The sequence below is a fragment of the Streptomyces sp. Y7 genome (genome assembly GCF_043195415.1).
In the GTDB taxonomy this organism is placed as follows: Bacteria; Actinomycetota; Actinomycetes; order Streptomycetales; family Streptomycetaceae; genus Streptomyces.
The window spans coordinates 1-107891 of record NZ_JBIDDQ010000019.1; the positions used below are offsets into that span (position 1 = coordinate 1).

Annotated in this window: 114 protein-coding genes, 1 tRNA gene, 2 pseudogenes and 1 riboswitch (1 of these 118 running past the window's edge); of the genes and pseudogenes, 48 read left to right on the forward strand and 69 right to left on the reverse strand. The window is 70.8% G+C overall.

The window, feature by feature from the left end:
* Positions 1–134 precede the first annotated feature (134 nt).
* The 3 genes from ACGFW6_RS32625 (at position 135) to ACGFW6_RS32635 (ending at position 2506) form a co-directional block, all read left to right on the forward strand.
* A complete protein-coding gene (locus tag ACGFW6_RS32625) occupies positions 135–785 on the forward strand; it encodes a hypothetical protein (RefSeq protein WP_393518009.1) in 651 nt (216 codons plus the stop codon).
* Between the two features lie 27 nt (positions 786–812).
* On the forward strand, positions 813–1934 hold the full coding sequence (locus ACGFW6_RS32630) for a GNAT family N-acetyltransferase (RefSeq protein ID WP_393518011.1): 1122 nt from the start codon (positions 813–815) through the stop codon (positions 1932–1934).
* A 98-nt stretch (positions 1935–2032) separates the two neighbouring features.
* Positions 2033–2506, forward strand: coding sequence for a carboxymuconolactone decarboxylase family protein (locus tag ACGFW6_RS32635; protein WP_393518013.1), 474 nt, complete (start codon positions 2033–2035; stop codon positions 2504–2506).
* Positions 2507–2544: 38 nt separating this feature from the next.
* Here ACGFW6_RS32635 and ACGFW6_RS32640 read toward each other — a convergent pair whose 3' ends face one another.
* A complete protein-coding gene (locus tag ACGFW6_RS32640; RefSeq protein ID WP_393518015.1) occupies positions 2545–2811 on the reverse strand; it encodes a DUF4031 domain-containing protein in 267 nt (88 codons plus the stop codon).
* On the reverse strand, positions 2808–3191 hold the full coding sequence (locus tag ACGFW6_RS32645) for a hypothetical protein (RefSeq protein WP_393518017.1): 384 nt from the start codon (positions 3189–3191) through the stop codon (positions 2808–2810). The genes ACGFW6_RS32640 and ACGFW6_RS32645 overlap by 4 nt, the downstream gene beginning before the upstream one ends.
* Before the next feature lie 55 nt (positions 3192–3246).
* Here ACGFW6_RS32645 and ACGFW6_RS32650 point away from each other — a divergent pair, with 55 nt between their 5' ends.
* From ACGFW6_RS32650 to ACGFW6_RS32660, 3 genes are all read left to right on the forward strand, one after another.
* Positions 3247–4149 carry a MurR/RpiR family transcriptional regulator gene (locus ACGFW6_RS32650; protein WP_393518020.1) on the forward strand — a complete coding sequence of 301 codons (903 nt, stop codon included), beginning with the start codon at positions 3247–3249 and terminating at the stop codon, positions 4147–4149.
* Between the two features lie 113 nt (positions 4150–4262).
* Positions 4263–5198, forward strand: coding sequence for an N-acetylmuramic acid 6-phosphate etherase (murQ, locus tag ACGFW6_RS32655; protein WP_393518023.1), 936 nt, complete (start codon positions 4263–4265; stop codon positions 5196–5198).
* Between the two features lie 25 nt (positions 5199–5223).
* Complete coding sequence (locus ACGFW6_RS32660) at positions 5224–6069, forward strand: aldo/keto reductase (protein WP_393518025.1); 846 nt, start codon at positions 5224–5226, stop codon at positions 6067–6069.
* On the opposite strand, the gene ACGFW6_RS32665 is transcribed toward ACGFW6_RS32660, so the two are convergent.
* Positions 6066–6326, reverse strand: coding sequence for a hypothetical protein (locus tag ACGFW6_RS32665; RefSeq protein WP_393518027.1), 261 nt, complete (start codon positions 6324–6326; stop codon positions 6066–6068). The two genes, ACGFW6_RS32660 and ACGFW6_RS32665, sit on opposite strands and share 4 nt — an antisense overlap.
* 116 nt (positions 6327–6442) lie before the next feature.
* On the opposite strand from ACGFW6_RS32665, the gene ACGFW6_RS32670 reads away from it, so the two are divergent.
* The 4 genes from ACGFW6_RS32670 to ACGFW6_RS32685 are packed head-to-tail and all read left to right on the forward strand — an operon-like array spanning position 6443 to position 8643.
* On the forward strand, positions 6443–7282 hold the full coding sequence (locus ACGFW6_RS32670) for a Scr1 family TA system antitoxin-like transcriptional regulator (RefSeq protein WP_393518029.1): 840 nt from the start codon (positions 6443–6445) through the stop codon (positions 7280–7282).
* A complete protein-coding gene (locus tag ACGFW6_RS32675) occupies positions 7266–7469 on the forward strand; it encodes a DUF397 domain-containing protein (protein ID WP_393518031.1) in 204 nt (67 codons plus the stop codon). The genes ACGFW6_RS32670 and ACGFW6_RS32675 overlap by 17 nt, the downstream gene beginning before the upstream one ends.
* Positions 7470–7495: 26 nt before the next feature.
* The gene (locus ACGFW6_RS32680; protein WP_393518033.1) at positions 7496–8029 is read left to right on the forward strand and encodes a DinB family protein; all 534 of its coding nucleotides are present in this window, start codon (positions 7496–7498) and stop codon (positions 8027–8029) included.
* A gap of 38 nt (positions 8030–8067) precedes the next feature.
* The gene (locus tag ACGFW6_RS32685) at positions 8068–8643 is read left to right on the forward strand and encodes a hypothetical protein (protein ID WP_393518036.1); all 576 of its coding nucleotides are present in this window, start codon (positions 8068–8070) and stop codon (positions 8641–8643) included.
* Between the two features lie 4 nt (positions 8644–8647).
* On the opposite strand, the gene ACGFW6_RS32690 is transcribed toward ACGFW6_RS32685, so the two are convergent.
* From ACGFW6_RS32690 to thrC, 7 genes are all read right to left on the reverse strand, one after another.
* Positions 8648–10126, reverse strand: coding sequence for an MFS transporter (locus tag ACGFW6_RS32690; protein WP_393518039.1), 1479 nt, complete (start codon positions 10124–10126; stop codon positions 8648–8650).
* A 135-nt stretch (positions 10127–10261) separates the two neighbouring features.
* Positions 10262–11122, reverse strand: coding sequence for a metallophosphoesterase family protein (locus tag ACGFW6_RS32695; protein ID WP_393518041.1), 861 nt, complete (start codon positions 11120–11122; stop codon positions 10262–10264).
* Positions 11123–11149: 27 nt separating this feature from the next.
* Complete coding sequence (locus ACGFW6_RS32700) at positions 11150–12277, reverse strand: NADH:flavin oxidoreductase (protein ID WP_393518043.1); 1128 nt, start codon at positions 12275–12277, stop codon at positions 11150–11152.
* Between the two features lie 346 nt (positions 12278–12623).
* Positions 12624–14246 (reverse strand): chaperonin GroEL, encoded by a 1623-nt coding sequence (gene groL / locus ACGFW6_RS32705; RefSeq protein WP_369271854.1) that lies wholly within the window; start codon positions 14244–14246, stop codon positions 12624–12626.
* Between the two features lie 329 nt (positions 14247–14575).
* On the reverse strand, positions 14576–14782 hold the full coding sequence (locus tag ACGFW6_RS32710; RefSeq protein ID WP_007493268.1) for a cold-shock protein: 207 nt from the start codon (positions 14780–14782) through the stop codon (positions 14576–14578).
* Positions 14783–15234: 452 nt separating this feature from the next.
* On the reverse strand, positions 15235–15510 hold the full coding sequence (locus ACGFW6_RS32715; RefSeq protein ID WP_067434998.1) for a MoaD/ThiS family protein: 276 nt from the start codon (positions 15508–15510) through the stop codon (positions 15235–15237).
* Positions 15511–15595: 85 nt separating this feature from the next.
* The gene (gene thrC / locus ACGFW6_RS32720) at positions 15596–16882 is read right to left on the reverse strand and encodes a threonine synthase (protein ID WP_393518046.1); all 1287 of its coding nucleotides are present in this window, start codon (positions 16880–16882) and stop codon (positions 15596–15598) included.
* An 18-nt stretch (positions 16883–16900) separates the two neighbouring features.
* A riboswitch (SAM riboswitch) is annotated at positions 16901–17055 on the reverse strand.
* A 158-nt stretch (positions 17056–17213) separates the two neighbouring features.
* Between thrC and ACGFW6_RS32725 the strand changes: the two genes are divergently transcribed.
* A complete protein-coding gene (locus ACGFW6_RS32725) occupies positions 17214–18158 on the forward strand; it encodes a glucosyl-3-phosphoglycerate synthase (protein ID WP_393518049.1) in 945 nt (314 codons plus the stop codon).
* Positions 18159–18253: 95 nt separating this feature from the next.
* Positions 18254–19747 (forward strand): trehalose-6-phosphate synthase, encoded by a 1494-nt coding sequence (locus ACGFW6_RS32730; protein ID WP_393518051.1) that lies wholly within the window; start codon positions 18254–18256, stop codon positions 19745–19747.
* A 12-nt stretch (positions 19748–19759) separates the two neighbouring features.
* On the opposite strand, the gene otsB is transcribed toward ACGFW6_RS32730, so the two are convergent.
* The 3 genes from otsB to ACGFW6_RS32745 are packed head-to-tail and all read right to left on the reverse strand — an operon-like array spanning position 19760 to position 22220.
* Entirely contained in the window at positions 19760–20644 is an 885-nt protein-coding gene (otsB, locus tag ACGFW6_RS32735; protein WP_393518053.1) for a trehalose-phosphatase, read from the reverse strand.
* 40 nt (positions 20645–20684) lie between these two features.
* Positions 20685–20936 (reverse strand): DUF3263 domain-containing protein, encoded by a 252-nt coding sequence (locus ACGFW6_RS32740; protein ID WP_393518055.1) that lies wholly within the window; start codon positions 20934–20936, stop codon positions 20685–20687.
* Between the two features lie 36 nt (positions 20937–20972).
* Entirely contained in the window at positions 20973–22220 is a 1248-nt protein-coding gene (locus tag ACGFW6_RS32745; RefSeq protein ID WP_393518057.1) for an extracellular solute-binding protein, read from the reverse strand.
* Between the two features lie 167 nt (positions 22221–22387).
* On the opposite strand from ACGFW6_RS32745, the gene ACGFW6_RS32750 reads away from it, so the two are divergent.
* The 3 genes from ACGFW6_RS32750 (at position 22388) to ACGFW6_RS32760 (ending at position 25617) form a co-directional block, all read left to right on the forward strand.
* The gene (locus tag ACGFW6_RS32750) at positions 22388–23332 is read left to right on the forward strand and encodes an ROK family protein (RefSeq protein WP_393518060.1); all 945 of its coding nucleotides are present in this window, start codon (positions 22388–22390) and stop codon (positions 23330–23332) included.
* Complete coding sequence (gene nagA / locus ACGFW6_RS32755) at positions 23332–24543, forward strand: N-acetylglucosamine-6-phosphate deacetylase (RefSeq protein ID WP_393518063.1); 1212 nt, start codon at positions 23332–23334, stop codon at positions 24541–24543. Before ACGFW6_RS32750 ends, nagA begins: the two co-directional genes overlap by 1 nt.
* A gap of 144 nt (positions 24544–24687) precedes the next feature.
* Entirely contained in the window at positions 24688–25617 is a 930-nt protein-coding gene (locus ACGFW6_RS32760; RefSeq protein ID WP_393518066.1) for a 1-phosphofructokinase family hexose kinase, read from the forward strand.
* Between the two features lie 6 nt (positions 25618–25623).
* On the opposite strand, the gene ACGFW6_RS32765 is transcribed toward ACGFW6_RS32760, so the two are convergent.
* Together ACGFW6_RS32765 and cdgB are read right to left on the reverse strand one after the other, a co-directional pair.
* Positions 25624–26565: a CBM35 domain-containing protein gene (locus tag ACGFW6_RS32765; protein WP_393518069.1), complete on the reverse strand. Its 942-nt coding sequence runs from the start codon at positions 26563–26565 to the stop codon at positions 25624–25626.
* A 118-nt stretch (positions 26566–26683) separates the two neighbouring features.
* The gene (cdgB, locus tag ACGFW6_RS32770; protein ID WP_393518072.1) at positions 26684–28339 is read right to left on the reverse strand and encodes a diguanylate cyclase CdgB; all 1656 of its coding nucleotides are present in this window, start codon (positions 28337–28339) and stop codon (positions 26684–26686) included.
* 337 nt (positions 28340–28676) lie between these two features.
* Here cdgB and ACGFW6_RS32775 point away from each other — a divergent pair, with 337 nt between their 5' ends.
* On the forward strand, positions 28677–29276 hold the full coding sequence (locus tag ACGFW6_RS32775) for a flavin reductase family protein (RefSeq protein WP_393518075.1): 600 nt from the start codon (positions 28677–28679) through the stop codon (positions 29274–29276).
* 67 nt (positions 29277–29343) lie between these two features.
* Positions 29344–29817: a GNAT family N-acetyltransferase gene (locus tag ACGFW6_RS32780; protein ID WP_393518078.1), complete on the forward strand. Its 474-nt coding sequence runs from the start codon at positions 29344–29346 to the stop codon at positions 29815–29817.
* 37 nt (positions 29818–29854) lie between these two features.
* Here the strand turns inward: ACGFW6_RS32780 and ACGFW6_RS32785 are convergent, their stop codons facing one another.
* Together ACGFW6_RS32785 and arfB are read right to left on the reverse strand one after the other, a co-directional pair.
* Positions 29855–30775 (reverse strand): sigma-70 family RNA polymerase sigma factor, encoded by a 921-nt coding sequence (locus ACGFW6_RS32785; protein ID WP_393518081.1) that lies wholly within the window; start codon positions 30773–30775, stop codon positions 29855–29857.
* 72 nt (positions 30776–30847) lie between these two features.
* The gene (arfB, locus tag ACGFW6_RS32790; RefSeq protein WP_393518084.1) at positions 30848–31285 is read right to left on the reverse strand and encodes an alternative ribosome rescue aminoacyl-tRNA hydrolase ArfB; all 438 of its coding nucleotides are present in this window, start codon (positions 31283–31285) and stop codon (positions 30848–30850) included.
* 179 nt (positions 31286–31464) lie between these two features.
* On the opposite strand from arfB, the gene ACGFW6_RS32795 reads away from it, so the two are divergent.
* Both ACGFW6_RS32795 and ACGFW6_RS32800 read left to right on the forward strand, forming a co-directional pair.
* Positions 31465–32040 carry a TerD family protein gene (locus ACGFW6_RS32795; RefSeq protein ID WP_269642032.1) on the forward strand — a complete coding sequence of 192 codons (576 nt, stop codon included), beginning with the start codon at positions 31465–31467 and terminating at the stop codon, positions 32038–32040.
* Between the two features lie 116 nt (positions 32041–32156).
* Positions 32157–32705 carry a GNAT family N-acetyltransferase gene (locus tag ACGFW6_RS32800; protein WP_393518088.1) on the forward strand — a complete coding sequence of 183 codons (549 nt, stop codon included), beginning with the start codon at positions 32157–32159 and terminating at the stop codon, positions 32703–32705.
* A gap of 6 nt (positions 32706–32711) precedes the next feature.
* Here the strand turns inward: ACGFW6_RS32800 and ACGFW6_RS32805 are convergent, their stop codons facing one another.
* The gene (locus tag ACGFW6_RS32805; protein ID WP_393518091.1) at positions 32712–34160 is read right to left on the reverse strand and encodes a M1 family metallopeptidase; all 1449 of its coding nucleotides are present in this window, start codon (positions 34158–34160) and stop codon (positions 32712–32714) included.
* Positions 34161–34201: 41 nt separating this feature from the next.
* Between ACGFW6_RS32805 and ACGFW6_RS32810 the strand changes: the two genes are divergently transcribed.
* A complete protein-coding gene (locus tag ACGFW6_RS32810; RefSeq protein WP_393518094.1) occupies positions 34202–34702 on the forward strand; it encodes a hypothetical protein in 501 nt (166 codons plus the stop codon).
* A 58-nt stretch (positions 34703–34760) separates the two neighbouring features.
* Here ACGFW6_RS32810 and ACGFW6_RS32815 read toward each other — a convergent pair whose 3' ends face one another.
* Positions 34761–35456, reverse strand: a complete 696-nt coding sequence (locus tag ACGFW6_RS32815; protein WP_393518096.1) for a pentapeptide repeat-containing protein — start codon at positions 35454–35456, stop codon at positions 34761–34763.
* Between the two features lie 150 nt (positions 35457–35606).
* Between ACGFW6_RS32815 and ACGFW6_RS32820 the strand changes: the two genes are divergently transcribed.
* The 3 genes from ACGFW6_RS32820 to ACGFW6_RS32830 all read left to right on the forward strand — a co-directional run bounded on the left by ACGFW6_RS32820 (position 35607) and on the right by ACGFW6_RS32830 (position 39390).
* Entirely contained in the window at positions 35607–36776 is a 1170-nt protein-coding gene (locus ACGFW6_RS32820) for an FAD-dependent oxidoreductase (RefSeq protein ID WP_393518098.1), read from the forward strand.
* 80 nt (positions 36777–36856) lie between these two features.
* Positions 36857–37837, forward strand: coding sequence for a zinc-binding dehydrogenase (locus ACGFW6_RS32825; RefSeq protein ID WP_393518100.1), 981 nt, complete (start codon positions 36857–36859; stop codon positions 37835–37837).
* 56 nt (positions 37838–37893) lie between these two features.
* Positions 37894–39390: an MFS transporter gene (locus tag ACGFW6_RS32830; RefSeq protein WP_393518103.1), complete on the forward strand. Its 1497-nt coding sequence runs from the start codon at positions 37894–37896 to the stop codon at positions 39388–39390.
* A gap of 71 nt (positions 39391–39461) precedes the next feature.
* On the opposite strand, the gene ACGFW6_RS32835 is transcribed toward ACGFW6_RS32830, so the two are convergent.
* On the reverse strand, positions 39462–40868 hold the full coding sequence (locus tag ACGFW6_RS32835) for an NAD(P)/FAD-dependent oxidoreductase (RefSeq protein WP_393518106.1): 1407 nt from the start codon (positions 40866–40868) through the stop codon (positions 39462–39464).
* Positions 40869–40922: 54 nt separating this feature from the next.
* Between ACGFW6_RS32835 and ACGFW6_RS32840 the strand changes: the two genes are divergently transcribed.
* Both ACGFW6_RS32840 and ACGFW6_RS32845 read left to right on the forward strand, forming a co-directional pair.
* Positions 40923–41810, forward strand: coding sequence for an aminoglycoside phosphotransferase family protein (locus ACGFW6_RS32840; RefSeq protein WP_393518108.1), 888 nt, complete (start codon positions 40923–40925; stop codon positions 41808–41810).
* Between the two features lie 41 nt (positions 41811–41851).
* A complete protein-coding gene (locus ACGFW6_RS32845; protein WP_393518110.1) occupies positions 41852–42346 on the forward strand; it encodes a GNAT family N-acetyltransferase in 495 nt (164 codons plus the stop codon).
* A 4-nt stretch (positions 42347–42350) separates the two neighbouring features.
* On the opposite strand, the gene ACGFW6_RS32850 is transcribed toward ACGFW6_RS32845, so the two are convergent.
* The 6 genes from ACGFW6_RS32850 to ACGFW6_RS32875 all read right to left on the reverse strand — a co-directional run bounded on the left by ACGFW6_RS32850 (position 42351) and on the right by ACGFW6_RS32875 (position 47673).
* The gene (locus ACGFW6_RS32850; protein WP_393518112.1) at positions 42351–43634 is read right to left on the reverse strand and encodes a wax ester/triacylglycerol synthase domain-containing protein; all 1284 of its coding nucleotides are present in this window, start codon (positions 43632–43634) and stop codon (positions 42351–42353) included.
* A gap of 51 nt (positions 43635–43685) precedes the next feature.
* Positions 43686–44894 carry a beta-ketoacyl-[acyl-carrier-protein] synthase family protein gene (locus ACGFW6_RS32855; RefSeq protein ID WP_393518115.1) on the reverse strand — a complete coding sequence of 403 codons (1209 nt, stop codon included), beginning with the start codon at positions 44892–44894 and terminating at the stop codon, positions 43686–43688.
* Positions 44891–45181 carry a phosphopantetheine-binding protein gene (locus ACGFW6_RS32860; RefSeq protein WP_393518118.1) on the reverse strand — a complete coding sequence of 97 codons (291 nt, stop codon included), beginning with the start codon at positions 45179–45181 and terminating at the stop codon, positions 44891–44893. Before ACGFW6_RS32860 ends, ACGFW6_RS32855 begins: the two co-directional genes overlap by 4 nt.
* A 26-nt stretch (positions 45182–45207) precedes the next feature.
* Positions 45208–46455 (reverse strand): wax ester/triacylglycerol synthase domain-containing protein, encoded by a 1248-nt coding sequence (locus ACGFW6_RS32865; RefSeq protein WP_393518121.1) that lies wholly within the window; start codon positions 46453–46455, stop codon positions 45208–45210.
* A 132-nt stretch (positions 46456–46587) separates the two neighbouring features.
* On the reverse strand, positions 46588–46872 hold the full coding sequence (locus ACGFW6_RS32870; protein WP_393518124.1) for a hypothetical protein: 285 nt from the start codon (positions 46870–46872) through the stop codon (positions 46588–46590).
* Positions 46873–46947: 75 nt separating this feature from the next.
* Entirely contained in the window at positions 46948–47673 is a 726-nt protein-coding gene (locus tag ACGFW6_RS32875; RefSeq protein ID WP_393518127.1) for a hypothetical protein, read from the reverse strand.
* A 410-nt stretch (positions 47674–48083) separates the two neighbouring features.
* Between ACGFW6_RS32875 and ACGFW6_RS32880 the strand changes: the two genes are divergently transcribed.
* The 3 genes from ACGFW6_RS32880 (at position 48084) to ACGFW6_RS32890 (ending at position 49629) form a co-directional block, all read left to right on the forward strand.
* Complete coding sequence (locus tag ACGFW6_RS32880) at positions 48084–48572, forward strand: hypothetical protein (RefSeq protein WP_393518130.1); 489 nt, start codon at positions 48084–48086, stop codon at positions 48570–48572.
* Positions 48573–48784: 212 nt separating this feature from the next.
* Positions 48785–49081 carry a hypothetical protein gene (locus ACGFW6_RS32885; protein ID WP_393518133.1) on the forward strand — a complete coding sequence of 99 codons (297 nt, stop codon included), beginning with the start codon at positions 48785–48787 and terminating at the stop codon, positions 49079–49081.
* A gap of 254 nt (positions 49082–49335) precedes the next feature.
* On the forward strand, positions 49336–49629 hold the full coding sequence (locus tag ACGFW6_RS32890) for a hypothetical protein (RefSeq protein ID WP_393518136.1): 294 nt from the start codon (positions 49336–49338) through the stop codon (positions 49627–49629).
* A gap of 140 nt (positions 49630–49769) precedes the next feature.
* On the opposite strand, the gene ACGFW6_RS32895 is transcribed toward ACGFW6_RS32890, so the two are convergent.
* From ACGFW6_RS32895 to ACGFW6_RS32915, 5 genes are all read right to left on the reverse strand, one after another.
* Positions 49770–50117: a hypothetical protein gene (locus tag ACGFW6_RS32895; RefSeq protein ID WP_393518139.1), complete on the reverse strand. Its 348-nt coding sequence runs from the start codon at positions 50115–50117 to the stop codon at positions 49770–49772.
* 266 nt (positions 50118–50383) lie between these two features.
* Entirely contained in the window at positions 50384–50728 is a 345-nt protein-coding gene (locus ACGFW6_RS32900) for a hypothetical protein (RefSeq protein WP_393518142.1), read from the reverse strand.
* Positions 50729–51019: 291 nt separating this feature from the next.
* The gene (locus ACGFW6_RS32905) at positions 51020–51403 is read right to left on the reverse strand and encodes a hypothetical protein (protein WP_393518145.1); all 384 of its coding nucleotides are present in this window, start codon (positions 51401–51403) and stop codon (positions 51020–51022) included.
* Positions 51404–51737: 334 nt separating this feature from the next.
* Positions 51738–51974 (reverse strand): hypothetical protein, encoded by a 237-nt coding sequence (locus tag ACGFW6_RS32910; protein WP_194044498.1) that lies wholly within the window; start codon positions 51972–51974, stop codon positions 51738–51740.
* Between the two features lie 204 nt (positions 51975–52178).
* A tRNA-Thr gene (locus tag ACGFW6_RS32915) sits at positions 52179–52253 on the reverse strand.
* A 217-nt stretch (positions 52254–52470) separates the two neighbouring features.
* Here ACGFW6_RS32915 and ACGFW6_RS32920 point away from each other — a divergent pair.
* The 3 genes from ACGFW6_RS32920 (at position 52471) to ACGFW6_RS32930 (ending at position 55097) form a co-directional block, all read left to right on the forward strand.
* On the forward strand, positions 52471–53559 hold the full coding sequence (locus ACGFW6_RS32920; protein WP_393518149.1) for an ABC transporter ATP-binding protein: 1089 nt from the start codon (positions 52471–52473) through the stop codon (positions 53557–53559).
* A 208-nt stretch (positions 53560–53767) separates the two neighbouring features.
* Positions 53768–54226, forward strand: coding sequence for a hypothetical protein (locus tag ACGFW6_RS32925; RefSeq protein WP_393518152.1), 459 nt, complete (start codon positions 53768–53770; stop codon positions 54224–54226).
* Positions 54227–54365: 139 nt separating this feature from the next.
* Positions 54366–55097, forward strand: coding sequence for an NDP-sugar synthase (locus ACGFW6_RS32930; protein WP_393518437.1), 732 nt, complete (start codon positions 54366–54368; stop codon positions 55095–55097).
* Positions 55098–55691: 594 nt separating this feature from the next.
* On the opposite strand, the gene ACGFW6_RS32935 is transcribed toward ACGFW6_RS32930, so the two are convergent.
* From ACGFW6_RS32935 to ACGFW6_RS32960, 6 genes are all read right to left on the reverse strand, one after another.
* The gene (locus tag ACGFW6_RS32935; protein WP_393518440.1) at positions 55692–57329 is read right to left on the reverse strand and encodes a DoxX family membrane protein; all 1638 of its coding nucleotides are present in this window, start codon (positions 57327–57329) and stop codon (positions 55692–55694) included.
* A gap of 134 nt (positions 57330–57463) precedes the next feature.
* A complete protein-coding gene (gene rlmB / locus ACGFW6_RS32940; protein WP_393518155.1) occupies positions 57464–58405 on the reverse strand; it encodes a 23S rRNA (guanosine(2251)-2'-O)-methyltransferase RlmB in 942 nt (313 codons plus the stop codon).
* Positions 58406–58504: 99 nt separating this feature from the next.
* Positions 58505–59899 (reverse strand): cysteine--tRNA ligase, encoded by a 1395-nt coding sequence (gene cysS, locus ACGFW6_RS32945; protein ID WP_393518158.1) that lies wholly within the window; start codon positions 59897–59899, stop codon positions 58505–58507.
* Positions 59900–59951: 52 nt separating this feature from the next.
* The gene (ispF, locus tag ACGFW6_RS32950; protein ID WP_393518161.1) at positions 59952–60452 is read right to left on the reverse strand and encodes a 2-C-methyl-D-erythritol 2,4-cyclodiphosphate synthase; all 501 of its coding nucleotides are present in this window, start codon (positions 60450–60452) and stop codon (positions 59952–59954) included.
* The gene (gene ispD / locus ACGFW6_RS32955; RefSeq protein ID WP_393518164.1) at positions 60442–61206 is read right to left on the reverse strand and encodes a 2-C-methyl-D-erythritol 4-phosphate cytidylyltransferase; all 765 of its coding nucleotides are present in this window, start codon (positions 61204–61206) and stop codon (positions 60442–60444) included. The genes ispF and ispD overlap by 11 nt, the downstream gene beginning before the upstream one ends.
* A gap of 290 nt (positions 61207–61496) precedes the next feature.
* Complete coding sequence (locus ACGFW6_RS32960) at positions 61497–61979, reverse strand: CarD family transcriptional regulator (RefSeq protein ID WP_003953493.1); 483 nt, start codon at positions 61977–61979, stop codon at positions 61497–61499.
* A gap of 613 nt (positions 61980–62592) precedes the next feature.
* Between ACGFW6_RS32960 and ACGFW6_RS32965 the strand changes: the two genes are divergently transcribed.
* Entirely contained in the window at positions 62593–63300 is a 708-nt protein-coding gene (locus tag ACGFW6_RS32965) for a DUF461 domain-containing protein (protein ID WP_393518167.1), read from the forward strand.
* A 269-nt stretch (positions 63301–63569) separates the two neighbouring features.
* On the opposite strand, the gene ACGFW6_RS32970 is transcribed toward ACGFW6_RS32965, so the two are convergent.
* On the reverse strand, positions 63570–64250 hold the full coding sequence (locus ACGFW6_RS32970; protein WP_015659563.1) for a response regulator transcription factor: 681 nt from the start codon (positions 64248–64250) through the stop codon (positions 63570–63572).
* Positions 64247–65575, reverse strand: coding sequence for a sensor histidine kinase (locus ACGFW6_RS32975; protein ID WP_393518170.1), 1329 nt, complete (start codon positions 65573–65575; stop codon positions 64247–64249). Before ACGFW6_RS32975 ends, ACGFW6_RS32970 begins: the two co-directional genes overlap by 4 nt.
* Before the next feature lie 491 nt (positions 65576–66066).
* Between ACGFW6_RS32975 and phoU the strand changes: the two genes are divergently transcribed.
* The gene (phoU, locus tag ACGFW6_RS32980) at positions 66067–66768 is read left to right on the forward strand and encodes a phosphate signaling complex protein PhoU (RefSeq protein WP_393518173.1); all 702 of its coding nucleotides are present in this window, start codon (positions 66067–66069) and stop codon (positions 66766–66768) included.
* Positions 66769–67520: 752 nt separating this feature from the next.
* Here phoU and ACGFW6_RS32985 read toward each other — a convergent pair.
* The 3 genes from ACGFW6_RS32985 to ACGFW6_RS32995 form a co-directional block, all read right to left on the reverse strand.
* Positions 67521–67811 (reverse strand): hypothetical protein, encoded by a 291-nt coding sequence (locus ACGFW6_RS32985; protein WP_393518176.1) that lies wholly within the window; start codon positions 67809–67811, stop codon positions 67521–67523.
* A 238-nt stretch (positions 67812–68049) separates the two neighbouring features.
* Positions 68050–69006: a hypothetical protein gene (locus ACGFW6_RS32990; RefSeq protein WP_393518179.1), complete on the reverse strand. Its 957-nt coding sequence runs from the start codon at positions 69004–69006 to the stop codon at positions 68050–68052.
* A 161-nt stretch (positions 69007–69167) separates the two neighbouring features.
* Positions 69168–69467, reverse strand: coding sequence for a hypothetical protein (locus ACGFW6_RS32995; protein WP_393518182.1), 300 nt, complete (start codon positions 69465–69467; stop codon positions 69168–69170).
* 104 nt (positions 69468–69571) lie between these two features.
* Between ACGFW6_RS32995 and ACGFW6_RS33000 the strand changes: the two are divergent.
* The 3 genes and pseudogenes from ACGFW6_RS33000 to ACGFW6_RS33010 all read left to right on the forward strand — a co-directional run.
* Positions 69572–69706 (forward strand): annotated as a pseudogene (locus ACGFW6_RS33000) (bifunctional DNA primase/polymerase); the annotation flags it as partial.
* 718 nt (positions 69707–70424) lie between these two features.
* A pseudogene (locus ACGFW6_RS33005) lies at positions 70425–70562 on the forward strand (site-specific integrase); the annotation flags it as partial.
* 116 nt (positions 70563–70678) lie between these two features.
* Positions 70679–70906 (forward strand): ribosomal protein L7/L12, encoded by a 228-nt coding sequence (locus ACGFW6_RS33010; RefSeq protein ID WP_393518443.1) that lies wholly within the window; start codon positions 70679–70681, stop codon positions 70904–70906.
* A 9-nt stretch (positions 70907–70915) separates the two neighbouring features.
* On the opposite strand, the gene ACGFW6_RS33015 is transcribed toward ACGFW6_RS33010, so the two are convergent.
* Positions 70916–71677: a phosphoglyceromutase gene (locus ACGFW6_RS33015; RefSeq protein WP_062723775.1), complete on the reverse strand. Its 762-nt coding sequence runs from the start codon at positions 71675–71677 to the stop codon at positions 70916–70918.
* Positions 71678–71850: 173 nt separating this feature from the next.
* Between ACGFW6_RS33015 and ACGFW6_RS33020 the strand changes: the two genes are divergently transcribed.
* A complete protein-coding gene (locus tag ACGFW6_RS33020; RefSeq protein WP_393518185.1) occupies positions 71851–73107 on the forward strand; it encodes an MDR family MFS transporter in 1257 nt (418 codons plus the stop codon).
* A gap of 27 nt (positions 73108–73134) precedes the next feature.
* On the opposite strand, the gene ACGFW6_RS33025 is transcribed toward ACGFW6_RS33020, so the two are convergent.
* On the reverse strand, positions 73135–73614 hold the full coding sequence (locus ACGFW6_RS33025) for a DUF2000 family protein (RefSeq protein WP_393518188.1): 480 nt from the start codon (positions 73612–73614) through the stop codon (positions 73135–73137).
* On the opposite strand from ACGFW6_RS33025, the gene ACGFW6_RS33030 reads away from it, so the two are divergent.
* On the forward strand, positions 73613–74419 hold the full coding sequence (locus tag ACGFW6_RS33030) for an AraC family transcriptional regulator (protein WP_393518191.1): 807 nt from the start codon (positions 73613–73615) through the stop codon (positions 74417–74419). The two genes, ACGFW6_RS33025 and ACGFW6_RS33030, sit on opposite strands and share 2 nt — an antisense overlap.
* Here the strand turns inward: ACGFW6_RS33030 and ACGFW6_RS33035 are convergent.
* From ACGFW6_RS33035 to mshA, 3 genes are all read right to left on the reverse strand, one after another.
* Entirely contained in the window at positions 74398–76092 is a 1695-nt protein-coding gene (locus ACGFW6_RS33035; RefSeq protein ID WP_393518194.1) for a glycosyl hydrolase family 28-related protein, read from the reverse strand. The genes ACGFW6_RS33030 and ACGFW6_RS33035 overlap by 22 nt on opposite strands.
* Before the next feature lie 227 nt (positions 76093–76319).
* Positions 76320–76832 carry a YbjN domain-containing protein gene (locus tag ACGFW6_RS33040; RefSeq protein ID WP_393518197.1) on the reverse strand — a complete coding sequence of 171 codons (513 nt, stop codon included), beginning with the start codon at positions 76830–76832 and terminating at the stop codon, positions 76320–76322.
* Positions 76825–78162: a D-inositol-3-phosphate glycosyltransferase gene (gene mshA, locus ACGFW6_RS33045; RefSeq protein WP_393518445.1), complete on the reverse strand. Its 1338-nt coding sequence runs from the start codon at positions 78160–78162 to the stop codon at positions 76825–76827. Before mshA ends, ACGFW6_RS33040 begins: the two co-directional genes overlap by 8 nt.
* Positions 78163–78830: 668 nt before the next feature.
* Between mshA and ACGFW6_RS33050 the strand changes: the two genes are divergently transcribed.
* From ACGFW6_RS33050 to ACGFW6_RS33060, 3 genes are all read left to right on the forward strand, one after another.
* Complete coding sequence (locus ACGFW6_RS33050; protein ID WP_393518448.1) at positions 78831–79622, forward strand: class I SAM-dependent methyltransferase; 792 nt, start codon at positions 78831–78833, stop codon at positions 79620–79622.
* A 219-nt stretch (positions 79623–79841) separates the two neighbouring features.
* Positions 79842–80927: a C40 family peptidase gene (locus ACGFW6_RS33055; RefSeq protein ID WP_393518199.1), complete on the forward strand. Its 1086-nt coding sequence runs from the start codon at positions 79842–79844 to the stop codon at positions 80925–80927.
* 283 nt (positions 80928–81210) lie between these two features.
* Complete coding sequence (locus ACGFW6_RS33060; protein ID WP_393518202.1) at positions 81211–82509, forward strand: PP2C family protein-serine/threonine phosphatase; 1299 nt, start codon at positions 81211–81213, stop codon at positions 82507–82509.
* 158 nt (positions 82510–82667) lie between these two features.
* On the opposite strand, the gene ACGFW6_RS33065 is transcribed toward ACGFW6_RS33060, so the two are convergent.
* The 3 genes from ACGFW6_RS33065 to ACGFW6_RS33075 all read right to left on the reverse strand — a co-directional run bounded on the left by ACGFW6_RS33065 (position 82668) and on the right by ACGFW6_RS33075 (position 84653).
* The gene (locus ACGFW6_RS33065) at positions 82668–83003 is read right to left on the reverse strand and encodes a DUF2516 family protein (RefSeq protein ID WP_393518205.1); all 336 of its coding nucleotides are present in this window, start codon (positions 83001–83003) and stop codon (positions 82668–82670) included.
* A gap of 141 nt (positions 83004–83144) precedes the next feature.
* Positions 83145–83837, reverse strand: a complete 693-nt coding sequence (locus tag ACGFW6_RS33070; RefSeq protein ID WP_393518208.1) for a hypothetical protein — start codon at positions 83835–83837, stop codon at positions 83145–83147.
* Positions 83838–83948: 111 nt separating this feature from the next.
* The gene (locus tag ACGFW6_RS33075; RefSeq protein ID WP_393518211.1) at positions 83949–84653 is read right to left on the reverse strand and encodes a helix-turn-helix domain-containing protein; all 705 of its coding nucleotides are present in this window, start codon (positions 84651–84653) and stop codon (positions 83949–83951) included.
* Between the two features lie 364 nt (positions 84654–85017).
* Between ACGFW6_RS33075 and ACGFW6_RS33080 the strand changes: the two genes are divergently transcribed.
* On the forward strand, positions 85018–85161 hold the full coding sequence (locus ACGFW6_RS33080) for a hypothetical protein (RefSeq protein WP_393518214.1): 144 nt from the start codon (positions 85018–85020) through the stop codon (positions 85159–85161).
* Positions 85162–85206: 45 nt separating this feature from the next.
* On the opposite strand, the gene ACGFW6_RS33085 is transcribed toward ACGFW6_RS33080, so the two are convergent.
* A complete protein-coding gene (locus tag ACGFW6_RS33085; protein WP_393518217.1) occupies positions 85207–85995 on the reverse strand; it encodes an alpha/beta fold hydrolase in 789 nt (262 codons plus the stop codon).
* Between the two features lie 179 nt (positions 85996–86174).
* Between ACGFW6_RS33085 and ACGFW6_RS33090 the strand changes: the two genes are divergently transcribed.
* Entirely contained in the window at positions 86175–87110 is a 936-nt protein-coding gene (locus tag ACGFW6_RS33090; RefSeq protein ID WP_393518220.1) for an NAD-dependent epimerase/dehydratase family protein, read from the forward strand.
* A 240-nt stretch (positions 87111–87350) separates the two neighbouring features.
* Here ACGFW6_RS33090 and ACGFW6_RS33095 read toward each other — a convergent pair whose 3' ends face one another.
* Entirely contained in the window at positions 87351–87698 is a 348-nt protein-coding gene (locus ACGFW6_RS33095; protein ID WP_393518223.1) for a winged helix-turn-helix transcriptional regulator, read from the reverse strand.
* Between the two features lie 59 nt (positions 87699–87757).
* Between ACGFW6_RS33095 and ACGFW6_RS33100 the strand changes: the two genes are divergently transcribed.
* The gene (locus tag ACGFW6_RS33100) at positions 87758–88675 is read left to right on the forward strand and encodes an NAD(P)-dependent oxidoreductase (protein WP_393518225.1); all 918 of its coding nucleotides are present in this window, start codon (positions 87758–87760) and stop codon (positions 88673–88675) included.
* Here ACGFW6_RS33100 and ACGFW6_RS33105 read toward each other — a convergent pair.
* On the reverse strand, positions 88638–89207 hold the full coding sequence (locus ACGFW6_RS33105; protein ID WP_393518228.1) for an HAD domain-containing protein: 570 nt from the start codon (positions 89205–89207) through the stop codon (positions 88638–88640). The two genes, ACGFW6_RS33100 and ACGFW6_RS33105, sit on opposite strands and share 38 nt — an antisense overlap.
* A gap of 218 nt (positions 89208–89425) precedes the next feature.
* Here ACGFW6_RS33105 and ACGFW6_RS33110 point away from each other — a divergent pair, with 218 nt between their 5' ends.
* A complete protein-coding gene (locus ACGFW6_RS33110; RefSeq protein ID WP_393518231.1) occupies positions 89426–90343 on the forward strand; it encodes a nitroreductase/quinone reductase family protein in 918 nt (305 codons plus the stop codon).
* Between the two features lie 88 nt (positions 90344–90431).
* On the opposite strand, the gene ACGFW6_RS33115 is transcribed toward ACGFW6_RS33110, so the two are convergent.
* The 7 genes from ACGFW6_RS33115 to ACGFW6_RS33145 all read right to left on the reverse strand — a co-directional run bounded on the left by ACGFW6_RS33115 (position 90432) and on the right by ACGFW6_RS33145 (position 99001).
* Entirely contained in the window at positions 90432–92468 is a 2037-nt protein-coding gene (locus ACGFW6_RS33115; protein ID WP_393518234.1) for a HelD family protein, read from the reverse strand.
* A 40-nt stretch (positions 92469–92508) separates the two neighbouring features.
* Positions 92509–93156 (reverse strand): TetR/AcrR family transcriptional regulator, encoded by a 648-nt coding sequence (locus ACGFW6_RS33120; protein WP_393518237.1) that lies wholly within the window; start codon positions 93154–93156, stop codon positions 92509–92511.
* A 23-nt stretch (positions 93157–93179) separates the two neighbouring features.
* Positions 93180–94067 carry a hypothetical protein gene (locus ACGFW6_RS33125; RefSeq protein ID WP_393518240.1) on the reverse strand — a complete coding sequence of 296 codons (888 nt, stop codon included), beginning with the start codon at positions 94065–94067 and terminating at the stop codon, positions 93180–93182.
* A 37-nt stretch (positions 94068–94104) separates the two neighbouring features.
* The gene (locus ACGFW6_RS33130) at positions 94105–96303 is read right to left on the reverse strand and encodes a phosphotransferase (RefSeq protein ID WP_393518451.1); all 2199 of its coding nucleotides are present in this window, start codon (positions 96301–96303) and stop codon (positions 94105–94107) included.
* A 149-nt stretch (positions 96304–96452) separates the two neighbouring features.
* Positions 96453–97346 (reverse strand): GntR family transcriptional regulator, encoded by an 894-nt coding sequence (locus ACGFW6_RS33135; RefSeq protein ID WP_393518243.1) that lies wholly within the window; start codon positions 97344–97346, stop codon positions 96453–96455.
* 39 nt (positions 97347–97385) lie between these two features.
* Positions 97386–98123: an HAD family hydrolase gene (locus ACGFW6_RS33140; RefSeq protein WP_393518246.1), complete on the reverse strand. Its 738-nt coding sequence runs from the start codon at positions 98121–98123 to the stop codon at positions 97386–97388.
* Positions 98123–99001 (reverse strand): winged helix-turn-helix domain-containing protein, encoded by an 879-nt coding sequence (locus tag ACGFW6_RS33145; protein ID WP_393518249.1) that lies wholly within the window; start codon positions 98999–99001, stop codon positions 98123–98125. The genes ACGFW6_RS33140 and ACGFW6_RS33145 overlap by 1 nt, the downstream gene beginning before the upstream one ends.
* A 154-nt stretch (positions 99002–99155) precedes the next feature.
* Here ACGFW6_RS33145 and ACGFW6_RS33150 point away from each other — a divergent pair, with 154 nt between their 5' ends.
* Positions 99156–99344, forward strand: a complete 189-nt coding sequence (locus ACGFW6_RS33150) for a hypothetical protein (protein ID WP_062723799.1) — start codon at positions 99156–99158, stop codon at positions 99342–99344.
* A gap of 75 nt (positions 99345–99419) precedes the next feature.
* Here the strand turns inward: ACGFW6_RS33150 and ACGFW6_RS33155 are convergent, their stop codons facing one another.
* The gene (locus ACGFW6_RS33155) at positions 99420–100337 is read right to left on the reverse strand and encodes a winged helix-turn-helix domain-containing protein (protein ID WP_393518252.1); all 918 of its coding nucleotides are present in this window, start codon (positions 100335–100337) and stop codon (positions 99420–99422) included.
* 175 nt (positions 100338–100512) lie between these two features.
* Here ACGFW6_RS33155 and ACGFW6_RS33160 point away from each other — a divergent pair, with 175 nt between their 5' ends.
* Complete coding sequence (locus ACGFW6_RS33160) at positions 100513–100692, forward strand: hypothetical protein (RefSeq protein ID WP_269641300.1); 180 nt, start codon at positions 100513–100515, stop codon at positions 100690–100692.
* Positions 100693–100915: 223 nt separating this feature from the next.
* On the opposite strand, the gene ACGFW6_RS33165 is transcribed toward ACGFW6_RS33160, so the two are convergent.
* Both ACGFW6_RS33165 and ACGFW6_RS33170 read right to left on the reverse strand, forming a co-directional pair.
* Positions 100916–102175 (reverse strand): GNAT family N-acetyltransferase, encoded by a 1260-nt coding sequence (locus ACGFW6_RS33165; RefSeq protein ID WP_393518256.1) that lies wholly within the window; start codon positions 102173–102175, stop codon positions 100916–100918.
* 168 nt (positions 102176–102343) lie between these two features.
* Entirely contained in the window at positions 102344–102967 is a 624-nt protein-coding gene (locus tag ACGFW6_RS33170) for an aerial mycelium formation protein (protein WP_393518263.1), read from the reverse strand.
* A 158-nt stretch (positions 102968–103125) separates the two neighbouring features.
* On the opposite strand from ACGFW6_RS33170, the gene dtd reads away from it, so the two are divergent.
* On the forward strand, positions 103126–103551 hold the full coding sequence (gene dtd / locus ACGFW6_RS33175; RefSeq protein ID WP_393518266.1) for a D-aminoacyl-tRNA deacylase: 426 nt from the start codon (positions 103126–103128) through the stop codon (positions 103549–103551).
* Positions 103552–103572: 21 nt separating this feature from the next.
* On the opposite strand, the gene ACGFW6_RS33180 is transcribed toward dtd, so the two are convergent.
* The 6 genes from ACGFW6_RS33180 to ACGFW6_RS33205 all read right to left on the reverse strand — a co-directional run.
* Positions 103573–104538, reverse strand: coding sequence for a YgfZ/GcvT domain-containing protein (locus tag ACGFW6_RS33180; protein ID WP_393518269.1), 966 nt, complete (start codon positions 104536–104538; stop codon positions 103573–103575).
* Between the two features lie 9 nt (positions 104539–104547).
* Complete coding sequence (locus tag ACGFW6_RS33185) at positions 104548–105000, reverse strand: Fur family transcriptional regulator (RefSeq protein WP_380859781.1); 453 nt, start codon at positions 104998–105000, stop codon at positions 104548–104550.
* Positions 105001–105094: 94 nt separating this feature from the next.
* Positions 105095–105670 carry an FABP family protein gene (locus ACGFW6_RS33190; RefSeq protein ID WP_393518272.1) on the reverse strand — a complete coding sequence of 192 codons (576 nt, stop codon included), beginning with the start codon at positions 105668–105670 and terminating at the stop codon, positions 105095–105097.
* Between the two features lie 226 nt (positions 105671–105896).
* Positions 105897–106781 carry a hypothetical protein gene (locus ACGFW6_RS33195; protein ID WP_393518275.1) on the reverse strand — a complete coding sequence of 295 codons (885 nt, stop codon included), beginning with the start codon at positions 106779–106781 and terminating at the stop codon, positions 105897–105899.
* Positions 106778–107656: a hypothetical protein gene (locus tag ACGFW6_RS33200; protein WP_393518278.1), complete on the reverse strand. Its 879-nt coding sequence runs from the start codon at positions 107654–107656 to the stop codon at positions 106778–106780. Before ACGFW6_RS33200 ends, ACGFW6_RS33195 begins: the two co-directional genes overlap by 4 nt.
* A protein-coding gene (locus ACGFW6_RS33205; RefSeq protein WP_393518281.1) for a hypothetical protein crosses the window boundary here: on the reverse strand, positions 107653–107891 show its 3' portion. The gene runs 529 nt beyond the window's last position; 239 of the gene's 768 nt are visible here — the last part of the coding sequence; the start codon falls outside the window, past its right edge; it ends in the stop codon at positions 107653–107655. The genes ACGFW6_RS33200 and ACGFW6_RS33205 overlap by 4 nt, the downstream gene beginning before the upstream one ends.

The window sequence follows — 107891 nt, forward strand, 5'->3', positions numbered from 1 at the left end:
AACCAACCCCCCCCCACCCCCCCACGACCCCCCGCCCGCACCCCCTCAGGGGCGCGGGGAACTGCGCGACCAGCCCCCACCCACCCGCAGACGAAAACCGGCCCGCGCCACCCCCGACCCACCACAATGACCCCATGCCCGACCTCGACACGGACACCCTCCGCACCCGCTTCGCCCGCACCCTCGACGCGGCCCGCTCCCCCCTCACCACCCCCGACCCCACCCCCTACGCCGACAACCTCCTCACCCGCTGGCAGGAACCGCAGCGCCGCTACCACACCCTCACCCACCTCGCCGCGGTCCTGGACCGCGTCGACGAGTTGGCGCCCCACGCCGACGACCCGGACGTCGTACGACTCGCCGCGTGGTTCCACGACGCCGTCTACCTCCCCGACCGCTCGGAGAACGAGGAACGCTCCGCCCGGCTCGCCGAACGCGCGCTGTCGGAGGCCGGCGTCCCCGCGGACCGCACCGCGGAGGTCGCCCGGCTCGTGCGTCTGACCGTCACCCACGACCCGGCACCGGACGACCGCGACGGCGAGGTCCTGTGCGACGCGGACCTCGCGATCCTCGCCGCACCGCCCTCCGGGTACGCCGCGTACACCGCCGCCGTCCGCGAGGAGTACCACTTCGTCCCCAACGACGCCTTTCGCGAGGGCCGTGCCGCGATCCTGCGCCAACTCCTCGCCCTGCCGAGCCTGTTCCGCACGCCGCACGGCAGGAAGGAGTGGGAGGCCACCGCCCGCTACAACCTCACCGGCGAGCTGGAAATGCTGTCGCCCTGACCGACCCGGGCCCGTAGCCTGCCGCACATGCGACACAGGGGCGGGGAACGCGTGACCGAGGCCGTGGCGAGCTGCGTGCAACTGCTGCGCGCGGCGGCGGACCGGGACTGGGAGGCCGTGCCGGCCGGCCGGCTGGAGTGGAGCTGCCACAGGACGGCGTTCCACATCGCCGAGGATCTCGTCGGCTACGCGGGCCAGTTGGCGGCCCGCGCCCAGGACGCGTACGTCCCCTTCGAGATCACCCTCGACGAGGGCACGGACAACGAGGGCCTGATCCAGGTCGTGGAGATGGGCGGTGCCCTGTTCTCCGTCACCGTCCGCACCACGCCGCGCGAGGTCCGCGCCTGCCACCCGTACCCGTTCCGCAGCGCGAACCGCGAGGGCTACGCCGCGATGGGGATCGCCGAAGTGCTGCTGCACACGAACGACATCGCCGAGGGCCTGGGGCTCGCGTACGAACCGCCCGCCGAACTCCCCGAGTTCGTCCTCACGACGATCTTCCCGCACGTCCGCCCGGGCCCCGACCACTGGCGCACGCTCCTGTGGGCCACCGGCCGCGGCGAGCTGCCGGGCCGCCCGCCCGTCACCGAGTGGCGCTGGCGCAACAACCTCGTCATCGAAGCCGACCGGCTCACCCTCCAGGGCGTGACGCCCGCCGCCGCCACCGATCTGCACACCGGCGGCGACGGCGGCTTCGAGTGGGTCGACGGCGGCCCCTTCCAGGGCACCCGGGACGCCGCCGGCATGGTGGTCAAGGCGTACGGGGAGGGAGTGCACCGGCCCGAGTGGGGCCTGTTCGTTCTCGTACGGCGTGCGGACGGCCGCGCGGTCGGCGGCATGGGCTTCCACGGCGTACCGGACGAGGACGGCCACGCCGAGGTGGGCTACGACCTCACCGAGGCCGCCCGCGGTCAGGGCTACGCGACCGAGGCCCTGCGCGCCCTCTCCGACCACGCGCTCTCGGGCGACGAGGCGCTCGCGCTCGTCGCGGCCATCCACGAGGACAACGTCCCCTCGCGGGGCGTCGCCACCCGCGCCGGCTACACCCGGGCGACCTTCGAGGAGGAGCGCACGGCGTACGAGGAGCGGGACATGGACCGCGATCTCAGGCTCTACGTCCGTCGGAGCGCGACACCGAAGGGTCAGTGACCCAGGTCACATCCCTGCTCGTCACATCGGGCCGGACCCCTCCGTCATAGCTGTGTAACCCACCACAACGGCTACCAGCAACGCCTGAGGAGTTCGCCATGAGCGCCCGTCTGAACGCCCTTGAGATCCCGACCGTCGCCAAGTTCGTGAAGCACATCGCCTCCGCGGGCAAGGTGCTCCATGATGCGTCGCTGCCCGTCGCGACGGCGAACATGGTGACCCTGCGCGCCAGCCAGATCAACGGCTGCGGTTTCTGCACCGACATGCACTTCAAGGACGCCGTCGCCGCCGGCGAGGACACCGTCCGCCTCAACATGGTCGCCGCCTGGCGGGAGGCCACCGTCTTCACCGAGGCCGAGCGCGCCGCGCTGGAGCTGACGGAGGCGGGCACCCGGATCGCCGACGCGGCCGGCGGGGTACCGGACGACGTCTGGGAGAACGCCGCCAAGCACTACGACGAGGAGCAGCTCGGCGCGCTGGTGTCCCTGATCGCGCTGATCAACGCCTTCAACCGGATGAACGTCATCGTCCGGCAGCCGGCCGGTTCCTACCAGCCCGGCCAGTTCGCCTAGCGGGCCAGTTCGCCTAGCGGGCCCCGGCCGAGGGGGCGTCAGCCCCAGTCCCGCCCCTTCGGCCTGCGCAGCCCGGACCCGTGCAGCAACCGCACCACCTCCCGGCTGCTGACCTCCACCGCGCCGGCGCGCACCGCGTCGGCGTACCGGTGCGAGGGGATGTCGTAGTGATCCCGCTCGAACGCCCGCCGCGGTACGCCCAACCCCTCGGCGAACGTGTGCAGTTCGTCGTACGAGACGTCGCTGACGAGGTGGGACCACATCCGGCCGTGCCCCGGCCACGTGGGCGGGTCGATGTAGATCACGAGGACGGTGTCCCACCCGTGGTGGCCGGCCCCAGCGAGCCCACCGCCGCGACCTTCACGCCCGCCTGGTGGCACACCCAGTGCGGATCGGGCCCCAGCTCCGGCTCGATCTCCAGCGCGTGCGGGTCGCCGTCGCACACCGGGCACAACGGCCAGCGGCCGTACCGGTCCAGCAGCGCGTCCTGCACGTCCTGGGCGACCAGCCCCGCCACGAACTCCACGCCGTCCGGCCACTGCTCCACCCACCAGCGCCGCTGGACGACCGCCTCCTCGACGAGGGACACGACGTCCGCCTCGGCGACCTCGCCCGCGACCAGGTCGGCGAGCACGAGGGCGCGGGCGGTGTGCAGCGCCTGTTCCAGCGGAGTGACGGGTTCCATGCTCCTATTGTGCGCACTCTTGACCAAGCCCCGGATCTGAAAATACCTTTCAAGTGTGCCCAATGAACTGAAGGAAACTTTCGACCGGGCTCCGGCGCCCGCCGCCCTCGCGGCCAAGGTGCGCACGCTCGCCCCGTCGATGACCCGCTCCATGCAGCGCGTGGCCGAGGCGGTCGCGAAGGACCCGGCGGGCTGCGCGGCCCTCACGGTCACCGGCCTCGCCGAACTCACCGGCACCAGCGAGGCCACCGTCGTACGCACCGCCCGCCTCCTCGGCTACCCCGGCTACCGCGACCTGCGCCTGGCCCTGGCCGGCCTCGCCGCGCAGCAGCAGTCGGGCCGGGCCCCGGCCATCACGACCGACATCGCGGTGGACGACCCCATCGCGGACGTCGTCGCCAAGCTCGCCTACGACGAGCAGCAGACCCTCGCCGACACCGCGGCCGGCCTCGACACGGTGCAGCTCGGCGCGGCGGTGTCGGCGGCCGCCGCGGCCCGCCGCATCGACGTGTACGGGGTGGGGGCGTCGGGGCTCGTCGCGCAGGATCTGGCGCAGAAGCTGCTGCGGATAGGACTGATAGCCCACGCGCACAGCGATCCGCATCTCGCCGTGACGAACGCGGTGCAACTGCGCGCGGGGGACGTCGCCATCGCCATCACCCACTCCGGGTCCACCGGTGACGTCATCGAGCCGCTGCGGGTCGCCTTCGAGCACGGGGCGACCACCGTCGCGATCACGGGCCGTCCGGACGGGGCCGTGACCCAGTACGCCGATCACATCCTTACGACGTCCACGGCTCGGGAGAGCGAGTTGCGACCGGCGGCGATGTCGTCGCGGACCAGCCAGTTGCTGGTGGTGGACTGCCTGTTCGTGGGGGTGGCCCAGCGGACGTACGACACGGCGGCGCCGGCGCTGGCCGCGTCGTACGAGGCGCTGGCACATCGGCATCGCAGATAGACCCCGGTCTGTCGGTTGTGGGTCGCCTGCGGGGCCGTCGTGGCTGGTCGCGCAGTTCCCCGCGCCCCTGAAGGTCGGACAGGACACCGCACATCAGAAAGAGCCGTTTGCTCATGACCGCTGCATCCACCCCCCGCAATCTCCGCGCCGAGTTGGACACCCTGACCACCGAGGCGTTCCGGCCCGAGCTCGCCGAGATCGATCAGCTCCCCACCCTCGACATCGCCCGGCTCATGAACGGCGAGGACGCCTCCGTCCCGGCCGCAGTGGCCTCGCGCCTCCCCGAGATCTCCGCCGCCATCGACGCCGTCGCGCAGCGGATGGCACGGGGCGGACGGCTCGTCTACGCCGGTGCCGGCACCGCCGGCCGCCTCGGTGTCCTCGACGCCTCCGAGTGCCCGCCCACCTTCAACACCGACCCCACCCAGGTCGTCGGCCTCATCGCGGGCGGCCCGGAGGCGATGGTCACCTCGGTCGAGGGCGCCGAGGACTCCGAGGACCTGGCCCGCACCGACCTCGACGCCCTGGCCCTCACGCCCGACGACACGGTGGTCGGCGTCTCGGCCTCCGGCCGCACCCCGTACGCGATCGGCGCCGTCGAACACGCCCGCCGCCGGGGCGCGTTGACCATCGGCCTGTCCTGCAACCCGGGCAGCGCCCTGGCCGCGGCAGCCGAGCACGGCATCGAGATCGTCGTGGGCCCGGAGCTGCTGACCGGCTCGACCCGGCTGAAGGCGGGCACCGCCCAGAAGCTGGTCCTCAACATGCTGTCGACGATCACGATGATCCGGCTCGGCAAGACCTACGGGAACCTCATGGTCGACGTCCGCGCCTCCAACGACAAGCTCCGCGCCCGCTCCCGCCGCATCGTCGCCCTCGCCACCGGCGCGGACGACACCGCCATCGAACGCGCCCTGACGGAGGCGGGCGGCGAGGTGAAGACGGCCATCCTGATCCTCCTCGCCGAGACGGACGGCCCCACCGCGACCCGCCTCCTGACCGACGCCGACGGCCACCTGCGAGCGGCGCTGAAATCCGCCGGGGAATGACCAACTCCCCTGTTAGCGTGGCCGCATGACGGCACCGACGACGTACCGCATCGGCGGCGATCTCGAAGTACGGCGGCTCGGGTTCGGGGCGATGCATCTGCGGCCCCGTTCCGCCGAGGACCGCGCCGCGTGCCTCGCGGTCGCCCGGCGAGCCGTCGCACTGGGCGTCACACTGATCGACACGGCGCACATGTACGGCTGGGGCGTCAACGAGGACCTCCTCGCCGAGGCCCTCCATCCCTACCCCGACGACCTCGCCATCGCCACGAAGGTCGGGATCCGCCGGACCGACTCCGGTGAGGGCTGGCGGCACGCGGGCGCGCCTGCCGACCTGCGCGCCCAGGTCGACGAGGCGCTGCGCCGCCTCCGCCTGGACCGGATCGAGCTGCTGCAGCTCCACCGCCTCGACCCGGGCGTCCCTCTGCCCGACCAGCTGGGCGCCCTCGCCGACCTGCGCGACGAGGGCAAGGTCGCCCGGATCGGCCTCTCCGAGGTCACCGTCGACGAACTCGCCGCGGCGCGCGCCGTCGTGGACATCGCGAGCGTCCAGAACCGCTACAACCTCCTCGACCGCGAGCACGAGCCCGTCCTCGCGGTGTGCGAGGAGGCGGGCATCGCCTTCCTGCCGTGGCGCCCGGCGGCCGCCGGCGCCTCGGGGACGCAGTCGTCGCAGATCGCCGCCGTCGCCAAGGAACTCGACGCCACGCCGACCCAGGTCGCCCTCGCCTGGCTCCTCGCCCACTCCCCGGTGATCCTCCCGATCCCGGGGACGTCGAGCGTCGCGCACCTGGAGGAGAACGTGGCCGCCGCCGCCCTCCCCCTCACGCCGGACCAGTACGACCGCCTCAACGGTCTGGCGGCCGACGCCTAACGCGGCATTCGGCTCTCCCTGTTGACCGCGCGGACCCGCTCCAGCAGCTCGTCCTTGGCCGCCGGCTCCTCCTGTTCCCCACGCAACACCGCCACCAGCCGCTCGGCGGTCCGCACATTGCAGCGCCCCAGCTGGACCAGAGCGAACGGCTCCTTACCGGCGCCGGTCACCGGGTCCACGCACAGGGACGGCAACACGACTCCCACACCCCCGAGGGCCTCCCGCAGCAACGCCACGACTTCTTCGGTCGACCGCACGCCTCATCCACCTCTCCACGCAGAGTTGCTGATTCACGACACAGCGTGTCGATCGCGCACCTAACCTGGCCAGAGGGGGCGTCCCAACAATCCCTGCTGTCCGACCGGGAGGTGCCATGCCGGGATCCAAGGACCTGGATCCATCGTCATCGCCGCGCGCACTGCTGGGCGCGGAACTGCGGCACGCCCGCGAGAAGGCGGGCCTCAGCCAGGAGAAGCTGGGCCAACTGCTGTTCGCCAGCGGCTCGTTCGTCGGCCAACTGGAGGCGGGCACGCGGCGGATCCAGCCAGAACAGGCCCGGTTGTTGGATGAGGCGCTGGGTACGGGGGATTTCTTCCAGCGGAACTTCAGGGCGGCGTCCAAGTCGAAGTACCCGGAGCACTTCGCGGAGGCCGCGGAGGCCGAAGCTGAAGCGACGGCCATCCGGGAGTACGCACCCCTGCTGATTCCCGGGCTGCTTCAGACGCCCGCATACGCACGGGCCGTGAACCGGGCGTACGACCCAATCGCCCCGGAGGAGACCATCGACAACTGGGTGGAGGGCCGGATGGCGCGGACCCGGTTGCTCGATCACCCAACAAAGCCCTTGTTGTGGGCCGTCCTCGACGAGGCGGCGTTGCGCCGGCTGACCGGCGGCCGTTCCGTCATGGCAGGGGCCCTGCGCCACATCGCGGGCCTGACTCGCCGGAACCGGGTCATCGTCCAGGTGCTGCCGTTCAGCGCAGGTGCACACGCCGCGATGAAGGGATCCCTGAAGCTGATGGAGTTCGAGGACGCCCCTCCGCTGGCCTACTCCGAAGGAGTCGGCACCGGAAGGCTGGAGGACGACCCCGCCACCGTCGCCCACATGAAGTTCACCTACGAACTCCTCGCGGCCTCAGCGCTCTCGCCCGAGAAGTCCCTGGCCTTGATCGAGGTGCTGGCGCAGGATTACTCCCATGACGAGCATCCCTGACCACGACCTGAGCGCCGCCACCTGGCACAAGTCGAGCCACAGCGGCGGCGGGGGCGACAACTGCCTCGAAGTCACCCGCGACTTCCCCACCCTCGTCCCCGTCCGCGACTCCAAGAACCCTCACGGCCCGAAGCTCATATTTCCCGCGTCCGTCTGGGCGGCGTTCGTCAATGCGGTCAGGATCTGACCTAAACGGTTCCTACCGTAGGGCTCATGAACGAGACCTCGAACAACACCGTCACCGACGAGCGCTCCGACCTCCTGGAGACGCTGGCCAAGCACCGGCACTTCCTGCGGTTCACCACCCGGGACCTCACCGACGAGCAGGCGGGGCAGCGGACCACGGCCAGTGAGCTGTGTCTCGGTGGCCTGATCAAGCACGTCACGTCGACCGAGCGGCGCTGGGCGGAATTCATCGAGCGGGGCACGTCGGCCATGCCTGACTTCAAGAGCATGACCGAGGCCGACTTCGCCAAGCGGGCGGACGACTTCCGGATGCTGCCCGGCGAAACGCTGGAGGGCGTCCTGGCCGCGTACGAGGAAGTGGCCGCGCAGACCGACAAGCTGGTCGCGGACCTGCCCGACCTCAATGTCTCCCACCCGCTGCCGGAGGCTCCGTGGTTCGAGCCCGGCGCCCGCTGGTCGGCCCGCAGGGTGCTGCTGCACATCATCGCCGAGACGGCGCAGCACGCCGGGCACGCCGACATCATCCGGGAGTCCCTGGACGGCGCGAAGAGCATGGGCTGACGTACGGCGTACGGGCGTGGGACTGCACACTGGGTGGCATGAACCACGCCCAACTGACGGCACTGGGCCGAGCCCTCCGCCTCCTCGGCGAGCACGGCGAGGCCCTCACCGCCGACACGCCGGACGCCCGGCTGCACGAGGTCAAGGCGGATCTGCGCCGCGCCATCGACCTGCTGGACGAGAGTGTCTCGACGGCCGTCCGGACGACCCGGTGTCCGGAGCACCCGGGCGGCCCGGTGGACGCCGCGGCCCCGGACCTGTGCCTGTTGTGCGAGACCCGGCGCAGGGCGGCCCGCCGCTCCGAGTACGGCGGCTCGGGCCCGGCGGTCCCGCAGGCCCCCGAGCATCCGGTGCCGTCCCGCTACGGCGTCCGCGGTGACCGTCCACAGCCCCAGCAGCGCTGGCTGCCGGAGCTGTGGAACGGGCAGGAGTGGCAGCTGTGCGGGACGCCGCGCCGCGACCGCCGGGAGGCCGAGCTGTACATCGCCGCCCAGCGTCGCGGCCCGCGTCCCGCGATGGCCTACCGGCTGGTGCACGAGTTCACCGACTACGAGGTGCTGCGGGTGTGGGGCACTCCGGTGAAGGTCGACATCGAGCCGCTGGGCAATCTCTAGCCGCTTACTTCGCCGCCGCTCGCGCCGGCTCCGACGCCGGCTGCGCCACGGGTGCCCCGGGGGCGGCCGACCCCTGCCGCGGGATGAACGACGCGATCACGAAGGCCAGCAGTGCCGCCCCGGCACCCACCGCGAGGACCACCTTGAAGGCGTTCTCGGACGGAAGGGCGTAGCCGCCGAGGTCCGTCGTCATCTGGGCGAGGATCACGCCCGCGACGGCGCTCGCGGTGGACGTACCGAGGGAACGCATCAGCGTGTTGAGGCTGTTCGCGGCCGCCGTCTCCGACGCGGGCACCGCGCTCATGATGAGGGCGGGCATGGAGCCGTAGGCGAAGCCGATGCCCGCGCCGATGACGCAGGCGACCAGGATGAAGTGCCAGACCTGGGACATCAGGACGATGTTGAGGCTGTAGCCCACGGCCACGATCAGGACACCGATCATCAGCGTGACCTTCGGGCCCTTGGCCCGGGAGATGGCCGCCGACACCGGGGCCGTGGCCATCATGACCAGGCCGGACGGCGCCAGGCACAGGCCCGCGACCAGCATCGACCTGCCGAGGCCGTAACCGGTCTGCGCGGGGAGCTGGAGGAGCTGCGGCAGGACGAGGCTCATCGCGAACATCGCGAAGCCCACCGCGATCGAGGCCAGGTTGGTGACCAGCACCTGCCGGCGGGCCGTCGTACGGAGGTCGACCAGCGGCTGCTCGGTGCGCAGCTCCCACCAGCCCCAGGCGAGCAGGATCAGCACCGCCGCCACGAACAGACCGAGCGTCGTGCCGCTGGTCCAGCCCCAGTCGGCACCCTTGGAGATGCCGAGCAGCAGACACACGAGCCCGACGGCCATGCCGATGCCGCCGACGAGGTCGAACCGGCCGCCGGTGCGCACCTTCGACTCGGGCACGAACAGCAGCACGCACGCCAGTGCCACGACACCCAGGCCGGCCGACGTCCAGAACAGCACGTGCCAGTCGAAGTTGTCCGCGATGAGCGCGGCGGCGGGCAGACCGAGCGCGCCGCCGATGCCGAGGGACGCGCTCATCAGGGCGGTGGCGGAGCCGAGGCGCTCGGCGGGGAGCTCGTCGCGCATGATGCTGATGCCGAGCGGGATCACACCGGAGGCCAGACCCTGGAGGACCCGTCCGACGATCATCGGGACCAGGGCGTCGCTCAGGCCGCAGACGACGGAGCCGGCGATCAGCAGGACGACGCTGACCAGCAGCATCCGCCGCTTGCCGTACATGTCGCCGAGCCGGCCCATCACGGGCGTGGCGACGGCGGCGGCGAGCAGCGTCGCCGTGACCGCCCAGGCGGTGTCCGAGGCCGGGGCGTCCAGCAGCTTCGGCAGCTCCGGGACGATCGGGATGACCAGCGTCTGCATCAGCGAGACGACGATTCCGGCGAAGGCCAGGACCGCCACCACGGCGTTCGACCTCGGCGGGGCGCCGCCCTCCGCCTCGGCGGGAGGAGCAGGGGCGTGGGACATGGCGGGGCCTCCGTGGGCGTGCGAGCAGAAAGGTGACTGACCGGCCTTTCTGATTGACCTGGGCAACCTTAAGTCAGTTGATTGACTTACTCAAGCGACGCAGGTCACGCCCCTGAGGCCCGGGACGTACCCGGATCAGCCCTCCCGTTCCACCAGCGCCCGCACCTGCCCCTCGTCCAGCTCGTACACCGTCTCGTGGGCGCGGGGATCGCGGGCGTGGAAGGTGTGGAACAGCGGCCCGGCCGCGCCGCCCAGCTCCACCAGCGAGGCCGACGCCCCGCGCACGACGCGCTCCGTGCCGGGTGCCGTCGTCAGGTCGACGCGGCTGACGACGCCGGGGGTGACCCAGACCGGCACGGCGGCCAGGAAGCCGAAGAGCTGGAGGTGGTAGTGCCCGGCCAGGACGAGGCGTACGTCGCTGCCCCTGATCACCTCCGCGAGGTCGCCGGGGTCGCGCAGGCCGAAGACCGGCTGGGTCGCCGAGATGTCGAGGGCGATCGGCGGGTGGTGCAGGGCGAGGACGGTGCCCCGCTCGGCCGGAGTGCGCAACACGCTTTCCAGCCAGCCCAGTTGCTCCGCGCTCAAGCGGCCGTGCACCTTCCCGGGCACCAGCGAGTCCAGCGTCACGAGCCGCACGCCCCCGACCGTGCTCACGGCCGCCCGCTCACCGGCCTCGGAGTCCAGGACCAGCTCCGGCTGCGCATGGCCGCTGCCCAGCACCTTGCCGAAGGCCACGCGTTCGTCGTGGTTGCCGGTCGTGTAGAAGACCGGCGCGGCGAGCGTCCGAGCGAACTCGCCCACCAGCTCCCGTACCGCCGTGTACGCCTCCACGGCGCCGTCGTCCGCGATGTCCCCCGTGACGACGATCGCGTCGACGCCCCGCAGATGCCTCAGCTCGGCGAGCATCAGCCGTAGCGAGTCGGTGGCGTTGACGCCGTACTTGTCGGGCGCGTCGGCCCTCTCGATATGGGTGTCGGAGAGATGAAGGATCCTCATCTCTCCGACGGTAGCCGCGCGTCGGGCTCAGCTCAGGGTCTTCAGCGAGGCGGCGTCGTACGGCGCCAGGTCGCCGAAGCGGCCGTCGAGGACCTTCGCCGCCCACTCGGGGTCCTGCAGGAGCGCGCGGCCGACGGCGACGAAGTCGAACTCCTCGGACTCCAGCCGGTCCAGCAGGTCGTCGATGCCCTTGAGCCCCGAGCCCCGGCCCGCGAACGCGCCCAGGAACTCGCCGTCCAGGCCGACCGAGCCGACGGTGATGGCGGGCTTGCCGGTGAGCTTCTTCGTCCAGCCGGCGAGGTTGAGGTCGGAGCCGTCGAACTCCGGGATCCAGTAGCGGCGGGTGGAGGCGTGGAAGGCGTCGACGCCGGCCGCGGCGAGCGGGGTCAGGATGGCCTCCAGCTCCTCGGGGGTCTCGGCGAGGCGGGCGTCGTAGGCCTCCTGCTTCCACTGCGAGTAGCGGAAGATGACGGGGAAGTCCGCGGAGACGCGCTCGCGCACGGCGGCCACGATCTCCGCGCCGAACCGGGCACGGGCGACCGGGTCGCCGCCGTAGGCGTCCGTGCGGCGGTTGGTGCCCTCCCACAGGAACTGGTCGACGAGGTAGCCGTGGGCGCCGTGGATCTCCACACCGTCGAAGCCGATGCGCTCGGCGTCCGCGGCGGCCTCGGCGAAGGCGCCGATCACGTCGTCCAGGTCGCGCCGGGTCATCTCCCTGCCGGTGGCCTCGGCGGCACCGATACGCAGGCCGGAGGGGCCGACGGCCGGGGCGTCGGCGTACGGGGGCTGACCCTGCTCACGCACCATGCCGATGTGCCACAGCTGCGGCACGATGGTCCCGCCCGCCGCGTGCACCGCGTCGGCGACCTTCGCCCAGCCGGCGAGCTGCTCCTCGCCGTGGAACCGCGGCACCCGGTCGCTCTGACCGGCGGACTCGTGCCCTACGTAGGTCCCCTCGGTGACGATCAGACCGACACCGGCGGCGGCCCGCCGCGAGTAGTACGACTCCACGTCCGCTCCGGGCACACCACCCGGCGAGAACATCCGGGTCATCGGCGCCATCACGATGCGGTTCGGGACGGTGAGGCCGTTGATCGCGGTCGGCCGGGCCAGAATCTGCGCCGCGCGGGAGGCGGCGGGCTGGGTGACGGTCACGTGGGGGCTCCTGGGGAGAGGGATCTGCTTATACCGGTCAGTATGTGCACACGCATTGTTGCACCACATTAAGCAACGGGGGATGTGAGGCTGCGCATTCCCGAGGAGACGGTGTGTGTCGAGGGCGACTGCGGGTGATTCGTGGTTGCTCGCGCAGTTCCCCGCGCCGCTGGAGGTACGTCCGCCGGACGCCGCCAAGGGGCGCGGGGAACTGCGCGACCAGCCCCCACCCACCCGCACCCACCAACGCACCGAGGGCGGCACCCCCTGTCGCGCATGTCGCAACAGGAGGTACCGCCCTCGGGAAGGACGTTGATCAACCGGAGGCCGAGGCCCCCGAGGCCGATCAGAAGTCCATGTCACCGCCCGGCATGCCGCCACCGGCGGGCGCGGCGGCCTTCTCCGGCTTGTCGGCGATGACGGCCTCGGTGGTGAGGAACAGCGCAGCGATCGACGCGGCGTTCTGCAGCGCGGAACGCGTCACCTTCGCCGGGTCGATGATGCCCTCGGCGATCATGTCGACGTACTCGCCGGTCGCGGCGTTGAGGCCGTGGCCGACCGTGAGGTTGCGCACCTTCTCGACGACGACGCCACCCTCGAGACCACCGTTGACGGCGATCTGCTTCAGCGGGGCCTCCAGCGCGAGCTTCACGGCGTTGGCGCCGGTCGCCTCGTCACCTTCGAGCTCCAGCTTCTCGAACACCTGGGAAGCCTGGAGCAGAGCCACGCCACCACCGGCGACGATGCCCTCCTCGACGGCCGCCTTGGCGTTGCGCACGGCGTCCTCGATGCGGTGCTTGCGCTCCTTGAGCTCGACCTCGGTCGCGGCACCGGCCTTGATGACGGCGACGCCACCGGCGAGCTTCGCCAGGCGCTCCTGGAGCTTCTCGCGGTCGTAGTCCGAGTCGCTGTTCTCGATCTCGGCGCGGATCTGGTTGACCCGGCCCGCGACCTGCTCCGAGGAGCCGGCACCGTCGACGATGGTGGTCTCGTCCTTGGTGATGACGACCTTGCGGGCCTTGCCCAGGAGGTCCAGGGAGGTGTTCTCGAGCTTGAGACCGACCTCCTCGGAGATGACCTCGCCACCGGTGAGGATGGCGATGTCGTTCAGCATCGCCTTGCGGCGGTCACCGAAGCCCGGGGCCTTGACGGCGACGGACTTGAAGGTGCCGCGGATCTTGTTGACGACCAGGGTCGACAGGGCCTCGCCCTCGACGTCCTCGGCGATGATCAGCAGCGGCTTGCCCGACTGCATGACCTTCTCCAGGAGCGGGAGCAGGTCCTTGACGGAGCCGATCTTGGAGTTGGCGATGAGGATGTACGGGTCGTCGAGCGACGCCTCCATCCGCTCCATGTCGGTGGCGAAGTACGCCGAGATGTAGCCCTTGTCGAAGCGCATACCCTCGGTGAGCTCCAGCTCCAGACCGAAGGTCTGGGACTCCTCGACGGTGATGACGCCTTCCTTGCCGACCTTGTCCATCGCCTCGGCGATGAGCTCGCCGATCTGGGTGTCGGCGGCGGAGATGGAGGCCGTGGAGGCGATCTGCTCCTTGGTCTCGACGTCCTTCGCCTGCTCCAGCAGGGCGGCGGAGACGGCCTCGACGGCACGCTCGATGCCGCGCTTGAGGGCCATCGGGTTGGCGCCGGCGGCTACGTTGCGCAGGCCCTCCTTGACCAGGGCCTGGGCGAGAACGGTCGCGGTGGTCGTACCGTCACCGGCGACGTCGTCCGTCTTCTTGGCGACTTCCTTGACCAGCTCGGCGCCGATCTTCTCGTACGGGTCCTCGAGCTCGATCTCCTTGGCGATGGAGACACCATCGTTGGTGATCGTGGGGGCGCCCCACTTCTTCTCGAGGACGACGTTGCGGCCCTTGGGGCCGAGCGTCACCTTCACGGCGTCCGCGAGCTGGTTCATGCCGCGCTCGAGGCCGCGCCGCGCCTCCTCGTCGAACGCGATGATCTTGGCCATGTGAAGTGGTCCCTCCAGGACTGGGGGTGATTCCTTCGGACCGCGCCCGCGCCCGCGACGGACGGCTCGCCTGCCTCGTGGTTCCTTGCCCCACCTGGCCTGCGGGCCTCACCGACCCGGTCCTTCTTTGTCACTCTCACCTTCAGAGTGCTAACGCAATGATTAGCACTCGACCCAGGAGAGTGCAAGGCGCGCTCGCGAAGCGAGCGCGCGGTGTCCGCCCCGGGCGAACAGGCCACGAACGGACCCTGAACACGACGAAGGGCCCGCACCCCGGGAGGTGCGAGCCCTTCGAAGAAGTACGTCGCTGCTGTTAGTCGACGCGTGCTTCAGCCGGTCGCCAGACGGACCATGTCCGCCTGCGGCCCCTTCTGACCCTGCGAGATCTCGAAATCGACCCGCTGGCCCTCTTCCAGGGTGCGGTACCCGTCCATCTGGATCGCGCTGTAGTGGACGAAAACATCCGCACCACCGTCGACCGCGATGAAGCCGTACCCCTTCTCCGCGTTGAACCACTTGACGGTGCCCTGAGCCATGCCTAACTCCCCTATTACTGGCCCTTGCACAGATCCACACTTCGCGGATCCGGGTCAGACCTCACCCCCCATCGGTCGGGGGCGTGCGCCGGAACGCGTCGACCGCGGCTGAATGTATCTGCCCAACTGCCGTCTGCAACAGGTCAATCGGACGAGAAATCCGGGCACGACCGGTCGGGAATGTGGGGACAATTCCGCTGACTTCAGGTCAAGTCGGACCCGGCAAAAGGAACAGAAGCCGCAAAAAACCCGCACACTTTGGCTACTTCTTGTCGGGCCTGCGGCAGAAATCAAGGGCAACCGACTCGGAGATCGGCGGCACGTTCCCCAACTGTACCTCGCTCAACCACACAGAATTGCCCCCTCCGCTTCTCTCACGGAGGGGGCAATTCAATGAACTCTCAGTAACCTGGGTTACCGATGGTAATGATCGGTCATTCTGTCAGCCTCGATCAGCCGCCGGCGACGGCCGGGATGATGGAAACGCCCGCACCGTCCGGGGTCGCCGTCTCGAGGCCCTGCTCAAAACGCACGTCGTCGTCGTTGACGTACACATTGACGAACCGGCGCAGCTTGCCCTGGTCGTCGAGCACCCGGGCGGCGATCCCGGTGTGGTTCTTCTCCAGGTCGGAGATGACCTCGGCGAGGGTCGCACCTTCGGCGGCGACTTCGGCCTGGCCACCCGTGTAGGTGCGCAGGATGGTGGGGATGCGGACGTTGACGCTCACGATGAAACCTCCGGTCAGGTGTAACGGGCCCAGGGGCGCGGGGAACTGCGCGACCAGCCCCCACCGACCCGCGGACGAAAAACGACTATGCGAGGCCGGCCTCGCGGAACGAGTCCAGGTTGGGACGAATTGTCGCAGTGAGCCCCGTACCGGCCACCGCGTCCAGCGTCTTGAGGCCGTCGCCGGTGTTCAGCACGACGGTGGTCTTCGTGGGGTCGAGGACGCCGTTCTCGATCAGCTTCTTCGTCACGCCCACGGTCACACCGCCGGCGGTCTCGGCGAAGATGCCCTCGGTCCGGGCGAGGATCTTGATGGCCTCGACGACCTGCTCGTCCGTCACATCCTCCACGAACCCGCCGGTGCGGCGCGCGATGTCGAGGACGTACGGCCCGTCGGCCGGGTTGCCGATGGCCAGCGACTTGGCGATGGTGTTCGGCTTCTGCGGGCGGACCACGTCGTGGCCGGCCTTGAACGCGGTCGACACCGGCGAGCAGCCCTCGGCCTGCGCCCCGAAGATCTTGTACGGCTTGTCCTCGACGAGCCCGAGCTTGATCAGCTCCTGGAGTCCCTTGTCGATCTTGGTGAGCTGCGAGCCGGACGCGATCGGGACGACCAGCTGGTCCGGGAGCTGCCAGCCGAGCTGCTCGCAGATCTCGTACGCCAGGGTCTTGGAGCCCTCGGCGTAGTACGGCCGCAGGTTGACGTTGACGAAGCCCCAGCCCTCACCGGCCGGGTCGCCGATCAGCTCGGAGCAGAAACGGTTCACGTCGTCGTAGTTGCCCTCGATGCCGACGAGCTCGCCGCCGTAGATCGCGGCCATGACGACCTTGCCCTGCTCCAGGTCGTGCGGGATGAACACGCACGAGCGGAAGCCGGCGCGGGCGGCCGCGGCGCCCACGGCGCCGGCCAGGTTGCCGGTGGAGGAGCAGGAGAGCGTGGTGAAGCCGAAGGCACGGGCGGCCTCCAGCGCCTGGGCGACGACGCGGTCCTTGAAGGAGTGCGTCGGGTTGCCGGAGTCGTCCTTCACGAACAGCTTGCCGGCGTCGACGCCGAGCTCGCCGGCGAGGTGGTCGGCCTTGACGAGCTTGGTCCAGCCGGGGTTCAGGTTCGGCTTGTCGGCGACGTCGGCCGGGACGGGAAGGAGCGGCGCGTAACGCCAGATGTTCGCGGGGCCCGCTTCGATCCGCTTGCGGAGCTCCTCGGCGTCGTAGGCCGAGAAGTCGTAGGCGATCTCCAGCGGGCCGAAACACTCCTCGCACGCGAAGACCGGACCGAGCGGTACCCGATGGCCGCACTCACGGCAGGAGAGCGCCGCGGCGGGGCCGAGGTCTACGGTGGATTCGGTGGTGCTTGCAACAGTCTGCGCAGCCATGTGAGGCGAGGCCCTTTCTCCTCATCTTCCTCACGACGCATCTCGCCGTGAGACGGATTTGGCACCTTCCCTAGCCGGGAGCCTCGCGGAACGATCAACACTGATCTACGAGACCGGCTGGAGGGTTGCCGGGGCTTCATCGGGCCGTATCCCTCTGCCCCTCTGGATGAGCGGTATGCGGTTGTTGTGCAGTTGTGGACGACGGTTGACCCCGGACATGCGATGGTCATCCGCGTTGTTCAAGACTGTAACCGAACGCCAGGACAGTTGAGATAGCCGTCCGAACCGCGAGATGGATCACAAACGTCCCGACAGTGAGGAGCCGCCGACCGTGCTGGAAGAAGTGGAGCGCTGGCTGAGCAGCCGCTCCTGGTCCGTAGCCGATCGCCCGCTGCATCACATCCTGGCCGCCAAGCAGCGCACGGGCCAGTCGGTGTCCGTCGTCCTGCCCGCGCTCAACGAGGAGGAGACCGTCGGCGACATCGTCGCGGTCATCGCCCACGACCTCGTGCATCAGGTTCCGCTGGTCGACGAGATCGTCGTCGTCGACTCCGGCTCCACCGACCGCACCGCCCAGGTCGCCGCCGCGGCGGGCGCCCGGGTGGTGCACCGGGACGCGATCCTGCCGCGCCTGCCGGCCGTGCCCGGCAAGGGCGAGGTCCTGTGGCGCTCCCTGCTCGTGACCTCCGGCGACATCGTCTGCTTCATCGACGCCGACCTGAAGGAGTTCTCCTCCGACTTCGTCGCCGGCATCGTCGGCCCGCTGCTCACCGACCCCGGCGTGGACCTGGTCAAGGCGATGTACGACCGCCCGCTCGCCGGTGCGGCCGGGCAGGGCGGCCGGGTCACCGAGCTGATGGCCCGCCCGCTGCTGAACATGCACTGGCCCCAACTGGCCGGCTTCGTGCAGCCGCTCGGCGGTGAGTACGCCGCCCGCCGCAGCCTGCTGGAACAGCTCCCCTTCCCCGTCGGGTACGGCGTCGAGCTGGGCATGCTGGTCGACGCGCTGCACCTGGTGGGGCTCGACGCGCTGGCCCAGGTGGACGTGGGGGTGCGCAAGCACCGGCACCAGGACGGGCAGGCACTCGGCCGGATGTCCGCCGCGATCTACCGCACCGCGCAGCTGCGGCTGGCCCGCGGGCATCTGGTGCGGCCGTCCCTGACCCAGTTCGAGCGTGGGGAGGACGGTTTCGAGCCGCGTACGTACTCCGTGGACACCGAGGAACGGCCGCCGATGGTGGAGATCGCCGAGTACGCGACGCGGAAGGTCGCGTAAACGCCGGAAACCGGCCGTATACAGGGCGTACGGGAGCCCCCCACTGAGCGGAACCGTACGTTTGAGCGTTTCCGGGGAGGGCTAGGTTGAGGCTTATGGCTTCCACGCAGGATGCGCCGGGTGCGCACGGTGCCGCCACGGTCCTGGTCGCGTCGAACCGCGGCCCGGTCTCGTACGAGGTGGGCGACGACGGCTCGCTGAACTCCAAGCGCGGCGGCGGCGGAGTCGTCTCCGGGCTGTCGGCGATCGGGCCGGACGCGGGCGCCCTGTGGGTGTGCTCGGCGCTGTCCGACGGCGACCGCGAGGCGGTGCGGCGCGGAATCGTAGGTGCGGGGCCGGAGGCCCCTCCGCAGAGGGGTGGTGGCGGGCGGCGGGCGGGAGAGGACGGCGTGCTGATGCTGGACATCCCGGCGGACGTGCACGCGGACGCGTACAACGGCATCGCGAACTCGGTCCTGTGGTTCGTCCACCACATGCTCTACCAGACCCCGCTGGAGCCGGTCTTCGACGCGGAGTTCCGGCGGCAGTGGGCGTCCTACGAGGCGTACAACCGCGCCTTCGCCGAGGCGCTGGCCGGGCGGGCGGCCCCGGGGGCGGCGGTGCTGGTGCAGGACTACCACCTGACGCTGGTGCCGGGGATGCTCCGTGAGCTGCGCCCCGACCTCAGGATCGGTCACTTCTCGCACACGCCGTGGGCGCCACCGGAGTACTTCCGGATGCTGCCCGACGACATCGCCGAGCAGGTGCTGCGCGGGATGCTGGGCGCCGACCGGCTGGGGTTCCTCACCCGGCGCTGGGCGGACGCCTTCGAGGCGTGCTGCGCCCGGTTCGCCGACGGGCTCGGGGGCACGCGGATCGGCGTGCACGGTCTGGGCGCGGACGCGGACTTCCTGCGCGAGCGCGCGCACCGGGCGGACGTGACGGAGCGGATGGCCGCGCTCCGCGAGGAGATCGGCTCGTCCCCGGACGGCACCGCCCGCAGGACGATCGTGCGGGTCGACCGGACCGAGCTGTCCAAGAACATCGTGCGCGGTCTGCTCGCCTACCGGCAGCTGCTGGAGGACCGTCCCGAGTGGCGCGAGCGGGTGGTGCACGTGGCCTTCGCCTACCCCTCGCGGCAGGACCTGGCCGTGTACCGCGACTACACGGCCGAGGTGCAGCGGCTGGCGGACGAGCTCAACGCGCAGTACGCGACGCCGGGTTGGACCCCGGTCGTCCTGCACGTCAAGGACGACTTCGCGCGCTCGCTGGCCGCCTACCGGCTGGCGGACGTGGCGCTGGTCAACCCCATCCGGGACGGTATGAACCTCGTCGCCAAGGAGGTGCCGGTCGTCTCCGACGAGGGCTGCGCGCTGGTGCTGTCGCGGGAGGCCGGGGCCTTCGAGGAGCTGGGCGAGGACGCGATCACCGTCAACCCGTACGACGTGATCGGCACGGCGCGGGCGCTGCACGAGGCGCTGACCGTACGGCCCGAGGAGCGGGCGGAGCGCTCGAAGCGCCTGGCGGCCGCCGCGACCGCGCTTCCGCCCGCCCAGTGGTTCCTGGACCAGTTGCACGCACTGGAGGAACAGTCCGGCCCGTCCGCCTGAGCGGACGGCCGGTCAGCCGGCCCGGTCGGCGATGGCTCGCAGCAGCCGCACGACGCCTTCCGGGCCGTTCACCACGACGTCCGCCCGCTCCGACAGTTCGGTGACCTCCTCGCTGCCGCTGCACACCAGCAGGCCGGGGGTGCCCTCGGAGCGGAGTTCGCCGACGGCGGCGTAGGCGGGCAGGTCGCCCAGGTCGTCGCCGGCGTACAGGACGCACTCGGCGCCCAGTTCGCGGACGTACTCGCTCAGCGCCACGCCCTTGTCCATGCCGGGCGGGCGCAGTTCCAGGACCATGCGGCCGGGTTCGACGATCAGACCGTTGCGCACGGCGAGGTCGGCGAGGGGGGTGCGCAGCGCCTCGAAGGTGCCCTGGGGATCGGCCGCGCGGCGGGTGTGCACGGCGATGGCGTGCCCCTTGTCCTCGGTCCAGGTGCCGGCCCCGGCGCCGTGCGCGTCGAGGATGCCGGGCAGTTCGGCGCGCACGGCCGCGACGCCGGGATGGGGGTCGGGCGCGGTGACCTCACCGCTGACGGCGTCCCAGCGCTCGGCGCCGTAGTGCCCGAGCACCACGAGGTGCTCGAGACCGGGAACCCCGGCGAATCCGCCGTACCGCACGGCGACGTCGGCCGGACGGCCGGTGATCACCGCGACGGCGGCGACCTTCGGGGCGAGCGCCGCGAGCGCCGGCAGCGCGTCGGGGTGGGCCCGCGCCTGCTCCGGGTCCGGCACGATCGGCGCGAGCGTCCCGTCGAAGTCCAGGGCGATCAGGGCCCGCGCGGGCCGGGCGAGGAGCACGGCGAGCCCGTCGCGACCGGGTGCGGTCGCGGGGGTCGGCAGGGCGGCCGTGGGAGCGGCCGGGTCGGCGTCGGTCAGATCCTTTTCCTTGTCACTGGCCATACAGCGACCCTATCCAGCGAGGGCGTCGCCCACCCCTCGCTCATCTCTCCGTCCGCCGGGCCTCCCGCACCCGCCGCAGCCGGTTCACCGTCACCGGGTCGTGGGCCAGGGCTCTCGGGTCGTCCAGCAGGGCGTTCAGCAGCTGGTAGTAGCGGACGGGGGCCAGGCCCAGTTCCTCGCGTATCGCGCGCTCCTTGACGCCGGGGCCCGGAAAGCCCCGGCGTTCCAGAGCGAGGATGGCCCTCTCGCGCTCGGCGAGGCCGGCCTCGGGCGGGTCCTGGTGCTGGTCCATGGCTCGCACCGTAACCCCCGCCACCGACAACGGCCGCTACTCGGCGCTCTCCGCCCGGGTCGCCGTCGACTGGAGCTGGCCCAGGACCGCCGACGGGCTGCCGCCGGAGGTGACGGTCCTGCCGATGCGCTTCTTGATGTCGGCGCTGACCTCGGCCCAGGAGGTGCGGCCGACCGGGTAGAGCTCGGAGAGCGGGAGCTGCTCCAGGAAGGGCTTGAGGTCGGCGTCCTGATCGGCCGCCGTCATCACCCTGGACGCGGAGTTCGTGACCGGCAGCAGGTCGTACTCGCGGGAGAAGTCCAGGACGTTCTGCTTGTCGTAGACGAAGTCGAGGAACTCGCCCACCTGGTCGGCGTGGCCGTTCTCCTTGAAGGCCATCATCCAGTCCGCCACGCCCATGGAGACCTTGCTCGGGCCCTCCAGGCCGGGCATGGGCACCATGCCGAACTTCACGCCCTTCTTCTTCGCCATCTGCATCAGGGACGGGTGGCCGTTGAGCATGCCGACGTCACCGGCCGCGAAGGCGGAGAAGGCGTCGGCCCGGTTGAGCTCACCGGGGGCGACCGGGCCGGTGAGGCCCTTGCCGACCAGGTTGTCCTTCAGCCAGTCGAAGGTGGCGATGTTCTCGGCGGAGTCGATGCTGTAGGTGCCCAGGTCGCTGTCGGTGTAGCCGCCCCCGCCGCTGAGCAGCCACTGCATCGTCTCGGCCTGCGCCTCCTCGGCACCGAGCGGCAGCGCGTACGGGGTCTTCACGCCGTCCGCCTTCAGGGCCTCGGCGTCGGCGGCCAGCTCCTTCCAGGTGGTCGGCGCGGAGACGCCGGCCTCCTCGAAGAGCGTCTTGTTGTAGAAGAGCAGCCGCGTGGAGGAGGCGAACGGGATGCCGTACTGCACGTCCCGCACCCGGCCCGCGTCGGCGAACTGGGCGACGAAGTCGGCCTGCACGGGGATGGAGAGCAGGTCGTCGGCCCGGTAGAGCAGGCCCTTGGCGGCGTAGTCGGCGTACGCGCCGATCTGAGCCATGTCCGGCGCCTTCCCGGCGTCGACCATCTCCTTGACCTTGGCGTCGACGTCGTTCCAGGAGTACACGGTGACGTCGACCGTCACGCCGGGGTGCTCGGCCTCGTAGGCCGTGACGAGCTTGTCCCAGTACTTCTGGGAGCCGTTGGACTCGCTGTCCCCATAGTCCGCGGCGACCAGCCGCAGGGTCACCTCGTCCGAGTCCCCGGCCAGCCCGCAGCCGCCCAGGGCAGCGGTGAGCCCCAGCGCGGACGCGGCCGCGGTCACTCCCGTCCAGTTCCGACCACGATCACGAATACGCCTACGCCGCTGCACGCGGTACCGCCCCACACCCAAGTTCGAAAATTTCGAAACGTCATACATATTGCCCCCTAAGGTCTACACCACGTAAGTGGACTAGACCTCTCGCGGGTATGCAAGAGACACTGTCCTCCGTGAGACACGTCATCGCCCTCGATGTGGGCGGAACCGGGATGAAAGCCGCGCTGGCCGGGGCGAGCGGCGAGTTGCTGCACCAGGCCCGCCGCCCGACCGGGCGCGAGCGCGGGCCGGACGCGGTCGTCGAGGGCATCCTCGACTTCGCCGCGGAGCTGCACGCGTGCGGCGAGGAGCGTTTCGGCGAGCCCGCCGCGGCCGTCGGCGTCGCCGTCCCCGGCATCGTCGACGAGGAACAGGGCATCGCCGCCTACGCGGCCAACCTGGGCTGGCGGGACGTACCCCTGCGCCGGCTCATGTCCGAGCGGCTCGGCGGCGTCCCCGTCGCCCTCGGCCACGACGTGCGCACCGGCGGTCTCGCCGAGGGCCGGATCGGCGCGGGCCGGGGCGCCGACCGCTTCCTGTTCGTGCCGCTCGGCACCGGGATCGCCGGCGCCATCGGCATCGACGGCCGGGTGGAGGCGGGCGCCCACGGCTTCGCGGGCGAGATCGGCCACATCGTCGTACGGCCGGGCGGTGCCCCCTGCCCGTGCGGACAGCGCGGCTGCCTGGAGCGGTTCGCGTCCGCGGCCGCGGTGAGCGAGGCGTGGGCCGCCGCCTGCGGAGACCCGGAGGCGGACGCCGCGGACTGCGCCAAGGCCGTCGCGTCCGGGGACCCGAACGCCGTACGGGTCTGGCAGGGGGCCGTGGACGCCCTCGCCGACGGCCTGGTCACCGCTCTCACCCTGCTGGACCCCCGCACCCTGATCATCGGTGGCGGCCTCGCCGAGGCGGGGGAAACCTTGTTCACACCGCTGCGGGACGCCGTCCGGCAGCGGGTCACTTTCCAGAAACTGCCGTCCATCGTCCCCGCGGCCCTGGGCGACACCGCCGGATGCCTGGGTGCCGGCCTCCTGGCCTGGGATCTCCTCGACCGAACCGACCGTATGGAGGTAACTCCCTGATGGCAGCCGACCCAGGGGCGCGGGGAACTGCGCAACACACCACGGACCGCCCGCACCCCGCACCCGACGAGGCGCCCCTCATCCTGTCCGGCGCCCACGTGGTCATGCCGACGGGAACCCTCGCAGAGGGCCGAGTGGTCATCGACGGCACGCGCATCGCCGGCACGGCACCGGAGAACGCCCACCACGTCGACCTCACCGGCCACTGGCTCCTGCCGGGGTTCGTGGACATCCACAACCACGGCGGCGGCGGCGCCTCCTTCACCTCGGGCACCCCCGAGGAGGTACTGAAGGGCATCCACACCCACCGTCTGCACGGCACCACCACCCTGGTGGCCTCCACCGTCACCGGCGACATGGACTTCCTCGCCCGGCGCGCGGGTCTGCTGGCCGAGCTGGCCGAGCAGGGCGACATCGCCGGCATCCACTTCGAGGGGCCGTTCATCTCCCCGTGCCGCAAGGGCGCGCACTCCGAGGAGCTGCTGCGCGATCCGGACCCGGCGGACGTGCGCAAGCTGATCGACGCCGCACGCGGCCACGCGGCGATGGTCACCCTCGCCACCGAGCTGCCGGGCGGCATCGACTCCGTACGGCTGCTCGCCGAGCACGGTGTGATCGCGGCGATCGGCCACACGGACGCGACGTACGAGCAGACGGTCGAGGCGATCGATGCGGGCGCGACGGTCGCCACGCATCTCTTCAACGCGATGCCGCCGCTCGGCCACCGCGAGCCGGGCCCGATCGCCGCCCTGCTGGAGGACGAGCGCATCACGGTCGAGCTGATCAACGACGGCACGCATCTGCACCCGGCGTCCCTGCAGCTGGCGTTCCATCACGCGGGCGCGGACCGGGTCGCGTTCATCACGGACGCGATGGACGCGGCCGGCTTCGGCGACGGCCGCTACATGCTCGGCCCGCTGGAGGTCGAGGTCGCGGACGGTGTGGCCCGTCTGGTCGAGGGCGGCTCGATCGCGGGCTCGACCCTCACGCTGGACCGCGCCTTCAAGCGGGCGGTGACGGTCGACGGGCTGCCGGTGGAGCACGCGGTGGCGGCGCTGTCCTCGAACCCCGCCAGGCTGCTCGGCCGCTACGACCGCATCGGCTCCCTGGAGCCCGGCAAGGACGCCGACCTGGTCGTACTGGACTCCGACTTCGACCTCAAGGGCGTGATGCGCCGGGGTGAATGGGTGATCGATCCCCAACTGGGGTGATGTGTCCGCCTGTTGGGGGCGGTGGTTGTCCTGCGAGACTGGGACGACTGCCGCCCGTTTGGCATGATCGGCATCTGCCGGAGGGAACTCCCGGCAGACGGACGGCACACGCATGCCGAACTCTTCGGGGGAGGTCGAGTACAGGTGATCCTCACGGTCACGTTGAACACCGCTCTCGACATCACCTATCGGGTACGGGCGCTACGGCCCCACGCCTCCCACCGGGTCTCCGAGGTGACCGAGCGCCCCGGCGGCAAGGGGCTGAACGTGGCCCGGGTGCTGGCGGCCCTCGGCCACGAGGTGACGGTCACCGGCTTCACGGGCGGCGCGACGGGCCGGGTGGTCCAGGAGCGGCTCGCCGGCGTCCCCGGTGTGGTGGACGCCCTGCTGCCGGTCTCCGGCGCGACCCGGCGCACCATCGCCGTCGTCGACGAGCTCACCGGCGACACGACCCAGCTCAACGAGCCCGGCCCGACGGTCGCCCCCGCCGAGTGGATCGCCTTCCAGGAGGCGTACGAGGACCTCCTCACGTCGGCGTCCGCGGTGGCCCTGTGCGGCAGCCTGCCGCCGGGCGTGCCGGTGGGCGCCTACGCCGGCCTGGTCCGCTCCGCGAAGGCGGCCGACGTACCCGTACTCCTGGACACCAGCGGAGAGGCACTGCGGCGGGGCGTCGCGGCCCGGCCCGACATCATCAAGCCCAACGCCGACGAGCTGGCCGAACTGACCGGCTCCCACGAACCGTTGCGTGCGACCCAGGACGCCCGCCGCCGCGGCGCCCGCGCGGTCGTCGCCTCCCTCGGCGAGACCGGCCTGCTCGCCCTGACCCCGGAGGGCCGCTGGCAGGCCACCCCACCCGGCCGCCTGCACGGCAACCCGACGGGCGCGGGCGACGCGGCGGTGGCGGGGCTGCTGTCGGGGCTGGTCGAAAAGCTCCCCTGGCCCGACCGCCTGACCCGGGCGACAGCCCTGTCGGCGGCAACCGTCGTGTCCGCGACGGCGGGCGAGTTCGACCGGGCGACCTACGAGGAGTTCCTGAACCGGGTGGCGGTGACCGCGGAGGTAACCGCCGCGTGACCGGGACTAGGACCCCACCCAGCCCTTGACCAGCCACATCTGGTCGATGAGAGCGTCGCACTGGTTGCCCTGCTCGCAGGACACCTTGATTGTGTTCGAACCCTTGTTGAGCTGGATGTAGTTGTAGGTCTTCGTCCAGCCCTTCTCGTAGTCGCCTTCTGGACCACCCGCCCAGTTCTTCAGGTCGACCGGGGCTTTGGCCGCCGTGCCGTTGACCGTCAGGGTGGCGTTCTGGTCCTTGCCCGGGACGCTGTAGCCGACGTAGACGGTGTACTTACCGCTCTTCGGGATGTCGCTCACGGACCAGGAGACCGATGAGCCGACCTGGTTGAAGCCGGTGACATAGACGCCGCCGTCCGCCTGGGCGCCCTTGATGTCGGACGCGGTGGCGGCGCCGCCGGCGAGGGCCAGGGCCTTGGCGTCGATCGTCGGCAGGTCGTCCTCGGCAGCCGCACTGTTGCTGTTCGACGGGCTCGGCGCGCTGCTCTGCTGGGACTGCGACTGCGTCGGCTGTGCCGCGTCGTCCTTCTTGTCGTCGTCGTTGCCGCCCAGCATGGCCACGCTGATGCCGATGACGACGGCCGCGACGACGGCGATCGCGCCGATGAGCAGGCCCTTGGTGTTGGGACCCCGCCCACGGCCGTTCCCGCTGCCACCGCTGTAGGACGGCTGGTGCTGCTGCACCGTGGTCGCCCCGCCGGGATGCGTCTCCGGCGCCGCGTAGTGCGCGTTCGGCTGGCCGTAGGCGCCCTGCTGTTGCGGTATCTGGTTGGCCGCCGGCGGCTGGCCGTACTGGCGCTGGCCGACGGCACGCACCCGGTTCACGGCGTTCGGGTAGCCGTAGCCACCGGACGGCGGCTGGGCTCCGTTGGCCTGGCCGTCGGCGTAGAGGTAGCCGAACGGGTCGTCGTCCTCGGGCGTGCTGGCGCCGTTGTTGCCGGACGTCATCCCTTGGTACTCCTCACCAGGTGCGGGCGTTGCGATAGGACGGTCAGAAGGGGGAGCCTACCCGCTCCTGATGGCCCAAACGGGTGACTCGGACCGCATCAGCTCGCTGACCTGGGATTCATCCCGCGCGTCTGTGTTGTTTGGGACGAGATCGTTTCTCTACGTACATCCGCTCGTCAGCGGACTTCAACACTTCGTCCGCGGTCATCCCGCAGTGCGCCCACCCGATGCCGAAGCTGGCCCCGACCCGCACGGCACGCCCTTCGGCCCGGATCGGCTGGATGATCTCGTTGCGCAGACGTACGGCCAGGTCCTGGGCGTCGGCGCGGCCGAGTCCGTCGGCGAGGATCACGAACTCGTCGCCACCGAGCCGGGCGACGGTGTCGCCGTCACGGACCTGGCGGGTGAGCCGCCGGGCGACCTCGATGAGAACCGCGTCACCCGCGTTGTGCCCGAACCGGTCGTTGATGGACTTGAAGCCGTCGAGGTCGCAGAAGAGCACCGCGAGCCCCTTGGTGCCGTCGTCGCGCTCGGCCTCGTCCGGGGAGACGGTGTGGACGTGGTGGTCGTAGGCGTCCAGCGCCGCCACACCGGGGAAGTCGAAGCCGTGGCCGTTGGCGTCGAAGACGGCGGGGTGGCCGTAGGCGGCGTCCATGGACTCCAGGGCGCCCGCGTGGGTGGGACGCCGGCACAGCCGCGCGGCCAGGCGCGCGCGCAGTTCGGCGGAGTTCGGCAGACCGGTCAGCGAGTCGTGCGAGGCGCGGTGGGCGAGCTGGAGCTCGCGGCGCTTGCGCTCCTCGATGTCCTCGACGTGGGTCAGCAGGAAACGGGGGCCGTCGGCCGCGTCCGCGACCACCGAGTTGCGCAGCGACACCCAGACGTACGTGCCGTCCCGGCGCCCGAGCCTGAGCTCCGCGCGGCCGCCCTCGGCGGACGTCCGCAGCAGGGTGCCGATGTCCTCGGGGTGGACGAGATCGGAGAAGGAGTACCGGCGCATCGCGGAGGCGGGGCGGCCCAGGAGGCGGCAGAGCGCGTCGTTGGTGCGCAGGATCCGGCCGTGCTGGTCGCCGCCCATCTCGGCGATGGCCATGCCGGAGGGGGCGTACTCGAAGGCCTGCCGGAAGCTCTCCTCGCTCGCCCGCAGGGCCTGCTGCTCGCGCTCCAGCCTGACCAGTGCCCGCTGCATATTCGCGCGTAGACGTGCGTTGCTGATGGCGATGGCTGCCTGGAAGGCGTACATCTGGAGCGCCTCGCGCCCCCACGCGCCCGGCAGCCGGCCGTTGCGCGGCCGGTCCACGGACAGGACGCCGATCAGCTCGCCGCAGGCGCCGCCCTGCACGCCGGGCGTGTACATCGGCGCGAACAGGCGGTCGGAGGGGTGCCACTCGTCCTCGAAGCGGGGCGCGGGCCCGTCGGTGTACCACTGCGGGACGTCGTCGTCGTCGAGGATCCAGCCCTCGGTGTGCGGTATGAACACCAGGTCGCCCCAGTGCTGGCCCATGCTCAGCCGGCGCTCCCACGACTCGCGCGAGCCGACCCGGCCGGTGATGAGGGCCTCGGCGGCGGGATTGCCGGCGAAGGCGGCGACGACGAGGTCGCCGTCGGGGCGCACGAGGTTGACGCACGCGAGCTCGTAGCCGAGGCCGGTGACGACACCGTCGGCCACGGTCTGCAGCGTGTCCGCCAGGCTGCGGGCGGTGTTCATGTCCGCCATGACCTGGTGCAGTTGCCGCAGGGTCGCAAGACGGACATACGGCTCCGACTCGCTCTCCATGCTCGCCCTCCCCCCGAGACCTCGCAGCGAATCAAGGGTTCTACTTCGGCGTAACGTCCCTTGCTAGTCCCCGCCACTGAATCACAGCGCGCTGCTCACTCGGTACACAGGGTCAACAATTAATGGCTCTTGTGACTCAAGTCACAGCTAAACGTGAACAATTGAGCGGTGTTTCTGCGTTTTTCCTGTGTGTTTACTGAACGCAAAGTTGCGCTGCCCGTGGAGATGGCACGAAACGCCCGCGAACAGTTCCGCGCGACTCCGTCGGGAGTCCTAGGTCCGTTCTCGGGCGCAGGCCCGATGCGAGGCGCGCCGGACCGACATTAGCGTTTCCGGCGTGCCGAACACTTCTCCCCCCGCGCAGCCCGTGACCGCAGTCCTCCCCGCCTCCCCCAGCCCCTTTGGGCATGCTGAGGGAGTGAGCGACGACGAGTTCCGTGCCGCGATGTCGCGGTTGGCCGCCGGCGTGGTCCTGGTGACCGCGCTGGAGCCGCCGCTGGACCCGGACGACCAGCACGCGCCGCCCGGCGAGGACGTCGGCATGACGGCGACGGCATTCATGTCGGTCTCCCTGGATCCGCCGTTGGTGCTGGTCAGCCTGCGTACGGGCGCCCGTATGGACGACCTGCTCGACGAGCAGCCGCTGTGGGCGGTCTCGGTCCTCGCCGAGAGCCAGCGCCACATCGCCGGACGCTTCGCGATGAAGGGCCGGGTCAGCGACCGCCTGCTGTTCGCCGACATCCCCTACGTCCGCGGCAGGGAGACCGGCGCCCCGCTGGTGGGCGGCGCCCTCGCCACACTGGAGTGCCGCACCGAACAGCGGGTGACCGCCGGCGACCACACCCTGGTGATCGGCCGCGTCCTGTCGGCCTCGGTGCCGAGTGCCGACGGGCGTCCACTGACCTATTTCCGGGGCCGTTACCGGCACTTGGGATGATCTCCGCGCGGATACGCCGGTCGAATTCCCGTGGCCGGCAACTGATCATGCGGCATACCGTGCCGGGATGACGCCGACGAGTTCCGCACCCCGCCTCGAAAAGATCACACCTGGAAATTTCGAGTCCGCGACAGGGATACGGGTCCGCCCCGACCAGGAACACGCGGTCTCCCCCGTTGTGGAGTCCCTGGCCGAGGCGTACGTACATCCCGAGGGCGTCGCCTGGCCCCGTCTGATCATGGACGGCGACCGCCCCGTCGGCTTCCTGATGGCCTTCCTCGACATCGACTGGCACGGCGACGGCAGCCTGCGCCGCTCCGGCCTGTGGCGGCTGAACATCGCCGCCGGCGAGCAGGGCCGGGGCTACGGCCGCTTCGCCGTGGAGTCCGTGGCCACGGAGCTGCGCCGCCGGGGAACCACCGAGCTCCACGTCACCTGGCACCCCGGCCCCGACGGCCCGGAGGGCTTCTACACCGGGCTGGGCTTCCGGCCCACCGGGGAGACCTCTGGCGGCCAGACGGTGGGCGTGCTGGAGCTGTAGCCCGGGGCGGGCCCGGTCACCCGCCCCGGCCGGCCGGTCACTGGAGCGGCTCGATGTCCAGCCGCGCCACCCGCGCCGGATCCGTCACGATGTCGATCACGGCGATCCGATCCCGTACGAACGCAAACCGCAGCGCCCGCTCCACCCGACCGCCGACCAGCACCACGGACCCGGGCGCGCCGTCGACCAGCGCGTGCCGGGCGACCGGTGCGGGACGGGCGCCGAGAGCGGCCGACCCGAACGTCGAGGCGCCCCGTGCCACCGCCGCCGCGCCGGTTGTCACCCCGGCCTCGGAACGGGCGATGACATCCGGGTCGAGGACGTCGAGCAGCCCCTCGAAGTCGCCCTCGCGGGCGGCGGCGAGGAAGGCGTCGACGACCTTCCACTGCCGGCGCTTCAGGGCCCGGTCGTGCTCGGGCACCTCGGCGCCCTGCACCCGGCGCCGGGCCCGGCTGGCGAGCTGCCGCGCGGCGGCCGGCGTACGGTCCACGACGGCCGCGACCTCCTCGTACGGCACTCCGAACAGGTCGTGCAGCACGAACGCGAGCCGCTCGGCGGGCGTGAGGGTGTCCAGTACGACGAGCAGGGCGACACCCACCGAGTCGGCGAGGAGCGCGTCCTGCTCGGGGTCGGCCGGCCGCGGGACGGCACCCGTGGAGCCGTGGACCGGGGCGGCGGGCGGGGCCGTGGGGTCCAGGGGCTCCTCCGCGCGCGACTTGCGGGAGCGGAGCATGTCGAGACAGACCCGGCCGACGACGGTCGTCAGCCAGCCGCCGAGGTTGTCGACGCGACTGGTGTCGGACCGGCTCATCCGGAACCACGCCTCCTGCACCGCGTCCTCGGCCTCGGCCGTCGAGCCCAGCATGCGGTGCGCCACGGCCCGCAGATGGCCGCGGTGCGCCTCGAAGCGCCGGGCGAGGTAGTCGGTGTCGTCGGTGCCAGTGCCGTCGGCGCTCATCAGTGGCAGCCTCTCGTCGCGATCCGTCCGTCGTCACCGCCTTGACGGATGGCGCGGCGAGAATGTGACGCCCTAGCCCCAGTCCCGCCCGGACCGTCCTCGCTTGGTGTCGGAGCGCTGCTTCTTCTCCCTCAGCCGGCGCTCGTTGATGCCGCGGGGGATGCGGGTGGGCCTGCGCGGCTTGGGCGGCGGGGCGCTCGCCTCGGCGAGGAGCGCGGCGAGGCGTACGGCGGCGGTCTCGCGGTTGCGCCACTGGGAGCGGTGCTCGGAGGCGCGCACGGTGACGACGCCGTCGACGAGCTTCGCGGCCAGCCGCTCCAGCGCCCGTGCCTTCCACACCTCGGGCAACGCCTCGGTGCTCGCGAGGTCGAAGCTCAGCTCCACCTTCGAGTCACTGGTGTTGACGTGCTGGCCACCCGGCCCGCTCGACCTGGAGAAACGCCACATGAGCTCGGCCTCGGGGAGCGAGACGGAGCCACGGATGACGTAAGGACCGGACATGCCGTCCATGGTCCCGCGTCTGTCCGGTCCACGTCACGTGAATATCCCGTGTCCGCCGTTTGTCTCCCCTACGGGTGCTCTTTGGCAAAGAAAGTAAAGACACCTGGAACCTGAGGTACCCCTCTCCGCGTTCATAGGGGTAGCTGTAGCTTCTAGCCGTACCGCAACGAGGGAAGGGACTCCCAACAATGGCTGTAAGCCTGTCCAAGGGTGGCAACGTCTCGCTCACCAAGGAGGCTCCGGGCCTGACCGCCGTCACCGTGGGCCTCGGCTGGGACGTCCGCACCACCACCGGCACGGACTTCGACCTCGACGCCTCGGCGATCGCGGTCAACCCCACGGGCAAGGTCTACTCGGACGCCCACTTCGTCTTCTTCAACAACAAGCAGACGCCGGACAGCACCATCGTCCACACCGGCGACAACCGCACCGGTGAGGGCGCGGGCGACGACGAGGCGATCAACGTCAACCTCGCCGGCCTCCCGGCCGACGTCGAAAAGATCGTCTTCCCGGTCTCGATCTACGACGCGGAGAACCGCTCGCAGAACTTCGGCCAGGTCCGCAACGCCTACATCCGCATCGTCAACCAGGCCGGCGGCGCCGAGATCGCCCGCTACGACCTCTCCGAGGACGCGGCCACCGAGACCGCCATGGTCTTCGGCGAGCTCTACCGCAACGGCGCCGAGTGGAAGTTCCGCGCGGTCGGCCAGGGTTACGCCTCGGGCCTGGTCGGCATCGCCCAGGACTTCGGTGTGAACGTCTGATCACCCCGCACCACCCTGGGAACCCCCGGCTCCGGCCGGGGGTTTCCGGCGTTGCGGGGCCGGCCGGAGCCACCCGCCACGGGCCGTGCGCCGGAGGTCTTCGATAAGTTGCCCGAATGATCCTCGACCCCCTCCCCCGCACCCCCGACCACGACATCCCGGCCCCGGTCCTCACCGAACTCACCGCGCTGTACGCCTCCAACCGTGCGTTCCACGCGCTCAGCGGCGACTTCCCGGACCCGGACGACGTCCGCCCCGAGCAGGTGGCGGCAGTGCTGGCCGACGAGTTGGCGGTCCCCGGGGCGCAGGTGCTGCTCGCCCGCAGCGAGGGCCGCCTGGTCGGCATCGCCATCACCCTGGACCGGCACCCGGACCCGGTCGACCCGGACCCGTGGATCGGGCTGCTGATGGTGGACGCGACCGCCCACGGCCAGGGATTCGGCCGGAAGCTGGCCACCCTCGTCGAGGACCGCTTCCGCGCGGACGGCCGCGCCGCCGTGCGCCTGGCCGTCCTCGACAACAACCCCGAGGCTCTCGCCTTCTGGACGGCGCTCGGCTACGACACCCTCGGCTACGGCCGCGACCGCGAGCTCGACCGCCCCTGCACGGTCCTGCAGAAGCAGCTCACCGACCCCTCCAGCACCGACGCCGAACAGCCCGCCTAGCCGTCGTCAGGGCTGCTCGGGGCGTCCGTCCCCGTACAGCCAGTCCTTCCAGACGGCCGTGAAGTCCTCGTCGGGCGCCTTCTTCTCCACGTAGGAGGTGAAGTCGGCGGTGTTCGCGTTGCCGTGGCGGTGGGCGGCGGCCCAGCCCTGCACGATGTCGTAGAACGTGTCGTCGCCGACCGTCTGACGAATCTTGTGCAGGACCATCGCGCCGCGTTCGTAGACGGGCGGGTCGGAGATGTGCGCGGCACTCGTGGGCTCGGCGGGCGGGAAGTCCCAGAGGCCCTCGTGCTCGTCCTCGCCGTGGTCGTAGAGGGCGTCGAAGGTCTCCTGGGCGGAGTCGCCGTCGTTGTCCTCCTCCCACAGCCACTCCGCGTAGGTCGCGAAGCCCTCGTTCAGCCACATGTCCCGCCAGCTCTCCGGCGTCACGGAGTTGCCGAACCACTGGTGGACGAGCTCGTGGACGAGGAGTTCGGTGCCGGGGGCACCGGGGAAGACGGGCCGGTTCTGGGTCTCCAGCGCGTACTCGGCGTCGCCCTCGCCGGCGACGATCGCTCCGGTGGAGGAGAAGGGGTACGGGCCGAAGTTGTACTCCGCCCACTCCATGATCTCGGGGATCCGCGCCAGCACCTTGCGTGCGGGACCGGCCTGGTCGGGGGCCACGGCGGTGTACACGGGCAGGTCGTCCGCGGTGGTGGTGACCGTGGAGCGGGCGATGGCGTAGTCGCCGATGGCGAGCGTCGCGAGATAGCCGGCCATCGGCTCGGCCGTGCGCCAGCGGAAGGTCGTACGCCCCCCGCGGGTGGTCCGCCCCGCCGGCTCGCCGTTGGAGACGGCCTCCAGCCCCTGCGGCACGGTGACCGAGATGTCGTACGACGCCTTGTCCGAGGGGTGGTGGTTGCCGGGGAACCACGCCATGGACCCCACCGGCTCCCCGAGGGCGAGCGCGCCGGTGTCGTTCGGCAGCCAGCCCTCCCGCGACCCGTCGGGGTCGGTGACGGTCTGCGGGGTTCCGGAGTAGCGGACGGTGACCCGGAAGCTCTCGCCCTCGTCGAGGTCGTCGTGCGGCCGGACGACCAGCTCCTGGCCGTTGCGGCTCCAGCGGGCCGGCCTGCCCTCCACCGACACCTTCTCGACGTCCATCCCCTTCAGATCGAGGTCGAAGGCGGACAGGTCCTTCTCGGCACGTGCGGTGATCTCGGCGGTGCCGGCGAGGTGGCGCTCGCCGGGGTCGTAGGCGAGGTCGAGTCCGTAGTGGGTGACGTCGTAGCCGCCGTTGCCGGCCTGGGGGAAGTACGGGTCGCGCGCGCCGGAGCCGCCGGGGGTGCCGTGCACTCCGCCGCACGCCGTCAGGGCGAGGGCGAGCAGGCCACAGGCGCCGGCCCGGAGCGGCCGGGGGGCCGAGGGGACCCGCGTGGCCGGCCGGGCGGGGACAACAGGTGCGGAACGGGACACGTCAGTGATCCTATGAGCGCGGCCGTGACACCATCACCTCCGTGCTCGACATCGGCTACGCCCTCTCCAACCGCTTCCCGGACCCCCCGCAGACGGACTACCGCCGCGCGGACGTCCGCGCGCTGCGCCACGACCTGTTCTGCGGAGACGTCTATCTCGCCGACACCAAGGCGGACCGGGAGCTGTCCACAGCCTGGGGATGGGTGCCGGTGCTCGACTTCGCCTGGGCCCTGTGCGACATCGCCGAGCGGCTGGACCGCGACCCGGCGGGCTCCCGCGCCTCCCGCCCCCAGCACGCGGAACTCGACTTCACCGAGTCGACCGACCGCATGCTCTTCGAGCGCCGCTTCGGCTGGGTGGACATCGAGGCGGACTGGATGCCGGCCGAGGAGCCCCCGCTGTCCTTCGCCCACTCCGAACTGCGCCGCGAGGCCCGCGACTTCCTGCACGACCTGCTCGCCGACCTGATCGACCTGCACGAGGACCTGGGCGAGAACCCGGCGATCTGGACACTCCAGGCCCGCTTTCCCCGGGTGGGCTGAACCACCCGGGGCGACGCCGGGGCCGACACCGGCGAGAGGCGCGTGCCCCTGACGGTCGTCAGCCCTCCACCCGGATCCCCAGCTGGGCCGCCAGCACCGGTGCCAGATCCAGCAGCTGACCCGAACTGATCACCGCTCCGGCCAGCCGGTCCACACCCCGCGCGATCTCCAGCTCCGCCACCCCGCGCAGATCCACGTCCTTCATCTCCGTCCCGGTGAGGTCCACTCCCTTCACCGCGCAGTCCACGAACTCCACCCGCTCCAGCCGGGCGCCCCCGAAGTCCGGCTCGACCAGGACGCAGCCCTCGAAGACGACGTCCCTCAGCCTCGCCTTGCGCAGGTTCAGGTAGTCGATCTTGCCGCCGCGGATCACGACCCGCTCCAGCACCGAACCGTGCAGCTGCACCCCGCCCAGCCGGGCGTCGACCAGCTCCACATCGCGCAGGGTCGCGTCCGCGAGGTCGGTGCCGACACCGCGCGGGCCCGAGAGGACCGAGTCGAGGATCCGGGCGTGATGCAGCCGCGTCTCGTCCAGGACGCAGCCCTTCAGCGCGCAGTCCATGAAGCGGGCGCCCCCGCCGTCCTGCCCGGTGAGGTCCGCCTCGCCGAACTCCAAACTGTCGTAGTCCCCGTCCGGCTCCAACTCCCCGTCCTGGAACGGCTCCAGCGGGGGCAGCCGCAGCTCCGGCCGCCTCGCCCCCTTCACGGCTCCCCTGCCCGGCCCGCCGCTCTCACCCGTCACTCTCCTCGCCATGCCCCCATGCTGCACCCCGCCACCGACAATCCCCGGCCGGACCCGTGACCGGCGCGGACACCGGTGATGTCACATTCCGGCGGCCTCCACCCGTCGTACTCGCAGAAGGAGCCAAGGAAGGCGAACCGAGCGAGAGGGAGACCCCCAGCCATGCACCGCATCACCGTCGTCGGCGGCGGCTTCGCCGGACTCACCGCGGCCATCACCGCAGCTGAGGCCGGCGCCCAGGTCACCGTGTACGAGGCCCACCACACCCTCGGCGGACGGGCGCGGACCGCCGCGGGACCGTACCGGACGAACGAGGGCCCGCACGCCCTGTACAACGGCGGCCCGCACTGGGCCTGGCTCAAGCAGCGCGACCTCATCGGCCCGCTCGCGTCGATCCCGCCCCTGGAGGCCGCCCGGCTCAGGCTGCGGCACCGTGGCGTTCTGCGCCGCACCCCGCCGTTCGCCATGCTCAAGCTGCTGCGGCCCGCCCTGCCGCAGGCACCCGTCGACGTCGACTTCCTGACGTGGGCCACCGGCATCGCCGGTGAGGAGGGCGCCCGTGCCGCCGCCCACTACTCCGCCGTCGCGCTGTTCCACCACGACCCCGGCGCCCTGTCCGCCGCGTTCGTGCAGGAGCGGCTGCGCCGGGCCACCAAGCTGCCGCCGGAGGCGCACTATCCGAAGGGCGGCTGGGCGAGCCTCATCGACCGGATGGCGGCCCGGGCGTGGAACCTCGGGGTGCGCATGGAGACCCTCTCGCGCGTCGAGAGTCTCGACGGCCTCACGGCCGACGGGCCCGTCGTCGTCGCCACCTCCCTCCACGCCGCCCGCCGCCTCCTCGGGGACGACTCCGTGACCTGGGCGAGCGGCCGTACGGCACTCCTCGACCTCGCCGTGCGCACCCGGCGCGGGGACGCCTTCGTCGTCTCCGACCTCGACAGGACCGGGTGGCTGGAGCGGTTCACCGCGCAGGACCGCTCCCTGGCCCCGGCCGGCGAGCAGCTGATCCAGGGACAGATCCCGATCGCCCCGCACGAGTCCCGGGCCGACGGCATCGCCCGCGCCGAACAGCTCCTCGACCTCGGCTTCCCCGGCTGGCGCGAGCGCGTCACCTGGCGCGGCGAGGCCGTGGCGAACGGCCGTACCGGCGCCGTGGACCTGCCCGGGACCAGCTGGCGGGACCGCCCGGCCGTCGACCGCGGTGACGGCGTCTATCTGGCGGGCGATCAGGTCGCGGCCCCCGGCGTGCTGTCCGAGGTCTCCTTCAACAGCGCCCGGACGGCCGTGTCCCTGGCCCTCGGCCGACCCGCCCTTGACCTCAAGCGAGCTTGAGGTCGGAGCATCGTTGCGCCGCCCGCGGTGACGCGTCGGGCGGCCCGACAGAACCGAGTTCCAAGCGATGGGGGACCCCGATGCACGCCATCCGTCTGCACGCCTTCGGTCCGGCCGAGAACCTCGTCCTCGAAGTGACCGACGACCCCGTACCGGGACCCGGCCAGGTCCGGATCGCCGTGGCGGCGGCCGGCGTCCACCTCCTCGACACGGCCCTGCGCGAGGGCGTCCGGGGCCCGGCCCCCGAGCCGCCCGCACTGCCCACGATCCCCGGCCGTGAGGTCGCCGGAGTCGTCGAGTCCGTCGGCGAGGGAGTCGCGGAACTCTGGCTCGGCAAGCGGGTCGTCGCCCACCTGGGCTTCGCGCCCGGCGGCTACGCCGAGCTCGCCGTCACCGACGTCGACCGGGTCCACGAGATCCCGGCGGGCCTCGACTTCGCCGAGGCCGTCGCGATGATCGGCACCGGCCGTACGGCGATGGGGATCCTCCAGTTCGCCGAGCTCGGCCCCGACGCGGTGGCCGTGATCCCGGCGGCGGCCGGCGGCATCGGCACCCTGCTCGTGCAGTACGCCAGGAACGCGGGAGCCGTCGTCGTGGGGCTGGCCGGAGGACCGGAGAAGGCCGCCCGGGTGCGGGAGAACGGTGCCGACCTCGCCGTCGACTACACCGACCCCGCGTGGCCCGGGAAGGTGCGTGCCTTCCTGGGCGGCCGCGGCGCCACCGTCGTCCTCGACGGCGTCGGCGGCGACGTGGCCCGCGAGTGCGTCGCCCTGCTCGCGCCCGGCGGCAGACACCTCGTCTTCGGCTGGTCGGGGCAGGGGCTGCGCGACGGCGAGCCCCACCTCGTGGACGGCGTCTCCGAGAACGTCCTCGGCCCCGCGATGATGCGCAGGGCCGGCGGCCCCCACCCGATCCGGACCCTCGAACTGCGCGCCCTCGCGGAGGCCGCCGCGGGCCGGCTCACCCCGGCCGTGCAGCGCTTCCCGCTCGCCGCGGCGGCAGCCGCGCATCGCGCCCTGGAAACCCGCGCGACCACCGGAAAGGTGGTGCTGGAGCCGTGACCGGCCACAAGAACTCCCCAGATGCGACACGTCCCGAACCATGGTCTTCTGGCCAGATGACCGTCACCCGAACGGGTGAAACAGCCCGAGACGCGGATCCCCGCCGCTGGTGGGGGCTGGTGATCATCGCCCTCGCGCAGCTCATGGTCGTACTGGACGCGACCATCGTGAACATCGCGCTCCCGTCCGCCCAGAGCGACCTCGGCATGACGGACGGAAACCGCCAGTGGGTGATCACCGCCTACACCCTGGCCTTCGGCGGACTGCTGCTGCTCGGCGGCCGGATAGCCGACCTGGTGGGCCGGAAACGCACCTTCGTCATCGGCCTGATCGGCTTCGCCGCCGCCTCCGCGCTGGGCGGTGCCGCCACCACGGCCGGCATGCTCTTCGGCGCCCGCGCCCTGCAGGGCGTCTTCGCCGCCGTCCTCGCCCCCTCCGCCCTGTCCCTGCTGACCACGACCTTCACCGACCCCAAGGAGCGCGGCAAGGCGTTCGGCATCTACGGCGCCCTGGCCGGCAGCGGCAGCGCGATCGGGTTCATCGTCGGCGGACTGCTCACCGAGTACCTGGACTGGCGCTGGTGCCTGTACGTCAACGTGCCCATCGCCGTGATCGCCGTCTTCGGCGCCCTCGCCCTGCTCCACGACAGCCCCGTCCACGCGGGCGCCCGCCTGGACGTGCCCGGTGTGCTGCTCGGCTGCGGCGGCCTGGTCGCCATCGTCTACGGCTTCGCCGAGGCGGAACCGCGCGGCTGGACCGACCCGCTGGTGCTCGCCCTGTTCGCCGGGGGAGTCGCCCTGCTCGCGGCCTTCGTGTGGTGGCAGACCCGGGCCCCGGTGCCCCTGCTGCCGCTGCACATCGTCAAGGACCGCAACCGCGCCGGCTGCTTCCTCACCATGGCGCTGGCCGTGATCGGCATGTTCGGGCTGTTCCTGTTCATGACCTACTACCTCCAGGTCATCCTCGACTACTCGCCGGTGCTGACCGGCCTCGCCTTCCTGCCGCTCACCGCCGCGATCATCATCGGCTCGACCCAGATCGCCGCCCGGCTCCTGGACCGTGTGGCACCCCGCGTGCTCATGGGCCCGGGCGCCCTGCTCGCCACCATCGGCATGGTGCTGCTGACCCGGCTGACGGTGCACTCCTCGTACGCGAGCGACATCCTGCCCGCGCTTATCCTGATGGGCCTCGGCATGGGCCTGATCTTCATGCCGGTGTTCGCCACGGCGACGGCGGGCGTGGCCCCGCAGGACTCCGGCGTGACCTCCGCGACCGTCAACACCTCGCAGCAGGTGGGCGGCTCGATCGGCACGGCCCTGCTGAACACGATCGCCACCAGCAGCAGCGCCGCCTACATCACCGCCCATCTGACCGACCCGGCCCAGCGGGACCTGGTCACCAGGCAGGGCATCGTGCACGGCTACACGGTCGCCATCTGGTGGGCCGCCGCCATCATGCTCCTGGCCGGCCTGGTCGCGACCCTGATGGTGACGGCGAAGGCCCCCAGACACGGGGCGCCGCAGCAGACACCGGCACCCGAGCCGGTGGCCTGACCGCCCCGCGAACGGGGGGAGGGGCCCCCGGACCGCGGCCCCTCCCCCGTCCTCCCTGTGCGGCGGTGCCGTCAGTGCCGCCCGGCGATCCGGTCGGCCACCCGCGCCGCCCGCGACGACTCGGCGCTCGGCGTGGCGAACTCCCGCCGGTCCGCCGCCCGGTACGCGGCGTACAGCCCGTGCACGCCCAGCCAGCGCAGCGGCTCCGGCTCCCACTTGCGCACCTTGTGCCCGACCCACGGCAGCTCGGTCAGCTCGGTGCGCACGCCCTGCCCCGAGTCGATCTGCACCAGGTCGCGCAGGGTCCGCGCCGCGAGGTTCGCGGTGGCGACGCCCGAGCCGACGTAGCCGCCCGCCCAGCCGAGCCCGCTCGTCCGGTCCAGCGTGACGGTCGCGCACCAGTCGCGCGGCACGCCCAGCACCCCCGACCACGCGTGCTCGACCCGCACCCCGGCCAGCGACGGGAAGAAGCCGACCAGGATCTCCCGCAGCGCCTCGATGGTCTCCGGCTGCGTGCGCCCGTCGTTGTCCGTCTTCGACCCGAAGCGGTACGGCACCCCGCGCCCGCCCAGCGCGATCCGCCCGTCGGCCGTGCGCTGGGCGTACATGTAGGCGTGCGCCATGTCGCCGAGGGTCTCGCGCCCGTCCCAGCCGACCGACTCCCACTGCTCGTCGGTCAGCGGCTCGGTGGCGATCATCGAGGAGTTCATGGGCAGCCAGGTCCGGTGCTGGCCCTTGAGGTTCGCCGTGAACCCCTCGGTGCAGCGCAGGACGTAGGGCGCGCGGACGGTGCCGTACGGGGTGACGGCGTGCTTGGGCCGGATCTCGGTGACCGGCGTCAGTTCGTGGATGGTCACGCCGAGCGCCTCGACGGCCGCCGCGAGCCCCTTGACCAGCTTCACCGGGTGCACCCGCGCCCCGTGCGGCGTCCACGTCGAGCCGACCGCGTCGGCCACCTTGATCCGCTCGGCGGTCCGCCGGGCGTCGTACAGCTCACGGTCCTTCTCGCCGAACGCCAGCTCCTGCGCGTGGAACGCCTTCAGCCGCGCCAACTGGGCGGGCGTACGCGCGACTTCGAGCACACCGCCCTTGTGGATCCCGGCGTCGAAGCCCTCCGCCTCCGCGACCCGGATCACCTCGTCCACGGTGTCGTTCATGGCCTGTTGCAGCCGTACGGCCGCCTCGTGGCCGTGCAGCTTGGCGTACCGGTCGCGGCCCGCGATGCCGTTGTACAGCCAGCCGCCGTTGCGTCCGGAGGCGCCGTAGCCGCAGAACTTCTGCTCCAGGACGGTGATCCGCAGGAAGGGGACCGCCTGCTTCAGGTAGTAGGCCGTCCACAGTCCCGTGTATCCACCGCCCACGATCACCACGTCCGCGGAGGTGTCCCCGGCGAGCGGCTCCCGCGCCGCAGGGAGACCGTCGTCCGCGTACCAGAAGGAGATCCCGCCGTTCACGGCGTCACTGACCGAGCTGCTCATGGCGAGGACGTTAATTCGCGTGAGCCGACTCCGGCACCCCAGTAGGGTCGCAAAGTGATCGACATTCCGGACGAGCTCGTCGCCCAGCACGTGCGCCACGCCGGAGAGGCCGGCCGCGCCTACGTCACCTCGCTCGCGGAGCGCGGCACACACTTCCTGCAGCACTGGCGGCTGCGCCCCGACGGCCCGACGATGTACGGCCGCTGCGCGCTGGTCCTGCCCGTGCTACGGACGGACGGGACACGGGCCGTGCTCAAGCTCCAGGACGTCGACGAGGAGACCGTCGGTGAGCCGGTCGCGCTGCGGGCGTGGCACGGCGACGGCGCCGTGCGGCTCCTTCAGTGGGACGACGGGACCGGCACCCTGCTCCTGGAGCGTCTCGACCCGGACCGCTGCCTGGACGACCTGCCGGACTCCCGCGAGGCCACCCTGGTCGTCGCCCGGCTGCTGGCCCACCTCACCACGACCCCGGCCCCGCCGGGTGTGCGGCGCCTCGGCGACCTCGCCGCAGCCATGCTGGAACACACGCCGGCGGCCCTGAAGAAGATCGCCGACCTCGGCACCCGCCGCCTGCTCGCCGACTGCGCGGCAGCGGTACGCGAGGTCGCCGACGCCCCCGGCGACCGGCTCCTGCACTGGGACCTGCACTTCGAGAACGTCCTGGCCGCCGACCGGGCCGCCTGGCTCGCCATCGACCCCAAGCCGCTCGCGGGCGACCCCGGCTTCGATCTCTTCCCGGTCCTGTGGAACCGCTTCGAGGCCGACGAGGTGCTCTGGCGCTTCGACGCCATGACGGAGGTCCTCGGCCTGGAGAACGCCCGTGCCCGCGCCTGGACGCTGGGCCGCGTGCTGCAGAACTCCCTGTGGCAGATCGAGGAGGGCGACGACCCCCTCGACGCGCACCTGGAGATCGCGCGGCGCCTGCGGGACCACCGCCGCTAGCCTCACGCCGCCGGTACGGCCACTGCGGCTAGCCTCGCCCCATGATCCGACCCGCCACACCCGCCGACATCCCCTCCCTGCACGCCCTGATCCGCGAGCTCGCCGAGTACGAGAAGGCGCTGGAGGAGGCGAAGGCCACCGAGGAGCAGCTGCACGAGGCCCTCTTCGGCGACCGCCCCGCCGCCTACGCCCACATCGCCGCCGACGACGGGACCGGCGAGACCGTCGGCTGCGCCATCTGGTTCCTGAACTTCTCCACCTGGCGCGGAGTCCACGGCATCTACCTGGAGGACCTCTACGTCCGCCCCACCGCCCGCGGCGCCGGCCACGGCAAGGCCCTGCTCACCGAACTGGCCCGCATCTGCGTGGAACGCGGCTACCAGCGCCTGGAGTGGTCCGTCCTGAACTGGAACACCCCCTCGATCGCCTTCTACGACTCCCTCGGCGCCCGCCCGCAGGACGAGTGGACGGTGTACCGCCTGACGGACGAAGCACTGACGAAGCTCGGCTCCGACCCCCGGCCCACGACGGTGTGACCCGTCAGGACGTACGCAGGCCCTGACCGGCTCGCACGGCCGTCGCCCCGCAGCCCGCGACCGCCTCCAGCTCCCGGACCACGGCGGCACCGATCAGCTCCGCGTCCCCCGTGCGCAGATGGCAGACGACGGTGAGGGTGTAGGCGTCGGCGGTGTGCACGAGGCACAGGTTCGCCGTGCCCGGCGGGGACAGCTGCGGCAGCGGGACGACCCGCGCGAGGGGACGCCCGTGCAAGTGGCTGGGGACGTCTCGCCACTTGAACGCGGTGCACAGGCTGGTCGTCAGCTCGGGCCGGGCCAGGCGCCTGGCCATCACCCCGGCCAGCCACGGCACGGTACGCGCGGCCCCCTGCAGCGCGGGAAGGATCGCGCGATGCGCCTCGCAGCGGTGCTCGAACGCCGCGACCTGGTCCTGGCAGGCGCGCAGCCGCGCCACCGGCGAGTCCAGGTCGACGGGCAGCGCGACGCGCAGCGCGGTGACGCCGTTGCCGAGCTGCTGCGCGTTGTGCCGGGTCCGCAGGTCGACCGGCACGGTCGCGTAGAGCGGGGTCGGCCCCTGCGGCCAGGAACGCAGCGGCCCGTGACAGGCGCGCAGGGCACCGGCGTAGGCGCTCAGCAGCAGTTCGTTGAGCGTCGCCCCGCGCCCGCCGGCGGGCTGACGCCGGGCCGCGCGCATCACCTGCGGGTCGATCCGCACGACGGCCACCGACGGCCCCGGTCCCCCGCCGGACGACGGCGGAACGGGCTGGCCGGGAACCCCGATGCGGCGCAGCTCCCGGCCCACGGTGGCGAGCCCCACCGACGGCCGCTGCCGGGCCCCCTCGGCCGGCGCCGGCGGGCGCTGCGGCGCCGCGTCGTCCATCAGCAGCCGGAAGAGGGTCTCCAGGGACCGGCCGTCGAGCAGCGCGTGATGGGCGAGCAGCACCACGGCCTGTTCGCCCGCCGCGGTGGGGTGCCGGGTCACCAGCAGCTTCCACGGGGGCTGTTCGGCCGACAGCGCGCGCGTGACACCGTCGGCCAGCAGGGAGTCCATGTCCTGGTCGGTGGCGGCGATGTGGTCGGCGGGATCGAACGGCCGGACGGACGACCACCGGTGACCGGACACCGCCGACGGCCCGGCGGGGGGCACCGGAACCAGGCTCATCCGCTCCAGGGCGCCCCATCTGTCCTGCACCCGGGCCCGTACCCGCGCCAGATCGAACGGTTCTCCGGGAAACACCGCGGCGATGCCGACGGTCCCCGGCATCCCGTTGCGCAGATGACCTTCCTCGATGGCCGTCAGCCTCATCTTCCACAGCCTCCCGTTCCCAAGTCCCCCCAGAATCCCCGCCCTCGCCGCTCAGACGTGGGGTGAGTCGAAGACGACACAGGCGTTGTGGCCTCCGAAGGCGAAGCTGTTGCTGATCACCGGCCCGTCCGGGATCTTGCGCGGTTCGCCGGTGACCATGTCCAGCTCGCACCGGGGGTCCAGCCGGGTGAGATGCGCGGTCGGAGGCGCGAGCCCCTCCCGCACCGACAGGGCCGTGATCACCGCCTCCAGCGCTCCCGCCAGCCCCAGCCCGTGCCCGGTCACCGCCTTCGGCGCGGTCACGGGCACCCGGCGCGAACCGAACACGGCCGTGATGGCCCGTGCCTCGGCGAGGTCGTTCAACTCGGTGCCGGTGCCGTGCGCGTTGACATGGGTGACCGCGTCGGCCGTCGTCCCGGCGTCGGCGAGCGCCTGCTCCATGCACGCGACGGCACCCAGCCCGTCGGGATGCGGCGCGGTGAGGTGGTGGGCGTCGGAGGTGCGTCCGTACCCGGTGAGCGTGGCGTGGATCCGGGCGCCCCGCGCGCGGGCCAGATCCAGCCGCTCCAGCACCAGGAACGCCGCCCCTTCGGCGAGGACGAAACCCTGACGCCCGGCGTCGAACGGCCGGGACGCGGCGGTCGGATCCTCGCACTCGGTGACCATCGCCCCGGCCCGCCCGAAGGCGAGCGCCGTCGTGGGGGTCAGCGGGCTGTCGTGCCCGCCGGCCACGACGACGTCCGCGGAACCGGCCCGGATCATGTGCATCGCCTCGCCCACCGCGTGCGTCCCCGAGGCGCAGGCGGTGGAGATCGTCAGGCTCGGCCCGGTCACCGCGAACCGGGCGCTGATCCAGTACGCGCCCGCGTTGTGCATCAGCCGGGGCGCGTAGAGCACGTCGGGATGCCCGATGCCGCCCTCCTGGCTGATCACCCCGCCGTACCCGGTACCGGTGACCACCGCCCGCCTGCGGGAGGGGACATGGAGCCCGCCGGCGTCCTCGACGGCGTCCGCGGCCGCGCACAGGGCCAGCTGCACCGACCGGTCGGCCCGCCGCGTCTCCTTGACCGTCAGATACCCGGCGGGGTCGAAGCCGGGCATCGGACACGCGGGGTGGACGACGGTGCCCTCGTCGTCGAAGGCGTGCAGCGTACTCGCCGAACGGCAGCGGACGAGGCTCTCCCACAGCTCCTCGGGGCTCGCCCCGGCGCCGCAGCGGACGCCCAGGCCCGTGACGGCGACGGCGTGCCGGCCGGTCATCGGGCCAGGGTGCTGTGGACGTCGGGCGTACCGGCGCGCAGCCGCGCGATGAGCTCGGCGACATCACCCACGGTCGCCACGGCGGACTTGTCGCTCCCCCGCAGCGTCACTCCGAACAACTCCTCGGACGCCGCCTCCAGTTCGGTGATGTCCAGGCTGTCCGCTCCCAGGTCGGCGACCAGCCGGGCCTGCGGCACGACCGCCTCCTGCGGCACCGACATCACCTGCGCGCACAGCGGGCGCAGCGCTTCCCATACGTCACCTGTGTCCCGGCGCTCGGCTTCCATGCAACTGCCTCCCTCTCCTGGTGCCGTCAGAGCACTGACGGCGTCGCCGTCCGAGCCCATGTCTCGAACTCCGTGACGACCGCGCCGGCGAGCCGACTCGCGTCGTCCGGGGCCGCGTTGCCCACCGCGGTGAGCGTGAACGCGTCCCCTGCCTGTGCCAGGGCGAAGCTGACGGTGCCCGGGTACTGCAACGGCGGCAGCCCGACCGTGCGCACCAGCCGGCGGCCCTGGAAGGTGCTCGGCCCGCCGGGCCACTTCATGGCCGTGGTCGCGGTCGCCGCGAAACAGGAGTGCCGTCCCCGGCTGGTCAGCAGACGGGTCACCCAGGGGCCGGTGCGCCGCGCCGCCTCCGCCGCCGGGAACAGCACGGTGGCGTGCACGGCCGCCCGGTCGGGGACGGCGGCCATCGCGTCCTGGCACGCCCGCAGCCGCGCCACGGAGCCGTCCACGTCGACGGGCAGCGGGACCCGGACCACCGTGAGGGTGTTGCCGAGTTCACCCGGATTCCCCCGGCCCCGCAGATCGCACGGTACGGCCGTGTACACGGGCAGATCCCGCTCCCGCCACCGCCGTACCGGCCCGTACTGGTCCCGCAGCGCCCCCGCCACCGCGCCCACCAGCAGCTCGTTCAGGGTCGCGCCCCGGCCGTCGGCGGGCTGCCGGCGCGCGGAGCGGACGATGTGCGCGGGCAGTTCCCGCACCGCGACCGAGGCGTACGTGTGCCCCGGCGGCCACGTCGGCAGGGCCTGTCCGGGTGCCGACATCACCTTCAGCTCCCGGCCGGCCGCGCGCAGCGGGCTGCGCGGCAACGGCACCGGCCTCTCCCGTCGCCCCGCCGGCCCGGGGTCGTCCATCAGCGCACGCATCAGCGTCGCGAGCGACCGGCCGTCCAGCAGCGCGTGCTGGGCCACCAGCGCCAGCGCGAAGTCACCGCCGTGTGTGGCGTCGGGGAGCACGAACAGCCGCCAGGGCGGCGCCCCGTCGGCGAGCGGCCGGTCCACGTTGCGCGCCCACAGCTCGTCCAGCGTCGCCCGCTCCTCGACGACCTGTACGGCGGGGTCGAACGGCTCCGGCACGGCCCACCGCGCGCACCCACGCCGTCCGCACGCCCGGTCGAGCACGCAGCTCATCCGTTCGAGTCCCGCCCAGCGTTCCACGACACGGGCGCGCACCTGCCGCACATCGGGCCGCTCGCCGGAGAGGACCGTCGCCAGGCCGATGACTCCCGGGCACCCGTTGAGCAGCAGCATCTCGTCGGCACAGGACAGTCTCATGCGACAGGTCGCCCTTTCACTCGGCGTGCGCGGCGCGGCCCGGCCCTCGCCGGATCTGTGCCGCGTCGACGGCTGGCAAGTCCAACGCCCGCCCCGTGACGGAGCGGGCGTCGAACCGGACGCTTCCTACGGTTACTTGAGCGCCGAGCTGTTGCAGCCCATGTCCGAACCGAGGTGGCTGGGCTGGGCTGCCGGGGAGCCCTCACCGTTGAGCGCGTTGGCCAGGACGCCGTTGAGGGCGCCGACGCTGCCGAGGACGTCGATGTTCATGTCGTGCGAGCGGCACTCGATGCCCTGCGTGATGTCCACGTCGTGGGCCATGCCCTCACCGTGGGCGAGGGCGGGGCCCACGCCGAAGGAACCGACACTGCCGAGGACGGCGGCGCCCACCAGGGCGGCCTTGTGGAGCTTGCGCATTTCTTCTCCGGTTGGATCGAGCGGAAGGGGTGTGCAGCGAATGAGGTTGAAGCGACGGCCTGTTGCCGAGGGCCGTCAGCCGAGCCGGGGCAGACCCAGCTGGCCCACGGGCGGTGCCGCGACCTGTCCGAGGCCGAGCCCGGGCACCTGCGGAGCGCTGGTGTTCAGCCCACCGATGAGCGGGCTCACCTCGGGGTTCACCTGCGGGTTCACCTGCGGCGCGACCCGCGGCGGGGGCTCCGGGTTGAAGACCTGCGGAGCGGACACCTGCGGGGCGACCTGCGGCATCACCTGCGGGGCAGCCTGCGGCACGACCTGCGGAGCCGCCTGCGCCGGGGCGGCGTGCGGGGTGCCGGCCTGCGCGAAGCCGCCCGACGAGGCCGAGGCGGAGGCGTAACCGGTCTGCTCACGCGGGGCGGGCGCCGGAGCCGCGTACTGGGGAGCCGGCTGTGGCTGGTACTGCGGCCGGGAGGCGACCTGCGCGGTGCCGGCGGACCGGGCAGACGCGGTGGCCTGCGGCTGCGCGTACTGCGGCGCCGGGGCGTACTGGGGAGCGGGAGCGTACTGGGGCGCCGGGGCGTACTGGGGAGCGGGAGCGTACTGCGGAGCCGGGGCGTACTGGGGCGCCGGTGCGTACTGCGGAGCGGGAGCGTACTGAGGTGCCGGGTAGTCGGGAGCGGGCGCCGGAGCGGCACCGGCGTACCCGACGGGATAGTCGGCCGCCTCGCTGACGCCGGCACCGATCGCGGTCAGACCGCCGGCCGCTGCGACGACGAGCGCGGCCTTGTGAAGCTTGCGCATGGAACCCTCGGCCCTTCATTACCTGTACAGGGAAATCCGTTGTATTCAGTGCAGTCTTGCGTGTGCTCAGTCTGATATTCGTACTGCGCCCTTACAGGGGTAATGCCTGAGCTGTCATGTGGACTTCACGCCGGAGTCGGCAGCGGAACCCGTTGCCTCTCTACTGATTCCGGCCGCTGCCCTCTCTCGACTGGCAACGACATTTCTTGGACCAAGTCACGGGATGCGTAATTCCGTCACCCCATTGCCATCCATCGGATTTACACACCCTCCGGCAATTGGGTGACCCCGTCCCGACTCACGTGACTGGATTCGCAGTTGTCTCGTTCCGCACCAGGAGAGAGAGCGACGGTCCATCGCAGTCGCATTTCCGTACGTTCATGCACAGGTCAATGAAGGGCCGAGGTTCCATGCGCAAGCTTCACCAGGTCGCGCTCGTCGTAGCAGCAGCCAGTGGTCTGTCGGCCATCGGCGTCGGCCCCAGCGTCGCCGACGCCCCGGTCGGCTACGGCTCCGTCCCGCCCCCCGCTCCGCAGCAGGATCTCCAGGCCACCTCGTGGACCAACTCGCAGGCGAGCGCGCAGCGTTCCAACCTGCCGAACGCGCACCGGCCGGCGCAGGCGCTCGCGCCCCACCACGGCGCCGATGTCACCCCACAGGTCAACCCGCAACTGAGCCCCAAGATCAGCCCGCAGGTCAACCCGCAGCCGACCGTCGCGCCGTCCGGGCCCATCGAGCAGGCCAACCTCTTCCGTCCGTACCAGGAGTGCAGCCCGCAGTCCCTGCTCAACGCCGCCGTCCCGGTCGCGGTGCTCGCCGCCGCCGAGACCGAGGGCGTCGACTGCGACCAGGCCAACAGCCAGGCCAACTCCCTGGCCCACGCCCGCTACACGCGCTGACGCGCTTTCGGGCCACGCGTCCCAGGCGTTCGGTGCGACGGCCGGCGCCTGGGGCCCGTTCTCCTGTGATGCGACTTCTGGGTGCTTCCGGCACGAGATCACGAACCTCGGCGCGTCGTTCATATATGTCCGGATACTTCGTATTAATCTCCGGTAACTGTACGAAGTCGATCTCGCACAGATCGCACCCACCTCACTCCACCGGAGATGACATGCACAAGCTTCGCAAGGCTGCCGTCCTGGTCGCCGCCCTCAGCACCGTCGGCCTCCTGGGCGCCGGCACCGCCACCGCCCACGGCAACGACGGCCACGGCGGCAAGGGCGGCGGCGACAAGTTCAGCGTCCTGCAGAGCTCCAACTGCAAGTCGCACGACCTGAACGTCGACGTCCTCGGCCAGGTCGGCGTCCTCAACGGCCTGCTGGGCAGCGCGCTCAACGGCGAGGGCAACCCGGGCGCGCAGGACACCCACCTGGGCTCCTCGATGGGCTGCAACAACAGCGCCTTCTGATGCACTGACGGCCGCACAGCCGGCCGAAGCGGGAAACAAAGTCCCGGTACCGAGCCCCGTGCCCGGTGCCGGGACTTCCCTTTGCGCCGGATTGGCTCGTTCGACCGAGTAATTCGTCGCTATCGGCCAAGATGGTGAGTCTTTTCCGAATTCGGCGTGCCGCCGATTGCGTTGGAATACTTCCTATTAGCCTCCGTAATTGTACGAAGTCGGTCTGCACCAGACCGACCCACTCCACTCCACCGGAGATGAACATGCACAAGCTCCGCAAGGCCGCCGTCCTGGTCGCCGCCCTCGGGAGCGTCGGACTTCTGGGGTCCGGCGCCGCCCACGCCGACGGAGGCGACTTCGGCAGCAAGGGCAGCAGCCTGAACATCATGCAGAGCAGCACCTGCCGCTCGCACGACGCCAACGTCGACATCCTGGGCCAGGTCGGCATCGCCAACGGCCTGGGCGGCAACCTGCTCAACGGCGAGGGCAACCCGGGCGCGCAGGAGACCGCGCTGGGCTCGAGCATGGGCTGCAACAACAGCGCCTTCGGCAAGTGACGTAGGCCAGATCTTCCCCTGGTGCCCCGGCCACTCGGCCGGGGCACCGGCATTTCCCGGCCCGACCACCGTAATCCTGTAAATAAGAAAAGAATGCCGGATCGGAATTTCTTCCGATCCGGCATTGTGCGCTACTGCGTTCAGAAATCGAATTTGGGGAGCTTCATACCCTTGGGCAGCTCCGCCCGGTTGTTGCACTCCACGACCGGCCCGCTCTTCACGGAGCCGTCGTTCGCCATGCCCTCCTCGGGGCCGATGACCCGCGGCCGCTCGATCGTGGAGCAGTCCTGCTTCTGCTGGACGATGTACCCGTTGCGCTTGTCCTTGCGGACGACCTCGCTCTTCTTGACGCAGACGATGTCGCCCTGGGCGGTGATCGTGCAGGCACCCTTGGGGTCATCGGCGTGCGCCGGGGCCGCCGCGCCGTAGAGCGCGGCGAGAGCTCCGAGGAGCCCCGAGACGGTGGCGATCTTCTGTCGAGCGATCATGTGCTGCGTTCCTTCTGCCTTGGAGAAGCTCGGATTGCCTTGGAAGAGCCCGGAAATGACACAGCCCGGCCGCGCTCTCCCCTGATGGGTCTGCCGCGCGTCCGGGCTGCGTTGCTAAGGGTGTTGTCCAGCACACCGCCGAACGGCCCGACCTGATCCCTGAACCAGGAGCGGGAGTATTCAGATCGTGCGCCGTGCATACGGTGTTCCGACGGATGTCGATGCGGCTGTGCCCTGAGAATCGCGCATCGACCCTCGGGGTCTACTTACTGGGCGACGGGAGCGGTGTACTCGCCGTAGCCGTACTCGGGGGCGGCGGCCTTGGGGGCGGCCTCCGGCGCGACCTGCGGAGCAGCCTCAGGCGCGGCCTGCGGGGCCACCTCAGGCGCGGCCTGGGGGGCAGCCTGCGGAGCGGCCTGCGGAGCAGCGGCAGCCTTGTCGTACGGGGCACCCCACGTGCCGACGGCGTTGGCCGTCGAAGTGGCGACCGCGGTGACGACCTGGTCGTGAGCGTCTTCCTCGCCGGCGAAGGCGCTACCGGCACCGACACCGAAGGAGGACAGCCCGGCGACCACGGCTGCTACGACTGCAACGCGCTGAAACCTGCGCATAGTTTGACCCTTTCTTCCCGGGGCGCGAGGCCCTGGCTTGACTACTTAATGTGAGCATATACACGCAAACCGCAGCAATTTGGGACCTCTGTCCGTTTCGTGTCGTGTCGGGCCATGACAAGGCATCGGTGCGCGCACCGATTTCCCTGAACGGAAAACGACGCATCCCCGCTGTCGGGTCACGGGCGTTGAGAGCCGGTCACCCATTTGCCGAGGAACGGGTCGCGGGGACGTGAAAACGGCGGATGGCCGGACCGGTTTCCCGGTCCGGCCATCCGCCGAAGGAGACGCTCAGCCCAACAGGCGTGCCAGCAACGGGCTGGCCTCGTCCCGGTCGTTGCTGTCGTTGGTGGCGGGGGGTGCCGCCACCGGAGCGGGGGTCTCGGCGTCGGCACAGGTGATGTGCGGGCCGATCCTCGTCTGCCCGTTGGACAGCAGGCCGGGGGTGGGCAGGGTCAAGGGCTGCGTCGGCTGGCAGTTCACCGTCCTGCGCAGGGTGAAGCCGTCGCCCTCGGGCGTCTGTCCCGTGACCTGCTGGGTGCAGATGATGTTGCCCCCGGGGTCCATGGTGCAGGCACCCGGGCCCGCGGCGTGGGCCTGGGTGGCGCCGAGACAGGTCATGGCGAGGCCGCCGAGAAGCCCCGAGACAGCCACGAACTTCTTGCCGTTGAACATGTGTTGCGTCTCCTTTGTGGGGTGTGCCCGAACGCCGTACACCGCGAACGGCCGCGCCGGGCCCTGGGGGTGTCGCAGAGACGAGCCCCGGCGCCCGACACATCCGGGACACTCGGGGCCGTTTCGCTTACGAAACGAAGGACTGACCTGAGGGCGACCGATCCGCGTCCGACCAACCGCACATCGCCGCACCGGAGTTCATCAGGGCCGCCGCGACCACGCACGGGCCGCTGGAGCGTGCTCGCGCTCCGGGCATCCGCGCATGAGCGGGCCCCTTCGGGGACGACCCCGAAGGGGCCCGCGGAAGGCGTCGCGCACGACTACGCCGCCGACCTCAGCCGGTGAAGGCGTTGTTGAACTGACCGCAGGTGGTGTCGAAGGTCTCGGAGAGGCCGAGCACGGCGACCGGGACGTCGGTCGCGGCAACCGTCTGCGGGCTGCACTCCTGGTACGGACGGTAAAGGTCCGACACCGACGGCGTGGCGTCGTAGGCGACACTCGTACCGGCACCGATGGCGGACAGGCCGCCGGCGGCAGCAGCGGCGATCATGACCTGGTGAAGCTTGCGCATGGAACCCTCGGATTTCATTACATGAACATTGAGGCTGATTGCCTACTGTGACGGAACGAACACTAGCAGTAGCGATCCGGGATCCTATTCCACACAAGCGCATGTCCCGTGTCCCCACGGGGACATGAAGCGATGGAATTCACCGACAAGGGTGCGGGAAAAGACGAACGGGGCGGTTGTCATCGACAACCGCCCCGCGGAATGAGCCCCCTGTCGGATTCGAACCGACGACCTGCTGTTTACAAGACAGCCGCTCTGGACCAGCTGAGCTAAGGAGGCATGCACGCGCTGTCACGCACGCGCCCGTGCAGTGTACCCACGTTCCGAGTGGCCCCTGTCGAAAATTTCCGCGAAGTTCACATGCCCCCAGGTACTGACAGACCAGGCGAACGCCAGGTACCGTCCAGAGCCAGTCCGCTCATGTGGACTACACCAACCACCTTCCTACAACGGATCGTCCGGCACGTTCCTGCCGGTAGAAGGGGGCCCATTCACCATGGCCACTGTCTCGTTCGACAAGGCGACCCGGATCTACCCGGGCACCGAGAAGCCCGCCGTCGACGGTCTGGAGATCGAGGTCGGGGACGGCGAGTTCCTCGTCCTCGTCGGTCCGTCCGGCTGCGGCAAGTCCACCTCGCTCCGCATGCTGGCGGGGCTCGAGGACGTCAACGCCGGCGCCATCCGCATCGGTGACCGCGACGTGACGCACCTGCCGCCCAAGGACCGGGACATCGCCATGGTGTTCCAGAACTACGCGCTGTACCCGCACATGTCCGTCGCCGACAACATGGGCTTCGCGCTCAAGATCGCCGGCGTCAACAAGGCGGAGATCCGCAAGAAGGTCGAAGAGGCCGCGAAGATCCTCGACCTCACCGACTACCTGGACCGCAAGCCGAAGGCCCTCTCCGGTGGTCAGCGCCAGCGTGTCGCCATGGGCCGCGCCATCGTGCGTGAGCCGCAGGTCTTCCTCATGGACGAGCCGCTGTCCAACCTGGACGCCAAGCTCCGCGTGTCGACCCGTACGCAGATCGCCTCGCTGCAGCGCCGTCTCGGCATCACCACCGTCTACGTCACCCACGACCAGGTCGAGGCCATGACGATGGGCGACCGCGTGGCGGTCCTCAAGGACGGTCTGCTCCAGCAGGTCGACACCCCGCGCAACATGTACGACCGCCCGGCCAACCTCTTCGTCGCCGGCTTCATCGGCTCCCCGGCCATGAACCTGGTCGAGGTCCCGATCACCGACGGCGGCGTGAAGTTCGGCAACTCGGTCGTGCCGGTGGACCGCGACGCGCTCTCCGCCGCCCCCGACAAGACCGTCACCGTGGGTGTGCGCCCCGAGCACTTCGACGTCGCCGGCTCCGACTCGGACCAGGGTCTCGCCGTCACCGTCAACGTCGTGGAGGAGCTGGGCGCCGACGCGTACGTCTACGGCACCGCCAAGGTGGGCGAGGACTCCAAGGACCTCGTGGTCCGCGTCAGCGGCCGTGACGTGCCGGAGAAGGGCAGCACGCTGCACATCGTCCCGCGGTCCGGTGAGACCCACGTGTTCTCCACCTCCACGGGTGAGCGGCTCTCCGACTGAGCGGTACAACACCGGGTAATTCACCCAGGTTGACGAAGAGGGCCCCGCAGAGCGCTGCGGGGCCTTCTTCGTTGTCGACAAATACCCCGGCATACCGGTCATTTCGAGCGCTGTGCGTCAACGTGCCACCCGAGTTTGAGGGCCTCTTCGTCCCTCGAACCGGTGACTAAATGTCGCCATATCAGTACCGAACGCTACCCTCACTCGCGTGAAGCACTCCACCACCCAACAGACACGACGCGGCCACCGGGGCCCCGCCCGCCAGCTCGGCCGCACCATCGCCTTCGTCCTGCCCGTCGTCCTGGTGCTCTCCGGGACCCTCGCGGTCACCCGGGTCAACTGGTCGGGGAACACCTCGGACTCGGTGCTCACCGCGACCGACGTCTCGAGCGCCGGTGCCGCGAAGAACACCGCGCCGCGCGCTCCTCAGGACGTGCTGCGCGACCAGTTGCTGACCGAGCTGCAGGAGAAGAACCCGAGCGTCGCGCTCACCCACCTCCAGCAGGCCGTCGACGACCGGCCGTCGCTCGCCCGGCACTGTGCCTCGATCGCCCGCGCGCTCGGCCGTGCGGCGGTTCGTGTGTACGGGCCGACTCGGGCGCAGTCCTATGCGCGGCCGGTGTGCGACACCGCGTTCGCCTCGGGTGTCGCCGCGGCGCACAGCTAGGTGGGAGCGAGCCGGGTGTGGGCGCCGGCGCCCACCTCGGGCTGCCTCTTGAGGAACACTCCGCTTCCGGACGGTGACGGCTGATCGAGGAATCGTTGCCGACGAATGCCGTGAGCGGGGCGCCGCGTACAGTTCGGGCATGACTGATCCGAACGCCGCGACCCGCCCCGTTCAAGCCGTTGTCCTGGCCGGGGGCCAGGGGTCGCGGCTGCGTCCGTACACCGACGATCGGCCCAAGCCGATGGTCGAGATCCCCGGTACGGGGACGCCGATCATCGGCCACCAGCTCGTGTGGCTGGCCGAGGAGGGTGTGACGGATGTGGTGATCAGTTGTGGGCATCTCGCCGAGGTGCTGCAGGACTGGCTGAAGTCTGCCGATCTTCCGGTGCGGGTCACGACTGTCGTCGAGACGGAGCCGCTCGGGCGGGGTGGCGGTCTGAAGTACGCGGCGGCGCGTCTGCCGCATCCGGAGAAGCCCTGGTACGCGACGAACGGTGACATCTGGACGCGGTTCTCGCTGCGGGACATGGCGGACTTCCATGCCGAGCGGGACGCCGTGGCGACGTTGGCGCTCGCGCGGCCTCGGCTGCCGTGGGGCGCGGTGCAGACGGACGGCTTCGGGCACATCACGGACTTCATCGAAGCGCCGCCGTCGACGTTCGAGATCAACGCGGGGGTGTACGTCTTCTCGCCTGCCTTCGCTTCTCTGCTGCCTGAGCGCGGCGACCATGAACGTACGACGTTTCCGCATCTTGCTCGGGAGAATCGCCTGGCTGGGTTCCCGATTCCGCAGGGTGCGTATTGGCGTGCCATCGATACGGCGAAGGACCTGACGGAGGCGGCCAAGGAGTTGGCGGCTCTGGGGCGCTGATGCCTGCGGCGGCCTGCGCGGGTGTGTGGGGGTTCGCGTAGCGCCTGGGGGTGGGTCGGGGCCGTGCCGCCGTGGGCGGGTGCGGGCGCGTAGGAGTACGCCGCGGCGTCCTCGCCATCCTGTGTTGTGGACGCGATCCCCTCGCCCATTCGCTACGCCCCTGCCGAGGCCGTCACTCACACCTGTCGGCGTTCCGCCCTCTGGGACGGCACCCTTGAACGCCTGCATGGCACAAGAAGCTGACCGGCGCCCCTGAACCAGTTGCCGGCGCCCACCGGTCCGACCGACGCAGTCAGAGGCCGGAGGCGCATCGCCATCCCGTCCCAGCAGACGGCGCCCCTCTCGCCCCCGGTCCGCATTGCCAGCCCGCTCCGCTTCACAGGGCAGGGTGCCACCATCCCGCCCACGCTCCCTCCAACCGACGGCGCCCTCGCCCGTTCTTTTCAGCCCGTCCGGCGTTTGAGGACGAGGCCCGTTCAGGGCCGATGCGGGGGTCTGGGGGCCGCAGGTCCCCAGGAGCCGGGGTCAGGGGTGGGGGAAGGCGATGGGCCCCGGCCGCTGGGTGCGGCCGGGGCCCGGGTGGGTGGGGGGTGGTCAGCCCAGGAGGCCGCCTACCAGGCCCGGTTCGTCTTCGGTGGAGCCGCCGCCCGACGAGGAGCCGCCGGAGGTGGGGCCACCGGAGGTGGGGCCGGTGCTGGTGCTGGGGGCCTCGTCGGCGGGGGCCGACTGCTGGGGCGGGGCCTGGCCCGCGGTGCCCTGCGTCTGGCTGGGCGTACCGGCACCCGTCGTACCCGTGTCGCTGGTCGCGCCCGGCGTGGTCGCCGCGCCGGACGGGGTGGCCGCACCCGATGTCGCGCCCTGGGTGGGCGAGTTGGAGGCCGACGGCGACTTGTCGTGCTGCCGGTCGGACTCCTCGGGCAGGGGCGAGCCCGGCAGTTCGTTGCGCGGGGCCTCGCCGGGGCCGGGGACCACGACGCGGTCGGCGTCGCGGACCGCGCCACCGAGCAGGGAGCCGATCAGGAGGGTGAGGCCGGTGACGATCGCCGTGATCAGGGCGCCGCGGCGCAGGACGTAGCGGCGCAGTTCCCAGAGGTCGGAGCGCGGGCCGAGGCGGCGCCAGGCCATGCCGGCCAGACGGCCGTCGATCGAGTAGACGGGGGCGCCGGCGATGATCAGCGGCGACCAGGCGGCGAGATAGATGATGTCGGGGGCGTCGTAGACCGGGACGTTCTTCCAGCTCACGGTGACCAGGAGCGCGGCGGACAGCAGGGCGCCGACCACCGCGGCCACGCGCTGCCAGCAGCCCAGGACCGTCAGCACGCCCACGATCACCTGGAAGAAGGCGATGACCAGGCCGGAGCCGACGGGGTGTTCGAGGGCGAACTGGCGGAGAGGCTCGGCCACTTCCCAGGGGTGGAGCGTGTTGAGCCATTTCACCATCGAGCCGCGCTTGCCACCGTCGAAGTAGACGGGGTCGCAGAGCTTGCCCATGCCGGCGTAGATGGAGATGAAGCCGAGGAAGACCCGGAGGGGGAGCAGGACGACGCCGAGGTTCATGCGGCGGCCGGGGTAGTACGCGTGCCGCGCGGGGTCGTCGGCGCCGGGTCGCCGGGGTGGTGCGTCGGCGTCGTCGTCCGGGCCGTCGGGGTCCTCGTCGACGAAGTCGTCCGCGGCGTACGCGAATTCCTCGTCGTAGGCGCTCTCGACCGTGCGCATGTGAGGCAGCAGCCGGGTCTCGAGGGACTCGTGCGTGCGCTGCGCGCCCACGATCGGGGTCTCGACGGTCTGCGCCATCTCGTCCTCGTAGCCGCCGTCGTAACCGACGTCGACGCGCGGGATGACCTGGGTGCCGCCACCGGCGGGAACCGCTTCGTCGCCGTGGCGGACGCTGCCGTCCCGCACGGCCTGGAGCAGCCGGTGGGCGCCGGTGTCGTCGGGCGCGGACGTGCCGTTCCAGACGGCGACCCGGCGGCGGGCGCCGGGGGCCGCCCCCGCTCTGCCGGCCGCGTTGACGAGCGGCATGAGGGAGGTGTCCTCGGTGGCGCTCAAGTGCCGTGCGATCCGCGGAGATTTGGTGCGCCGGGCAGACGAACCCAGCAGCACGCGGAAGCTCGCGTGATTGACGATGATCTGCGCCGGATCGCTCGGCACCTTCACCATGCTCAGCGCGGGAGCGTCGTCGTATCCCGACGAGCGGTCCCCCGTGGGTGTGCGGGGTGTTCTGGTGTCCACACTCAACTAACCGAGTGACGTGTGGTTAGGACACTGCTTTGACCGGTCCGATCTGTCCGGACCCCGTCAAAGATGCGCAGGTCGCACCACTGTCACCAGAATTAACCCGCACGGGTGACGCCACGGATGTCTGTTCAGACGCGTCGGCGGGCCGCCTCGTAGAGGACGATGCCCGCCGCCACACCGGCGTTGAGCGACTCGGCGCCGCCCGGCATCGGGATGCGCACGCGGAAGTCGCACGTCTCGCCGACCAGGCGGGACAGGCCCTTGCCCTCGCTGCCGACCACGATGACGACCGGGCCGTGGAGCGCCTCCAGCTCGCCGAGCTCGGCCTCGCCGTCGGCCGCCAGACCGACGACCACGATGCCCGCCTTCTTGTACGCCTCCAGCGTGCGGGTCAGGTTCGTGGCGCGGGCAACCGGCGTACGGGCCGCCGTGCCGGCGGACGTCTTCCAGGCGCCGGCCGTCATGCCCGCCGCGCGGCGCTCGGGTACGACGACCCCGTGGCCGCCGAAGGCCGAGACCGAGCGGACGACCGCACCCAGGTTGCGCGGGTCCGTCACGCCGTCGAGGGCAACGATGAGCGGGTCCTCGCCGTCGTCGTAGGCGGCACTGGCGAGGTCCTCGGGGTGGGCGTACTCGTACGGCGGGACCTGCAGGACGAGCCCCTGGTGGTTGAGGCCGTTCGTCATGCGGTCCAGCTCGGGGCGCGGGGCCTCCATGAGGTTGATGCCACCGCGCTCGGCGGCGAGCTGGAGGGCCTCGCGGACGCGCTCGTCGTTGTCGATGAACTGCTGGACGTAGAGCGTGGAGGCCGGGACGCCCTCACGCAGCGCCTCGACGACCGGGTTACGGCCGACAACCATCTCGGACGTGCCCTTGCCGCCACGGCCGCGCGGCGCGGGGCGGCGCGCGGCCTGCTTCGCCTTGGCGGTCGCGATGCGGTTCTTCTTGTGCTTCTTGCGCATCTCGGCGGGCGGCGTCGGGCCCTTGCCCTCGAGACCCTTGCGCCGCTGGCCGCCACTGCCGACCTGCGCGCCCTTCTTGCCGGACATGCGGCGGTTGTTCGCGGCCATGACCTACCTGTCTGTCGTGGGTGTGTCGTACGTATGTCTATGAAGTGTGCCGCCCGGGGGGCCGGGCGGCACAATCGATCTTCCTCGGGCCGGGGCCGGTCAGCGCGGGCCCAGGCTCCAGCGGGGTCCGTCGGGGCCGTCCTCGATGGCCAGACCGGACTGCTTGAGCTGGTCGCGGATGGCGTCCGCGGTCGTCCAGTCCTTGCGGGCCCGGGCGGCCTCCCGCTGGTCGAGGACCAGACGTACGAGGCTGTCGACCACGCCGTGCAGATCCTCGCCCCGGTCGGTCTCGCCCGCCCAGTGCGCGTCCAGCGGGTCCAGGCCGAGGACGCCGAGCATGGCGCGGACCTCGGCGAGGCGGGCCACCGCGGCTTCCTTGTCGTCGGCCGCCAGCGCGCTGTTGCCCTGGCGGACCGTGGTGTGGATGACGGCGAGGGCCTGCGGGACACCGAGGTCGTCGTCCATGGCCTCGACGAAGGCGGGCGGCAGCTCGGCGGACGGCTCGACGGCGCCGGCCTTCTCGACCACGCGCTGCACGAAGCCCTCGATCCGCGCGAACGCCGACTCGGCCTCGCGCAGGGCCTCCTCGCTGTACTCGATGGTCGAGCGGTAGTGCGGGGTGCCCAGGTAGTAGCGCAGCACGATCGGGCGCCAGGTCTTGACCATCTCGGAGACCAGCACGCTGTTGCCGAGCGACTTCGACATCTTCTCGCCGCTCATGGTGACCCAGGCGTTGTGCACCCAGTACTGCGCGAAGTCGTCACCGAAGGCCTTGGCCTGGGCGATCTCGTTCTCGTGGTGCGGGAAGATCAGATCCAGGCCGCCGCCGTGGATGTCGAAGGCGCTGCCCAGGTACTTGTGCGCCATGGCCGAGCACTCCAGGTGCCAGCCCGGGCGCCCGCGGCCCCACGGGGTCTCCCAGTCGGGCTCTCCGGGCTTCGTCGCCTTCCACATGGCGAAGTCCCGGGCGTCGCGCTTGCCGGCGACGCCCTCGTCGGGCTGGCGCAGGTCGTCGATGTCCTGCCGGGACAGCTCCAGGTACGACGGCCAGGAACGCACGTCGAAGTAGACGCTGCCGTCGGCCTCGTACGCGTGCCCGCGCTCGATGAGCGTGCGCATCATCTCGACCATCTCGGGGACATGGCCGGTGGCGCGGGGCTCGTAGGTGGGCGGCAGGCAGCCGAGCGCGCTGTAACCGTCGTTGAAGGCGCGCTCGTTGTCGTAGCCGATGGACCACCAGGGGCGGCCCTGGTCGGCCGCCTTGTTGATGATCTTGTCGTCGATGTCGGTGACGTTGCGGATGAACGTGACGTCGTAGCCGCGGTACTCGAACCAGCGGCGCATGATGTCGAAGTTCAGTCCGGAGCGGATGTGCCCGATGTGGGGTGCTGCCTGCACGGTGGCACCACAGAGGTAGATCGAGACGCAACCCGGCTTGAGCGGGGTGAAGTCACGGATCTGCCGGGCGCTGGTGTCGTACAGGCGAATAGTCACGGGTCCAGGGTAGTCGGCCCTGCCCGGTGCCTCGGACGGTTGTGGACAACAGTCAGATCGCGGTCCGCACCACGAGCGCGGTCGCCACGGCCATCAGCCCTTCACCCCTGCCGGGGAACCCCAGTCCGTCGGTCGTCGCTCCCGACACCGACACCGGCGCGCCGGCGGCCTCCGAGAGGATCTTCTGCGCCTCGTCCCGCCGTTTGCCGATCTTCGGGCGGGGGCCGACCACCTGGACGGCGACGTTGCCGATGCGGAAGCCCGCCTCGCGCACGATCCGGGCGGCCTCGGTGAGGAGTACGACGCCGGAGGCGCCCGACCACTCGGGGCGCCCGGTGCCGAAGTGCTGTCCCAGGTCGCCCAGGCCGGCCGCGGAGAACAGCGCGTTGCACGCTGCGTGCGCGACGACGTCCGCGTCGGAGTGCCCGGCGAGCCCGGGGCCCTCGCCCTCCCACTTCAGGCCCGCGCACCACAGCTCGCGGCCCTCCTCGAAGGCGTGGATGTCGGTGCCGATGCCGACCTGGGGCAGCGGCGGCAGCTCCTCAGAAGCCATCGTTCAGCCTCCGGCGCGCCAGGACCGCCTCGGCCAGGACCAGGTCCAGCGGCCGCGTGACCTTGAAGGCCTCCTCGTGGCCGGGGACCACGACGACGGTCAGGCCGAGCTGCTCGACCATGCTGGCGTCGTCGGTGACGTCGTCCGTCACCGTCTCGTGCGCGCGGACCAGCGTGGCGCGGTCGAAGCCCTGCGGGGTCTGCACGGCACGCAGGCGTGCGCGTTGCGGAGTGGCCACGACCGGTTCGGGCGCGCCGGGCGTCGGCGCGGGCTCGACCTCCTTGACCGTGTCCGCGAGCGGCAGGGCCGGCACCACGGCCGGCGCTCCGTCGCGTACGGCCTCGATGACCGCGTCCACCGTGTCCACCGGGACCAGCGGACGCGCCGCGTCGTGCACCAGCACGATGTCGAAGTCCGGCGGCAGCGCGTCCAGGCCGAGCCGGACGGACTCCTGGCGGGACTCGCCGCCGGGGACCACCAGGAAGTCGGTGCGCTCGGGCAGCGCGTGGGCGTCGAGCATGCTCTTGACCTCGGGCGCGCCGTCGGGCGGTGCGACGACGACCACCAGGGAGACGGCACGCGACGCGGCCATCGCACGGACCGCGTGGATGAGCATGGGCGTGCCGTTCAGCGCACGAAGTGCCTTGGGGGCGCCCGGACCGAGGCGTACGCCCCTTCCTGCGGCCGGAATCACCACGGCCGTACGGGCTCCGCTGCGGGCTTCCGAGGGCGAAGGGAGCGAATCGTCAGACATCGGTTCCTGTCAGGTTTGTGTGCTCGGCCTAGTTGGGTATGGCCACAGCGTGCCGCCGGGCGCGACGCCTTGACCGGACCCTTCCGTGACAGTCGGTCGAGCCTGCCGTCCGGACCCGGCACATCAAGTATCGGGGGCACCCCCGAGACAGAGCGCGCCGGGCGGGTCGAACAGCGCCCGAGAGCGAACATGCCGCAGCGCCCGGCGACAGCAATTGCGTCATCGGGCACCGCGGCACTTTTAAAAGCCACACAGCACTGGGCTGAATGAACTGAGGCGGATGGACCGCGTCAGGATGCGAGAACCTCGTCGAGCAGGGCCTCGGCCTTGTCCTCGTTGGTGTTCTCCGCGAGGGCAAGCTCGCTCACCAGAATCTGGCGGGCCTTGGCGAGCATGCGCTTCTCACCGGCGGAGAGTCCGCGCTCGCGCTCACGACGCCACAGGTCACGTACGACTTCCGCGACCTTGATGACATCGCCGGAGGCGAGCTTCTCCAGATTTGCCTTGTAACGACGCGACCAGTTCGTGGGCTCCTCGGCGTACGGCGCGCGCAGCACCTCGAAGACCCGGTCCAGCCCGTCCTGACCGACCACATCACGCACGCCGACGAACTCCGCATTGTCCGCTGGCACACGTACCGTCAGGTCACCCTGGGCGACCTTCAGCACCAAGTAGGTCTTGTCCACGCCTTTGATCTGGCGAGTTTCGATAGCCTCGATCAGCGCGGCCCCGTGATGGGGATAGACCACGGTGTCGCCAACCTTGAACGTCATGTGACAGGTACCCCTTCCGTGGCTATCCAGGGTAACACGGAAACGGCGGGTTCTGAATGGCGTTTTCGCAGGTCAGGGCATATCTCGGGGCTTGACAACTCCAACAGGAACGTGCTGCGCGGGCCGACCGGAAGAAGGTATTCGCAGGTGGGAGCGGCTCTGCGGACACACAGAAACGCGCACGTTACACACATCCGGCGGCGCCTCCGAGTGGCCGAACGTACACATATGTCCGGTTCCAAGTGTGCGACTTCCGCTACTCCGTTCGGCGTCCCGAGTCGGGTCCCGGCCGATTCCCGGAATTGATCACCGCCAGGTCGGAGGACATGCCCGGTGATCAATTCCGGGAGGGTCGCGCATTCCTTCACGGAAATTTTGCGCGGCCGCTCGCAAGGGGCTTATGTGAATGACGGACGAGCGACCGGGCAATGTGACACCCGGGTCACTTGTGGGTGAAGAGACGGGGGTGGAAGAGGGACTTCGGCGGCACTTGGACCCCTGAGGGGAGGGTCGGGTGCGGTCGCGCGGGAACGGCTCGGTAACCTAAGGCCGCTGACAGACACTTAGGGCGGCTTTACGCGCCCCCCGTTCGAGTCAAGGAGTTGCCGCCGCCGTGAGCAGCAGCCTTCGACGCGGCGCACTCGCTGCCGCCGCCCTCGCGTTCTCGATCACCTCGCTCGCCGCGTGCGCCGCCGGCAACAACGCCCAGACGCTGGAGATCAAGCCGGACAACGCGGCCACCAGCGTCGGCGACATCAAGATCCAGAACGCCCTCGTCATCACCCAGCCCGACCTGGAGTCGACCGGACCGGCCGCGATCTCCGCGACCCTGTTCAACTCCGGTGACAAGGCCCAGACGCTGGACGCGATCAAGGTGGACGGAGCCGGCAAGAGCGCCGAGCTCAAGGCCGCCAAGGGGGGCAGCCTGACCATCCCGGCCGGCGGCTCGCTGATCCTCGGCGGCAAGGACAACGCCTCGGCGGTGCTGCAGAGCAGCCGGGAGGCCGTCAAGGACGGCGACGCGCAGAAGATCACCTTCACCTTCAGCGAGACCGGTGACGTGAGCCTGCGTGCGTTCGTCGTGCCCGCCGAGCACTACTTCGAGGGCTGGGGTCCCAGCGAGGTCCCGGCCGCGCCGGAGACGACTGCCACGCCGACGGGGACCCCGGCCGACGAGAGCGGGGCCACGCCGACCGGCGGCGCCTCCGCGACCTCGGGCGAGACGGCGGGCGCCGGTGCCGGTACCGGTACCGAGGACGGCGCGACGACCGGTACGCCGACGGCGACCGACGCGGCCTCGCAGTCGGCCGCCGGTCACTGACCGATCCAGGGCGCCTTCGGGCCGGTCACCGACCGGTCCGTGGGACCTTCAGGTCGGTCACCGACCGGTCCGCGGCGCCTTCAGGTGGGTCACCGACCGGTCCGCGGCGCCTTCAGGTCAGTCGCCGACCGACCCAGAGCCTCTTCAGGTCGGTCACGGACCGATTCGCGGCGTCTTCACCGCCGTAGAGACGGCGTCCACAGCTGTGGAAAAGGGCGGGGCCCCGGAAATCCGGGGCCCCGCCCTTCGTCTTATCTTCTCCCCGCGGTTTACGGCTCGAACTTGTAGCCGAGGCCGCGGACCGTGACCAGGTAGCGCGGCGCGCCCGGGTCCGGCTCGATCTTCGCGCGCAGGCGCTTGACGTGGACGTCGAGGGTCTTGGTGTCACCGACGTAGTCGGCACCCCAGACCCGGTCGATGAGCTGCATACGGGTCAGGACGCGGCCCGCGTTGCGCAGCAGCATCTCCAGGAGGTCGAACTCCTTGAGCGGGAGGTCGACCTTGGAGCCGGACACCGTGACGACGTGACGGTCCACGTCCATCCGGACCGGACCCGCCTCCAGGGCGGCCGGAGTCACCTCCTCCGGCTCGCCGCGGCGGCGCAGGACGGCCCGGATACGGGCGACCAGCTCGCGCGAGGAGAACGGCTTGGTGACGTAGTCATCGGCTCCTATTTCCAGGCCGACAACCTTGTCGATCTCACTGTCCTTGGCGGTGACCATGATCACCGGAACGTTGGAGCGTCCACGCAGCTGACGGCAGACCTCGGTGCCCGGCAGGCCGGGCAGCATCAGGTCGAGGAGGACGAGGTCGGCGCCGTTGCGCTCGAACTCGTCGAGTCCGTCGGGCCCGGTGGTCGCGACGGCGACCTCGAAGCCCTCCTTGCGGAGCATGTACGACAGGGCGTCGGAGAAGGACTCCTCGTCCTCGACGACGAGCACACGGGTCACGGAAGGACCTCCGGGGCGGAAAGCGTTTCGTACGCGGGTGAGTCAGGGGAAGTGGGGGAATTCGATAGTGCGGGCTGCCCGGCCTCGTCGTCGAGATCGGGGTGCTGCTGAGCACGGTCGCGGGCCGCACCCGCCTCCGGCAGCCGCAGGGTGAAGGTGGAGCCCTGTCCCTCGGAGCTCCACACCGTGACCTCCCCGCCGTGCGAGGCGGCCACGTGCTTGACGATCGCGAGACCGAGGCCGGTGCCACCTGTGGCACGGGAACGGGCCGGGTCGACGCGGTAGAAGCGCTCGAAGATGCGCTCCTTGTCCTTGTCCGAGATGCCGATGCCCTGGTCGGTCACGGCGATCTCGATGTGATCCCCGCCCGGGGCGCTGAGCCGGCGTGCGGCGATACCGACGCGGGTGCGGGCGGGCGAGTAGTTGACGGCGTTCTCGACGAGGTTGCCGAGCGCCGCGGCCAGCTGGCCCCGGTTGCCCCAGATGCTGAGGTCCTCGGTGCCGCCCGCCCGTCGCCCGCCACCACCCTGATCGGGCCCTTCGGGCACCCCGACATTCGAGGCCATGGTGATCTGCTTCGTGCCGGCGGCGTGCCGGCAGCGGTCGATCGCCTCGGCGACGAGCTCGTCCACGCGGACGGGCTCGGCGTCCTCCAGCGGGTCGTCGTTCTGCACCCGGGAGAGGTCGATCAGCTCCTGCACGAGGTTGGTGAGCCTGGTCGCCTCGATCTGCATGCGACCGGCGAAGCGTTCCACCGCCTCCGGGTCGTCCGAGGCGTCCATGACCGCCTCGGAGAGCAGGGAGAGCGCGCCGACCGGCGTCTTCAGCTCATGGCTCACGTTGGCGACGAAGTCGCGCCGGACCGCCTCTATCCGCCGGGCCTCGGTGAGGTCCTCGACGAGGAGGAGGACGAGCCGGGAGCCCAGCGGTGCGACGCGGGCGGAGACGGCGAGGGCCTCGCCGCGGCCGGTGCCGCGCCGCGGCAGGTCCAGCTCGACCTGCCGTATCTCGCCGTCGCGCCGGGTGTCGCGGGCCATCTGGAGCATGGGTTCGACGGAGAGCTTGCCTCCGCGCACCAGACCGAGGGCGTACGCCGCCGAGCTGGCCTTGACGACGGCGTCCCCTTCGTCGAGGACGACCGCCGAGGAGCGCAGCACCGACAGGACCGTGTCCACGCCGGGTGGCAGGACCGGGTCGGTGTGCAGAGAGGTTCGAGTGGGTCGTTTCAGGTCGCGTTCGCTCCAGCGGAACGCCAGCATGGCGATGACACCGGTAAGAACCCCGGCGATCGCTGCCGCTGCGGCGACCGCCGCGTTCACGTCCATGCATCCAGGTTAGGCATGGCCGGGGCCGTGCCCACAGCCGTCGGAGTGCGAGCTCGAACACTCGTCGCCCAGAGTTCACCTTGGAGCCAGTGCTGGTTCATTTGGGGTGGCGGAAACGGACGCGTAGGGACCGGATCGTGGGGGCGTGGGGTTCACAAGGCCAGTTCAGCGCATGGATCAGACAGTCGGTTTAGCGTAGAGATCGCGAGATCGCACTGGCGGTTTCACGACAGTCCGACTGTCGTTTTCGCGACGGTCTTACTGTCGGAGGTCATGACGGTAAGACTGCCTGTCCGACGACAGGACCGGTGGTCGGACGGACACGGCCGGTGGTCGACGGGGTCGGCGCCGTGACGGCGGCGGGCCATGACGACCATGACGACCACGAGATACGACGACACATACGACGAGACACACCAACAGGACTGCCGGTCGGACGACAGTCTCCTGGCGCCCGGAACCCCCGAGGCATACGTAAGAGAGGGACCCTGATGCGGGACGCGTACCACGAGGAACTGGACTCGATCGGCGACAGCCTGGTGGAGATGGCCCGGCTGGTCGGGTCGGCGATCGGACGCGCCACGGCGGCGATCCTGGACTGCGACCTGAAGCTGGCCGAGAGCGTGATCGAGGGCGACCAGAAGGTCGACGATCTTCAGCACGACCTGGAGGGCCGGGCCATAGCCCTGCTGGCGCGCCAGCAGCCGGTGGCCACGGACCTGCGGATAGTGGTCACCTCGCTGCGCATGTCGGCGGACCTGGAGCGCTCGGGCGACCTGGCCCAGCACGTGGCGAAGCTCACGCGGCTGCGTTACCCGGAGCGCGCGATTCCGCAGGACCTGCACGCCACCATCCTGGAGATGGGCCAGCTCGCCCAGCGTCTGATGGCCAAGGCGGCCGAGGTGATCGTCACGAAGGACGTCGACCTCGCGCTGCAGCTGGAGCAGGACGACGACGCGATGGACCTCCTGCACCGCACGCTGTTCCAGCACCTGATGGACGAGCGCTGGAAGCACGGCATCGAGACGGCGGTCGACGTGACGCTGCTCGGCCGTTACTACGAGCGGTACGCCGACCACGCCGTGGCGGTGGCGAAGCGGGTGGTCTACCTGGTGACGGGTGAGCACGCGGACGAGCTCCAGCCGGACATCCAGCCCGACATCCAGCCGGTTTCGGGCGCGGAAGGGGCGTAAGCCCTCGGGCTCTTCGGGTGGGTTCTTGAGCCCTTGAGCCCTTGAGCCCTTGAGCCCTTGAGCCCTTGAGCTCCTGAGCTGCTGAGCTGCTGAGCTGCTGGGATTCCCGGCGCTCCTGAGGCTCCTGGGGCTACTCGCTGGAGTCCTGCTGTCTTCTTTCCTGGTCCCCCAGGTCCTTCGGGTCCTGGGGGATCTTGGTTTTCGGCGGGCGTGTGCGCTCGGGCGGGCAATCCGGTGTGCGCTCGGCGGGCGCTCCGGTGCGCGCTCGGCGGGCGCTCCGGTGGGCGCGTGTCCGTTCGGGGCGGGGCCCGAGTGGGTTCGTGAGCGGGCTCGAGGAGGGCTGGTCGGGGCGCGTGCAAGCCTCTGTGCGCCGTTGATGCGCCCAGCAGGGCGGGCATGGAATGGGCACAGGCACCAGCCTCTAGGAGGGACCATGGCCGAACCCCCCAGCACTCCCGGCACCACGCCCGACCCCACCCAGGAACTCCCGACCGAAGCGCCCGCCGACATCAGGAGCCTCCCGCTCTTCGGCGCCTGCGGCTGCGGCTCGGGCTGCGGGTGCGGGTGCCAGTCGGGGAACCCTTGCCAGTGCGGGTGAGGGTGCAGGACGCGGAGGTCTGTGGCGTACGGCGCCGTGGGTGCCGGCAGACGCCGCGGACGCCGTAGATCTCGTACGACGGTGAGGGCCTCGGGGCGGGTGGCGCGCCGGGGCCCTTCACCGTGAACGGCCGGTCGTCGACGCTTCAGGCGGGCTAGTGCGCGTTGATGCAGGCCACGGCTGTGACGGTGACACCGGGTTCGGCCTCGACGTAGTAGTAGTCGTAGACCTCGCGCGCCGAGCCGGTCGGCAGGGTGGAGGCGGCGGCGGGGGTGGACGTGGGCGCGGGTGGCAGGGGGCACTCCGGAGAACTCGAGGACGCCGGCTCCGGCTGCGGACCCGACGTCGGCTCGATGCCGTCATTGATCGACTCGGTGAACGCCCAGCCGGCGACCACCAGGACCAGCCACCCACCGGCCAGCCACACCTTCACCCGCCCACTCATCCCGCCCCCTATCACCCGTGGCACCCACGGCAGGCCGCAAGTCCCGCCAGTTCGGCCCGTCCGGCCAATTCGGCCCGTCCGGCCCGTCCGGCCATGAGCAGATCCCGAACATCGCTCGCAGACCTCACGTATGCGAGGCGCCGGCTCAAGTGCGTGCGGCAGTCGGCCGGTACTTCCTCGCCAGGCGCCTCCGCGTTCCGGCTCTCCCGAGTCGGACCAATCGCGTGGCTCCGCGTCGCTAACCCCGCCACCGCACCCCGTGCCGCAACCGAAGGCGGTGGATCTCCCAGCAGGCCACCGCCGTCACCGACACCGGCCCGGCAAGGAACGCACCGATCGCGAGCGGCACCGGGCCCGGCGGGAGGCCGCCCGTCGACAGGCTGAGGAAAGCGAGCACCCAGACCAGGACCGAGGTGACCACCGCGGGCAGCGCCGCGTGCAGGGCGGACAGGTTGAAGGCGTAGCGCAGCGCCGGACCGGAGGCGAAGCAGAGGAAGAAGATCACTGACCAGAACGGCGCCCAGCACACGAACATCACGGACGCCCAGACGAACACGTGGGTGCCGCTGGGCAGCAGATTCATCCCGTCGGCCGCCGCCACGAACAGCAGCGGCACCAGCGTCCAGGCGCCGAAGTAGCACAGGGCCGACCGGCCGGCCGGCCACAGGTGCGCCCGCATGGCGCGCCGCGTTCCGGGTCTGGCCGTACAGAAGAGAAGCGCCACGACCACCACTGCGCTCAACAGCGCCAACCAGGGGGCGAACAGCGCCCGTTGCAGGAACTCCCCCGGAGCCTCCGCCAGGTCGTCCCAGCCACCGAACACGGCCAGCAACAGGCCCGACATGGCGAGCGCCAGCCAGGCCCGGACCCGCTGTACCCGGAGCACCTGGGGATCCTCGACGCGCCCTGCCGGGCGGGCGGGGAAGACGCGGCGCGCCCAACGGCGGGCGACGCGGGCCAGTTGGTAGCCCACCAGCAGCGGCACGGTCAGCCACCACAGGCACGGGAGGAACAGCGCCAGCACCACCCAGGGGGACACCTGCTCCCGCCGCCCCCGCAACACCTCACCCAGCGGCGGCCATTCGTCCTCACGCAGCCGTCGCCACAGTGGCGTGTACGGCCGCGGCGGATCGTTCACGGGCCGCGGCCCGCCGTACGGCGATCGCCCGGGCGGGCGGGGTGCGTGGATGCTCATGGCGTCCCTTCAACGGTCCCGGTAAGGGACGTGCCCCGGCCCGGCCACGGTTCCCTACGGGATGCCCCGTGCGGCGGGGGCGCACCCTGCCGCCCCCGGTGTGGACCATCGCGTAGGTCCGACCAGGAGGGTGTACGACCAGTTCCACGGCTGACCGGCAGCTACGGGGGACTCAACTCCTCATCCAGGACCCGCTGCCAGCCCTCGTGCCCCAGCCCTCCGGCCATGAGGAGGTCACGCCAGTCCGTGCGTGCCAGGCGGACTGCCGAGCGAAACCGGTTCACGTCCCCGTCCGCGATCACCACGGCCGCGGCCAAGAGCCGCTCCGCGCTCTCCCCCGAGCGTGCGAGTTCTCCCGCCAGGACCCGCAGTGCACCCTCGATCCCTTTGGCAGCGTCGGGATCCGGGAAGTCACGCCGGATCCTCTCGTGCAGCCGCGCGCTGATCGGTTCCTCCGCCACGTCGTCCCCCACTCAATCAGCAACAGGTAGGGCGGCCCCTCTCACCAAAGACCGGGCCGCCCTTGTCCAACCGTCCTCAACACATCTGTCGGAGGTCTCCCAGCATGACGCATGCACCCCTATCCGGGGTGCCTCGCGCCGCCTCAGATGCCGCCGAACGCGGCTGGCACGTCTTCCCCTTGCGCCCCGGCGACAAGCGACCCGCCCCGCAGGGCGAGGCCACCAGCCGCCACACCGGCCATCAAGCCGGGCCCGCAGCGGGCTCCAGCCGTGAAAACGTCCCCGCTCCGCGCCATAAGCACAGGCCGGGGGCATGATCGCAAGGGTCTCATCGGCCGTCGCCCACTCTGCCTCAACGGCGGTGACAGCACAGCGCACCGTCCGTCGAGCGCGGCCAAGGGATCGCTGCTGACGGAACATGCCGAAATGAGACAGTCCGCTTATGAATGGGAAGCATTGAGGTGATCGGATTCAGGGTCAACTCGACTGGTCAGCACAAGAGTTGGGGAGCACTCAGCCACCAAGGTCATTCACCGCGCCAGACGCGGATCATGAGTGCCATGTCAATTGCCTGAGTTGGGGCCGCGTTACTCGCGCAGCAGCCCGGCTAGCGTGCCGAAAGTCAAGGTGCCAGCTGCTCAGCTGCCGACAGTCTCGCCGTTGAAGGGAGCCGAGTGCACAGGCAAGAGCGAAGTCGTCCGGATTCGGCCGACCTCGCGGTCGTCGGTTGTGGGTGGATCCTGATCGTCGCGGTTGTGGCCCTGCCGGGGCTCATCGCGAAGGACGGTCCACTCACGGCTTACATGGCCGTCCTCGGTGCGGTGATCGGATCTCTCTGGGCACAGAAGAGGTTGCGGCGCTAGCGCCTGTCACCAGTGGGCGGATCGTCGGCATCCTGCGAACAAGCGGCCGTCACCGGCGCCGGGGCATGGCAATGCTGGCCGGCTCTCTCGCAGAGCCGAGTACCTGGGCCACTCGGATCCGAGCCTGACGCTCCGGGTGTACGCGCATCTGATGCCGTCCAGCCGGGAGCTGACGCGTAAGGCCCTGGCCACCGTCTTCGACGCCGCCAAAACGATGCGACCTGGCGGCTGAGGGCTCGTACGCTCCGGTCCAGAGAGGCGGGGAGAGCCATGTCAGATGAGTACTTCTTGTTGGTGTGCGACGACGTGCCCCATGACGTGTTGCTCACCGATCCCGGTGCGCGCGTGATGGACGTCGTCCAGGTGGTGCGCCGGCTGACAGGGCTGAGCCTCTGGCACAGCAAGGTTCTCGCGACGCAGGTTCCCACCACGATTCTCGCCGGGGTGCAAAGAACAGCCGGAGCCGGATGTCTGACAGCTCTGAGCACGGCCTGCTCGGCACCTGAGGGCCCTGAGACGGCCCAGCCCCAGCGAAAAGCCCCCGCTCCGCGAGGAACTCGCAGGTCGGGGGCATGATCACAAACCCTACTTCTTCTTGCCCTGGTTCTTGACCGCCTCGATCGCTGCCGCGGCTGCCTCCGGGTCGAGGTACTTGCCGCCCGGGGTGACCGGGTTGAAGTCGGCGTCGAGCTCGTAGTAGAGGGGGATGCCGGTGGGGATGTTCAGGCCCGCGATGTCGGCGTCGGAGATGCCGTCCAGGTGCTTGACCAGGGCGCGCAGGCTGTTGCCGTGGGCGGCGACGAGGACCGTGCGGCCGGTCAGGAGGTCGGGGACGATGCCGTCGTACCAGTAGGGGAGCATGCGGACAACGACGTCCTTCAGGCACTCCGTGCGGGGGCGCAGCTCCGGCGGGATCGTCGCGTAGCGCGGGTCGTCCGACTGGGAGAACTCCGTGCCGTCCTCGAGCGGCGGCGGCGGGGTGTCGTAGGAACGGCGCCACAGCATGAACTGCTCCTCGCCGAACTCGGCGAGCGTCTGGGCCTTGTCCTTGCCCTGCAGGGCGCCGTAGTGGCGCTCGTTCAGGCGCCAGCTGCGGTGGACCGGGATCCAGTGGCGGTCCGCGGACTCCAGCGCGAGCTGCGCCGTGCGGATGGCGCGCTTCTGGAGGGACGTGTGGACCACGTCGGGGAGGAGATCGGCGTCCTTCAGGAGCTCGCCACCGCGGACTGCCTCCTTCTCGCCCTTCTCGTTCAGGTTGACGTCCACCCAGCCGGTGAACAGGTTCTTCGCGTTCCACTCGCTCTCGCCGTGGCGGAGGAGGATCAGCTTGTACGGTGCGTCGGCCATGCCTCAGAGCGTAATCCACGCATTCGACCCCCCGGCGGTCCGCCCAGCAGACGGACAGTTGACGGGATCTGTTAATTGAGTGGCCCGCCCGAGCCCCGGGTTTGTAAGTTGCGGATGCCTTCTTGGCTACTTACATCCGCTGCCGGTGTCCGGCTACCTCCATGGGGACCCCTATGCCACTCGCCGCCGTGCGACGCGCCACCCGGGAGACCGTCGCCGGGCTGCCCCGCGAGTTCTGGTGGCTGTGGACCAGCACCCTGGTCAACCGGCTCGGCGCCTTCGTGGCTACGTTCATGGCGCTGTACCTGACCCTCGACCGCGGCTACTCCGCCTCCTACGCCGGTCTCGTCGCCTCCCTCCACGGGCTCGGCGGCGTCGTCTCGTCGATCGGCGCCGGCGTGATGACCGACCGGCTCGGGCGGCGGCCGACCCTGCTCGTGGCCCAGTCCTCCACCGCCGTGTCCGTGGCCGTGCTCGGGTTCATGCACCACCCCGTCGCCATCGCCGCCGTCGCCTTCGTCGTCGGCGCCGCCTCCAACGCCTCCCGGCCCGCCGTGCAGGCGATGATGGCCGACATCGTGCGGCCCGAGGACCGGGTGCGCGCCTTCTCGCTCAACTACTGGGCCATCAACCTCGGCTTCGCCGTCTCCTCCATGGCGGCCGGATTCATCGCCGAGGTCAGCTACCTCGCCGGGTTCCTGATCGAGGCAGGGATGACGGCCGTCTGCGCGGTCGTGATCTTCGTGAAGCTGCCCGAGTCCCGGCCCGAGAAGCCGGACACGGGGAAGGGCGCGGAGGAGGTCGGGCTCGGGACCGTGCTGCGCGACGGGCGCTTCATGGCCGTCGTCGGACTGTCCTTCCTGGTCGCCCTCGTCTTCCAGCAGGGCTCGGTGGGTCTGCCCATCGCCATGGGCGACGCCGGGTTCACGCCCGCCGACTACGGCCTCGCCATCGCCGTCAACGGCATCCTGATCGTGGCGCTGCAGATCCCGGTCACCCGGTACATCGAGCGCCGGGACGCGGGGCGGATCCTCATCGTGTCGTCCCTGCTCGCCGGCTACGGCTTCGGCCTCACCGCGTTCGCCGGGTCGGTCGGGGTCTTCGCGCTGACGGTGTGCGTCTGGACGCTCGGCGAGATGTTCAACGCCCCGACCCAGACCGGCCTCGTCGTCCGCCTCTCCCCCGCCCACGGACGCGGCCGCTACCAGGGCATGTACACCCTGTCCTGGTCGGTCGCCGCCCTGGTCGCCCCCCTGATGTCCGGCTTCGTCATCGACCGCTTCGGCGCCGAGTGGCTGTGGGGGCTGTGCGCGGTCGTCGGGACGGCGGCGGCGGTCGGGTACGGCGTCCTGACCCGCCGCACGTCCACGGCGGCCCCGGCCGCCGCCGGCACCCCGGCCGACCCGAAGCCCGAGGTCAGCGCCGCCTGACGGGCGCCGCGGTCCGCGCGGCCGCCCTCACGGATGCATCCGCGCCCCCTTGATCACCTTGTCCACCGCGTTCCGCGGCCCGTACACCGCCATCCCCACCAGATCCAGCTCCCCCGTCGGCACGGCCCGCACCGCCGCCCGGTTGTCGCGGTCGTTCCCCGTCGAGAACAGGTCGGACGTGAAGACCGCGCGCGGCAGGGCGCGGGACAGCACGCGTGCGTGGGCCGTCGTCAGGGTTTCCTTCGTGGCCTCGAAGACCAGGACCGGCTGGCGGAACATCGGGAGGTAGGGGACGTCGTCCGCGTCCTCGTAGGGGGCGCCGATGACCTCCGGCAGCTGCGTTCCCAGGCCGCTGACCAGGAACGCGGTGACGTTCAGGCGCTGCCAGGGCTCCAGGTCCTCGCGCAGCAGGACGGCGATCTTGGTGTCGAAACGGACGGGTGCTTCAGTGCTCATACGACGACACTGACGGCCGCCGTACGGCTCCGTCTTGTACGTTCTTTGCATGGCCGCCGCACGGGATCGCCAGGAAGTCTCCGCGTGGCGCCCCTCCGTACCGGGCGTCACCGAGGTCTTCCACGCCCACTTCACCGAGTACGCGTACCCGATGCATGTCCACGAGGCATGGACGCTGCTCATCGTGGACGACGGCGCCGTGCGCTACGACCTCGACCGGCATGAGCACGGCACCCCGCTCGACACCGTCTCGCTGCTGCCGCCGCACGTTCCGCACAACGGCTCCCCCGCCACCCCGCACGGCTTTCGCAAACGGGTTCTCTACCTGGACAGCACCCGGCTGGGGGACGATCTGATCGGGCCGGCCGTCGACTCCCCCGACCTGCGCGACCCCGTGCTGCGGCTGCGCGTCGGGCAGTTGCACGCCGCGCTCGCGCAGCCCGGCGACGAGCTGGAGGCGGACAGCCGGCTCACCCTGATCGGGGACCGGCTGCGGGGCCATCTGCTGCCCAGGACGGTCGGCGGCCCTCCGCGGCGCGATCCCGCCCTCGCCCGTCGGCTGCGGGAGCTCCTCGACGAGCGGATCGTGCAGGGCATCGGCCTCGACGAGGCCGCGGCGGTCGTGCAGGCCCATCCCGCCCATCTGGTACGGGCGTTCAGCACGGCGTACGGCATCGCCCCGCACCAGTACCTGATGTCGCGGCGCGTTGACCGTGCCCGCGGGCTGCTGCTGGAGGGCCGGTCGCCGGCCGAGGTGGCCGTGGCGACCGGGTTCTACGACCAGTCCCATCTCAGCCGGCACTTCCGGAGGATGGTGGGGGTGCCCCCAGGGCGTTATCGCGGCAGCTCGCGCTGAGCGTCGTACAGGTTGCGCGGGTGCACGGCGTCCGTCGTGCCGTACAGCTCCAGGCGTGCGTGGAGGTCGCCCGTGAAGTCGGGGACGTCGATCTGGTCGAACTCCCTGACCTCGTTGAGGCCGACGGTGGCGGAGTACGGGGCCAGCCCGTCGAGGCGGATCATGCCCGCGCGGCCGTTGGTGACCCGGACGTTCCAGTGGGTGAAGCGGGCGCCGAACAGCGGGCCGGCGCTCGCGTCGCCGCCGTGGCGGCCGTTGTTGTCGACGGTGATGTCGGTGCGCACGTTGGCGAAGGGCAGTCCGCGGTGGCTGTCGAAGGTGCCCATCCGCATGTCGCCGCGTGACCAGACATTGTACGAAGACAGGCCCTCGACGTTGATGCCGTGCAGCTGGGTGCCCGCGGGCGCCGGGGTGGTGCGTGCCTCGATGGTGAAGTCCTCGATCAGGTTGTCGTGCGAGCCCTCGCGGCAGAAGTAGGGATGGTGGCTGCCGCGGCCCGCCACGCGGGTGTGCCGGAGGGTGCAGGCGGAGGCGGCCACCAGGCCGAACCCGTTGTCGACGTGGCGGACCGTCACGTCGTCGGCCCAGCAGTCGTACGCGCACTGGAAGACGACGCCGTTGTGGCCCTTGTCGAGGAGGTGCGGCTGCTGCGGGGTCTCCACGGCCTCCAGCGTCAGGCCCTCCACGCCCGACCCGCTCAACTCGCCCACGTGGGTGGTCAGTCGCGGGTCCCACTCGGGCCGTACGTCGAGCGGGAGCGGACGTTCGAGGGTGACCTTGCGGCCCTGGACGCGGGTGATGCGCACCGGCCACTCATAGGGGACGTACGACGTCAGCTTCGTCTTGTCGTCCCAGGTGTACGCCTCGGGGCCCGGGCCGCCGCCGCTCATGTGCTCCAGGAGGGTGTGGCCGGCGTCGTCGGCGAGGCGGAGCAGGACCAGGGCGCCGGGGCGCAGTGCCGAGGGGTCCGCGACCGTGACCGTCGAGGAGCCCTGGCGGGCCGGGGCGAGGGTGGTGAGCGTGCGCCACTCGTCGCGCCGGTTGCCGGTCCAGCCCTCGAAAGGCCAGGCCTTCGCCCTGATCGCGGCGACGAGGGAGTCCCAACGGGCCGTCGGCGCCAGCCAGATGAGTCCGCCCGCCCAGGACCAGGACGACTTGTCGCCGCCGTAGCGGGAGCCGTAGGGGCCGATCAGTTCGGTGAGGTTGCGGGTGGCGTAGAGCTTGGTGCGGGTACTGCCGGCGCCGCGCAGGACCACGTTCGAGTGTCCGATGCGGATGACGTCGTCGATGCGGAACGTGCCGGGCGGGATGGTGACCGTGCCACCGCCGGCCTTTCCGGCGGCGGCGATGGCACGGTTGATCGCGGGGGCGGAGTCGGTCGTGCCGTCCGCCACGGCCCCGAAGTCGCGTACGTCGGCCACGACCTTGGGGCGGGGGAAGCGGCGCGCTCCGCCACGGTGGCCGGCCCGGCCGATGTAGGGGATCTGCGGGTGGGTGTACGGGGTGCGGGTGAACTCTCGCCAGATGGGCGGCACTTGGTCCGCGGCTCGCGGTGCGGCTTCGGCGGGCCGGGGTCTCGCGGCCGCGTGGGCGCCGCCCGCTGTCGTCGCGCCGAGCGCCACGGCCGTGGCCCCTCCGAGCAGGGTCCGTCTGGTGAGATGCGCGTTGCCCATGTCCGTACGCCCTCCATGCGGCTCTTCATGGATGTGAACGTCGTTCAGAAGTGCGATGGCCGTGAGCATGCCACGGCCCCTCGCGCGTACGGAAGGGGTCGTGCGGGGCGAGTTGGTTCGGACCTTCCTGGGTCCGCGCGTCGAGCCGAGGGACGCTGAACGTCACTCCGAGGGACGCTGGACGTCACTCCGAGGGACGCTGGATCAGATCTCCGAGGGACGCTGGATCAGACGTCCGAGGGACGCTGGATCAGATGGGTGAACGCGTCCAGGTTGCGTGTCGACTCACCGCGGGCCACGCGCCACTCGTACTCCTTGCGGATCGCGGAGGCGAAGCCGAGCTCCAGGAGGGTGTTGAAGGCGCCGTCCGCCGCCTCCAGGACCTGCCCGAGGAGACGGTCGATCTCATCGGCGGTCACAGCGGCGAGCGGGAGCTTCGCGGTGACGTAGATGTCGCCGAGGCGGTCGACGGCGTAGCTCACGCCGTAGAGCTTGAGATTGCGCTCCAGGAGCCAGCGGTGGACGCCCGGTTCGTTCTCGTCGGGGTGGCGGATGACGAAGGCGTTCAGCGACAGGGAGTGGCGGCCGACGAGCAGGGACACCGTCGTGGAGAGCTTGCGGGTGCCGGGGAGCTTGACGACGTAGTTGCCGGGGGCGGGACTCTCCCACTCCAGCTCGGCGTCCTTCAGGGCTCCCTCGACGACCTGCGCCGCCTTCTGTACGTCCTGTGCGTCACCCATGGTGGGAGCGTACGCGACGGCGATGGGCCTGGGCCGCCGCCGTGTACACGTCGGCCGTGGCCGCCGCCGAGGCGTCCCAGCCGAAGGCCTGGGCGTGCCGGGACGCGGCCTCACCCATGCGCGCGGCCAGGTGCGGTTCGTCGGCGAAGGCGCGCAGCACGCGCGCGTACTCCGCGGGGTTGTGGCCCTGGACCAGGAATCCGGTACGGCCGTCCCGGACCGCGACGGGCAGGCCGCCGACCGCCGCGGCCAGCACGGGGGTGCCGGCCGCCTGCGCCTCGATGGCCACCAGGCCGAAGGACTCGCTGTACGACGGCATGACCAGCACCGATGCCGCCCTGAACCAGTCGGCGAGCTGGTCCTGGCCGACGGGCGGGCGGAACCGTACGACGTCCGCGATGCCCAGGCGGGCGGCGAGCTTCTGCAGGCCCTCCGGCTTGGCGAGGCCGCTGCCGCTGGGGCCGCCGACGACCGGGACGAGCATGCGGGAGCGCAGCTCGGGGCGCTCGTCGAGGAGGACGGCCACCGCTCGCAGGAGGATGTCCGGGGCCTTCAGGGGCTGGATGCGGCCCGCGAAGAGGGGGATCAGGGCGTCCTGCGGGAGACCGAGGCGGGCGCGGGCGGCGGCTCGGCCGTCGGCGGGCGAGAAGCGGGTGAGGTTCACGCCGGGGTGCACGATCGCGACCTTGTCGCGGGCGGCGGCGTAGTGGCGTACGAGTTCCTCGGCCTCTTCGGCGGTGTTGGCGATGAGGCGGTCCGCCGCCGCGACGATCTGGGTCTCGCCGATGACCCGGGCGGCGGGTTCGGGGGTGTCGCCGTCGGCGAGGTTGGCGTTCTTGACCTTGGCCATGGTGTGCATGGCGTGCACCAGGGGGGCGCCCCAGCGCTGGGCGGCGAGCCAGCCGACGTGGCCGGAGAGCCAGTAGTGGGAGTGGACCAGGTCGTAGTAGCCGGGGCGGTGGCCGGCCCACGCCTGCATCACGCCGTGGGTGAAGGCGCAGAGCTGGGCGGGGAGGTCTTCCTTGTTCAGGCCCTCGTAGGGGCCCGCGTCGATGTGGCGGACGAGGACGCCGGGGGCCAGTTCCACGACGGGTGGGAGGTCCGTGGCGGTGGTGCGCGTGAAGATCTCCACCTCGATGTTGATCGCGGCGAGGCGTTGTGCGAGTTCCACGATGTAGACGTTCATGCCGCCGGCGTCGCCTGTGCCGGGCTGGTGGAGCGGGGAGGTGTGCACGCTGAGCATCGCTACGCGGCGGGGGCGGCGGTGGAGCCGGAGTCGGGAGGGGGCCGACGGGGAGCGTCGCCCGAGCCTGCTGACGTACTGGCTCACGGGGCGGTCCTCCTTGGCTGCGGGCATGCCGGACGGAGGGTTGAGCGCCCTCCAAGGCGGTGCAACACCGGAGGGAGGGGTTCCCATTCCTGGCGGGGTGGTTTTTGCCTAGGAATTACCGGGGGTCGCTCAACTGTTCGGGGGTGTGGTGCGTGGGGGTGCGCGGTGATGCCTGCGGCGGCCTGGCCTGGTTGGGTGGGGGTGCGGGTAGCGCCTGCGGTCGGTGGGTGGGTCGGGGGCGCGCCGGGGGGTGTCCGTCCTCGGTCGGGCGGTGCTCTCTCTCAAGACGGTGCCCTGCGTTGACGCCCGCCGCTGCGGGCGGACACCCCCCGGCACGTCCCCTTCTCGCCGCCGGCGCCCACAGGCGCATCGTGGCGCAGGCCCACCAGCTTTTAGGGGCGCGGGGAACTGCGCGAACGGTGGTGACGGCGGCGGTCACGTCGTGGCGCAGGTGGACTGCAACCCCCTTCTTTTCAGGGGCGCGGGGAACTGCGCGAACGGTGGTGACGGCGGCGGTCACGTCGTGGCGCAGGGCGGCTGCAACGCCCTTTCCCGGGGGCGCGGGGAACTGCGCGACCGGCCGCAGCGGGCCCGCAGCCGAAGTCCGGCCCAGCCCCGGGACGCGGGACCTTACCCTCGTATCCATGAGTGCCCGCGCCGCCCGCCCCGTGGGAACGGTGACACGCGGGACCACCAATCCGAATCGGCTTCGGCGAATGGACCGCTGGATCGCCCATGCGCAGGGGAGCGAACTGCGACGGGTCGACGAGCCGGTCGCGGTCGATCTCGGGTACGGCGCCGCCCCCTGGACGGCCGTCGAGCTGCTGGGGCGGCTTCGCGTGGCCGCGCCCCGCGTGTGTGTGGTCGGGCTGGAGATCGAACCGGCCCGGGTCGCCGCTGCCAAGCCGTACGAGCGGGAGGGACTCGTCTTCCGGCACGGTGGGTTCGAGGTACCGACTCCGCAGCGGCCGATGCTCGTGCGCGCCGCCAATGTGCTGCGGCAGTACGAGGAGGGGCAGGTCGCCGCGGTCTGGGAGCGGCTGTGCGCGCGGCTGGCGCCGGCCGATCCGGTGTCGGGCTCGCGCGGTGGGCTGCTGGTGGAGGGGACCTGCGACGAGATCGGGCGGCGGCACGTGTGGGTCGCGCTGGGCCCCGAGGGGCCGCGGACGGTGACCTTCGCGGCGCGACTGGCGTCGCTGGAGCGGCCGTCGGATCTCGCCGAGCGGCTGCCGAAGGCGCTCATTCACCGCAATGTGCCCGGTGAACCGGTGCACGCGTTTCTTCGGGACTTCGACCGGGCCTGGGCCGCCGCCGCGCCCTACGCCTCGTACGGGGCCCGCCAGCGGTGGATCCGGGCGGTCCGGGACCTCTCGGCCGACTGGCCCGTGGTGGACGGGGCCGGGCGGTGGCGGCAGGGGGAAGTGACCGTGGGGTGGGAGGCTCTGGCGCCGCGGAGGTAGGTCGGCTTTGGGGCGTTCCCGGGCCTTTCCCTCTCGTTCGCCTGGTTGACCGTGGATCACGGAACGATCTCCACGAGTCGTTCGTCACAAAGACGGGGAGATCGTCATAGCGGTGCGGGAATGGGGGGAAGCAGACCTCTGTCGCTTTGCGCGCCACCGTGGCACGATCCCCCGGACGCTCGTAAGTTACTGACGAGACATCAGTTTGGGGGCACAGGTATGGGTACGGGCAAGCGCGGCCTGATCGCCACGGCCGTGACCGTCGTCTGCGCGGTCACCGTGCTGGCGGCACCGGGTACGGCCTTCGCGGCACCCTCTCCGTCACCGTCCCCGAGCTCCTCACCCTCCTCGTCGCCGACTCCTGTGTCCAACAAGGAGCTTGAGGACGTCCGCCTGAAGCTGGAGAAGCTCTACCACTCCGCGGCCATCGCCACCGACGCGTACAACGCCGCCGAGGAGGCGGCCGAGAAGCAGTCGGCCGAGATCGTCTCGCTGGCCAAGAAGATCGTCAAAGGCCAGGAGAAACTGGCCGAGTTGAAGAAGCGGGCCGGTTCCGCGGCCGCCGCGCAGTACCGCTCGGGCGGGTTGCCCGACGAGGCGAAGCTGATGCTCAGCGATGATCCGGGGCACTTCCTCGACAGCGCCGGGCGGGTGATCCAGGGGCAGCGCGCCACCAAGGGGCTGCTCGGGGAAATGACCCGCACCCAGCAGGACTTGGAGCAGTACGCCAAGGACGCCACCGCCCAGTGGCAGAAGCTGGAGGCCGGCCGCAAGGCCAAGGCCGCCGCCCAGAAGAAGATCGAGAAGCAGATCAAGGCGGCCGAACAGCTGGAGTCCCAGCTGGAGAAAGAGGAGAAGGAGCGCCTCGCCCAGCTGGAGGAGGAGGCCGCCCGCAAGGCGCAGACCGCCTGGCTGGACTCCGGTGTCCTCGACGACATCAAGGGCAAGGCGTCCGCGCAGGGCCGTAAGGCCGTGGAGTACGCCACCGCACAGTTGGGCAAACCGTATGAATGGGGTGCGGAAGGTCCCAAGACGTACGACTGTTCAGGGCTGACATCCCAGGCCTGGGCGAGCGCCGGCAGCGGCATTCCGCGGACCTCGCAGGAGCAGTGGAAGCAGCTGAAGCGGATCGACGTCGAGGACATGCGCCCCGGCGACCTCATCATCTACAACGCCGACGCCAGCCATGTCGCCATGTACATCGGCGACGGCGCCATCATCCACGCCCCGCGCCCGGGGCGGACGGTGACCATCGCCGGGGCGGGGTCGATGCGGATCCTCGGAGTGGTTCGGCCCGATGCGTGAGGATTCAGGGCGTCTTGTGACATGAGGCCGTGACCCGGGCCACGTGACCCACCCCACGTCAATTTCCTGACAAACGCCGCCCCGACGTGACGTTCGTCATCCCCGCCGGGGCGCCGCCCTGTCCAACTGCGGTACGGAACGCGGCATATGACAGCGGCCAACGACCATGCGGGGTGCTCCACACCATTCCGCTGCGGCGCCGACACCCGCTATGGTCCCCGTCGGTGGATCGAGGTCCCTCGTTCCCACCATGCCCTCGGGGGGAGGGAAGGAACTCAAGACGATGCCCGTACCCGTACCGCGGCAGAGAGCGATCCCGGCCGTGGAGACTGGTCAGGCGCCGGCCGCGTCCCCAGGCGGCACCACCCGCGAGGTGGCCCCGCGTAAGGAAGAAACGGTCGAGAACAGCACCCTTACCACTCTGACGCTGCTGCTGATCGAGGACGATCCCGGCGGCTCCGCGATGGTGCCCGAACTGCACGACTCGGCCGGCCGGCCGATCCGTGTGCGCACCGCCCGCAACCTCACCGAGGCCGAACGACTGCTCACCGACGACGTCCACTGCATCCTGCTGGACCTCGCCCTGGCGGCGCCCGGCCGCGCCGGCGACGACGAGCTGGCCGTGCTCCGCCATGTGCTGGAGCTCGCGCCCCGCCACGCCGTGCTCGCGCTCACCGCCTCCGGTGACGCCGAGCGCGGCGCCGAAGCCGTGCGCGTGGGCGCACAGGACTACCTCTTCCGGGACGAACTGGACGGGCGGCTACTGAGCCGCGCGATCCGCTACGCCGTGGAGAGGAAACGTTCCGACACAGCCGAGCGGCGGCTCGCCGAGGGCCGGCTGCGGGCGCAGGAGAACCGGCGTCTGGAGCGCGGTCTGCTGCCCACGCCGCTGCTGGAGGGCTCGTCGCTGCGGTTCGCCGCGCGCTACCGGCCCGGACGCTCGCGCGCCCTGCTGGGCGGTGACTTCTACGACGTCGTGCGCACCGCCGACGGCACCGTGCACGCCATGATCGGCGATGTCTGCGGACACGGGCCGGACGAGGCGGCACTGGGCGTGGAGCTGCGGATCGCCTGGCGGGCGCTGACCCTGGCCGGACTGTGCGGGGACGCGCTGCTGGGCACGCTTCAGAAGGTCCTGGAGCACGAGCGGTCCGACGACGAGATCTTCGCGACCCTCTGCACGGTGGACATAGCGCCGGACGGCCGACGGGCGGGGCTGTGCCTGGCGGGCCACCCCTCGCCGCTGCTCGCCCGCCCCGGGCGGCCGGCACAGCTGCTGCCGTACGACAACAACGGGCCCGCGCTCGGCCTGCTGCCCAAGGCACGGTGGCCTCGCATGGAGGTCAAGCTGGGGGCGGAGTGGAGTCTGATGCTCTACACCGACGGCCTGATCGAGGGCCGGATCGGTGAGGGGCGTGAGCGGCTCGGCCAGGACGGCATGGTGGAGATGGTCCGCCGCCAGCTCTCCGAGGGGCTGAGCGGGGAGGCGCTTCTCCGGGCCGCCGTCAATGAGGTCCGGGATCTCAACGGCGGTGAGCTGACGGACGACGTGGCCGTGCTGCTGCTCGACCGGACCGTGTGAGCGGAGGCCGGCCGGGGCGGCGCAGTCGCATGCCGGCCGCGGGTCTCCCGCGGCTGGTCGCGTCGCTCCCCGCACCCCGGAGGGCACTGCCCTCCGGGCGTTGATCAGCGGCCGAGGAGGCGGCGCCCTCTCCGGCGTCGATCAGTTCCGGATGCTGCTCAGCGGCCGCCGTTGTAGGGGCCGTACGGGCCGTCGCTGCTGGAGCCGCCCCGCCTGTTGCGGCCGCCGCCCGGGAGGCCCTTGATCGCGGGGCGGACGTCGACCATGTACACGATCGTCGCGATGAGGCCGATGATCGGCAGGAACGACAGGATGTTGAAGATCAGGTTCACCACGAAGGCGAGACCGAGGATGATCAGCCAGAACGCCTTGGACTGCTTGTCCGCGGCGCGGTAGGCGTCCTCGCGGCGGACGGCCGCGTCGATCAGCGCGAAGCCGCTGAAAAGGATCAGGGCCATGCTCAGCAGCCACATGAACCCCACGAAGCCCTGCATCAGCACAACATCCACCACCTGGTTCGGCTCGTATCCACGCGGTCACCGTACCCGCAACCGCAGGACCGCTACCCGAACAACGGGCCGGGCACTCGCCGAGTGCCCGGCCCGTGATCCGCGGTCCGTTCTCACCCGTCCGTGTTACTTGGCGGGCGGGGTCGTCTTCTTGGCGGCCGGCTTGCGCGCCGGGGCCTTCTTGGCGGGCGCCTTCTTCACCGAGGCGGCCTCGGCGGCGGGCTTGGCCTCGGCGGGCTTGGCCTCGGCCTTGTCCTCCTTGACCTCGACCGGCTCGGCGTTGGGCTCGACGGCGATGGCGAGGTCCTCGATCTCCTCGGCCGCCTCGCCGCGCCAGGTCTTCACGGTCTGCTCGCCGTGCTCGGCGACCTTCTCGTAGGCCTCGCGGGCCTTGACCGCGTACTCGGCGGCGACGCCGAGGGTGCGCAGCGCGAAGTCCTGGGCGCTCTCGCCGAACTTCTTCAGGTCGGCGTCAAGGCTGCTGCCGAACTTCTTGAAGTCCGCGTCGAGGCTGCTGCCGAACTTCTTGACGTCGGCGTCCAGGCTGCTGACGAACTCGTTGACCTTGGCCTGGAGGGTCTCCTGCGCCTCCTTCGCCTTGGCGCTCGCCTCCTTGGCACGCGTGGTGGCCTTCTCCTGGACCGCCTTCGGGTCGGTGCTGCGAACGGCCTCGAACCGAGCCGGCGCCTCAGTGCGCAGCTGCTCCACCAGGGCGGGCACCTTCCGGGCCTGCTGGATGGCCAGGTCGGCGGTGCCGGCGGCGAAGTAGAGCGGGGTCGGGTCGCTGAAGGTCTTGCGCAGGTCGTCGGTGATGGCCATTTTGCTGGTCCTCCCGGGTTGTTTCGAGGTGAGGGTTTTGGGTCCCGCGGTCGGACGGACGGCTGATCGCTGCTGCTCGCCGGTGCGCGGGGCGCGTACGGCGGCTCATGGTCAGCCGGCCGACTGCTGCGGGTCGGTCGGGTTCTCCGGGTCGGCGTCACTGCCGTCGGACGTACCGGTCGTGCCGGTGCTGCGGGTTGTGCGAGTCGTGCGGTTACGGCGCGCGGCGGACTCGCGGCCGCCGTCGGCCGTGCTGTTCTTGCGGGTCTTACGGCCACGTCGTACGTCGGCGTCGTCGCCTCGGGCGTCCGCCGTGCCGTCGGACCGGGCGTCGCTGTCGTCGGAGCCCGGGGAGTCCGGGGTCCCGTAGGGACCCGGATCCGAGCCGACGGACCGGACGGCGTCGACCACGGTCGGGTCGGCGCCCCGGTCCGCGTCCGAGTGCCCATCCGTCTCGACGGATATCCCGAATCCGTTCTCCTTGCGGAAGGATTCGTAGATCTGGAGCAGCACCTGCTTCTGCCGCTCGTTCAGCGTGGGATCGGCGAGGATGACGGCGCGCGTCTCCACCTCGTCCCGGTCCCGCTCGGCGTCGAGGATGCCGGCCCGGACGTACAGCGTCTCGGCGGAGATCCGCAGCGCCTTGGCGACCTGCTGCAGCACCTCCGCGCTCGGCTTGCGCAGCCCGCGCTCGATCTGGCTCAGATACGGATTGGACACCCCGGCGGCGTCGGCGAGTTGCCGCAGCGACAGCTGCGCGTTGCGCCGCTGCTCGCGCAGATAGTCACCGAGATTGCCGACGTTGAGCGATGCCATGTCTCCACCTTGCCGCACCTCCGCTAACTATTGCAAGCAGCCGCTTGCAAAAGTGCGCCACGCCACGGCGGCCCGCCGTCGGACGCGTCGGCGCCCGGCCGCGGTCAGTGCTCGCCCCTACGCTTCCTCACCTCACCGACGATCAGGGGGAGGCTCGCGTGACCGTCGTGTGTGCCGTGACCGCCGTGACCGTCGCGAGTCCCGTGACCGTCGTGAGTGCCGTGACCGTCGTGAGTGCCGTGACCGTCGTGGTGGTGGCGGCGGGACCGTGCGGCTGAACGCGGTGGGTGGGCGGCGTGTCCGGGCGGGCGGGGTGGTCGGGGCGGCGCAGGGTGGGGCGTACCGCCGTCGTCGAGGAGGCATCGTGAAGCGTCGTGTCGTCGCCGTCCTGGCCGCTGTCGTCGCCGGGCTGACGCTGTTCGCGGCGCCGGCCGCGGACTGGGACGGCCACGGGAACATCGAGCGGAACGAGTGGAACATCCCGCTCACCAACCTCCGCGTGCTGTGAGCGGTGTTGCGGCCGCCCTCCGACGTGCCGGATGCGGCCCGCCGCTCAGTCGAGGAACTCGTCCAGCAGCGGCAGCAGCACGGACGTCCGCCGCATCAGGGCCATGTGCGTCGTCGCGGGCAGGACGGCCAGCCGGGCCCGGGGGATCAGGCGCTGCATCTCGGCCGCGTGCTCGACGCGTACGAAGTCGTGGTCGCCGATGACCAGCAGCGTGGGCGCCTGCACCGTGCGCAGGTCGTCGGCGCTCCACGGCAGCGGGGCGTTCGCGGCGACCGAGATCTTGCCGAGGAAGTCCTGGAAGTGCCCGGGATGCGGGGCGCTCGCGGCGTACGCCTCGGCCATCTCCTGGAAGTCGGCCCGGCTGGGCAGCCGGGGCGAGTCGAAGTCGCCGGCGTGGACCTCGTCGTGGACGCCGTCCTGGTGGTACTGGGTCGCGGCGAGCACCAGCCGTCCCACCCGGCGAGGGTGCCGGATCCCGATCTCCAGCGCGACCAGCCCGCCGAGGCTGAACCCGAGGAAGTCGGCCTGCTCGATGCCGAGCGCGTCGAGCAGCGCCACCACGTCCGAGGCCAGGTCCGGCACCGTCAGGGCACGGTCGGTGTCGGCGGTGTGCCCGTGGCCCTGGAGCTCGGGCGCCACGATGTGCCGGTCGGCCGCGAGGGCGGGCAGCACGGCACCGAAGGACATGCCGATGGTGGTGGCACCGCCGTGCAGCAGCACCAGCGGGCGCCGGGCGGACGTGTCCGTGACGCTGCCGCGAGCGGTGCCGTGGACCTCGTAGTACATCCGCACGCCGTTGACCTCGGCGTACGCGGAGCCGGTCGGCATGGTCATCACATCCTCTCGGGATTCGTTCCGGGGCTGTCGCCGGTGGTCGTGCCGGGTCTTTCCGTGCGGTGCCTCATGCGGGCGGACCGGCACGGCGCGCGGAACTCATCGCCGTGTCACAGAACGGGCGGGCTCGCTCGTCCAAGGTTTCGTAGAGGCATTCCGCGATCGGGACGGTGAGAATCATGCGGGTGTTCGTGGCGGGCGGTACCGGCGTCATCGGGCGGCGGCTGGTGCCGCGCCTCGTGGAGCGGGGACATCGGGTGACGGCCACGACGACGAGCGCGGCCAAGCTCGACCTGGTGAAACGGATGGGCGCGCAGGGCGTGGTGATGGACGGGCTCGATGCGGCGTCGGTCGCCGAGGCGGTGGCCGAGGCGCGGCCGGACGTGATCGTGCACCAGATGACGGCGATCTCCGCGCCGCACTCCGGCAAGCCCGACATCAGGCACTTCGACCGGTGGTTCGCGACCACCAACCGGCTGCGCACCGAGGGCACCGACCATCTGCTGGCCGCCGCGGCGGCCGGCGGCGTCCCGCACGTCGTCGCGCAGAGCGCCGCCATCTGGAACGGCGTCCGCGAGGGCGGCTGGGTGAAGACCGAGGAGGATCCGCTGCCGGTGGAGACCGGGAAGCTGCGCGAGCTCGGCGAGGCGGTCCGGCACATCCAGGAAGCCGTCCTGAAGGCCGACGGGACGGTCCTGCGGTACGGCGGCTTCTACGGCCCCGGCGCCACCGACGATCAGGTCGAACTCGTACGCAAACGGCAGTTCCCGCTGGTCGGGGGCGGTACCGGCTACTGCTCCTGGGTGCATCTGGACGACGCGGCGAGCGCCACCCTCCTGGCGGTGGAGCAGCGGGCGCGGGGCGTGTTCAACATCGTCGACGACGAGCCCGCCCCGGCCAGTGAGTGGCTGCCGTATCTCGCCGAGTGCGCGGGCGCGAAGCCTCCGCTGCGGGTGCCCAGGTGGCTGGCGCGGCTGCTCGCCGGGGACGTGGTGGTGACGATGATGACCGAGGGGCGCGGCTTCTCCAACGCCAAGGCCAGGCGCGAACTCGGCTGGGAGCCGCGCTACCCGTCGTGGCGGCAGGGGTTCCGGGAGGAGTTGGCGCGGTCCTAGCCACGGATCCGGGCGGCGAGACCCGCCTTCCGTCGGTCCGTGCGGCAGGGCCCTCCTCCCGTGGATCCGTGCGGCGGGAGCCGCCTTCCGGGGGTCCGGGCGACGGGAGCCCGTCTTCCGTGGCGCCGGACGACCTCGGCCGTCGTACCCACTTATTTGTGCCTACTTGGCAGCGCGCGCCCGCCGTCCGACCCTTGACGTGGGTGATCGACGCGGCGGCGGACGGAGGTGGCGTGCGGGTCAGGAGACCGGCTGGGTCTCGGTCAGCCGCTCCAGGCGGCGGTGGCCCCAGTCGGCGAGCGGGCCGAGCGCCTCGGTCAGTTCGCGGCCGAAGTCGGTCAGGGAGTAGACGGTCTTCAGCGGCAGGACGTCGTACACCTCACGGTGCACCAGCCCGTCCGTCTCCATCTCGCGCAGCGCCTGGGTCAGCACCTTCTCGCTGAGGCCGGGTGCCCGGCGGCGCAGCTCCGCGGGGCGGTGCGGGCCGGACTCCAGGAGCCACAGCAGCAGCGTCTTCCACTTGCCGTCGATCACCGCGATCGCGGCGGTCACCCCACAGACGTTCGGATCCTGACGTCGACGCGTCACAGCCCCACCCTTTTTGTCATCAATTCGTCAACTATCGCCACCCTACAGGGAGTTGAGTCATGCCCACCTACGACCACGATTCCGCCGGCAACGACACCGACACCGTCACCGTCCTCGGCCTGGGTCCGATGGGCCGGGCGCTGGCCGGTGCGTTCGTGGACGCGGGACTGCGGGTCACCGTCTGGAACCGCACCCCGGGACGCGACGGCGAGCTCGTCGGCCGTGGTGCGACGGCGGCCCCGTCCCCGGCGGAGGCGGTCGCCGCCAGTGCCCTGACCATCGTGTGCGTGGTGAACTACGACGCCTCCGACGCGGTTCTGCGCCAGGACGCCGTCGCTGCCGCGCTGAAGGGCCGTACGGTCGTGAACCTCACCGCCGACACCCCGGCCCGCGCCCGGGGCACGGCCGAGTGGGCCGCCGCGCACGGCATCCGCTACCTGGACGGCGCGATCATGACACCGGCCACGACCATCGGCACGCCCGAGGCGGTGTTTCTGCTCAGCGGCCCCGAGGAGCTGTACGCCGTGCACCGCCCGGTCCTGGACACGCTCGGCGGCACCCACACCCACCTCGGTGAGGACATCGGCCGGGCGGCCGCCTACGACATCGCCCTGCTCGACATCTTCTGGACGGCGATGGCCGGCTACGCGCACGCCCTGGCCGTGGCCCGGGCCGAGGGCATCACCGCCCGTGAGCTGGCGCCCTTCGCGCAGGGCATCGGGGCGATCCTGCCGCCGCTGTTCGAGGAGTTCGCGGCGGACGTGGACGACGGCAGGTACTCCGGTGAGCTCAATCCGATCACCTCCGCCGTTTCCTCCATGGCCCATATCGCGCAGGCTTCCGAGTCCCACGGCATCGAGGCGGCGGTGATCCGCGCCGCCGAGGGCCAGGCCCGCCGTGTCATCGGGCTCGGTCACGGGACGGACGGCTTCATGCGGGTCACCGAACTGCTGGGCCGTTCCCGTTCCCGCCGCTGATCCCTCCGGCAGGGGTCCCTCCGGCGGGGGTCCCTCCGGTGGTGATCCACTCCTCCAGCGCCGCGAAGTCGTGGTCGGTGAGTCCGTAGCGGTGGTCGACGCGGTGGAGCAGGGCGGGTGAGGGGTGGTGGGCGGCCACGTAGGCCCGGTCGACGTCGGTGATCTCGTCGTCGACCCAGACGAAGGGGCTGCCCGCGGCCCAGGCCACCAGCGGCCGGGTCTTCCAGTGCGGGGCGCGGCGCCCGAGCCAGGGTTCCGCGTCCTCGTCGGGCCAGTCGACCAGCCGCAGCGGGGCCAGGCCCAGCCAGGGCGCGAGGGCGACGTTCGCGTCGTCGAGCCAGGTCGTGGCCCACACGAGCTCGCAGCCGAGCGCGGCGAGCCGCTCCAGGCGGGCGCCGAGGGCGGGGTCGACACGGGCGAGCAGGGGGTGCGCGGGCGGGCCGGGCAGGGTGCGGGGCGGCTGGTACAGCGGGTACGGCCGCTCGGACCCGAAAGGGATGAGCGTTCCGTCGACGTCGAGGAAGAGGAGCATCGAAAAACAGGATCACCCCATGCGGGGTCACTGCGCTACTGTCACCGGTATGACTGCCGGGTCGGCCTTGTGCCGTGAGCGAGTTGGGTGTTGCCCGGCCTCTGAGTGAGGTCGTGGCGGCGGGCCAGGAGTCCGCCTCTCTTTTCTCTTCACCTCCCTTCCGTACGGAACCCACCGCACGGACCTCACCGAAGAGAAAGAGACAGAGAAACCTGAGCATGCCCAACGACTTCAATCAGCAGGTCATCGAGGAATTCCGCGCCAACAAGGGCCGCGTCGGCGGCTACTTCGAAGGCGCCCGGCTCCTTCTGCTCACCACCACCGGCGCCCGCACCGGCCGCCCCCACACCACCCCCGTCGGCTACCTCCCCGACACCGACGACCGCGTCCTGATCATCGCCTCGGCCGCGGGTGCGCCCCGGCACCCGGCGTGGTTCCACAACCTCGTCGCGCATCCGCGGGTGACCGTGGAGAGTGGCGCGTTCACCTACGAGGCGGAGGCGGTCGTCCTCGACGGCGAGGAGCGGGACCGGGCCTTCGCACGGGCCGTGGAGGCGGACCCGGGCTGGGCGGCGTACCAGGAGAAGACGGACCGGGTGATCCCGGTGATCGCCCTGCGCAGCCTGGCCCAGGGCGGCCCCGGGACGATCAACGCGTCCTCCATGGGCGAGGCCCTCAAGGTCGTCCACGACGCGTTCCGCCGTGAACTGGCGCTGATCCGAGCGGAGGTGAGCGAGGCGGCCGGGAAGGGGGACGCGGGGGGCCGGCGGTCCGCGGGGGACCCGGGAGCCGTGGGAAGCACGGAGGGCAAGCAGGGCACCCTCGGCGCCCAACTCCGCGTCAACTGCCTCACCTTCTGTGCCGGCCTCCACAACCACCACACCGGCGAGGGCCTCGCCATGTTCCCGTTCCTGGAGGACCGCCATCCCGAGCTCGCGCCGGTGCTGGCCCGGCTGCGGGACGAGCACGAGCGGATCGCCGAACTCGTCGAGGACCTGCGCCGGGTGATCGGCGACGAGAACGCCGACCCGGACACGGCCCGCCGGGAGGTGGAGCGCCTCACGACGGAGCTGGAGGCTCATCTGGCGTACGAGGAGGAGCAGTTGATCCCGGTCCTCGACGCGGCGGCCGCATAGGGCCACGGTGCATGGCGGACCGTGCACCGCCGCCGCTGACGCTGACGCATAGGGCGGCGGTGCATGGCGGGCCGTGCACGCGCCCCGTTCAGAACGGCAACGGCCTGCCATGCACCACCTCCAACCCCGCCACCGCCCGCGTCACCACCACGTACAGCCGATGCAGCCCCCGCTCCTCCGCCTCGACGATCGCCGCCGGTTCCACGGCGACGACATGGTCGTACTCCAGCCCCTTCACCACGCTCGCCGGTACGACGGCCACCCGCGCCCCCACCTCCTCCGCGCCCCCGGTCTCGATCCCGGCCGCCACCAGGGCGTCCCGCACCCGGGTCGCGTCCGTGTCGGCCGCGACGACCCCCACGGATCCCTCCCGGTCCAGCGCGTCCCGTACGGCCGCCACGACCGCGCCCGGAAGATCGCCGCCCGCCTCCCGGAACCGCAGCTCCCCGTCCCCACGCAGCGAACGGGCCGCCGGCACCTCCACGTCCACCCGCTCCAGCAGCCGGTTGGCCAGCTCCAGTACCACTGCGGGCACCCGGAACCCGGTCGTGAGGGGGACGACCGCCGCGTCCGGCTTGCCCATATGGCCGAGGACCGTCCGCCAGGACCGCGCCGCCCACGGCGTCGTGCCCTGCGCCAGATCCCCCAGCACCGTCACCGACCCGAACGCCGCCCGCCGCGCGATCGCCCGGCATTCCATCGGCGACAGATCCTGCGCCTCGTCGACGACGACATGGCCGTACTGCCGCGGATGCTCGATGAGCCCGGCCACCTCGTCGAGGAGCACGAGGTCGGCGGCCGACCAGCGGGCCGACTTCCACGACCGCGGCGGCCTCGCCCACAGCAGCGCCTTCTGCTCGTCGGCGTCCAGCAGCCCGTCGGCGGCCGCCTCCAACACCTGCGGTTCCATGAACAGTCGGGCCACGACCTCTTCGGGCCGAACCCGCGGCCACACGGCGTCGACGTACGCCCCGAGCGCCCGCGCCCGCGAGATCCTCTGCAGCCACGCGGCACCCGGCGGCCCGCCGCGCCGCTCCGCCTGCTCCTGGACGACCCGCACGATCCGCGTCCGCACCCGCTCCCGTCCCACGGCGTACGGCGGTTCCTCGTCCCGCACCCCGGCCAGGATCCGCTCCAGGCGTCCCTCCGAGACCCGCCACCGGTACGACCCGTCGGGAATCTCCACGGCACCGGCGTGCGGCCCCGCACCCACTCCGGCGTACAGGGCCCGCCGCAGCACCTCCGCCATCCGCCCGTCGTGCTTCAGGACGGCCGCGTCCCTGCCATCGGTCGCCTTGACCGGATGCCGGGCGATCTCGTCCCGCAGGGTGGACTGGCGGACCCCGGTCTCGCCGAGCGCGGGCAGCACCTCGGAGATGTACGACAGGAAGGTCCGGTTGGGTCCGAGGATCAGCAGTCCGCCGCGCCGGATGCGCTGCGGGTGGGTGTAGAGCAGGTACGCGGCGCGGTGCAGGCCGACGGCGGTCTTGCCGGTGCCCGGGGCGCCCTGCACACACAGGGAGACGGCGAGGTCGCCGCGGACGAGATCGTCCTGGTCGGGCTGGATGGTGGCGGCGATGTCGCGCATGGGCCCGACGCGGGGGCGTTCGATCTCCCGGGCGACGATCTCGCTGGCCCGGGACTCGCCCCGGTCGAGGTGCTCGTCCTCCAGGCCGGTCAGGTCGCCGGACTCCCCGCGGCTGCCCGGCGCCCAGCCGAACCGCCGCCGTACGGCGACGCCCTGCGGGTCGCGGGCGGAGGCCTGGTAGAAGGCGCGGGAGACGGGGGCACGCCAGTCGACGACGAGGGGCGGCTCGGCGGGGTGCTCGGTGATCCGCAGCCGGCCGATGTGCAGCGCCTGGTGCTCGCCGCCGCTGAAGTCCAGCCGGCCGAAGAACAACGGCCCTTCGGGCAGCTCGTGCAGCGCCTTGGCCTGGCTGCGCAGCCGGTAGCCGAGGACCTCGGCGTCGGCGCCGGACGCGGAGGCGTTCTCCCCGATGACGACCTGCTCGTCGGCGCCCTCGACCATGCCGGTGAGGGCGGTGCGGCAGCGGTCGTGGTGGGCGCGTTCGCGGATGAGGGTGTGCCGGAGGGCGGGGTCGGTCGGCGTCTCGGTCGGCGTCATTCCAGGAGCGTAACCGGAAAACGTGACCGAGTTAAATTATTTACTCAGCCTCACGCTTGCTGTGCGTGGCGGCCAAGGGCGGCAAACCGGCCTCCAGCAGCCCGAACGCCCGCTCCGCCGCCGTCACCGCGTCCTTCTGCACCTCCGCCACCGGCTCCCCCGCCGAGACGCGCCGCCAGTTCTCCTCCGCGAGGATCCGCCGTACGGCCACGATCTGCCCCGCCGCGAGCCGCGCGTCGAGCCCACCGCCGAGCGCCTCGGCGAGCGCGGCCTCCGAACGCTCCAGGTAGGCGTACATCCGGGCGACCAGGGCCGGCGTGCCGTACACCAGCGAGTGGAAGGCGAGCACCGCGGGATGGTCATTGAGCCCGGTGATCGGATCGCGCCGCTCGATCCCCTCCAGGAAATGCCTCCGCAGCGCCTCGACGGGCGTGGGCCCCTCCCGCACGACCCGCGCGGCCTCGTCCTCGTGATCGGCGATCCGGTACAGCACGAGGTCCTCCTTCACCGGGAAGTACCGGAACAGCGTCGGCTTGGAGATCTCGGCGGCAGCGGCGACCTCGGCGACGGAGACGGCGTCGAAGCCCTTCTCCACGAACAGCCGGATGGCCGTCTCGGAGACGGTCTCGTACATCCGCCGCTTCTTGCGCTCACGCAGGCCGGGCTCGGAGGTGCCGTCATCGCTCATGGCCGCGAGCCTACGCAGTCCCCTCAGGCCGCCGCACTGCGACGCCAGGGCGGCCTCTCGGCCAGGGTCCACAGGTCGTCGAAGTGCTTGTTCCAGGTCGCGACGGCGGCCTTGGCGTCGTCGCTGTCCTCGCGGGACCAGACGTTGAGGTCGGTCCGGTAGCCCTTGGGGTCGTAGTACTCGGGCTCCGAGCCGAGACCCATGGTGCGGGCGGCCACGTCGTAGAGGCCGTGCAGCACCAGCTCCCTGTTGAAGATGCACACCTTGTCCCGCGGTATGCCCGGGTAGAAGCGGTATTCGCACGCGACCGTCACCCGTCCCACCGTGGTCAGCCGCTCCGCGATCGCCGACAGCGACCGGTCGTAGTCCTGGCACTTCAGCTCCAGGCGCTTGCGGAACTGCTCGTCGTCGACCGGCTCCCCGTTCTCACCCACCCTGGAGGGCACGATCATCGGCTGCCGGAAGTCCGGGACCAGGAACCTGACCGAGACGCGCCTCGTGGGACCCGGGTCGTCGAGAAAGCCCTCCAGACGGTGGTAGAGCGCGTGATAGAGCGTCTCGCCCGTGTAGCCGAGGAAGCTGATCTCCACGTTCCGGGCCTCGAACGCCTCCGTCACGAAGGCACCGAGTTCCCGCGACTTCACCTGCGCCCGTGTGGGCGTTCGGAGGGACTCGGCCAGGTCCTTCACGGTGTCGTACAGCACATAGCCGACCAGGCTGAGAAGTGCGCCTCCGAGGAACGCCTTGCCCTCGAGGGCCTCACCCACCGGTTTCACGAATTGCGCGATCAGCCCTGTGACGAAGATGCCGAGCAACAACAACCGCGTGACGACGGGCTCGTAGCGTGCCTGTAATCGCTTCAGCCGGTCGCCCACACCGTCTTCGGGCCGTCTGCTTCCGGCACCGGGCATCCGCAGCCCCTCCCCCGTGCGAAACGGCCGACCGGAGTCACACGCCGTCGGTGTAACCGCCCGACAACCGGCCTCCATGGTCTCCGTGCGGCAACGCGAGGGCAAGATAGGGGTTGGCCGTGGACTTGGCCTGCAGCCCGAGGTTCGCCGTGGCCTCCGTCAAGGTCATGGCGTACCGCTCGACGGCTCGGCGGACGTTGGGGGCTTCCAGACTGTCGCCCGTCACGAGTCTGTCGAGATCGACGTAGGCCGAGCGGACGGTCTCGATCCAGCGGTACACGCGCCAGTCCTGCTGCCAGCCCTTCGTGCAGTCCTCCGGCAGCAGACGGGACCAACGGGCGAACAGGCGCTCGCGGATGTCCGGCAGGGTCGGGGTCAGGTGCATGTGGCGGACGAGGTCATAGAGCGGGTCACCCACCATCGCCATCTCCCAGTCGATGAGGGTCAGCCCGCTGCCGTCCTCGCGTCGCACGACGTTCCACGGATTCAGGTCGCCGTGCAGGAGCACGGGCCGACGGGGCGTCACCATGTGCCGCCCGAGGATCTCACCGAGCCTGAAGCTGCTGGGCAGACCGAGTTCGCGTGCCAGATCGGCGGTCTGCTTGGGCAGTTCCGTGACCATGCGGATCAGCTCGCGACTGAGGTGCACATAGAAGTCCGTGTGCGAAACGGCGTGACCGAGCTTCTCGCAGTCGACGAACGTCAGCGCGCAGAGCTGGTTGACCAGGTCGTCCGCCTCGTACGGCAGCAGACCGTCCGCCGGATGGGCCGGATGCCGGATCTGTGCCTTCGGCCCCTCGTAGGAGTGGATGGTGAACTGGTCCCCGAGCTCACTGGTGCCCAGGGCCAGGACCCGTGGAGCGCGTACCAGCACCCCTGACGCCTCGATCGCCCTGAGCACCACGTGCTCGTTGAGGAACCGGCGCTCCAGGGGACTGCCTGTCCCCACCTTGCGCCGCACCATGACCGGTTCCGGGTATCCGGCCACCCGCACCGCCGTGCTGAGGTGTGCCGTCCCCTTGAACACGCGGTCCGCCGAAGCCGCACCCTCCTCGAACAGTGCCTCCTGCACTGCCGTCGGGGGGAACAACGGGTGCTGCGGCACCCTCGGGTCGCGCACCCACGTGATCGACGACACCGCCCGGTCGCGGCTGTGCCGCTTGCCATGAGATGCGTTCCAGCGGAAGAGGATGCGCTCGATCGCCCTCTCGTTCGGAACGCTCTTGAGCCGCAGGGGCTCCTCAGCCGCCTCCAGCGCCCTGCGCACCGCGCGGGTGGCACCCTCCAGGTCCCGCTGATCGTAGGAGTCACCCAGCGAGGTCGCGGCGCGCATCACGTCGGGGTAGACGGACTGGGCACGTTCGAAGGCCACGTAGTGCTTCAGGTCCCGGTCGAGGCCGTTGACCGCTTTGGGGCGCCGCTTCCACATGCTGTCGCGCCATGCGGTCACGACATCCCACCACTGATTCTCGCTGTACTGCATGCGCACCAGGTGGGTGGCGAGGTCGTGCAGCGGGTCGCCGTAACTCGCGAGCTCCCAGTCGACGCAGATCAACGGCGGATCACCGTGGTACGACACGATGATGTTGTCGCGATGGAGATCCGTGTGGAGCAGGCTGAAAGGGCGGCTGCTCATCGCCGGCACACGCTCGGCGAACCGCACCATGGCGTCCTCGGGAATGCCCAGCATGGCGAAGAGTCCACCGAACCTCCGCCAGTTGCGCTGCCTGATCTGCTGCTCCGCCGCATGGGCCAGCGCCCGCAGGAAGGCCCGGCTGTCCCGGCTGTTGCGGGGCCAGCTCTGCGGCAGCGGTGGCAGATCCTTTCTGCGTACCTGGGTCATATCGGTGAGCAACCCGGCCAGGGCGGAGATCAGATCGGGGTCCACCGGCTTGCCGTTCGGGCAGATACTGGACAGCGGCACACCCTGCACATAGCTCAGGACGGTCAGGTCCTGTTCCTGGACCAGGCAGCGCGGCACATGCGGCAGGACCGTGCCGACAGCCCGGAGGATCTCCGCCTCGTCCTGCCACGTCCTGATGACCACGGGCAGTGCGGAGCGGATGCGTTTCCGGAGCGTGATCGGCTGCCCGTCCTCGCAGCCGACGAGCCGCCGGTCCACCTCGTTGAGGGGCCGCACCATGTAGTTGACGTTGTGGTGCCCCCGGCCGAACTCCCCCAACGCCCGGGCGTAGCGCACGAAATCGTCGTACACCGATCGACGGGCTCCGGGCATTGGTCGATCACCCAAGGAGCACTCCTGCTGGAAAGCTATGCGAAGTCGCTTACATCCATGCGACACTGAAAGTGGCGACACTCTAGTGCCGTGGGCACGTTCGTGTGGCCAACGGGGCCGAAGAGTGGCGCAGTCGAGACGGACCCGTTTCAGGGCCGCGTGGCCAGCAGATCCCACCAGGAGTCGAAAGCGGCCTGCCAGCTCTCCATGAACACGGACCCCGTGGAGTTGGGATCGCCCTCGTCGTTGACGTGCCGGGTCAGCGTCGACCCCAGCCCCAGGACGTCCACGGCGTCTATCTCCGTCTCGTCGTCCAGCAGGATCGAACGCACCACGACTTCGTAGGGGCCGACCAACGCCTCGGCGTTCCGGAGCAGATAGAGCTTGACGGGTGGTACGAGCGGCACCTTCCGCACCTCCACCGTCACGGACGGGACCAGCCCCTCCGTTTCCAGATCCCGAAGGGCGGCGCGCAGGGAGGACGTGTGCCGACGGGTGATCCCGCGCAACCGCTCCTGGAGCTGTGTGTCGATGGCCTCCATGTCGCCCTCGTCCTCGGCGGAGCGATTCGCCCGGGGATACGGCAGCGCGACGGCCTCGTCCGGCAGGAGCATCCGCAGCTCGATGCGTTCGGGGCTGATCTCCCCCAGACGAATGCGTTCGGCCTGCAGCCGGATGTGCGCGTCCAGGCTCTCGGAGGTGAGGGTGAAGACATCCAGCCGCACGGTCGGCTGCGCGAAGGCCCGCGCCACGAAGCGACCCAGCGCCGCCCGCAGACGCGGTACATCCTGTGTCTGGGTCGTGGAATGCGTCGGCGGCTTCACGACCCGCGTTCCGCTGCCCTGCCGGGACTCGATCCATCCCTCGCTCTTCAGCTCACGGAGTACGCGCTGCACCGTGTCGCGTGACACGTCGAACTCCTCGGCGAGCACGCGTTGCGCGGGCAGCACGGAACCCATCGGGTAGAAGCCGTCGGCGATACGCGTACGCAGCGTCTGCAGGAGGTCTTCCCCGACGCCGGCATCACCACGTTCCGCGCTCACATCGCGACCGTACCTCCTCTTGCGCGTACTCCTGATGGCTCAAGCCTGATCCCACAGCAGCCGCAGCACCGGCAGCAGCGACCCGACCACGGTCTCGGCGCCCGCGTCCCTCAGTTGCTTCGCCTTGTACTCGTTACGCGCGTAGCCCAGGAACGGCACGCCGGCCCGTTCGGCGGCGTACAGATCCGTGGGGGCGTCACCGATCATCAGGGCGGCGGAAGGGGCGGCGCCCATGGCGTTCAGTGCGCGGTTGAGACAGTGCGGGTTGGGCTTCAGGAGGTCGAGCTCGGTGGTGCGGCCGTAGACGTGCGGCGTGAAGCAGTCGTCGAGGCCGCGGACGGAGAGGTAACCGGTCACGGTGCGAGGTGAGTTGTTCGTGGTCACCGCCAAGCGGCTGCCGATGGCCTTCCAGGTGCGTATCAGGGGGTCCGCGTAGGCCGTCGGCATGGCGGACCCCACCGCCTTGAGCTCCTGCTGGGTCAGTCGCTCCTCCAGTTCGGCCACCAGATCGCTGCGCGGATGCCGCCTGTTGACGGCATACAGCACGACCATCGGGTCCGGATGGACTCGCTCCTCCTCGGTCAGCAGCTCCCGCAGCCCCTGCTGCTCCAGCCAGGCGACCAGTTCCTTCGCCACCTGCTCCGCCTTGTGCCCCGCGAACAAGCGGCAGATGGGGCCGTCAAAGTCGAAGAGGATGAAACGAGCACGGGTGATCAGTTCTCGCAGGTTCCCTGTCTCTACCGTCACCAGATCAGTCTGCGCCGTATCACTAGTCACTAGGAGAGTGTCAGGTCAGTCGTGATGGTTTCCCAGAGGGCGTCGAACCACTTCTGGGATTCCACGACGAACGCCGCGTCACGCTGGCCCGCCTGCTTCATGAAGGAGAAGAGGAGGGAGGTCGACCCCAGTGCGTCGTACATCTCCAGCGTCTGGCTCTCGTACTCCTCCTGGCGTTCGGCGAGGACGTAGTAGCCGATCAGGGCCTCCTCGTCGTTGAGGAGGTACAGCTTGACGGGCGGGGTGAACGGCAGAGCCCGGAAGGTGACATGGACGTCGATGCCGTGCGTGGCCCGGACGGCCTGGAGGTTGTGCCGCAGGACCTGCGCCTGGGCGTTGCGCATCTCCAGCCAGCGCCTGTGGACCGGGTCGTCCCCCTCCCCGCCCTCCACCGACACCGGGAACGCCAGGTGGATGTCGCGGGACGGCAGGAGGATGCGGACGTCGATCGACTCCGGGTGGACCGAGCCCTCGTGGATGAGGCGGAGGGGTTCGCCGAGGGCCAGCATCAGGGTCTCGGAGGTGTGGCAGACGACGTTCACGCGCACGTGCCGCGCGGCGAAGGCCTCCGTCAGGCGGGGCGCCAGGCTGACCATCGTCGGCTGGGGTGCGCCCCGCGTGGGGGTGGGCAGGGCGATCCGGGGCGGGCTGCCCTTGCTGACGTTGGTGAGGAGACCGTCGTCCTGGAGCGCGCGCAGGGCCTGGCGTACGGTGCCGCGTTCCACGCCGAACTCCTCGGCCAGCTCGGCCTGGGTGGGCAGGCGGTCGCCCGCCTTGAGCTCTCCGACGCGGATCCGCTCCCGCAGGACGTCGGCGATCTCTTGGGGCGAGAGTCTCCTGCTGCCGTTCACTGCCACGTTCTCCTGGGTCACGACCAAAACGCTACAACTCGCACCCATCTAGTGGGAGTTGTTTGTAGCTTGTTTCAAAGTAGGGGCCAAGTGGGGACAACTTAGTCAGAGTTGGCGTCAAGTTGGTTGAGTTGGCGGAAGTAATCCTTCCATTCCCGGGAGCCTGAAGGGGGAAACACAGATGCCCGTCCTCGCACTCCTCTCCGCCGTCTTCGTCGTAGGCGTCGAACAGACCCTCCAGTGGAAGTACGGTGCCACCGGCATCATCGGCCTGCTGCTGCTCACGATAGGCATCAAGGCCAAGAGCCCGGCTGTCAGTTCGATAGGGGCCGTCGTCCTCGCGATCCTGGTCTCGGGACCCGCCCTATGATCCATGCGCGTCCCGCAAGCCGTCATGCGCGCCGCGACAGCGACGAACACACAGGTCAAACGATGTGGGGGACGATCAGCTCGTGAGCACAAGCTCCGAACTGATCGTCTCCCACAACGCGTTGAACCACACGTGCGACTGCTCCACGAACGTCATGTCCCGCAGCCCGGCGCCCTGGTCGAAGGCGAACAGCGTGGACTGGATGCCCGGAGCGTCGTACATCTCCAGATGCTGCTGACCGATCTCCACCTCGCGGCGGCTCAGCGTGTAGTAAGCGAACAGCGCCTCCGTGCCGTTGAGCAGGTACAGCTTCACCGGCGGGGTGAACGGCAGCGCCCGGAAGGTGACCTGTACGTCGATGCCGTGCGTGGAGCGCAGCGCCAGCAGGTTGTGCCGGAGCACCTGGCCCTGGGCGTTGCGCTGGGCGAGCCAGCGGCGGCGCAGCTGTACGTCGATGTCGTCGACCGAGTCGTCCACGGACGTCGGGAAGGCGAGCGGGATGTCCCGGCTCGGCAGCAGCACCCGGAAGTCGACCTTGGCCGGTTTCAGCCGTCCGGCGTGAATCTGGCGGAGCGGTTCGCCGATGGCGAGCGTGAGGGAGACCGCGGTGAGGCACAGGGCGTCGATCTCCACGTGCGGGGCCGCGAAGGCGGAGGCGATGCGCGGGGCGAGGGCCACCATGGTGGGCGCCGGCGGGGCTCCGGGGCCGGTCAGCGCCTTGCCCAGGTCGGGGGCGACGGTGGCCGGGGCGCCCTTGGAGACGTTGGTGAGCAGATGCTCCGACTGCAGGATGCGCAGCGCCTGCCGTACGGCCCCGCGCTCGACGCCGAACTCGTCGGCCAGCCTGGCCTGCGTGGGCATGCGCTGACCGGGCCGCAACTCGCCCGAGGTGATCCGGGCGCGCAGCGCGTCGGCCACCTCCCGGTGTGACTTCTGTGGCCGCTGTGAACTCTTCCGTCCATTGACGGAGGCGTGTTTCGGCTCCACGACCAAACACTACAACTTCCCGCCATCTTTAGGCAGTTCCCGGGAAGGTGGTTATGAGACGCTTCCAAGCGGTGATAAGTACAGTGAAGTTGGTCGCCAACTTAAGCAACATGGTCAAGCTTCAAGTGTGTTGGCCACAAGCGTCGGTTCTGTCGACCATCGTCCCCGAAGGGAGACCTGCATGCCGCTCGTCTACCTCGCTGTCGCCGCGCTCGTCATTGGATTCGAACAACTCATCCAGTGGAAGTACGGGCCGATGGGCATCATCGCTTTCCTCGCCCTGTCCATCGGCATCAAGGCCAAGAACACCATGATCGGCGGCATCGGCGCGGTGATCCTCGTCATGCTGCTCGCCCAGTAGGTCTTCTCACGAAGGCCCGGGGACAGGTTCGGCCGGCCGGGCTCCCTTCCGGAGGGGAGCCGGGAGCCCGGACGGTCAGCACAGTCACAACTCCACACCGACAACTGAACATCGACCGCACAGCCACAACTGAAGACGCACCACCAACAGGCACCACTGATCAACAACCACAACTGAACAGCTCGCTACGGATGAGCAGACCTGTCGTCGGGAGAGAGGAGTCTCAGAACATGTCCGGGCACCAAGGCCGCCTGGACGTACGGAGCAGGGCGTCGGCCACCTTGGCGGCGCCCGCTCGTTCTTCCCGGACCCGCCCCAGCGCGGCGAGCCGTACGGCGGACTCGTCGCCCAGCCACAGGGCGCTCAGCTCGGCGACGTCGAGGGTGAGGTCCGCCGCGGCCGTGGTCGGCGTGCAGGACGCGCCGTCCGGCGAGGCGTCCAGCCGGTAGCGGCCGCCCGCCAGGCCGGCCCCGTCCACGACCTCCAGCACCAGCGTGCCCTGCCCTTCGTACGTACGCGCCTCCAGCGCCCGTACGACATCCAGGACCCGCACCCACAGCCAGTCCGCCAGTGTCGTGATCCTGGCCGCGCGCGGGTCGGGGAGGTAGAAGGGCAGCAGGTCGTCGGGGGCCCGCCAGCCGCTCTTGACCGTGGTGATCCAGTCGATCGAGCACAGGTAGTACCAGAGGTTGCGCTCGGCCCGCGGCGTCGCCGCGATCAGCCAGGTCACGGAGGCCGTGTTGAGCGGCTGCTTGCCGTCGCCCCATGTGTCGTCCGCCGTGTACTTCACCAGCCCCTCGACCTCGCCGCCCGCCGAGCGGTACACGGCGAAGAACGGCTCCGTCCACGGGGAGCGGTCCAGGCGCACCGCCCCGGTGCTGACCTGCCACCACCGCTCGTCCCGGTCGACGGCACCCGGCTGCGCCCGGCGCACCCGCTCGAACAGCTCCGGGCCGATCTTGCGTACGTCCGCGCTGTCCACGAGGTCGATACGGCCGCCGTCGTCGGGGCCGGCCCATCGGGGGTCGAGGCCGGCGCGGGGGACGTCGACGCTCCACTGGGCCGTCCAGGTGGCGGGGCCGAAGCCGTAGCGGCCGTAGATCGGGTACTCCGCGGCGATCAGGGTCGCCACGACGTCACCGCGGTCCTTCGCGGCGGCGAGGTCCTGGGCCATCATCCGGTTGAGCAGTCCGCGGCGGCGGTGGGTCGGGGTGACGGTGACGTTCGAGATGGCGTCGGCGGGGACGGTGGCGCCGCCGACCGCGGTGAGCTCCTGCGCGAAGGAACGGAAGGTGGCGACGCAGCGGCCGGCGTCGAAGGCACCGAGCGTGCGGGACGGGACGATGTACGACGCCCGGTCCGCGACCTCCGTCTCGGCGACGTCGGGCGTGCGCAGGAAGCCGGTGTTCAGGGCCCGGCTCCAGTCGGGAATGTCGGCCTCGGTGATCGAGCGGACGTCGATGTGGGGTACGGGACGGCTCATGGGGCCACGGTAGGTCGGTGTCCGCGGGGTGTCGCCGAATTTTCGCCCGCTCCCAGGGCCCCGGCGGTCGGCCGACCGACTTCGACCGACCGCCGACACCCCGGCCACCCGTTCCGGCGAATTTTCCACAGCCTGTGGATGACGTCGCGCGACCGGCGGCGCGGCCTGCTACATGAGCAGGTCGTCCACCTGTGCCTCGCCGTCCCGATACCGGCGGGTGATCTCCGCGCCGCACTCGTCCGCCGTCCGCTGCAGGCGCTGGCGGCGGCCCGACACCTGCTGCTCGTAGCGCACGAGGCGCCCCATGGCGGTGTTCAGCTCGGCGTCCGTGCGGGCCTGGAGGTCCGACAGCTCCACCTCGGCCAGCATGTCGGCCGCCAGCCGCCCGTACTCCTCGCTCTGCGGCGTGCCCAGCGTCACATGACGGGCGGAGGAGCGCTGGCGGGCCGGGGCGTCGGTGAGGATCTCCGGGAGACGGTCCACGACGGACGCCGCGCCCGCCGGGGAGCGCCGCGCCAGCTCCGCCCGCAGGATGTCGATCCGCCCCTGCAGCAGCCGCCGTACATAACTCAGGTCCGCCTCGTCCCGCTGGGCGTCGCGCCGCAGGGTGCGCAGTTCGGGCAGACTGAGTGCGGTCAGGTCGTGCTCGGGCGGCTCCACGGGCAGCCGTGCGTGTGGGCCGGGGCCCGGATCGTCGGCGGTGCGCTGTGTCGGCGGCCGCAGGCCGTCCAGCTGGGCCGCGTGGGTCAACACGACAGCCCCCAGCGGTTGCTCGGTACTCGGTGTGCTCATGTGCTCTACCGTCCCCTCGACCGGCGTGTGAGGAGCATCGTGCCATCACAAGTGGCACCTATGTGACCGAGTGCCCATGAACAGCCCCAGATGGGGGGTTAAGGAGCATAAAAGAAGCCCCTTATGAGGCACGTCCGTGCACACGGCATGATGGCGCCATGCGAGCTGTGGTGCAGAGGGTGGACGGCGCGAGCGTCGTCGTGGACGGGGAGACGGTCGGGGAGATCGCCGGCGAGGGGCTGTGCGTGCTCGTCGGCGTCACGCACGAGGACACCAAGGAGAAGGCGGCCCAACTCGCCCGCAAACTCTGGTCGATCCGCATGCTCGGCGACGAGAAGTCGTGCAGCGACATCGACGCCCCGCTCCTCGTCATCAGCCAGTTCACCCTGTACGGCGATGCCCGCAAGGGCCGCCGGCCCACCTGGAACGCCGCCGCCCCGGGCGAGGTGGCCGAGCCGCTCGTCGACGAGGTCGTCGCCCAACTGCGCGCCCTGGGCGCGACGGTGGCGACGGGCCGGTTCGGCGCCAAGATGCGGGTGTCCCTGACGAACGACGGCCCGTTCACCGTGCTGCTGGAGATCTGAGAAGGGCGGAGAGCCGAGGGGCTACGGCTCGACGACGACCTCCTGCGCCGCCGCCGTCTCCCCCGCCACCAGCTGTGCGTCCGGTGCCACGTTGCGTTTCACCAGGGCCAGTGCGACCGGGCCGAGCTCGTGGTGGCGTACGGATGTGGTGATGAAGCCGATCTTGCGGCCGTCGGGGCCCTCGTCCGCGAGGTGGATCTCGGTGCCGGGAGTCGGCAGGTGGACCTCGCTGCCGTCCAGGTGCAGGAAGACCAGGCGGCGCGGGGGCTTGCCGAGGTTCTGGACGCGGGCGACCGTCTCCTGGCCGCGGTAGCAGCCCTTCTGCAGATGCACCGCCGTGCCGATCCAGCCCAGCTCGTGCGGGATCGTGCGGTGGTCCGTCTCGAAGCCGAGGCGCGGGCGGTGCTGCTCGACGCGCAGGGCCTCGTACGCGAGGATGCCGGCCGCCGGACCCGCCTTCTCGGCGTAGGACTCCAGGTCGGCGCGGGGCAGGAACAGATCACGGCCGTACGCCGTCTCGCGTACGACGACGCCTTCGGGCACCTCGGCGATGGATCCGGCGGGCAGGTGCACGACCGCGAAGTCGTCCGTGCGGTCGGTGACTTCGACCTGGTAGAAGAACTTCATCGACTCCAGGTACGCGATGAGCGCCTCCTGGGTGCCGGGCTCGACATGGGCCCAGACGGTCGTGCCGTCGTCGACCAGGTACAGCGCGTGCTCGATGTGGCCGTGCGCGGAGAGGATCAGCGCCTCGGTCGCCTCGCCCGTGGGCAGGTCGCTGACGTGCTGGGTGAGCAGCAGGTGCAGCCAGCTCAGCCGGTCGTCGCCGGTGACGGCCACGACTCCGCGGTGGGACAGGTCGACGAAGCCGGTGCCGTCGGCGAGGGCGCGCTGCTCGCGGAACAGATCGCCGTAGTGGGCGGCGACACCTTCGTCCACGCCCTCGGCGGGCACGGCGCCGGGCAGGGTCAGCAGGGGGCTCTTCATGGGACAAGCCTACGACTCGGTAGTTGAACTCTTGCCGTTCGCACCCTTGTGCGCGCAGTCCTTGCACCGGCCGAAGATCGCGAAGTGCTTCATGTCGGTGTCGAAGCCGAACTCTCGGCGCAGCTTGGCGGTGAACTCGGCGGCCACCGACACATCGGCCTCGATGACGTTCGTGCAGTCGCGGCAGACCAGGTGGATGTGGTGGTGGCGGTCGGCGAGGTGGTACGTCGGCGCGCCGTGCCCGAGGTGGGCGTGGCTGACGAGCCCGAGCTCCTCCAGGAGCTCCAGGGTCCGGTACACGGTGGAAATGTTGACCCCCGACGCCGTCTTCCTCACTTCCACGAGGATGTCGTCGGGGGTCGCATGCTCAAGGGTGTCCACGGCTTCCAGGACAAGCTGACGCTGAGGCGTCAGCCGGTAGCCGCGCTGCCTGAGGTCGCTCTTCCAGTCGGTGCTCACCACACCGGAAAGTCTAGAGCCACTCGGGCGGATGCCTCCTGGAAGAGGGCGGATGCCTGTGGAAAGACGGCGGATGCCTGCTGGAGACGGCGGACGCCTACTTGAAGAAGGCGATGCCGTCGTCCGGCATGTCGTCCGGGAGGGCCTTGGCCCAGCGCTCGACGTCCTCCGGGGTGACGACCTTCTTCAGGTGGGCCGACATGTAGGGGCGCAGCTCGACCTCGGGGGTCTGCTTCTCGCCGACCCACATCAGGTCGCTCTTGACGTAGCCGTACAGCCGCTTGCCGCCGCTGTAGGGGCCGGAGGCGGCGGTGCGGGCCACGGCGTCCGTGACCAGGTCGATCTGGGGCTTCTTGTCGGCCAGCTCGCCGTACCAGATCTCGACGACACCGTCGTCGCGGACCATCGTCACCTCGACCTTGCGGTCGGCGTCGATGCGCCAGAAGCCGTGCTCGGACTCCAGGGGACGGACCTTGTTCCCGTCGTTGTCCAGGACCCAGGTGTGGGACTGGTACTCCAGGAAGTCGCGGCCGTCGTGGGTGAAGGTGACCTCCTGCCCGAAGTTGCACTTCTCGGAGCCCGGGAAGTCGTGCACGCCCGCGCCGGCCCAGTTGCCGAGCAGGAAGGCGAGCGGGACGAGGTCCTTGTGGAGGTCGGACGGAATCTCGATCATGAGCGGCGTTTCCTAGACGTGGGTCAGCGCTGGCCCTGGTACAGCTTCTTCACGGTCAGTCCGGCGAAGGCGAGGACGCCGACGCAGACCAGGACCAGCAGGGCTTCGAAGAAGATCTCCACGGGGTGCTCCTCGATTGAGCGGAGGTTGTGCGGTACGTACAGGGCCGGGCCCCAGCTTACGCGGCCGGGGACCGGCCCTCCTTGTGAGGTAGGCCCTCGCGAGGTCAGTCCAGCAGCTGGCTCTGCAGCATCACCGTCTGCTGGAACGGTACGGCCGCCGCACCGCCCTTGCGGGACTGCACCACCAGGCCCACGACGTCGCCGGACACCAGGTAGACCTGCCGGACCTGCTCGGCTCCGTACGGCTTGGCCTCGGTGTAGGAGTAGTGCCGCACGTTCATGACCACCGCCTCGCTGGGGAACTCCTCGTCCGTGTGCACCTGGGCGGCGTCGCGCAGGGCGTGGTTGGGCGAGTCGTAGCTGGTCAGGTGGTCCTGCTGGAGCACGTCGGCGACCTGTCCGGAGTCGAACTGGAGCAGGTAGATCCGGGTGTGGGTGCCGTCCGGGGTGGTCCAGCCGCGCGCGGCGACGTGCCGCAGGCCGTGGTCCGTCAGCACCTGGCCGAGGTCGTCGCGGTCCTCCTTCGACTCGAACACCGACAGGAAGTCCTTCGTCGCCAGCCAGCCCTCGCGTCCCGGGAGCGCCTTGTCGGCCTTGGCCCCTTCGGGCGCCGGCAGCAGCAGCGCACGCAGGTCGGCGTAGTGCGCCGCGGCCGCGTTGGCCTCGGCGAACGGGGCCGGGCTGCCGGAGGGCAGCGGCGGCTTGGTGATCTCCGGGTAGGTCCAGCGGCCGTCCGCCTCGGTCGCGAGACCGGGTACGTCCGTGCGGTCCATCCGTGTGATGCCGTACGCGGTGGACGAGCCGACGGCTGCGAGGACGACGACGGCCGCCGTCCAGCGCAGAACGGCCCGCAGGACACGGCGGTCCTTCTTCACGGGAGGTTCGACGGCCACTACAGGGGGCGCCTCGGGCATCGGCGGTACGTCTGCCGGGGACACCGGCGGTACGTCTGCCGAGGGCGCCGTCGCGATGGGCTGCTGCTCGGTCATACGGCCTTCCCCGGGTCGTCGATGCGGTCGAGCTGGGCGGTGACGAAGAGCCCGATGCTGGTCAGGTCGAGCGGCCTGACACCGGACGCGGTCACGCTGATCAGCACGTCTCCGGACCAGCCCGCGCAGTACACGCGGTCGAGCTTCTGGTCGATGCCCTTGGGCGTCAGGAAGCACTTGGCGTTCTTGTGGCCGTCCAGCTTCGGCCCCTTGCGGAAGAGGCCGAGGGCGGAGAGGAACTCGTTCTGGGAGGTCGCCACGTCCTTGGCGGCGGCACGGCTCTCCAGACGGGCCAGCACCACGCTGGCGAAGAAGGCCCTCTTGTCGTAGATGGCCTGGCCGTCCGCCTTGAAGTAGCTGCGCATCACCATGCCCTCGATGGGCTTCTTGTCGAGCTCCTTCTCCAGTCGGCGGCGCTCCTTGCGAGGCAGGTCCTTCAGGGACTCCTTGCGCAGCTCGGAGGCCTGACGGCCGCTGAGCTCGGCGTCGGAACCGAACTCGCCGAGGTCGGGGCCAGGGGTGTAGCCCTTCTCGTCGTACGGCAGCAGCAGGCCGCGCAGCCCGGAGGCCGCCTGGTCGGACTTCTCGGCCCTGTCGTCCGCCGCGGCCGACTTGGGGAACTTCCACGTCGGCAGGCCCGCGTCCCGGTCGGCGTCCTGGACGGTGACGACGGTGTAGCCGGCCCCGGCGACGACGGCACCGAGCAGCAGGACGGTCCCGGCGACGGCGGCGATACGCCCGGAACGCGGACGCCTCCGGGCGGGCGGCGAGACTTCCTGGCTGCTCTGCACGGCCTCCGGGCTCGGCACGGCCACGGGGCCCTGCGCGGTCTCAGGGCCCTGCGCGGTCTCAGGAGTCTCAGGTGTCTCGTTCACAGCCGGCCCACCTGCCGCTTCGCGAGATCCATGATCTTCTCCTTGGAGATCGGCCTGGTGTCGTAGATCCAGATGTCCATCGCGATGTCGCCGCGCCAGGCGTGCGCCTCCGCCGAGTACACCGGCAGGAAGCCGGCCTCCTGCTCGGGGCTGTCGTGCACGTACGCCATGCCGTCGCCCGTGCCGGGGATGGCCCAGCTGCGGGTGTTCGACTCCTCCTCGGCCCAGTAGTGAC

What these genes read in the sequence shown, in the direction of transcription:
- ACGFW6_RS32875 (WP_393518127.1), bottom strand. Translation starts at nt 47,673, where the DNA reads ATGCGCAAGCTTCACAAGGCCGCGCTCGTCGTCGCAGCGGCCGGCGGT.
- ACGFW6_RS33060 (WP_393518202.1), top strand. Translation starts at nt 81,211, where the DNA reads ATGCCCGTACCCGTACCGCGGCAGAGAGCGATCCCGGCCGTGGAGACT.
- ACGFW6_RS32675 (WP_393518031.1), top strand. Translation starts at nt 7,266, where the DNA reads ATGACGAGCATCCCTGACCACGACCTGAGCGCCGCCACCTGGCACAAG.
- cdgB (WP_393518072.1), bottom strand. Translation starts at nt 28,339, where the DNA reads ATGGAGAGCGAGTCGGAGCCGTATGTCCGTCTTGCGACCCTGCGGCAA.
- ACGFW6_RS32855 (WP_393518115.1), bottom strand. Translation starts at nt 44,894, where the DNA reads ATGACCGGCCGGCACGCCGTCGCCGTCACGGGCCTGGGCGTCCGCTGC.
- thrC (WP_393518046.1), bottom strand. Translation starts at nt 16,882, where the DNA reads ATGGCTGCGCAGACTGTTGCAAGCACCACCGAATCCACCGTAGACCTC.
- ACGFW6_RS32795 (WP_269642032.1), top strand. Translation starts at nt 31,465, where the DNA reads ATGGCTGTAAGCCTGTCCAAGGGTGGCAACGTCTCGCTCACCAAGGAG.
- ACGFW6_RS33090 (WP_393518220.1), top strand. Translation starts at nt 86,175, where the DNA reads ATGCGGGTGTTCGTGGCGGGCGGTACCGGCGTCATCGGGCGGCGGCTG.
- ACGFW6_RS33105 (WP_393518228.1), bottom strand. Translation starts at nt 89,207, where the DNA reads ATGCTCCTCTTCCTCGACGTCGACGGAACGCTCATCCCTTTCGGGTCC.
- ACGFW6_RS33160 (WP_269641300.1), top strand. Translation starts at nt 100,513, where the DNA reads ATGCCGCTCGTCTACCTCGCTGTCGCCGCGCTCGTCATTGGATTCGAA.
- ACGFW6_RS32695 (WP_393518041.1), bottom strand. Translation starts at nt 11,122, where the DNA reads ATGAGGATCCTTCATCTCTCCGACACCCATATCGAGAGGGCCGACGCG.
- ACGFW6_RS32910 (WP_194044498.1), bottom strand. Translation starts at nt 51,974, where the DNA reads ATGCGCAAGCTTCACCAGGTCATGATCGCCGCTGCTGCCGCCGGCGGC.
- ACGFW6_RS33195 (WP_393518275.1), bottom strand. Translation starts at nt 106,781, where the DNA reads ATGACCGAGCAGCAGCCCATCGCGACGGCGCCCTCGGCAGACGTACCG.
- dtd (WP_393518266.1), top strand. Translation starts at nt 103,126, where the DNA reads ATGCGAGCTGTGGTGCAGAGGGTGGACGGCGCGAGCGTCGTCGTGGAC.
- ACGFW6_RS32930 (WP_393518437.1), top strand. Translation starts at nt 54,366, where the DNA reads ATGACTGATCCGAACGCCGCGACCCGCCCCGTTCAAGCCGTTGTCCTG.
- ACGFW6_RS32645 (WP_393518017.1), bottom strand. Translation starts at nt 3,191, where the DNA reads ATGGAACCCGTCACTCCGCTGGAACAGGCGCTGCACACCGCCCGCGCC.
- ACGFW6_RS33180 (WP_393518269.1), bottom strand. Translation starts at nt 104,538, where the DNA reads ATGAAGAGCCCCCTGCTGACCCTGCCCGGCGCCGTGCCCGCCGAGGGC.
- ACGFW6_RS32985 (WP_393518176.1), bottom strand. Translation starts at nt 67,811, where the DNA reads ATGAGTGGGCGGGTGAAGGTGTGGCTGGCCGGTGGGTGGCTGGTCCTG.
- ACGFW6_RS32730 (WP_393518051.1), top strand. Translation starts at nt 18,254, where the DNA reads ATGGCTTCCACGCAGGATGCGCCGGGTGCGCACGGTGCCGCCACGGTC.
- rlmB (WP_393518155.1), bottom strand. Translation starts at nt 58,405, where the DNA reads ATGGCCGCGAACAACCGCCGCATGTCCGGCAAGAAGGGCGCGCAGGTC.
- ACGFW6_RS32710 (WP_007493268.1), bottom strand. Translation starts at nt 14,782, where the DNA reads ATGGCTCAGGGCACCGTCAAGTGGTTCAACGCGGAGAAGGGGTACGGC.
- ispD (WP_393518164.1), bottom strand. Translation starts at nt 61,206, where the DNA reads ATGTCTGACGATTCGCTCCCTTCGCCCTCGGAAGCCCGCAGCGGAGCC.
- ACGFW6_RS33150 (WP_062723799.1), top strand. Translation starts at nt 99,156, where the DNA reads ATGCCCGTCCTCGCACTCCTCTCCGCCGTCTTCGTCGTAGGCGTCGAA.
- ACGFW6_RS32860 (WP_393518118.1), bottom strand. Translation starts at nt 45,181, where the DNA reads ATGGAAGCCGAGCGCCGGGACACAGGTGACGTATGGGAAGCGCTGCGC.
- ACGFW6_RS33015 (WP_062723775.1), bottom strand. Translation starts at nt 71,677, where the DNA reads ATGGCCGACGCACCGTACAAGCTGATCCTCCTCCGCCACGGCGAGAGC.
- ACGFW6_RS33125 (WP_393518240.1), bottom strand. Translation starts at nt 94,067, where the DNA reads ATGCCCGGTGCCGGAAGCAGACGGCCCGAAGACGGTGTGGGCGACCGG.
- phoU (WP_393518173.1), top strand. Translation starts at nt 66,067, where the DNA reads ATGCGGGACGCGTACCACGAGGAACTGGACTCGATCGGCGACAGCCTG.
- ACGFW6_RS32890 (WP_393518136.1), top strand. Translation starts at nt 49,336, where the DNA reads ATGCACAAGCTCCGCAAGGCCGCCGTCCTGGTCGCCGCCCTCGGGAGC.
- otsB (WP_393518053.1), bottom strand. Translation starts at nt 20,644, where the DNA reads ATGGCCAGTGACAAGGAAAAGGATCTGACCGACGCCGACCCGGCCGCT.
- ACGFW6_RS32870 (WP_393518124.1), bottom strand. Translation starts at nt 46,872, where the DNA reads ATGCGCAAGCTCCACAAGGCCGCCCTGGTGGGCGCCGCCGTCCTCGGC.
- ACGFW6_RS33190 (WP_393518272.1), bottom strand. Translation starts at nt 105,670, where the DNA reads ATGATCGAGATTCCGTCCGACCTCCACAAGGACCTCGTCCCGCTCGCC.
- ACGFW6_RS33035 (WP_393518194.1), bottom strand. Translation starts at nt 76,092, where the DNA reads ATGGGCAACGCGCATCTCACCAGACGGACCCTGCTCGGAGGGGCCACG.
- ACGFW6_RS32900 (WP_393518142.1), bottom strand. Translation starts at nt 50,728, where the DNA reads ATGCGCAGGTTTCAGCGCGTTGCAGTCGTAGCAGCCGTGGTCGCCGGG.
- ACGFW6_RS32850 (WP_393518112.1), bottom strand. Translation starts at nt 43,634, where the DNA reads ATGAGGCTGACGGCCATCGAGGAAGGTCATCTGCGCAACGGGATGCCG.
- ACGFW6_RS32865 (WP_393518121.1), bottom strand. Translation starts at nt 46,455, where the DNA reads ATGAGACTGTCCTGTGCCGACGAGATGCTGCTGCTCAACGGGTGCCCG.
- ispF (WP_393518161.1), bottom strand. Translation starts at nt 60,452, where the DNA reads ATGGCTTCTGAGGAGCTGCCGCCGCTGCCCCAGGTCGGCATCGGCACC.
- murQ (WP_393518023.1), top strand. Translation starts at nt 4,263, where the DNA reads ATGACCGCTGCATCCACCCCCCGCAATCTCCGCGCCGAGTTGGACACC.
- ACGFW6_RS32885 (WP_393518133.1), top strand. Translation starts at nt 48,785, where the DNA reads ATGCACAAGCTTCGCAAGGCTGCCGTCCTGGTCGCCGCCCTCAGCACC.
- ACGFW6_RS33130 (WP_393518451.1), bottom strand. Translation starts at nt 96,303, where the DNA reads ATGCCCGGAGCCCGTCGATCGGTGTACGACGATTTCGTGCGCTACGCC.
- ACGFW6_RS32785 (WP_393518081.1), bottom strand. Translation starts at nt 30,775, where the DNA reads ATGAGCGCCGACGGCACTGGCACCGACGACACCGACTACCTCGCCCGG.
- ACGFW6_RS33030 (WP_393518191.1), top strand. Translation starts at nt 73,613, where the DNA reads ATGGCCGCCGCACGGGATCGCCAGGAAGTCTCCGCGTGGCGCCCCTCC.
- ACGFW6_RS33085 (WP_393518217.1), bottom strand. Translation starts at nt 85,995, where the DNA reads ATGACCATGCCGACCGGCTCCGCGTACGCCGAGGTCAACGGCGTGCGG.
- ACGFW6_RS33100 (WP_393518225.1), top strand. Translation starts at nt 87,758, where the DNA reads ATGCCCACCTACGACCACGATTCCGCCGGCAACGACACCGACACCGTC.
- ACGFW6_RS33070 (WP_393518208.1), bottom strand. Translation starts at nt 83,837, where the DNA reads ATGGCCATCACCGACGACCTGCGCAAGACCTTCAGCGACCCGACCCCG.
- ACGFW6_RS32685 (WP_393518036.1), top strand. Translation starts at nt 8,068, where the DNA reads ATGAACCACGCCCAACTGACGGCACTGGGCCGAGCCCTCCGCCTCCTC.
- ACGFW6_RS32815 (WP_393518096.1), bottom strand. Translation starts at nt 35,456, where the DNA reads ATGGCGAGGAGAGTGACGGGTGAGAGCGGCGGGCCGGGCAGGGGAGCC.
- ACGFW6_RS32990 (WP_393518179.1), bottom strand. Translation starts at nt 69,006, where the DNA reads ATGAGCATCCACGCACCCCGCCCGCCCGGGCGATCGCCGTACGGCGGG.
- ACGFW6_RS32830 (WP_393518103.1), top strand. Translation starts at nt 37,894, where the DNA reads ATGACCGTCACCCGAACGGGTGAAACAGCCCGAGACGCGGATCCCCGC.
- ACGFW6_RS33165 (WP_393518256.1), bottom strand. Translation starts at nt 102,175, where the DNA reads ATGAGCCGTCCCGTACCCCACATCGACGTCCGCTCGATCACCGAGGCC.
- ACGFW6_RS33075 (WP_393518211.1), bottom strand. Translation starts at nt 84,653, where the DNA reads ATGGCATCGCTCAACGTCGGCAATCTCGGTGACTATCTGCGCGAGCAG.
- ACGFW6_RS32835 (WP_393518106.1), bottom strand. Translation starts at nt 40,868, where the DNA reads ATGAGCAGCTCGGTCAGTGACGCCGTGAACGGCGGGATCTCCTTCTGG.
- ACGFW6_RS32895 (WP_393518139.1), bottom strand. Translation starts at nt 50,117, where the DNA reads ATGATCGCTCGACAGAAGATCGCCACCGTCTCGGGGCTCCTCGGAGCT.
- ACGFW6_RS32975 (WP_393518170.1), bottom strand. Translation starts at nt 65,575, where the DNA reads ATGGACGTGAACGCGGCGGTCGCCGCAGCGGCAGCGATCGCCGGGGTT.
- ACGFW6_RS33115 (WP_393518234.1), bottom strand. Translation starts at nt 92,468, where the DNA reads ATGACGCCGACCGAGACGCCGACCGACCCCGCCCTCCGGCACACCCTC.
- ACGFW6_RS32690 (WP_393518039.1), bottom strand. Translation starts at nt 10,126, where the DNA reads ATGTCCCACGCCCCTGCTCCTCCCGCCGAGGCGGAGGGCGGCGCCCCG.
- ACGFW6_RS32880 (WP_393518130.1), top strand. Translation starts at nt 48,084, where the DNA reads ATGCGCAAGCTTCACCAGGTCGCGCTCGTCGTAGCAGCAGCCAGTGGT.
- ACGFW6_RS32825 (WP_393518100.1), top strand. Translation starts at nt 36,857, where the DNA reads ATGCACGCCATCCGTCTGCACGCCTTCGGTCCGGCCGAGAACCTCGTC.
- ACGFW6_RS32780 (WP_393518078.1), top strand. Translation starts at nt 29,344, where the DNA reads ATGACGCCGACGAGTTCCGCACCCCGCCTCGAAAAGATCACACCTGGA.
- ACGFW6_RS32680 (WP_393518033.1), top strand. Translation starts at nt 7,496, where the DNA reads ATGAACGAGACCTCGAACAACACCGTCACCGACGAGCGCTCCGACCTC.
- ACGFW6_RS33010 (WP_393518443.1), top strand. Translation starts at nt 70,679, where the DNA reads ATGGACGTCGTCCAGGTGGTGCGCCGGCTGACAGGGCTGAGCCTCTGG.
- groL (WP_369271854.1), bottom strand. Translation starts at nt 14,246, where the DNA reads ATGGCCAAGATCATCGCGTTCGACGAGGAGGCGCGGCGCGGCCTCGAG.
- ACGFW6_RS32625 (WP_393518009.1), top strand. Translation starts at nt 135, where the DNA reads ATGCCCGACCTCGACACGGACACCCTCCGCACCCGCTTCGCCCGCACC.
- ACGFW6_RS32920 (WP_393518149.1), top strand. Translation starts at nt 52,471, where the DNA reads ATGGCCACTGTCTCGTTCGACAAGGCGACCCGGATCTACCCGGGCACC.
- ACGFW6_RS32630 (WP_393518011.1), top strand. Translation starts at nt 813, where the DNA reads ATGCGACACAGGGGCGGGGAACGCGTGACCGAGGCCGTGGCGAGCTGC.
- ACGFW6_RS32740 (WP_393518055.1), bottom strand. Translation starts at nt 20,936, where the DNA reads ATGGACCAGCACCAGGACCCGCCCGAGGCCGGCCTCGCCGAGCGCGAG.
- ACGFW6_RS32670 (WP_393518029.1), top strand. Translation starts at nt 6,443, where the DNA reads ATGCCGGGATCCAAGGACCTGGATCCATCGTCATCGCCGCGCGCACTG.
- ACGFW6_RS33040 (WP_393518197.1), bottom strand. Translation starts at nt 76,832, where the DNA reads ATGGGTGACGCACAGGACGTACAGAAGGCGGCGCAGGTCGTCGAGGGA.
- ACGFW6_RS32660 (WP_393518025.1), top strand. Translation starts at nt 5,224, where the DNA reads ATGACGGCACCGACGACGTACCGCATCGGCGGCGATCTCGAAGTACGG.
- ACGFW6_RS32905 (WP_393518145.1), bottom strand. Translation starts at nt 51,403, where the DNA reads ATGTTCAACGGCAAGAAGTTCGTGGCTGTCTCGGGGCTTCTCGGCGGC.
- ACGFW6_RS33110 (WP_393518231.1), top strand. Translation starts at nt 89,426, where the DNA reads ATGCCCAACGACTTCAATCAGCAGGTCATCGAGGAATTCCGCGCCAAC.
- ACGFW6_RS32960 (WP_003953493.1), bottom strand. Translation starts at nt 61,979, where the DNA reads ATGACGTTCAAGGTTGGCGACACCGTGGTCTATCCCCATCACGGGGCC.
- ACGFW6_RS33120 (WP_393518237.1), bottom strand. Translation starts at nt 93,156, where the DNA reads ATGAGCGATGACGGCACCTCCGAGCCCGGCCTGCGTGAGCGCAAGAAG.
- ACGFW6_RS33020 (WP_393518185.1), top strand. Translation starts at nt 71,851, where the DNA reads ATGCCACTCGCCGCCGTGCGACGCGCCACCCGGGAGACCGTCGCCGGG.
- ACGFW6_RS33170 (WP_393518263.1), bottom strand. Translation starts at nt 102,967, where the DNA reads ATGAGCACACCGAGTACCGAGCAACCGCTGGGGGCTGTCGTGTTGACC.
- ACGFW6_RS32845 (WP_393518110.1), top strand. Translation starts at nt 41,852, where the DNA reads ATGATCCGACCCGCCACACCCGCCGACATCCCCTCCCTGCACGCCCTG.
- ACGFW6_RS33025 (WP_393518188.1), bottom strand. Translation starts at nt 73,614, where the DNA reads ATGCAAAGAACGTACAAGACGGAGCCGTACGGCGGCCGTCAGTGTCGT.
- ACGFW6_RS32820 (WP_393518098.1), top strand. Translation starts at nt 35,607, where the DNA reads ATGCACCGCATCACCGTCGTCGGCGGCGGCTTCGCCGGACTCACCGCG.
- arfB (WP_393518084.1), bottom strand. Translation starts at nt 31,285, where the DNA reads ATGGACGGCATGTCCGGTCCTTACGTCATCCGTGGCTCCGTCTCGCTC.
- ACGFW6_RS32765 (WP_393518069.1), bottom strand. Translation starts at nt 26,565, where the DNA reads ATGACGTCCGGCAACAACGGCGCCAGCACGCCCGAGGACGACGACCCG.
- ACGFW6_RS33065 (WP_393518205.1), bottom strand. Translation starts at nt 83,003, where the DNA reads ATGCAGGGCTTCGTGGGGTTCATGTGGCTGCTGAGCATGGCCCTGATC.
- ACGFW6_RS33055 (WP_393518199.1), top strand. Translation starts at nt 79,842, where the DNA reads ATGGGTACGGGCAAGCGCGGCCTGATCGCCACGGCCGTGACCGTCGTC.
- ACGFW6_RS32635 (WP_393518013.1), top strand. Translation starts at nt 2,033, where the DNA reads ATGAGCGCCCGTCTGAACGCCCTTGAGATCCCGACCGTCGCCAAGTTC.
- ACGFW6_RS32800 (WP_393518088.1), top strand. Translation starts at nt 32,157, where the DNA reads ATGATCCTCGACCCCCTCCCCCGCACCCCCGACCACGACATCCCGGCC.
- nagA (WP_393518063.1), top strand. Translation starts at nt 23,332, where the DNA reads ATGGCAGCCGACCCAGGGGCGCGGGGAACTGCGCAACACACCACGGAC.